The 114,747-nt window shown below is 47.0% G+C and carries 117 protein-coding genes, 3 tRNA genes and 2 CRISPR repeat arrays (1 of these 122 only partly in view); of the genes, 79 read left to right on the top strand and 41 right to left on the bottom strand.

What is annotated here, in order from left to right; genetic code table 11:
- From HPS53_RS09850 to HPS53_RS09655, 40 genes are all read left to right on the top strand, one after another.
- Positions 1–448: the 3' portion of a hypothetical protein gene (locus tag HPS53_RS09850; RefSeq protein WP_216651917.1), read on the top strand. 74 nt of this gene lie to the left of the window's left edge; the window shows 448 of its 522 coding nt (coding positions 75–522); its start codon lies off the left edge, out of view; the stop codon is at positions 446–448.
- A gap of 200 nt (positions 449–648) precedes the next feature.
- Entirely contained in the window at positions 649–942 is a 294-nt protein-coding gene (locus tag HPS53_RS09845) for a hypothetical protein (RefSeq protein WP_172205941.1), read from the top strand.
- Complete coding sequence (locus HPS53_RS09840; protein WP_172205939.1) at positions 942–1,874, top strand: hypothetical protein; 933 nt, start codon at positions 942–944, stop codon at positions 1,872–1,874. The genes HPS53_RS09845 and HPS53_RS09840 overlap by 1 nt, the downstream gene beginning before the upstream one ends.
- A gap of 106 nt (positions 1,875–1,980) precedes the next feature.
- On the top strand, positions 1,981–3,531 hold the full coding sequence (locus HPS53_RS09835) for a leucine-rich repeat domain-containing protein (protein WP_104368371.1): 1,551 nt from the start codon (positions 1,981–1,983) through the stop codon (positions 3,529–3,531).
- Positions 3,532–3,931: 400 nt separating this feature from the next.
- Complete coding sequence (rpsL, locus tag HPS53_RS09830) at positions 3,932–4,312, top strand: 30S ribosomal protein S12 (RefSeq protein WP_104368372.1); 381 nt, start codon at positions 3,932–3,934, stop codon at positions 4,310–4,312.
- Positions 4,313–4,469: 157 nt separating this feature from the next.
- Positions 4,470–4,946, top strand: a complete 477-nt coding sequence (gene rpsG, locus HPS53_RS09825) for a 30S ribosomal protein S7 (RefSeq protein ID WP_172205937.1) — start codon at positions 4,470–4,472, stop codon at positions 4,944–4,946.
- Between the two features lie 21 nt (positions 4,947–4,967).
- On the top strand, positions 4,968–7,085 hold the full coding sequence (fusA, locus tag HPS53_RS09820; protein ID WP_172205935.1) for an elongation factor G: 2,118 nt from the start codon (positions 4,968–4,970) through the stop codon (positions 7,083–7,085).
- Between the two features lie 100 nt (positions 7,086–7,185).
- Entirely contained in the window at positions 7,186–7,491 is a 306-nt protein-coding gene (gene rpsJ / locus HPS53_RS09815; protein WP_104368375.1) for a 30S ribosomal protein S10, read from the top strand.
- 59 nt (positions 7,492–7,550) lie between these two features.
- A complete protein-coding gene (rplC, locus tag HPS53_RS09810; RefSeq protein ID WP_104368376.1) occupies positions 7,551–8,165 on the top strand; it encodes a 50S ribosomal protein L3 in 615 nt (204 codons plus the stop codon).
- The gene (gene rplD / locus HPS53_RS09805) at positions 8,165–8,794 is read left to right on the top strand and encodes a 50S ribosomal protein L4 (protein WP_104368377.1); all 630 of its coding nucleotides are present in this window, start codon (positions 8,165–8,167) and stop codon (positions 8,792–8,794) included. Before rplC ends, rplD begins: the two co-directional genes overlap by 1 nt.
- Before the next feature lie 14 nt (positions 8,795–8,808).
- Positions 8,809–9,165: a 50S ribosomal protein L23 gene (gene rplW, locus HPS53_RS09800; RefSeq protein WP_104368378.1), complete on the top strand. Its 357-nt coding sequence runs from the start codon at positions 8,809–8,811 to the stop codon at positions 9,163–9,165.
- Between the two features lie 6 nt (positions 9,166–9,171).
- The gene (gene rplB / locus HPS53_RS09795; RefSeq protein WP_104368379.1) at positions 9,172–9,996 is read left to right on the top strand and encodes a 50S ribosomal protein L2; all 825 of its coding nucleotides are present in this window, start codon (positions 9,172–9,174) and stop codon (positions 9,994–9,996) included.
- A 22-nt stretch (positions 9,997–10,018) separates the two neighbouring features.
- Entirely contained in the window at positions 10,019–10,285 is a 267-nt protein-coding gene (gene rpsS, locus HPS53_RS09790; RefSeq protein ID WP_172205932.1) for a 30S ribosomal protein S19, read from the top strand.
- Positions 10,286–10,323: 38 nt separating this feature from the next.
- Positions 10,324–10,725, top strand: coding sequence for a 50S ribosomal protein L22 (rplV, locus tag HPS53_RS09785; RefSeq protein WP_104368380.1), 402 nt, complete (start codon positions 10,324–10,326; stop codon positions 10,723–10,725).
- Between the two features lie 10 nt (positions 10,726–10,735).
- Entirely contained in the window at positions 10,736–11,455 is a 720-nt protein-coding gene (gene rpsC / locus HPS53_RS09780; RefSeq protein ID WP_104368381.1) for a 30S ribosomal protein S3, read from the top strand.
- 27 nt (positions 11,456–11,482) lie between these two features.
- Entirely contained in the window at positions 11,483–11,911 is a 429-nt protein-coding gene (rplP, locus tag HPS53_RS09775) for a 50S ribosomal protein L16 (protein WP_104368382.1), read from the top strand.
- A gap of 3 nt (positions 11,912–11,914) precedes the next feature.
- Positions 11,915–12,109, top strand: coding sequence for a 50S ribosomal protein L29 (gene rpmC / locus HPS53_RS09770; RefSeq protein ID WP_104368383.1), 195 nt, complete (start codon positions 11,915–11,917; stop codon positions 12,107–12,109).
- Between the two features lie 2 nt (positions 12,110–12,111).
- Positions 12,112–12,378: a 30S ribosomal protein S17 gene (rpsQ, locus tag HPS53_RS09765; protein WP_104368384.1), complete on the top strand. Its 267-nt coding sequence runs from the start codon at positions 12,112–12,114 to the stop codon at positions 12,376–12,378.
- A gap of 2 nt (positions 12,379–12,380) precedes the next feature.
- Positions 12,381–12,746 (top strand): 50S ribosomal protein L14, encoded by a 366-nt coding sequence (gene rplN / locus HPS53_RS09760; RefSeq protein ID WP_021963765.1) that lies wholly within the window; start codon positions 12,381–12,383, stop codon positions 12,744–12,746.
- Between the two features lie 19 nt (positions 12,747–12,765).
- A complete protein-coding gene (gene rplX / locus HPS53_RS09755; protein WP_104368385.1) occupies positions 12,766–13,113 on the top strand; it encodes a 50S ribosomal protein L24 in 348 nt (115 codons plus the stop codon).
- Positions 13,113–13,667: a 50S ribosomal protein L5 gene (rplE, locus tag HPS53_RS09750; RefSeq protein WP_104368386.1), complete on the top strand. Its 555-nt coding sequence runs from the start codon at positions 13,113–13,115 to the stop codon at positions 13,665–13,667. The genes rplX and rplE overlap by 1 nt, the downstream gene beginning before the upstream one ends.
- Positions 13,668–13,672: 5 nt before the next feature.
- On the top strand, positions 13,673–13,975 hold the full coding sequence (rpsN, locus tag HPS53_RS09745) for a 30S ribosomal protein S14 (RefSeq protein ID WP_104368387.1): 303 nt from the start codon (positions 13,673–13,675) through the stop codon (positions 13,973–13,975).
- Between the two features lie 65 nt (positions 13,976–14,040).
- Positions 14,041–14,436 (top strand): 30S ribosomal protein S8, encoded by a 396-nt coding sequence (gene rpsH, locus HPS53_RS09740; RefSeq protein WP_104368388.1) that lies wholly within the window; start codon positions 14,041–14,043, stop codon positions 14,434–14,436.
- 15 nt (positions 14,437–14,451) lie between these two features.
- The gene (gene rplF / locus HPS53_RS09735; protein ID WP_104368389.1) at positions 14,452–15,018 is read left to right on the top strand and encodes a 50S ribosomal protein L6; all 567 of its coding nucleotides are present in this window, start codon (positions 14,452–14,454) and stop codon (positions 15,016–15,018) included.
- Between the two features lie 18 nt (positions 15,019–15,036).
- Positions 15,037–15,381 carry a 50S ribosomal protein L18 gene (gene rplR / locus HPS53_RS09730; RefSeq protein ID WP_104368390.1) on the top strand — a complete coding sequence of 115 codons (345 nt, stop codon included), beginning with the start codon at positions 15,037–15,039 and terminating at the stop codon, positions 15,379–15,381.
- A gap of 6 nt (positions 15,382–15,387) precedes the next feature.
- The gene (gene rpsE / locus HPS53_RS09725) at positions 15,388–15,900 is read left to right on the top strand and encodes a 30S ribosomal protein S5 (protein ID WP_104368391.1); all 513 of its coding nucleotides are present in this window, start codon (positions 15,388–15,390) and stop codon (positions 15,898–15,900) included.
- An 11-nt stretch (positions 15,901–15,911) separates the two neighbouring features.
- Positions 15,912–16,088, top strand: coding sequence for a 50S ribosomal protein L30 (rpmD, locus tag HPS53_RS09720; RefSeq protein ID WP_104368392.1), 177 nt, complete (start codon positions 15,912–15,914; stop codon positions 16,086–16,088).
- Between the two features lie 27 nt (positions 16,089–16,115).
- A complete protein-coding gene (gene rplO / locus HPS53_RS09715) occupies positions 16,116–16,562 on the top strand; it encodes a 50S ribosomal protein L15 (RefSeq protein WP_104368393.1) in 447 nt (148 codons plus the stop codon).
- 4 nt (positions 16,563–16,566) lie between these two features.
- Entirely contained in the window at positions 16,567–17,910 is a 1,344-nt protein-coding gene (gene secY / locus HPS53_RS09710) for a preprotein translocase subunit SecY (protein WP_104368394.1), read from the top strand.
- 14 nt (positions 17,911–17,924) lie between these two features.
- Positions 17,925–18,719: a type I methionyl aminopeptidase gene (map, locus tag HPS53_RS09705; protein ID WP_172205928.1), complete on the top strand. Its 795-nt coding sequence runs from the start codon at positions 17,925–17,927 to the stop codon at positions 18,717–18,719.
- Positions 18,720–18,725: 6 nt separating this feature from the next.
- Complete coding sequence (gene infA, locus HPS53_RS09700; protein WP_004341775.1) at positions 18,726–18,944, top strand: translation initiation factor IF-1; 219 nt, start codon at positions 18,726–18,728, stop codon at positions 18,942–18,944.
- 15 nt (positions 18,945–18,959) lie between these two features.
- Entirely contained in the window at positions 18,960–19,076 is a 117-nt protein-coding gene (gene rpmJ, locus HPS53_RS09695) for a 50S ribosomal protein L36 (protein WP_104368396.1), read from the top strand.
- Between the two features lie 31 nt (positions 19,077–19,107).
- Positions 19,108–19,488 carry a 30S ribosomal protein S13 gene (gene rpsM, locus HPS53_RS09690; RefSeq protein ID WP_104368397.1) on the top strand — a complete coding sequence of 127 codons (381 nt, stop codon included), beginning with the start codon at positions 19,108–19,110 and terminating at the stop codon, positions 19,486–19,488.
- 24 nt (positions 19,489–19,512) lie between these two features.
- A complete protein-coding gene (gene rpsK, locus HPS53_RS09685) occupies positions 19,513–19,902 on the top strand; it encodes a 30S ribosomal protein S11 (RefSeq protein WP_104368398.1) in 390 nt (129 codons plus the stop codon).
- A 49-nt stretch (positions 19,903–19,951) separates the two neighbouring features.
- On the top strand, positions 19,952–20,557 hold the full coding sequence (gene rpsD / locus HPS53_RS09680) for a 30S ribosomal protein S4 (protein WP_104368399.1): 606 nt from the start codon (positions 19,952–19,954) through the stop codon (positions 20,555–20,557).
- Positions 20,558–20,569: 12 nt separating this feature from the next.
- Positions 20,570–21,562 carry a DNA-directed RNA polymerase subunit alpha gene (locus HPS53_RS09675; RefSeq protein WP_172205926.1) on the top strand — a complete coding sequence of 331 codons (993 nt, stop codon included), beginning with the start codon at positions 20,570–20,572 and terminating at the stop codon, positions 21,560–21,562.
- 7 nt (positions 21,563–21,569) lie between these two features.
- Positions 21,570–22,067, top strand: a complete 498-nt coding sequence (gene rplQ / locus HPS53_RS09670) for a 50S ribosomal protein L17 (RefSeq protein ID WP_104368401.1) — start codon at positions 21,570–21,572, stop codon at positions 22,065–22,067.
- 299 nt (positions 22,068–22,366) lie between these two features.
- Positions 22,367–22,846 (top strand): hypothetical protein, encoded by a 480-nt coding sequence (locus HPS53_RS09665; RefSeq protein ID WP_172205924.1) that lies wholly within the window; start codon positions 22,367–22,369, stop codon positions 22,844–22,846.
- Positions 22,843–23,145, top strand: coding sequence for a hypothetical protein (locus HPS53_RS09660; RefSeq protein ID WP_172205922.1), 303 nt, complete (start codon positions 22,843–22,845; stop codon positions 23,143–23,145). Before HPS53_RS09665 ends, HPS53_RS09660 begins: the two co-directional genes overlap by 4 nt.
- A gap of 183 nt (positions 23,146–23,328) precedes the next feature.
- Positions 23,329–23,604, top strand: a complete 276-nt coding sequence (locus HPS53_RS09655; protein WP_172205920.1) for a hypothetical protein — start codon at positions 23,329–23,331, stop codon at positions 23,602–23,604.
- Positions 23,605–23,642: 38 nt separating this feature from the next.
- Positions 23,643–24,303: a CRISPR direct-repeat array (repeat unit 47 nt; unit sequence GTTGTGATTTGCTTTAAAATTCGTATCTTTGCAAGATAACAAACACC).
- Positions 24,304–24,333: 30 nt separating this feature from the next.
- A CRISPR array of direct repeats spans positions 24,334–25,993; the repeat unit is 47 nt; unit sequence GTTGTGATTTGCTTTAAAATTCGTATCTTTGCAAGATAACAAACACC.
- A 148-nt stretch (positions 25,994–26,141) separates the two neighbouring features.
- Here HPS53_RS09655 and cas2 read toward each other — a convergent pair.
- The 3 genes from cas2 to cas9 are packed head-to-tail and all read right to left on the bottom strand — an operon-like array spanning position 26,142 to position 31,617.
- Entirely contained in the window at positions 26,142–26,474 is a 333-nt protein-coding gene (gene cas2, locus HPS53_RS09650; RefSeq protein ID WP_104370286.1) for a CRISPR-associated endonuclease Cas2, read from the bottom strand.
- Positions 26,475–26,486: 12 nt separating this feature from the next.
- Positions 26,487–27,431, bottom strand: a complete 945-nt coding sequence (gene cas1 / locus HPS53_RS09645; protein WP_172205918.1) for a type II CRISPR-associated endonuclease Cas1 — start codon at positions 27,429–27,431, stop codon at positions 26,487–26,489.
- A gap of 13 nt (positions 27,432–27,444) precedes the next feature.
- Positions 27,445–31,617 carry a type II CRISPR RNA-guided endonuclease Cas9 gene (gene cas9, locus HPS53_RS09640; protein WP_172205916.1) on the bottom strand — a complete coding sequence of 1,391 codons (4,173 nt, stop codon included), beginning with the start codon at positions 31,615–31,617 and terminating at the stop codon, positions 27,445–27,447.
- Positions 31,618–32,751: 1,134 nt separating this feature from the next.
- On the opposite strand from cas9, the gene HPS53_RS09635 reads away from it, so the two are divergent.
- From HPS53_RS09635 to HPS53_RS09625, 3 genes are all read left to right on the top strand, one after another.
- On the top strand, positions 32,752–33,678 hold the full coding sequence (locus tag HPS53_RS09635; protein WP_172205914.1) for a hypothetical protein: 927 nt from the start codon (positions 32,752–32,754) through the stop codon (positions 33,676–33,678).
- A complete protein-coding gene (locus HPS53_RS09630; RefSeq protein ID WP_253942871.1) occupies positions 33,675–35,519 on the top strand; it encodes a DNA mismatch repair protein MutS in 1,845 nt (614 codons plus the stop codon). The genes HPS53_RS09635 and HPS53_RS09630 overlap by 4 nt, the downstream gene beginning before the upstream one ends.
- Before the next feature lie 247 nt (positions 35,520–35,766).
- Complete coding sequence (locus HPS53_RS09625; protein WP_104370280.1) at positions 35,767–36,777, top strand: class II fructose-bisphosphate aldolase; 1,011 nt, start codon at positions 35,767–35,769, stop codon at positions 36,775–36,777.
- A gap of 319 nt (positions 36,778–37,096) precedes the next feature.
- Here the strand turns inward: HPS53_RS09625 and HPS53_RS09620 are convergent, their stop codons facing one another.
- The 5 genes from HPS53_RS09620 to HPS53_RS09600 all read right to left on the bottom strand — a co-directional run bounded on the left by HPS53_RS09620 (position 37,097) and on the right by HPS53_RS09600 (position 42,883).
- On the bottom strand, positions 37,097–39,022 hold the full coding sequence (locus HPS53_RS09620; protein ID WP_172205912.1) for an Omp28-related outer membrane protein: 1,926 nt from the start codon (positions 39,020–39,022) through the stop codon (positions 37,097–37,099).
- A 120-nt stretch (positions 39,023–39,142) separates the two neighbouring features.
- Positions 39,143–39,823, bottom strand: coding sequence for a T9SS type A sorting domain-containing protein (locus HPS53_RS09615; RefSeq protein WP_172205910.1), 681 nt, complete (start codon positions 39,821–39,823; stop codon positions 39,143–39,145).
- A gap of 41 nt (positions 39,824–39,864) precedes the next feature.
- Entirely contained in the window at positions 39,865–40,686 is an 822-nt protein-coding gene (locus HPS53_RS09610) for an Omp28 family outer membrane lipoprotein (RefSeq protein WP_172205908.1), read from the bottom strand.
- An 18-nt stretch (positions 40,687–40,704) separates the two neighbouring features.
- On the bottom strand, positions 40,705–42,330 hold the full coding sequence (locus tag HPS53_RS09605; RefSeq protein WP_104370291.1) for a DUF6029 family protein: 1,626 nt from the start codon (positions 42,328–42,330) through the stop codon (positions 40,705–40,707).
- Between the two features lie 64 nt (positions 42,331–42,394).
- Positions 42,395–42,883 carry a TlpA disulfide reductase family protein gene (locus tag HPS53_RS09600; RefSeq protein WP_104370276.1) on the bottom strand — a complete coding sequence of 163 codons (489 nt, stop codon included), beginning with the start codon at positions 42,881–42,883 and terminating at the stop codon, positions 42,395–42,397.
- A 334-nt stretch (positions 42,884–43,217) separates the two neighbouring features.
- On the opposite strand from HPS53_RS09600, the gene HPS53_RS09595 reads away from it, so the two are divergent.
- The 3 genes from HPS53_RS09595 to HPS53_RS09585 all read left to right on the top strand — a co-directional run bounded on the left by HPS53_RS09595 (position 43,218) and on the right by HPS53_RS09585 (position 46,892).
- Positions 43,218–43,291 (top strand) — tRNA-Asp (locus HPS53_RS09595).
- Positions 43,292–43,700: 409 nt separating this feature from the next.
- On the top strand, positions 43,701–45,806 hold the full coding sequence (locus HPS53_RS09590; RefSeq protein ID WP_253942870.1) for a hypothetical protein: 2,106 nt from the start codon (positions 43,701–43,703) through the stop codon (positions 45,804–45,806).
- Between the two features lie 33 nt (positions 45,807–45,839).
- Entirely contained in the window at positions 45,840–46,892 is a 1,053-nt protein-coding gene (locus tag HPS53_RS09585) for a quinoprotein amine dehydrogenase (protein ID WP_172205906.1), read from the top strand.
- 322 nt (positions 46,893–47,214) lie between these two features.
- Here the strand turns inward: HPS53_RS09585 and HPS53_RS09580 are convergent, their stop codons facing one another.
- Together HPS53_RS09580 and HPS53_RS09575 are read right to left on the bottom strand one after the other, a co-directional pair.
- The gene (locus HPS53_RS09580; protein ID WP_172205904.1) at positions 47,215–48,285 is read right to left on the bottom strand and encodes a DUF4831 family protein; all 1,071 of its coding nucleotides are present in this window, start codon (positions 48,283–48,285) and stop codon (positions 47,215–47,217) included.
- A 30-nt stretch (positions 48,286–48,315) separates the two neighbouring features.
- Entirely contained in the window at positions 48,316–49,833 is a 1,518-nt protein-coding gene (locus HPS53_RS09575) for an NAD(P)H-hydrate dehydratase (RefSeq protein WP_172205902.1), read from the bottom strand.
- Between the two features lie 89 nt (positions 49,834–49,922).
- Between HPS53_RS09575 and hpt the strand changes: the two genes are divergently transcribed.
- From hpt to HPS53_RS09550, 5 genes are all read left to right on the top strand, one after another.
- The gene (gene hpt, locus HPS53_RS09570; protein ID WP_172205900.1) at positions 49,923–50,462 is read left to right on the top strand and encodes a hypoxanthine phosphoribosyltransferase; all 540 of its coding nucleotides are present in this window, start codon (positions 49,923–49,925) and stop codon (positions 50,460–50,462) included.
- A 50-nt stretch (positions 50,463–50,512) separates the two neighbouring features.
- The gene (locus HPS53_RS09565; RefSeq protein ID WP_104368628.1) at positions 50,513–51,091 is read left to right on the top strand and encodes an adenylate kinase; all 579 of its coding nucleotides are present in this window, start codon (positions 50,513–50,515) and stop codon (positions 51,089–51,091) included.
- A gap of 1,167 nt (positions 51,092–52,258) precedes the next feature.
- Positions 52,259–53,434, top strand: coding sequence for a GTPase ObgE (gene obgE, locus HPS53_RS09560; RefSeq protein WP_172205899.1), 1,176 nt, complete (start codon positions 52,259–52,261; stop codon positions 53,432–53,434).
- Positions 53,427–54,206 (top strand): peptidoglycan editing factor PgeF, encoded by a 780-nt coding sequence (gene pgeF, locus HPS53_RS09555; RefSeq protein ID WP_172205897.1) that lies wholly within the window; start codon positions 53,427–53,429, stop codon positions 54,204–54,206. The genes obgE and pgeF overlap by 8 nt, the downstream gene beginning before the upstream one ends.
- Positions 54,207–54,234: 28 nt before the next feature.
- On the top strand, positions 54,235–55,401 hold the full coding sequence (locus tag HPS53_RS09550; RefSeq protein ID WP_305848829.1) for a M23 family metallopeptidase: 1,167 nt from the start codon (positions 54,235–54,237) through the stop codon (positions 55,399–55,401).
- 300 nt (positions 55,402–55,701) lie between these two features.
- On the opposite strand, the gene HPS53_RS09545 is transcribed toward HPS53_RS09550, so the two are convergent.
- The 5 genes from HPS53_RS09545 to HPS53_RS09525 form a co-directional block, all read right to left on the bottom strand.
- The gene (locus HPS53_RS09545) at positions 55,702–56,649 is read right to left on the bottom strand and encodes a M23 family metallopeptidase (RefSeq protein WP_172205895.1); all 948 of its coding nucleotides are present in this window, start codon (positions 56,647–56,649) and stop codon (positions 55,702–55,704) included.
- 265 nt (positions 56,650–56,914) lie between these two features.
- Entirely contained in the window at positions 56,915–59,014 is a 2,100-nt protein-coding gene (gene recG / locus HPS53_RS09540) for an ATP-dependent DNA helicase RecG (protein WP_172205893.1), read from the bottom strand.
- Between the two features lie 9 nt (positions 59,015–59,023).
- Entirely contained in the window at positions 59,024–59,683 is a 660-nt protein-coding gene (locus tag HPS53_RS09535) for a 2-C-methyl-D-erythritol 4-phosphate cytidylyltransferase (protein WP_172205869.1), read from the bottom strand.
- An 86-nt stretch (positions 59,684–59,769) separates the two neighbouring features.
- Positions 59,770–60,339: a DJ-1 family glyoxalase III gene (locus HPS53_RS09530; RefSeq protein WP_172205867.1), complete on the bottom strand. Its 570-nt coding sequence runs from the start codon at positions 60,337–60,339 to the stop codon at positions 59,770–59,772.
- Between the two features lie 19 nt (positions 60,340–60,358).
- Positions 60,359–61,072, bottom strand: a complete 714-nt coding sequence (locus tag HPS53_RS09525; protein ID WP_104368619.1) for a pyridoxine 5'-phosphate synthase — start codon at positions 61,070–61,072, stop codon at positions 60,359–60,361.
- 141 nt (positions 61,073–61,213) lie between these two features.
- Between HPS53_RS09525 and HPS53_RS09520 the strand changes: the two genes are divergently transcribed.
- The gene (locus HPS53_RS09520) at positions 61,214–62,101 is read left to right on the top strand and encodes an NAD kinase (RefSeq protein ID WP_104368618.1); all 888 of its coding nucleotides are present in this window, start codon (positions 61,214–61,216) and stop codon (positions 62,099–62,101) included.
- Positions 62,102–62,125: 24 nt separating this feature from the next.
- Positions 62,126–63,796 carry an ABC transporter ATP-binding protein gene (locus HPS53_RS09515; protein ID WP_172205865.1) on the top strand — a complete coding sequence of 557 codons (1,671 nt, stop codon included), beginning with the start codon at positions 62,126–62,128 and terminating at the stop codon, positions 63,794–63,796.
- 103 nt (positions 63,797–63,899) lie between these two features.
- On the opposite strand, the gene HPS53_RS09510 is transcribed toward HPS53_RS09515, so the two are convergent.
- The 4 genes from HPS53_RS09510 to rplS form a co-directional block, all read right to left on the bottom strand.
- Positions 63,900–65,705 (bottom strand): HAMP domain-containing sensor histidine kinase, encoded by a 1,806-nt coding sequence (locus tag HPS53_RS09510; protein WP_172205863.1) that lies wholly within the window; start codon positions 65,703–65,705, stop codon positions 63,900–63,902.
- Between the two features lie 167 nt (positions 65,706–65,872).
- Complete coding sequence (locus tag HPS53_RS09505) at positions 65,873–66,073, bottom strand: hypothetical protein (protein WP_104368615.1); 201 nt, start codon at positions 66,071–66,073, stop codon at positions 65,873–65,875.
- Positions 66,074–66,208: 135 nt separating this feature from the next.
- The gene (locus HPS53_RS09500) at positions 66,209–67,387 is read right to left on the bottom strand and encodes a phosphoribosylaminoimidazolecarboxamide formyltransferase (RefSeq protein ID WP_172205861.1); all 1,179 of its coding nucleotides are present in this window, start codon (positions 67,385–67,387) and stop codon (positions 66,209–66,211) included.
- 244 nt (positions 67,388–67,631) lie between these two features.
- Positions 67,632–67,991 carry a 50S ribosomal protein L19 gene (rplS, locus tag HPS53_RS09495; protein ID WP_104368634.1) on the bottom strand — a complete coding sequence of 120 codons (360 nt, stop codon included), beginning with the start codon at positions 67,989–67,991 and terminating at the stop codon, positions 67,632–67,634.
- A 191-nt stretch (positions 67,992–68,182) separates the two neighbouring features.
- Here rplS and HPS53_RS09490 point away from each other — a divergent pair, with 191 nt between their 5' ends.
- Positions 68,183–68,953 (top strand): 5'-nucleotidase C-terminal domain-containing protein, encoded by a 771-nt coding sequence (locus HPS53_RS09490; RefSeq protein WP_104368633.1) that lies wholly within the window; start codon positions 68,183–68,185, stop codon positions 68,951–68,953.
- Positions 68,954–69,134: 181 nt separating this feature from the next.
- Positions 69,135–69,977: a bifunctional UDP-sugar hydrolase/5'-nucleotidase gene (locus HPS53_RS09485; protein WP_172205859.1), complete on the top strand. Its 843-nt coding sequence runs from the start codon at positions 69,135–69,137 to the stop codon at positions 69,975–69,977.
- Positions 69,978–70,045: 68 nt separating this feature from the next.
- Here HPS53_RS09485 and HPS53_RS09480 read toward each other — a convergent pair whose 3' ends face one another.
- The gene (locus HPS53_RS09480) at positions 70,046–70,789 is read right to left on the bottom strand and encodes a porin family protein (protein ID WP_172205857.1); all 744 of its coding nucleotides are present in this window, start codon (positions 70,787–70,789) and stop codon (positions 70,046–70,048) included.
- Positions 70,790–70,951: 162 nt separating this feature from the next.
- Between HPS53_RS09480 and HPS53_RS09475 the strand changes: the two genes are divergently transcribed.
- Positions 70,952–71,122, top strand: coding sequence for a DUF362 domain-containing protein (locus tag HPS53_RS09475; RefSeq protein WP_104368611.1), 171 nt, complete (start codon positions 70,952–70,954; stop codon positions 71,120–71,122).
- 257 nt (positions 71,123–71,379) lie between these two features.
- Here the strand turns inward: HPS53_RS09475 and HPS53_RS09470 are convergent, their stop codons facing one another.
- Together HPS53_RS09470 and xylE are read right to left on the bottom strand one after the other, a co-directional pair.
- On the bottom strand, positions 71,380–71,730 hold the full coding sequence (locus HPS53_RS09470) for a response regulator (RefSeq protein ID WP_104368610.1): 351 nt from the start codon (positions 71,728–71,730) through the stop codon (positions 71,380–71,382).
- Positions 71,731–71,834: 104 nt separating this feature from the next.
- Entirely contained in the window at positions 71,835–73,304 is a 1,470-nt protein-coding gene (gene xylE / locus HPS53_RS09465) for a D-xylose transporter XylE (RefSeq protein ID WP_172205855.1), read from the bottom strand.
- Positions 73,305–73,542: 238 nt separating this feature from the next.
- Here xylE and HPS53_RS09460 point away from each other — a divergent pair, with 238 nt between their 5' ends.
- The 5 genes from HPS53_RS09460 (at position 73,543) to HPS53_RS09440 (ending at position 80,115) form a co-directional block, all read left to right on the top strand.
- Complete coding sequence (locus HPS53_RS09460) at positions 73,543–75,519, top strand: alpha-L-arabinofuranosidase C-terminal domain-containing protein (RefSeq protein WP_172205853.1); 1,977 nt, start codon at positions 73,543–73,545, stop codon at positions 75,517–75,519.
- Between the two features lie 601 nt (positions 75,520–76,120).
- Positions 76,121–77,083, top strand: a complete 963-nt coding sequence (locus tag HPS53_RS09455; protein ID WP_104368607.1) for a methylenetetrahydrofolate reductase — start codon at positions 76,121–76,123, stop codon at positions 77,081–77,083.
- A gap of 78 nt (positions 77,084–77,161) precedes the next feature.
- Entirely contained in the window at positions 77,162–78,307 is a 1,146-nt protein-coding gene (locus HPS53_RS09450) for an AAA family ATPase (RefSeq protein WP_172205951.1), read from the top strand.
- Positions 78,308–78,362: 55 nt separating this feature from the next.
- Positions 78,363–79,664 (top strand): regulatory iron-sulfur-containing complex subunit RicT, encoded by a 1,302-nt coding sequence (locus tag HPS53_RS09445; RefSeq protein WP_104369302.1) that lies wholly within the window; start codon positions 78,363–78,365, stop codon positions 79,662–79,664.
- Positions 79,627–80,115, top strand: coding sequence for a gliding motility lipoprotein GldH (locus HPS53_RS09440; RefSeq protein WP_104369301.1), 489 nt, complete (start codon positions 79,627–79,629; stop codon positions 80,113–80,115). The genes HPS53_RS09445 and HPS53_RS09440 overlap by 38 nt, the downstream gene beginning before the upstream one ends.
- Positions 80,116–80,129: 14 nt before the next feature.
- Here the strand turns inward: HPS53_RS09440 and rodA are convergent, their stop codons facing one another.
- The 7 genes from rodA to HPS53_RS09405 form a co-directional block, all read right to left on the bottom strand.
- A complete protein-coding gene (rodA, locus tag HPS53_RS09435; RefSeq protein ID WP_104369300.1) occupies positions 80,130–81,599 on the bottom strand; it encodes a rod shape-determining protein RodA in 1,470 nt (489 codons plus the stop codon).
- A gap of 54 nt (positions 81,600–81,653) precedes the next feature.
- The gene (mrdA, locus tag HPS53_RS09430) at positions 81,654–83,495 is read right to left on the bottom strand and encodes a penicillin-binding protein 2 (protein ID WP_172205851.1); all 1,842 of its coding nucleotides are present in this window, start codon (positions 83,493–83,495) and stop codon (positions 81,654–81,656) included.
- Positions 83,492–83,992 (bottom strand): rod shape-determining protein MreD, encoded by a 501-nt coding sequence (mreD, locus tag HPS53_RS09425; RefSeq protein ID WP_104369298.1) that lies wholly within the window; start codon positions 83,990–83,992, stop codon positions 83,492–83,494. The genes mrdA and mreD overlap by 4 nt, the downstream gene beginning before the upstream one ends.
- Positions 83,993–84,004: 12 nt before the next feature.
- On the bottom strand, positions 84,005–84,871 hold the full coding sequence (gene mreC, locus HPS53_RS09420; protein ID WP_104369297.1) for a rod shape-determining protein MreC: 867 nt from the start codon (positions 84,869–84,871) through the stop codon (positions 84,005–84,007).
- Positions 84,872–85,155: 284 nt separating this feature from the next.
- Positions 85,156–86,178, bottom strand: a complete 1,023-nt coding sequence (locus HPS53_RS09415) for a rod shape-determining protein (protein WP_104369296.1) — start codon at positions 86,176–86,178, stop codon at positions 85,156–85,158.
- A 100-nt stretch (positions 86,179–86,278) separates the two neighbouring features.
- Positions 86,279–86,872 carry an IMP cyclohydrolase gene (locus HPS53_RS09410; RefSeq protein WP_104369295.1) on the bottom strand — a complete coding sequence of 198 codons (594 nt, stop codon included), beginning with the start codon at positions 86,870–86,872 and terminating at the stop codon, positions 86,279–86,281.
- A 694-nt stretch (positions 86,873–87,566) separates the two neighbouring features.
- Positions 87,567–87,640 (bottom strand) — tRNA-Met (locus HPS53_RS09405).
- 36 nt (positions 87,641–87,676) lie between these two features.
- Here HPS53_RS09405 and HPS53_RS09400 point away from each other — a divergent pair.
- The 10 genes from HPS53_RS09400 to HPS53_RS09355 all read left to right on the top strand — a co-directional run bounded on the left by HPS53_RS09400 (position 87,677) and on the right by HPS53_RS09355 (position 98,355).
- Positions 87,677–87,883, top strand: coding sequence for a hypothetical protein (locus HPS53_RS09400; RefSeq protein ID WP_172205849.1), 207 nt, complete (start codon positions 87,677–87,679; stop codon positions 87,881–87,883).
- 5 nt (positions 87,884–87,888) lie between these two features.
- Positions 87,889–89,805 (top strand): LptF/LptG family permease, encoded by a 1,917-nt coding sequence (locus HPS53_RS09395; protein WP_104368670.1) that lies wholly within the window; start codon positions 87,889–87,891, stop codon positions 89,803–89,805.
- Between the two features lie 156 nt (positions 89,806–89,961).
- Complete coding sequence (locus HPS53_RS09390) at positions 89,962–91,173, top strand: bifunctional 3,4-dihydroxy-2-butanone-4-phosphate synthase/GTP cyclohydrolase II (protein ID WP_104368671.1); 1,212 nt, start codon at positions 89,962–89,964, stop codon at positions 91,171–91,173.
- Positions 91,174–91,292: 119 nt separating this feature from the next.
- On the top strand, positions 91,293–92,486 hold the full coding sequence (locus HPS53_RS09385) for a pyridoxal phosphate-dependent aminotransferase (RefSeq protein ID WP_104368657.1): 1,194 nt from the start codon (positions 91,293–91,295) through the stop codon (positions 92,484–92,486).
- Positions 92,487–92,701: 215 nt separating this feature from the next.
- On the top strand, positions 92,702–93,532 hold the full coding sequence (locus HPS53_RS09380) for a MotA/TolQ/ExbB proton channel family protein (RefSeq protein WP_104368658.1): 831 nt from the start codon (positions 92,702–92,704) through the stop codon (positions 93,530–93,532).
- A gap of 28 nt (positions 93,533–93,560) precedes the next feature.
- Positions 93,561–94,175: a biopolymer transporter ExbD gene (locus HPS53_RS09375; RefSeq protein ID WP_104368659.1), complete on the top strand. Its 615-nt coding sequence runs from the start codon at positions 93,561–93,563 to the stop codon at positions 94,173–94,175.
- 3 nt (positions 94,176–94,178) lie between these two features.
- Positions 94,179–94,826: a biopolymer transporter ExbD gene (locus tag HPS53_RS09370; RefSeq protein ID WP_104368660.1), complete on the top strand. Its 648-nt coding sequence runs from the start codon at positions 94,179–94,181 to the stop codon at positions 94,824–94,826.
- Positions 94,827–94,858: 32 nt separating this feature from the next.
- Positions 94,859–95,689, top strand: a complete 831-nt coding sequence (locus HPS53_RS09365; RefSeq protein WP_172205848.1) for an energy transducer TonB — start codon at positions 94,859–94,861, stop codon at positions 95,687–95,689.
- A gap of 4 nt (positions 95,690–95,693) precedes the next feature.
- On the top strand, positions 95,694–96,656 hold the full coding sequence (locus HPS53_RS09360; RefSeq protein WP_172205846.1) for a PstS family phosphate ABC transporter substrate-binding protein: 963 nt from the start codon (positions 95,694–95,696) through the stop codon (positions 96,654–96,656).
- 277 nt (positions 96,657–96,933) lie between these two features.
- Positions 96,934–98,355: a lipopolysaccharide assembly protein LapB gene (locus tag HPS53_RS09355; RefSeq protein ID WP_104368663.1), complete on the top strand. Its 1,422-nt coding sequence runs from the start codon at positions 96,934–96,936 to the stop codon at positions 98,353–98,355.
- A gap of 789 nt (positions 98,356–99,144) precedes the next feature.
- On the opposite strand, the gene HPS53_RS09350 is transcribed toward HPS53_RS09355, so the two are convergent.
- From HPS53_RS09350 to HPS53_RS09310, 9 genes are all read right to left on the bottom strand, one after another.
- Positions 99,145–100,356 carry an MFS transporter gene (locus HPS53_RS09350; protein ID WP_104368664.1) on the bottom strand — a complete coding sequence of 404 codons (1,212 nt, stop codon included), beginning with the start codon at positions 100,354–100,356 and terminating at the stop codon, positions 99,145–99,147.
- An 83-nt stretch (positions 100,357–100,439) separates the two neighbouring features.
- On the bottom strand, positions 100,440–100,979 hold the full coding sequence (locus HPS53_RS09345; RefSeq protein WP_172205844.1) for a prolyl-tRNA synthetase associated domain-containing protein: 540 nt from the start codon (positions 100,977–100,979) through the stop codon (positions 100,440–100,442).
- A 1,208-nt stretch (positions 100,980–102,187) separates the two neighbouring features.
- Positions 102,188–103,156 (bottom strand): permease, encoded by a 969-nt coding sequence (locus HPS53_RS09340; RefSeq protein ID WP_172205842.1) that lies wholly within the window; start codon positions 103,154–103,156, stop codon positions 102,188–102,190.
- Positions 103,157–103,201: 45 nt separating this feature from the next.
- Complete coding sequence (locus HPS53_RS09335; protein WP_172205840.1) at positions 103,202–103,651, bottom strand: arsenate reductase ArsC; 450 nt, start codon at positions 103,649–103,651, stop codon at positions 103,202–103,204.
- Positions 103,648–104,361 carry an aromatic aminobenezylarsenical efflux permease ArsG family transporter gene (locus HPS53_RS09330; RefSeq protein WP_172205838.1) on the bottom strand — a complete coding sequence of 238 codons (714 nt, stop codon included), beginning with the start codon at positions 104,359–104,361 and terminating at the stop codon, positions 103,648–103,650. The genes HPS53_RS09335 and HPS53_RS09330 overlap by 4 nt, the downstream gene beginning before the upstream one ends.
- 9 nt (positions 104,362–104,370) lie before the next feature.
- Positions 104,371–104,775, bottom strand: coding sequence for a nitrophenyl compound nitroreductase subunit ArsF family protein (locus tag HPS53_RS09325; protein WP_172205950.1), 405 nt, complete (start codon positions 104,773–104,775; stop codon positions 104,371–104,373).
- 11 nt (positions 104,776–104,786) lie between these two features.
- Complete coding sequence (locus HPS53_RS09320) at positions 104,787–105,017, bottom strand: thioredoxin family protein (protein ID WP_172205836.1); 231 nt, start codon at positions 105,015–105,017, stop codon at positions 104,787–104,789.
- A 70-nt stretch (positions 105,018–105,087) separates the two neighbouring features.
- Entirely contained in the window at positions 105,088–105,414 is a 327-nt protein-coding gene (locus HPS53_RS09315) for a helix-turn-helix transcriptional regulator (RefSeq protein WP_025066930.1), read from the bottom strand.
- A 215-nt stretch (positions 105,415–105,629) separates the two neighbouring features.
- Positions 105,630–105,711 (bottom strand) — tRNA-Leu (locus HPS53_RS09310).
- A 365-nt stretch (positions 105,712–106,076) separates the two neighbouring features.
- Here HPS53_RS09310 and HPS53_RS09305 point away from each other — a divergent pair.
- Together HPS53_RS09305 and HPS53_RS09300 are read left to right on the top strand one after the other, a co-directional pair.
- Entirely contained in the window at positions 106,077–107,024 is a 948-nt protein-coding gene (locus tag HPS53_RS09305; protein ID WP_172205834.1) for a DUF362 domain-containing protein, read from the top strand.
- A 239-nt stretch (positions 107,025–107,263) separates the two neighbouring features.
- Entirely contained in the window at positions 107,264–108,355 is a 1,092-nt protein-coding gene (locus HPS53_RS09300; RefSeq protein WP_172205832.1) for a mannose-1-phosphate guanylyltransferase, read from the top strand.
- A 215-nt stretch (positions 108,356–108,570) separates the two neighbouring features.
- Here the strand turns inward: HPS53_RS09300 and HPS53_RS09295 are convergent, their stop codons facing one another.
- Both HPS53_RS09295 and greA read right to left on the bottom strand, forming a co-directional pair.
- Positions 108,571–108,972: an HIT family protein gene (locus HPS53_RS09295; RefSeq protein WP_172205830.1), complete on the bottom strand. Its 402-nt coding sequence runs from the start codon at positions 108,970–108,972 to the stop codon at positions 108,571–108,573.
- 83 nt (positions 108,973–109,055) lie between these two features.
- The gene (gene greA, locus HPS53_RS09290) at positions 109,056–109,520 is read right to left on the bottom strand and encodes a transcription elongation factor GreA (RefSeq protein WP_104368283.1); all 465 of its coding nucleotides are present in this window, start codon (positions 109,518–109,520) and stop codon (positions 109,056–109,058) included.
- Positions 109,521–110,193: 673 nt separating this feature from the next.
- Between greA and HPS53_RS09285 the strand changes: the two genes are divergently transcribed.
- The 6 genes from HPS53_RS09285 to HPS53_RS09260 all read left to right on the top strand — a co-directional run bounded on the left by HPS53_RS09285 (position 110,194) and on the right by HPS53_RS09260 (position 113,847).
- Positions 110,194–110,880 carry a hypothetical protein gene (locus tag HPS53_RS09285; protein WP_172205828.1) on the top strand — a complete coding sequence of 229 codons (687 nt, stop codon included), beginning with the start codon at positions 110,194–110,196 and terminating at the stop codon, positions 110,878–110,880.
- Positions 110,837–111,133 carry a hypothetical protein gene (locus HPS53_RS09280; protein ID WP_172205826.1) on the top strand — a complete coding sequence of 99 codons (297 nt, stop codon included), beginning with the start codon at positions 110,837–110,839 and terminating at the stop codon, positions 111,131–111,133. Before HPS53_RS09285 ends, HPS53_RS09280 begins: the two co-directional genes overlap by 44 nt.
- 185 nt (positions 111,134–111,318) lie before the next feature.
- The gene (locus tag HPS53_RS09275) at positions 111,319–111,990 is read left to right on the top strand and encodes a hypothetical protein (protein ID WP_172205824.1); all 672 of its coding nucleotides are present in this window, start codon (positions 111,319–111,321) and stop codon (positions 111,988–111,990) included.
- Between the two features lie 46 nt (positions 111,991–112,036).
- A complete protein-coding gene (locus HPS53_RS09270; protein ID WP_104368278.1) occupies positions 112,037–112,348 on the top strand; it encodes a hypothetical protein in 312 nt (103 codons plus the stop codon).
- A gap of 300 nt (positions 112,349–112,648) precedes the next feature.
- Positions 112,649–113,137, top strand: coding sequence for a C13 family peptidase (locus tag HPS53_RS09265; protein ID WP_172205823.1), 489 nt, complete (start codon positions 112,649–112,651; stop codon positions 113,135–113,137).
- Positions 113,138–113,346: 209 nt separating this feature from the next.
- Positions 113,347–113,847, top strand: a complete 501-nt coding sequence (locus HPS53_RS09260) for a C13 family peptidase (protein ID WP_104368276.1) — start codon at positions 113,347–113,349, stop codon at positions 113,845–113,847.
- A gap of 492 nt (positions 113,848–114,339) precedes the next feature.
- Here HPS53_RS09260 and HPS53_RS09255 read toward each other — a convergent pair whose 3' ends face one another.
- The gene (locus HPS53_RS09255) at positions 114,340–114,516 is read right to left on the bottom strand and encodes a hypothetical protein (RefSeq protein WP_216651914.1); all 177 of its coding nucleotides are present in this window, start codon (positions 114,514–114,516) and stop codon (positions 114,340–114,342) included.
- Positions 114,517–114,747: the final 231 nt, after the last annotated feature.

The raw sequence follows: 114,747 nt of genomic DNA, 5'->3' as shown, positions 1-114,747 counted from the left end.
TGTGCCTGCCGATGACGAGACAAGAGGAACATCGGGACTGACGTTAACCACAAGAGACAAGATAAAGATTGCCATTGCCGATGTGAAAGGCGGACTGAGGGGTGCCGCTGTGGGCGGTGTCGCTGGCGCTGTGGTGGGTGCGGCGGTGCAGTCGCTAATCAAGGCCTCGAAGCTGTATATGATGAAATGGCTTACGGCCACTCTGAAAAACAACTATTGCAGCGGTCTCGTATTTGGAAATGGTGTTATGTCTTTTACCGACAGCATAGGTTACTATCACAATATGTTGGAGGCCGGGATGTATATACAGGACAGTTTGTCGCATCAAAAGGGCACTGGCACGTTGGTGCGTAAGGCGAATAGCATGATGAGGAGCACTTCTCGTGGGTATACCCTTTCCGGTGTATTGACGGCAGACAGGCTTGAGAGTATGTTCCCAATAGATTGAGTACAGACCTATTAGAAGATATGACTTTTATTGAAAGAACTCGGTTTTGGGCGTGTCCGAATATTTGGATAAGAAATCAAGAAGATGGTCTGTCAAATAGAACTTAACAGACTCCGCATGTTAAAAACAGAAGAGCTGATATTTATATCTATGCCAAAATTAGGAATAAAGGAGTTAAGCAATATGTGTATTTAAGGGGCATGAGTGAGCAAAAGGTAACAGGTTTTTGGAATAAATCTTCTTTGCTGATAACAAAAGATATGTGGCTTGATTTGCAACCGGGAAGTGAGATATTTGGTGGACCGATAGAGACGTGTGATATTTTGCCTACAATAGCTCCCGGACAGTCAGAAATTATCGAAATAGAAAAGAGGGTGAGCAATATATATGAAAAAGATGAAGGCGATCCTTATCCGATGTGTGTGTTGCTGCATATAAGTGAAAAAACGCAGATTATAATTTACGAGAAGATTCAGCCGGATTTGTTGCGGTAATGAATACGCCAAAGATAGCTCAAAATAACTCGATATGGGAGTATACAACGATTTCAGAGAAGTGCGATGTCCTTTTGTTTAATCCTAATTTAAATGAAAAGAAATACAGTATAAGGATAAATGCCAAAGATAAGACAAACAAACCGTTTAAAGAGGCCAATGTGTCTGTTGACGTGAAATCATCTCTTATGGAGGCATGGAAAAAAGGCGGAAGCCTTGGCGATAATATCGAAATAGATAAAAATGTGGCAAATAGGGTTTGTCTTAAAGACAGCGGTTCCATTATGAAAAACATTGTATTGGGGCCGCGGCAAAAAGGAAATATCGCATTGAATTGTAATTTCTATGCCAAAGAAGCGATAGTGAATGATAAGAGGGTTGATATTGATGTTACTGTTATTGACGATGCGACAGGCCGTGTGCTCGGCGGAGAAACATTCGTGATAATGCAAGATGCACGTCCGTCTATTAATCCGAATGTAAAAACAAATAGTAATATATTGGAAGTGGCGAATGTGTATGAGGATGTGTTGTACGAATGGTATGACAAGAACGGTAAACTTGTTGGTACAGGACAAACATTTAAAATTCCGGCGGGTGCATCTACGTCAGACTACACTGTAAAGGTGCAAGCAAAGAGTGATGGGGCGATAAGCTACTCAACGGCACAGGCCCCGATGCTGTCTTCTATAAAGAATGTGGACGCTAAGAGCCGTAAAGATGCAATTGTGGTTACGTTTGAAAATCCTACAGTCAATCAATCCACATTGCGTGTGGCATTGTCGGCGGGTAATAGTCCGGTTGCCGACTACACTGTGGATGGTGGGGCTGAAACCTATGATATACCCGCATCGAACATGGTGTCCGGTGTTTACCAAGTGACACTGATAGAGAATGGTAAGGTTACGGGAACGAAGAAATTTGTGAAATAATTCGATAAAAGTTTTGCAGGTCTGTGCTTTTTGCTTACATTTGTGGCGTAAAGAAAATATACAGACCTAAAATCATTAACTATATAATAAATAGGAGAACCAAATCATGAAAAAGTTTTTATTAATAGTGTTGTCGCTTGTTGCGGCGTTAAGTGTTACTGCTAAAAATATAAAGCATATAAAGATACTGCCGTTATTCTCTCTTGAACGTTATGTGGGAGATGATATTTATGATGTCGATTCTTTGATATTGGAAGGACGGCTGTATGAAAGAGACTTCGGGCTTTTGCGAAACTATATCGAGAAAGGCAGGCTGACCGGGCTTGACATCTCACGTTGCAATGTTACTGACAATAAAATTCCTAGCTATGCTTTTTATCCTTCTATTATAAACGGGGCGAAGGGCACAAGGGCTGAAAGTAACGATGTGGACAAGTATTATACGAATTTACAGTATGTGAAATTGCCGTATAATTTAAAGCGGATAGGCGAAAAGGCTTTTGCCCGTACAAACCTGCGCATGGTGGAATTGCCAAGAGCATTGGAGGAAATCGGTGACGGCGCTTTTGACGAATGTCAATATTTGGAAAGTATCTCGGTACGGGGATTCAAGTCTCCGAATGTCAATGTTTCAGTGGGCAAGTTGTCTGATGACATCACTCTGCGTGTTCCGGTAGGTTGCCGCGATAGATTTATGAATACGGGGCAGTGGAATGGCTTTAATATAGAGGAAAGTGCCAACTGTTTTATAACTGCTACCATACACATGGACGGAAGCAAGACTGTTACAGAACTTTTAGGTGACAAGGTTAACAAGTTGGACTCGGTGGTTATTACCGGACAAATGAAGGAAGGTGATGTGTTGGAACTGCGAAAGGTACTCACAAGCAGTGGACTTACGGGTGTGAACATGGGAAATTGTAAATTGGAAATGAATGAACTTGTTTCCGAGGCATTTTATAGCGGTTCTATTTACAATGAGGATGTCCCTGCTTATGACTATCAGTTGCATTATATTACTCTACCGGAGGGTATTGAGAAAATCGGAGCCTATGCTTTTCAAGGTTCGCTTTTACGTTCGATAAATTTACCGTCTACTGTAAAGGAAATAGAATTCAGGGCTTTTGCTATGTGTCGCGAATTGCGTGGTATGGTAGAACTGCCCGAAGGTATGACTTCGGTTGAGTCTTATGCTTTTGCGGACAGTCCTCTTCTATCTGTATATATACCGTCTACATTGGCGAGGCTGGCCGAGTGTTGCTTTTGGTTTGGTAATGGCAAGGAAGCTGTTCCCGGTGTTGTTTATTGTAATCGTTTGAATCCTCCGGTGAACAATAGTGTAGATGTTCTTAATTTCGATTCGAATGAAGGTTTGGGTACTTGGACTCTGTATGTCCCTATGGGAGCGAAAGAGAACTATCTGACATCGGAGAACGGTCAATGGAAGTATTTCGGCCGGATAATCGAGACTCCCGAGCTGACAGGTATAACCGATGGCATAGGAAATGCAGTGGCCGACGTTGCGACCGAGGGTGTCGAGGTGTACACGGCCGATGGCCGCATGGTGTCCAAGGGCAAGACAATGCCTTCGCTCGGTAAAGGCCTTTATATAGTGAAAAAAGGCGGAGAGGCGAAGAAAGTGTTTATAGGCAGGTAGGACAGTTATTGCTATATCAAAGTTGGCAAGAAGAAGCGGCAGGATAAAGCTGCCACATAATAATAACATATAATCATGTTATAGTAAAACAGTGGATCCCTGTGTCGGAGTTTTTAACTTTCGGCACAGGGAACTGAATTATACGTAAGGCGTGTGGGTGATATAAAAAGGGGCGCTAATGCCGGATGAACATTAAAAAAGTGGCAAGTTAGCTACCGGTTGTTAGTTAAAAAATATTATATCGTGTTAAAAGTAAAGCCATAAAAGTATTATATTATATAATGTGTTATGCCATTTGAAATAAAGTTTGTACCTTTGCACGCCAAATATGGGTATTTTGTACCCGTATTATTGATACGATAATATACAATAAATAATATAAATTTAAAAAATTACAACAATGCCTACAATTCAACAATTGGTAAGAAAAGGTAGAAAGGAACTTGTGGACAAGAGCAAGTCACCCGCATTGGATTCATGTCCTCAGCGTCGTGGCGTGTGTGTTCGTGTATACACCACAACCCCGAAGAAACCTAACTCGGCAATGCGTAAGGTTGCCCGTGTGCGTCTGACAAACCAGAAGGAAGTGAACTCTTACATTCCCGGAGAAGGACACAACTTGCAGGAGCACTCTATCGTGCTTGTTCGCGGTGGCCGTGTGAAAGACCTTCCCGGTGTTCGTTATCACATCGTTCGCGGAACCCTTGATACAGCCGGTGTGGCAAACCGTACACAGCGTCGCTCGAAGTATGGTGCCAAGCGTCCTAAGGCTAAGAAATAATAACCGGAGAAGGTTATAGGGCCTGAGGGTAAAACTTAAACAGAAGATAATCGTTTTGCTGGAGAAGTGTTACAAAGGTTGAGTAAATGTCCGGGTGCGGACGTTGAAGGACAAAAAAGGAAACAGCCCCATGCAGAATTAATTCATTAAAAACAAAATGAGAAAAGCAAAACCAAAGAAGCGCGTGATCCTGCCGGATCCCGTTTACAACGACAAGAAGGTTTCTAAATTTGTGAACCACTTGATGTATGACGGAAAGAAGACCAAGTCATACGAGATTTTCTACAACGCTCTTGAAGTAGTGAAGGGCAAGATGAGTAATGAAGAGAAGACAGCTCTCGAAGTGTGGAAGACTGCTCTCGACAATATTACTCCCCAGGTGGAGGTGAAGAGCCGCCGTATCGGTGGCGCGACATTTCAGGTTCCTACCGAAATCCGTCCCGACCGTAAGGAGAGCGTCTCAATGAAGAACATGATTGCTTTTGCCCGCAAGCGCAGCGGTAAGTCTATGGCAGACAAGTTGGCGGCTGAGATTATGGACGCTTTCAATAACCAGGGTGGCGCGTACAAGCGTAAGGAAGATATGCACCGTATGGCTGAGGCTAACCGCGCATTCGCTCATTTCAGATTCTAATATTAATAAGGTAAGAAAAAAATGGCTAACCGCGATTTACATTTGACCCGCAATATCGGTATCATGGCTCACATCGATGCCGGAAAGACAACGACTTCCGAGCGTATCCTTTTCTACACTGGTAAAACCCACAAGATAGGTGAGGTGCATGACGGAGCCGCTACCATGGACTGGATGGCTCAGGAGCAGGAGCGTGGTATTACTATCACGTCAGCTGCGACTACATGTAACTGGACATGGAACAATAAGAACTTCAAAATCAACCTGATCGACACTCCGGGACACGTAGACTTCACTGCCGAGGTGGAGCGCTCGCTCCGCGTACTCGACGGAGCTGTCGCAACTTATTCTGCCGCTGACGGTGTACAGCCTCAGTCTGAGACAGTTTGGCGTCAGGCAGATAAGTATAATGTGCCGCGTATCGGTTATGTTAACAAGATGGACCGCTCGGGAGCGGATTTCTTCGAGACAGTCCAGCAGATGAAGGATATTCTCGGCGCTAACCCTGTTGTGCTTCAGGTGCCTATCGGCGCAGAGGAAAACTTCAGGGGTGTTGTCGACCTTATCAAGATGAAAGCCATTCTGTGGCACGACGAGACCATGGGTGCGGAATATTCCGTTGAGGAGATTCCCGCAGACATGAAAGACGAGTGCGATGAGTGGAGAGGAAAACTTCTTGAGGCCGCTGCCGAATATGAGGAAGCGTTGATGGAGAAGTATTTCGATGATCCTGAGTCAATCACGGAAGAGGAGGTCATGGCTGCAATCCGTAAGGGTACTGTGTCTATGGCATGTACTCCGATGATTTGCGGCTCTTCATACAAGAACAAAGGTGTGCAGCCGTTGCTTGACTATGTATGCGCTTTCCTGCCTTCGCCTCTTGATATAGACAGTATCGTAGGTACAAACCCTGATACGGAAGAGGAAGAAACACGCAAGCCGAGTGATGATGATCCTACATCGGCTCTCGCGTTCAAGATTGCCACTGACCCATACATGGGACGTCTGGTATTCTTCCGTGTCTACTCTGGTAAGGTCACTGCCGGCTCTTACGTGTTCAATGCACGTTCCGGAAAGAAAGAGCGCATCAGCCGTCTGTTCCAGATGAACTCGAATAAGGAAATTCCGATGGAGTCTATCGATGCCGGTGATATCGGTGCAGGTGTAGGTTTCAAGGATATCCGTACCGGTGACACTCTTTGCGATGAGGCACATCCGATCGTGCTGGAGTCTATGACATTCCCCGATACTGTGATTTCAATTGCTGTAGAGCCGAAGAGCCAGGCCGACATCGCTAAGTTGGATAACGGCCTTGCTAAATTGGCTGAGGAGGATCCTACGTTCACGGTACGTACGGACGAACAGAGCGGTCAGACAATTATATCCGGTATGGGTGAGCTTCATCTTGATATTATCATCGACCGTCTGAAGCGTGAATTCAAGGTTGAGTGTAACCAAGGTAAGCCGCAGGTTAACTATAAGGAAGCTATCACCAAGACAGTCAACCTGCGTGAGGTTTACAAGAAGCAGAGTGGAGGTCGCGGTAAGTTCGCTGACATCATCGTTGATCTCGGTCCGGTGGATGAGGACTTCAAGGAAGGCGGTCTGCAATTCGTTAATGAGGTTAAGGGCGGTAACATTCCGAAAGAGTTCATCCCCTCTGTTCAGAAAGGATTTGAGAACGCTATGAAGACCGGTATCCTTGGCGGTTATCCGGTAGACAGCTTGAAAGTGGTGCTTATAGACGGTTCTTTCCACCCGGTAGACTCTGACCAGTTGTCATTCGAGCTTGCGGCCCTGAATGCATACAAGAACGGATGTGTGAAAGCAGGTCCCGTTTTGATGGAGCCTATAATGAAGCTCGAGGTTATCACACCGGAAGAGAATATGGGTGATGTGATCGGTGACTTGAACAAGCGTCGCGGACAGGTTGAAGGAATGGACGAGGCCCGCAGCGGTGCACGTGTCGTTAAGGCGAAGGTGCCACTGTCAGAGATGTTCGGTTATGTGACCGCTCTGCGTACCATTACTTCCGGACGTGCCACAAGCTCAATGGAGTACGACCACCACGCTCCTCTGTCAAGTTCTATTGCAAAGACTGTCCTTGAGGAGGTTAAGGGCCGTGCGGATTTGGTCTAACCGTTGATAAGCGATAATAATAATAAAAGTGGAGAGATACTGCTTAGCGAATGACTCTTAAGCAGTGTCTCTCTAACTCGGAATAATAAAATAAAATACAATGAGTCAGAAAATCAGAATTAAGCTGAAGTCTTACGACCATCAATTGGTTGACAAGTCAGCAGAGAAAATCGTGAAGGCTGTCAAAGCCACAGGTGCAATCATTAGTGGTCCTATTCCATTGCCTACCCACAAGCGTATCTATACTGTTAACCGCAGTACATTCGTTAACAAGAAGGCCCGTGAGCAGTTCCAGTTGTCGGATTACAAGCGTCTTATAGACATTTACAGCTCGACCGCGAAGACTGTGGACGCTTTGATGAAACTCGAACTCCCGAGTGGTGTTGAGGTTGAAATCAAGGTGTAGGGCAGTGGTTTTGAGACAAATAATGATTATCACAACAGAATTTTTAAATATTAATTGAAATGCCAGGATTAATTGGAAGAAAAATCGGAATGACATCCGTTTTCAGTGCCGACGGTAAGAATGTACCGTGCACTGTTATCGAAGCTGGTCCTTGTGTTGTAACACAGGTAAAGACCGTTGAGAAAGACGGTTATAAGGCTGTTCAGTTGGGTTTCGGTGAGGCAAAAGAGAAGAATACCTCCAAGCCGATGATGGGAACCTTTAAGAAGGCCGGTACAACACCAAAGAGCCACTTGGCCGAGTTCAAGTTTGATGAGGAGTATAACCTCGGTGACACAATTACAGTAGAACTCTTCAACGACGCGGAGTATGTGGACGTTGTAGGAACATCAAAAGGTAAAGGATTCCAGGGTGTAATGAAGCGTCATGGTTTCGGCGGTGTGGGTCAGAGCACTCACGGTCAGGACGACCGCGCGCGCAAGCCGGGTTCAATCGGTGCCTGTTCTTATCCCGCAAAGGTGTTCAAGGGTATGCGTATGGGTGGCCACATGGGTAATGAGAGAGTTACGACCCAGAACCTGAGAGTATTGAAAGTAATACCGGAGCATAATCTCATCCTTGTGAAAGGTAGTGTTGCCGGTTGCAATGGTTCAACCGTATTAATCAAGAAATAATGGAAATTAACGTATTAAATATCAATGGTCAGGAGACCGGACGCAAGGTTACGTTAAACGAGTCTGTCTTCGGAATTGAACCTAATGACCACGTTCTTTATTTGGACGTAAAGCAGTATCTCGCAAATCAGCGTCAGGGTACACATAAGTCAAAGGAAAGAAGCGAAGTATCCGGTTCTACTCGCAAACTCGGTCGCCAGAAAGGCGGCGGCGGCGCTCGTCGTGGTGATATCAATTCACCCGTGCTTGTAGGTGGTGGACGTGTTTTCGGACCTAAACCGCGTGATTATCGCTTCAAGTTGAACAAGAAAGTGAAGGTTCTCGCACGCAAGAGCGCATTGTCTTACAAGGCTCAAGAAAATGCAATAATGGTCGTTGAAGATTTCAATATGGAAGCTCCAAAGACTAAAGATTTTGTAAATATTGCTAAAAATCTTAAAGTTGAAGGCAAGAAAGCGCTTTTTGTTTTGTCAGAATTAAATAAAAACGTATATTTGTCAGCTCGAAATTTACAACGTACCGGTGTCATGGTCGCATCGCAGCTCAATGCGTACAGTGTGTTGAATGCTGATGTGCTCGTGGTTACCGAAAATTCGTTGAAAACAATTGACGGTATCTTAACAAAATAAAGGAGACATAAGAAATGGCATTTATAATAAAACCCTTGGTTACTGAGAAGATGACCAAGATTACAGATAAGTCTTCTGTCGACAGAACCTACAAGGTTAAGGCGAAGAAAGGTGAGGAGCGTACGAAAGTCGCTACTCCCAAATATGGTTTCATCGTTAAGCCCGAGGCTAATAAGATAGAGATAAAAAAGGAAATAGAAAGTCTCTACAATGTTAAGGTTATAGATGTGAACACCATTCGTTATGCCGGTAAACGTTCTACACGTTATACAAAGGCTGGTCTCATTAAGGGACAGAAGAATGCATTCAAGAAAGCTATTGTCACTTTGAAAGAGGGCGATACGATTGATTTTTATAGCAATATACAATAATATAAAATGGCAGTACGTAAATTTAAGCCGGTAACACCCGGCCAAAGACACAAGATTATTGGCACGTTCGAGGAAATTACTGCATCCGTGCCAGAGAAGTCTCTCGTTTACGGTAAACGTTCTACCGGTGGTCGAAACAACACCGGTAAAATGACTGTACGCTATATGGGCGGCGGTCATAAGAGGAAGTATCGTCTCATCGACTTCAAGCGAGAGAAAGATGGTGTCCCAGCGATAGTTAAGACAATAGAATACGATCCGAACCGTTCGGCTCGTATTGCTTTGTTGTTCTACGCTGATGGTGAAAAACGTTATATAATTGCTCCTAATGGATTGCAGGTAGGCGCAACTTTGGTTTCAGGAGCGGAGGCAGTGCCAGAGATTGGTAATGCCCTCCCCTTGGCAAACATCCCTGTGGGTACGGTAATTCACAATATAGAATTACGTCCGGGACAAGGTGCGTTGCTCGTTCGTTCGGCCGGCAATTTCGCTCAGTTAACTTCTCGTGAGGGTAGCTATTGTGTGATCAAGCTTCCCTCGGGTGAAACTCGTAAAATTCTTAGCGCTTGTAAAGCGACTATCGGTAGTGTGGGTAATTCGGATCACGCCTTGGAGCAGTCTGGTAAGGCCGGACGCTCTCGCTGGTTGGGTCGCCGTCCTCACAACCGTGGTGTTGTCATGAACCCTGTTGATCACCCGATGGGTGGTGGTGAGGGTCGCCAGTCTGGAGGCCATCCCCGTTCACGTAAGGGATTGTACGCAAAGGGTCTCAAGACACGTGCACCTAAGAAGCTTTCTAATAAGTATATTATCGAAAGAGCAAGTAAGTAATCAAGTTAACTAAGTGTAAATTATGAGTCGTTCATTAAAAAAAGGTCCGTATATAAACGTATCACTCGAGAAAAAAATTCTCGCCATGAATGAGAGCGGAAAGAAGAGTGTCGTTAAGACTTGGGCCAGAGCTTCAATGATTTCCCCTGATTTTGTGGGACATACAGTTGCAGTTCATAACGGAAATAAATTTATTCCTGTTTACATTACCGAGAACATGGTCGGACACAAGCTTGGTGAGTTCTCGCCAACCCGTCGTTTTGGTGGCCATGCAGGTAATAAAAGGTAAATCAGGTAAAATCCACCAGAAATAAAAAGAAATAAATAATGGGAGCAAGAAAACATATTAAGGCTGAAGAAAGAAAGGCAGCCCTTAAAACACAGTATTTTGCTAAGCTGAAAGGCGTTCCTTCTTCTCCACGTAAAATGCGTTATGTCGTAGATATGGTTCGTGGAATGGAAGTGAATCGCGCTCTCGGTGTATTGAGATTCTCCAAGAAAGCCGCTGCTGCTGACGTAGAGAAACTTCTCCGTTCGGCCATTGCAAACTGGGAAGCTAAAAATGACCGCAAGGCAGAAGCAGGTGAACTTTATATTACGAAAATATTCGTTGATGAAGGTGTTACTTTAAAGCGTATGAGACCTGCACCTCAGGGCCGCGGATATAGAATCCGTAAACGTTCTAATCACGTTACTCTGTTTGTGGACGCTATAACTAATGATAAATAATTAAAGTAGAATGGGACAAAAAGTTAATCCAATAAGCAACCGTCTTGGAATTGTTAGAGGTTGGGATTCAAATTGGTTTGGAGGCAAGGACTTCGGAGACAACTTGGTTGAAGACATGAAGATTCGCAAGTATCTTAATGAGCGTTTGGCTAAGGCAAGTGTTTCCAAAATTGTCATCGAGCGTACATTGAAGCTTGTTACCATTACTATTTGTACGGCTCGTCCGGGTATTGTCATTGGTAAAGGTGGTCAAGATGTAGACAAATTGAAAGAGGAATTGAAGAAGCTCTACGACAAAGAGATTCAAATCAATATCTTTGAGGTGAAGAAACCCGAACTGGACGCAACCATCGTGGGTAACAACATTGCTCGTCAGGTGGAAGGAAAAATAGCTTATCGCCGTGCAATCAAAATGGCTATAGCAAACACAATGCGTGCCGGTGCCGAGGGTATTAAGATTCAAATTACAGGACGTCTGAACGGTGCTGAAATGGCACGTAAGGAAATGTATAAGGAGGGACGTACTCCTTTGCATACTTTCCGCGCAGACATCGATTTCTGCCAAGCCGAGGCTTTGACGAAAGTAGGTTTGTTGGGTATTAAAGTGTGGATTTGCCGTGGTGAAGTTTACGGCAAGCGCGATCTTTCGCCTAACTTTACCCAGGATAAGGGCAACGGCCGTTCTAATGGTGGCAATGGTGGCAGAAAATTCCGTAATAAGAAGAAATAAGTAATTGTTTTAAAGTAAGAAGCTATCATGTTACAACCTAAGAGAGTAAAATATAGAAGACCTCAAGATGGCCGTGGAAACAAAGGTAACGCCCACAGAGGTACACAGCTGGCTTTTGGCTCATTCGGAATCAAGACTCTTGAAGCCAAATGGCTGGACAGCCGTCAGATTGAAGCCGCTCGTGTGGCTGTAAACCGTTATATGCAGCGTGAGGGTCAGGTTTGGATTCGCATATTCCCGGATAAACCTATAACACGTAAGCCTGCTGACGTTCGTATGGGTAAGGGAAAGGGAGATCCCGCCGGATGGGTAGCACCCGTGACCCCGGGACGTATTCTCTTTGAAGTGGAAGGCGTTTCTTTTGATATCGCTAAGGAGGCTCTTCGCCTTGCAGCACAGAAATTGCCGGTAAAGACGAAGTTTGTTGTTAGACGTGATTACGATAAAAACGCTTAATTTATGAAGATGACAGAAGTAAAAGAACTTGAAACCAAAGAATTGGCAGAGAGAATAGAGGCTGAAGTTGGTAAGTACAACCAAATGAAATTGAATCATTCAATCACTCCTTTGGAAAACCCATCAGAGATTAAGGCTTTGCGTCGTAATATCGCACGTATGAAAACAGAACTCCGTCAAAGAGAACTTAATAAATAATAATGGGCCAGATGGAAACAAGAAATTTAAGAAAGACAAGACAGGGTGTTGTTGTCAGCAACAAAATGGATAAAACCATTGTTATTGCCTCTAAGTTCAAGGAGATGCACCCAATATATGGTAAATTTGTGCAGAAGACAAAAAAATACCATGCTCATGATGAGAAGAATGAGGCTAACGTAGGAGATACTGTCCTCATTATGGAAACCCGTCCTTTGAGCAAGACAAAGAGATGGAGATTAGTTCAAATTGTTGAAAAAGCTAAGTAATTATGATACAAGCAGAATCAAGACTTACAGTATGTGATAACAGCGGTGCGCGCGAGGCCCTTTGCATTCGTGTATTGGGTGGAACGCGTCGTCGTTATGCAAGTGTTGGAGACGTGATTGTTGTTGCGGTAAAAAACGTTATCCCGTCAAGTGATTTGAAGAAAGGTGCAGTATCTAAGGCTTTGGTTGTTCGCACAAAGAAAGAGATACGTCGTGCAGACGGTTCTTACATTCGCTTTGATGATAACGCATGCGTGTTGCTGAACAATGCTGGTGAACTTCGTGGAAGCCGTATCTTCGGTCCGGTAGCACGTGAGTTGCGTGCCGTTAATATGAAGGTCGTTTCTTTGGCACCGGAAGTTCTTTAATATTAAAATGTGACAAGAAATGAGTAAGTTGAAAATAAAGAAAAATGATATGGTACTTGTCATTGCTGGTAACAGCAAAGACAGGAAAGGCCAAAATGGCAAGTATCCCGCACCCCATAAGGTGCTTAAGGTGCTTGTTGAAGAGCAGCGTGCTATTGTGGAGGGTGTAAATATGGTCTCTAAAAGCACAAAGCCTTCTGCTCAGAATCCGCAGGGTGGCATCGTAAAGAAAGAGGCTCCGATACATATCTCTAATCTGAGTTTGGTAGATCCTACAAGCGGTGAACCTACACGTGTTGCAATCAAGAAGACCGAAGACGGAAAGAAAATTCGTGTCGCTAAAAAATCAGGAGAGGAGATTAAGTAATGAATACAGCACAATTAAAGAAAACTTATTTGGAGCAAATAGCTCCTGCATTGGAGAAGCAGTTTAACTATGGCTCTAAGATGCAGACCCCGGTTTTGAAAAAAATTGTAGTTAATCAAGGATTGGGAGATGCAACTCAAGATAAGAAGCTGATAGATGTAGCCATCAATGAAATAACGGCTATTACAGGCCAGAAAGCTGTTGCTACTTATTCAAAGAAGGATATTGCTAATTTCAAGCTTCGTAAGAAAATGCCTATCGGTGTTATGGTTACATTGCGTCGTGAGCGTATGTACGAATTTCTTGAGAAGCTTGTTCGTATAGCTCTGCCTCGTATTCGTGACTTTAAGGGTATTGAGAGTAAATTTGACGGACGTGGAAACTATACTCTTGGAATTCAGGAGCAGATTATTTTCCCTGAAATCAATATTGATACAATAGACCGTATCCAAGGTATGAATATAACCTTTGTTACATCCGCTAAGACGGATGAGGAGGGATATGCTTTGCTTAAAGCTTTCGGTCTGCCTTTTAAGAATGCTAAAAACGATTAAGACATATGGCAAAAGAATCAATGAAAGCCCGTGAGGTGAAGCGTGCTAAATTAGTGGCCCGTTATGCTGAGAAGCGTGCGGCACTTAAGAAGATCATAGCAACTGCAGAAGATCCTTCTGATGCTTATGAAGCAGCTCGTAAATTGCAGAGTATACCTAAAAATGCCAACCCAATACGTTTGCATAACCGTTGCAAGATCACGGGTCGTCCGAAAGGATATATGCGCCAGTTTGGATTGTCTCGTATTCAATTCCGTGAGATGGCATCAAACGGTTTGATTCCGGGAGTGAAGAAGGCAAGTTGGTAATCCAAGAGAAGATTTTTATTTTTTAATATTGTCGGGGTAGTCCCGATTAATTAAACTTTTATTTTATGACAGATCCAATAGCAGATTATCTGACGAGGTTGAGGAATGCAATCATGGCTCATCACCGTGTTGTAGAGGTTCCAGCCTCAAACTTGAAGAAGGAGATCACAAAAATCCTCTTTGAGAAAGGATACATCCTGAACTACAAATTTGTAGAGGATGGTCCGCAAGGAACAATTAAAGTTGCATTGAAGTACAATCCTGCGACAAAGGAGAATGCAATCAAGTGCCTGAAAAGAGTGTCAACACCCGGTCTACGTAAGTATACAGGTTATAAGGACATGCCGAGAGTTATTAATGGATTAGGTATAGCTATTTTATCTACATCCAAAGGTGTAATGACAGACAAAGAAGCTGCCACACTTAAAATTGGTGGTGAAGTTCTTTGCTATGTATATTAATTGGAGGATTTGTATATGTCAAGAATAGGAAAATTACCAATTAGTATTCCTGCGGGAGTTACAGTTACTCAGAATGCTGGTGTTGTGACAGTAAAAGGTCCTAAGGGTGAACTTTCTCAAAAAGTAGATTCTTCTATAATCGTTAACATTGCGGATGGTAATATCGTCTTTGAGATAGATGAGAACAATCCTGTTAATTACAAGCAGAAGCAGGCTTTCCATGGTCTTTATCGTGCTCTTGTAAATAATATGGTTGTAGGCGTAAGCGAGGGTTATAAGAAAGTACTTGAACTTGTCGGTGTAGGTTATCGTGTATCTAACCAAGGTAACCTCATTGAGTTCTCGCTTGGTTATACTCACCCCATTTTCATCCAACTCCCCTCTGAGGTGAAAGTTGAGACAAAATCTGAGAGAAACCAGAATCCAATTATCATTCTTGAGTCTTGCGATAAAGCATTGCTGGGTCTTATTTGTGCAAAAATTCGTTCTTTCCGTATGCCGGAGCCTTATAAGGGTAAGGGTATATTATTCCAAGGCGAGGTTATTCGCAGAAAGTCTGGTAAATCAGCTTCAGCTAAGTAACTTTAATAAATTACGATTATGACAACAAAGAAAGTAGAAAGACGAATAAAGATTAAATACAGAATTCGTAAGAGTATATTCGGAACCGCAGAACGTCCACGTATGAGTGTTTTCCGCAGCAATAAGCAGATATATGTTCAAGTTATAAATGATCAAAACGGAACAACTCTTGCTTCTGCTTCTTCATTAGGCATGGAGACTATGCCGAAGATACAGCAGGCAGAAAAAGTAGGTGAGCTTGTAGCTAAGAAGGCAATTGAAGTTGGTGTTTCTTCTGTGGTATTTGATCGTAATGGTTACCTCTATCATGGACGTGTTAAACAGCTTGCTGAGGGTGCACGTAAGGGAGGACTCAAATTTTAAACGATTATGGCAATGAATAAAGTTAGAATAAATAGTGACGTTGAGTTAAAAGACAGATTAGTTGCTATAAACCGTGTTACAAAGGTAACAAAGGGAGGACGTACTTTTACATTTGCAGCAATTGTCGTTGTCGGTGACGGTAACGGTGTTATAGGCTGGGGACTTGGCAAGGCCGGTGAAGTTACGGCTGCCATTGCTAAGGGTGTAGAGGCAGCAAAGAAGAATCTCGTGAAAGTTCCTGTACTGAAAGGTACAATACCTCATGAGATGGAGGCTCATTTCGGTGGCGCACAGGTATTTTTGAAGCCGGCAGCTGCCGGTACCGGTCTCGTGGCCGGTGGTGCTATGCGTGCCGTACTTGATAGTGTAGGTGTGAAGGATGTATTGGCAAAGTCCAAGGGCTCTTCAAATCCTCATAATCTTGTAAAAGCCACAATCCTTGCATTGACACAGATGAGGGATGCATATACTATTGCTGGTACTCGTGGAATAAGTATGGAGAAAGTATTTAGAGGATAAGGAGAATAAATATGGCAACAATTAAAATAAAGCAGGTAAAGAGTAAGATTGGTGCTCCTGCAGATCAGAAGCGTACATTAGAGGCGTTAGGTTTGCGTAAAATTGCCCAGGTTGTAGAAAAAGAAGATACTCCTTCTCTTCGCGGAATGATACGCAAGGTACACCACTTGGTTACTGTGATAGACTAATTATTCAAATAAAAAACAGATTTAATTATGAAACTACATAATTTAAAGCCAGCAGAAGGCTCTACACATTCACGTCGTAGGATTGGTCGTGGACCGGGTTCCGGTTTGGGTGGTACTTCTACTCGTGGACATAAGGGTGCCAAAGCAAGATCTGGTTATAAGAGAAAGATTGGTTTCGAAGGTGGTCAGATGCCTCTGCAACGTCGTATTCCGAAAGCTGGATTTAAGAATATCAATCATAAGGAGTATTTCGCAGTTAATTTGTCTACTCTTCAGAAACTTGCAGAAGAGAAGAATTTGTCGAAGATTGGTGTAGCGGATTTCGTGGCTGCAGGTCTTACAAATGGTAAAGAGCTGGTAAAGATCCTTGGCAATGGAGAACTGAAGGCAAAGGTTGATGTTGAAGCAAACGCTTTCTCTAAAACTGCAGAGGAGGCGATTAAAGCAGTAGGTGGTAACGCAACAATAATCTAAGAAAATGAAGAAGTTAATTGAGACACTAAAGAACATTTGGAAAGTAGAGGATTTGCGTCAGCGCATTCTTATCGCTCTGCTCTTTACGGCTATTTATCGTTTTGGCTCGTTTGTTGTCCTTCCAGGTATAAATCCCGGAATGTTGGATAAATTGCAATCGCAGACTCAGGGTGGTTTGATGTCTCTTCTGGATATGTTCTCTGGTGGAGCATTTTCCAATGCGTCTATTTTCGCTTTGGGAATAATGCCTTACATCTCAGCTTCTATCGTTATGCAAATTCTCGCCATGACTGTACCTTATTTCCAGAAGATGCAGCGTGAAGGAGAAAGTGGACGTAAAAAGATTAGCATGTATACTCGTTGGCTTACAGTGGCAATTTTGCTATTCCAAGCCCCGAGTTACTTGTTTAATCTTAAGATGCAGGCCGGAGCGGCTTTAGCTACCGGTGTGTCTTGGACTATGTTTATCATTTCGTCTACAATTATTCTTGCGGCGGGAAGTATGTTCGTCCTTTGGTTAGGTGAACGCATTACAGATAAAGGAATAGGTAATGGTATCTCAATAATAATTATGGTTGGAATTATAGCTCGTCTTCCCCAGGCTTTTATACAGGAGTTGGCTTCTCGCTTTACTTCTGCGACAGGTGGCGGACTTGTTATGTTCATAGCAGAGATAATCATCCTTTTCTGTGTTGTTTGTGCGGCTATTGTCTTAGTACAGGGAACTCGTAAAATCCCTGTACAATATGCAAAGCGTCTTGTTGGCAATAAGCAATATGGCGGTGCACGCCAGTACATACCTTTGAAGTTGTTCGCTGCCAATGTAATGCCGATAATCTTTGCACAGGCATTGATGTTTATACCATTGGCTATTGTGCAGTATTCATCTCAAGAGAATGCAAATTGGGTCGTACGCTCAATGTTGGATCATCATAGTTGGCTGTATAATGTGATATTTGCTTTGTTGATAATCGCATTTACATATTTCTATACTGCAATAACTTTGAATCCGACACAGATGGCAGAAGATATGAAGCGTAATAATGGCTTTATTCCCGGTATAAAGCCGGGTAAGGACACAGCGGATTATATTGATACGGTAATGTCTCGTATAACTTTCCCTGGTTCGTTGTTTATCGCTTTTATCGCAATAATGCCGGCTCTTGCGGGATTGCTTCAAGTGCAGGATGCTTTCTCACAGTTCTTTGGTGGAACTTCATTGTTGATTCTCATAGGAGTTGTACTTGATACTCTCCAACAGATAGAGAGTCATTTGCTCATGCGTCATTATGACGGGTTGCTTAACTCTGGCCGTATTCATGGCCGTGGTGGAGTGTCCGCATATTGATTTTTGCTTCAGGGATGAGTGTATTTCTGAAGACAGAGGATGAAATTGAGTTGATGCGCCAAGCAAGCCGACTTGTGAGCAAGACGCTTGGAGAATTGGCAAAACATATAAAACCTGGAGTGACGACTCTCCAATTGGATAGGATAGCAGAAGAGTTTATAAAAGACAACCATGCTGTTCCTGTATTTAAAGGATTTCCTAATCCGTTTGGAGAGTCGTTTCCTGCCAGTATCTGTACTTCTGTAAATGATATAGTGGTTCATGGAATTCCAGATGGGAAAACAATTCTAAGAGACGGTGATATCATTTCTATCGATTGTGGAGTATTTCTTAATGGTTTCAATGGAGATTCGTGTTATACGTTTAGTGTAGGTGAAGTTTCGGAGGATATAAGGAATTTGCTCGTCGTGACAAAGAAGTCTCTTTATTTAGGTATAGAGAAAGCAGTGGCAGGAAACAATCTTGGTGATATAGGAAATGCTGTTCAGAATTATTGTGAAAGACATGGCTATGGGGTTGTTCGTGAGTTGACAGGCCATGGGATCGGACGAAAGATGCATGAAGACCCGCAAGTTTTTAATTACGGTAAGTCGGGTAGTGGTATGCTGCTGAAGTCCGGTATGTGTCTTGCAATAGAGCCGATGATAACAATGGGATTGCGTAATATATGGCTGATGCCGGATAGATGGACAATACGTACACTTGACGGTAGGCCTGCGGCTCATTTTGAGCATACGGTATCAGTGCGTAAAGGAAAGGCAGAAATTTTATCTTCGTTTGAAGGATTGGAACGTTTAGAAGTAAATTAATAAAGTATGGCAAAACAGTCTGCGATAGAACAGGATGGAACAATAGTGGAATCTCTCTCAAATGCGATGTTCCGAGTAGAACTTGAAAACGGTGTACAAATCATTGCTCATATATCAGGTAAGATGAGAATGCACTATATCAAGATTCTTCCAGGAGACAAGGTAAAGGTAGAGATGAGTCCTTATGATCTGACAAAGGGTAGAATTGTATTTAGATACAAATAAACAATAGAGAAATATATGAAGACAAGAGCATCATTGAAAAGACGTAATGCCGACTGCAAGATTGTACGTCGTAAAGGACGTCTGTTCGTTATCAACAAGAAGAACCCTAAGTACAAGATGCGTCAGGGTTAATTATTAATCATTTTTTTATTTAATCATTACAATGGCAATAAGAATTGTTGGAGTAGATTTGCCCCAAGAGAAGCGTGGCGAAATCGCATTGACTTATATCTATGGTATAGGTCGAAGTAGTTCAGCAAAGATATTGGATAAGGCCGGCGTGAGCCGCGACCTGAAGGTCAGTGAATGGACTGACGATCAGGCAGCTAAAATCCGTGAAATTATCGGCGCTGAATTCAAGGTTGAAGGAGATCTCCGTTCTGAGATCCAGTTGAATATCAAGCGACTGATGGATATTGGTTGCTATCGTGGAGTTCGTCATCGTAACGGTCTTCCCGTTCGCGGTCAGAGCACAAAGAACAATGCTCGTACACGTAAGGGTAAGAAGAAGACTGTTGCTAACAAGAAGAAAGCCACTAAATAATTAACTCATTAAGAATTTAGAATTATGGCAAAGAAAACAGTCACTTCAAAGAAAAGAAATGTAAAGGTTGACGCTATGGGACAGTTGCATGTTCATAGCTCATTCAATAACATTATAGTATCTTTGGCCAATGGAGAGGGCCAGGTTATTTCTTGGTCTTCAGCCGGTAAGATGGGATTCCGTGGTTCAAAGAAGAATACTCCTTATGCAGCTCAGATGGCAGCGGAAGATTGCGCCAAGGTTGCTTTTGACCTCGGTTTACGTAAGGTAAAGGCTTATGTTAAGGGTCCGGGTAACGGTCGTGAGTCAGCTATCCGTGCCGTTCATGGTGCAGGTATTGAGGTAACAGAGATTATAGACGTTACTCCGCTGCCGCACAACGGTTGCCGTCCTCCGAAGAGAAGAAGAGTATAATCAGGTACTTAGTTGTTGATATAACAAGTTTTAAAAGCATAAAAGAATTATGGCAAGATATATTGGACCGAAATCAAAAATCGCGCGTCGTTTTGGTGAGCCCATTTTCGGCGCAGACAAAGTTTTGTCCCGGAGAAACTTCCCTCCCGGACAGCATGGCAACAACCGTCGCAGAAAGACATCTGAGTACGGTGTCATGTTGGCAGAGAAGCAGAAAGCCAAGTATACATACGGAGTACTTGAGCGTCAGTTCCGTAACATGTTTGAGAAAGCTGCAAAGGCAGACGGTATAACCGGTGAGGTTCTTCTTCAGAATCTCGAGTGCCGTCTTGACAATGTGGTATTCCGTCTTGGAATCGCTCCTACTCGTGCGGCTGCTCGTCAGCTTGTAGGACACAAGCACATTACGGTTGACGGTAATGTAGTGAATATACCTTCATATTCGGTTAAGCCCGGTCAGGTGATAGCTGTTCGTGAGAAGTCAAAGTCTCTTGAAGTTATTGAGGCTGCATTGGCTGGTTTTAACCATAGCAAATATCCTTGGATAGAGTGGGATGATACCACCAAGAGCGGTAAGCTTCTTCACAAGCCGGAGCGTGCCGATATCCCGGAGAATATAAAGGAACAGTTAATCGTTGAGTTGTACTCTAAATAAATCATTAAATTAATGGCGATATTAGCATTTCAAAAACCTGATAAAGTCGTAATGTTAGAGGCTAGTGACAAATTCGGCAAGTTCGAGTTTCGTCCGTTAGAGCCTGGCTTCGGTGTTACAATCGGTAATTCCCTGCGCCGCATTCTTCTTTCATCACTCGAGGGTTATGCTATCAATACCATTCGCATTGCGGGGGTAGAGCATGAGTTCTCGTCAGTATCCGGTGTAAAAGAAGACGTGACTAACATTATCTTGAATCTCAAACAAGTGAGATTCAAGCAAGTAGTAGAAGAATTCGAGAATGAAAAAGTAAGTATCACAGTCGAAAATTCTACAGAGTTTAAGGCTGGTGATATAGGCAAGTATCTGACTGGATTTGAAGTGTTAAACCCTGATTTGGTGATTTGTCATTTAGACTCAAAAGCTTCAATGCAGATTGATCTTACCATTAATAAAGGTCGCGGATATGTCCCCGCTGATGAGAATCGCGAGTTCTGTACCGATGTTAATGTAATTCCAATCGATTCTATTTATACTCCGATCCGTAACGTAAAATATGCTGTTGAGCCATATCGTGTTGAGCAGAAGACCGACTATGACAAGCTCATATTGGAAGTTACCACGGATGGTTCCATTCACCCGAAAGACGCACTTAAAGAGGCTGCGAAAATTCTCATCTACCACTTCATGCTGTTCTCTGACGAGAAGATAACTCTCGAAAATGCAGATGTAGACGGCAACCAAGAGTTTGATGAGGAAGTATTGCACATGCGCCAGTTGCTCAAAACACGTCTTGTAGACATGAACCTCAGTGTTCGTGCCCTCAATTGCCTTAAGGCTGCTGATGTGGATACTCTTGGGGATCTGGTTCAGTACAACAAGACAGACCTCCTTAAGTTCCGTAACTTCGGTAAGAAATCGCTCACCGAGCTTGATGATTTGCTCGAGAGTCTGAATCTGTCGTTTGGAACCGACATTTCTAAATACAAATTAGATAAAGAATAACAAAAAAATGAGACACAATAAGAAATTCAACCATTTAGGTCGTACTGCATCTCATCGTGAGGCGATGCTCGCAAACATGGCCATCTCGCTGATAATGCACAAAAGAATCACTACGACCGTAGCCAAGGCAAAGGCCTTGAAGAAGTTCGTTGAGCCGCTGATAACACGCTCAAAGGACGACTCTACAAACTCACGCCGTGTGGTATTCCGTTATCTTCAGAACAAGTTCGCTCTAAAAGAACTCTTTGGAGAGGTTGCCGCAAAGGTTGGTGACCGTCCCGGTGGATACACACGTATCATCAAGCTCGGAACACGTCAGGGTGACGCAGCACAGATTTGCTTCATAGAGCTTGTAGACTTCGACGAGAATATGGCTAAGACCACAACAAAGAAGAAGGCAACACGCCGTTCTCGCAAGGCAACAAAGGCAGAGGCTGAAACTCCCGTTGCAGAGGAGACAGTAACAGAGGCTCCTGCAGCGGAAGAAGCTCCCAAGGCTGAATAAGCTGTGTGAATAAACAGACTTTATATTTAAGGGCAGATGAATTTAATTCGTCTGCCCTTTTGTTTTACACTTGTTCATCATTAAGTTTATATTTGCATTATATAGGTTGTGATTTGCTTTAAAATTCGTATCTTTGCAAGATAACAAACACCAAAAGTACTCTCTGCCATCAATATGAAAGCGTTGTGATTTGCTTTAAAATTCGTATCTTTGCAAGATAACAAACACCTCACAACCAAAGAGGAACTTTTAGAGAAGTTCAAAGGACAGAGTAATAACAACAATTAAAACATACGATTATGGGAATTTTTATAAGTAAAACGATGAGGGTTTTAGGCTATATAGCCTTTTGTATTGGACTTATTGCATTATTTGCAGGTTTTGGAAATCATGAACCGGGAGCAATAGTGGGAGGCATATCTTCTATGTTAAGCTCGGTGCTTATTATTGGGCTATCCTATATCTTTGAAGCTGCTGCATTATACATTTACAAGAACAAGGATATAAAAACTGAAATAAAAAATAGTAGAAAGGAAAATATGCAAGAAGAAGAGAATATAATTGATAATAGTGGCTTTGAGGGAGAATACGCCCGACAATTTGATGATGGCGAAATTGTTATTTATACTCCCGAAAATATTAAGGTAAAAATCGAAAGTTATGACGGTTATAACGTCTATAAATGTTCTTCAATAGATAATCCACAAAGAGTTCAAACATGGCATTTTAAGGCTTATGTACTTAAACGTGTTAGTGAAATTAATAAAAATAAATCATGATTTATGGTATTAGTATTAATCGTGGTTGGCATCCTAAATATAATCTCTTGTTCTTCAAGATTTGGGGCATGACAAACAACGTAAGGGAAATGCGTGATTACTTCCTGCGTGAAGAGGATGCGAAGAGTAACGCAGAAAAGGACAATTATTTTTTCAACATTGGCGAGAAAGTTGTTTATAATGGTAGAATATATGAAGTGGTAGAAACTCTCTCACAAGGGATGTGCAAATGTAAGGATATAAAAACGGGACGCTTGTACTCTTTACAAGGTGGTGATTTTAAACCAATAAATGAATAATAAATTATGCGGAGATTTGCCACTAATATAGGTGAAAAATGCTATTTTTGCAACAAGAAAAAGCGAAACGAGCTCTGTGAAAATGTAAATAGAAACGGTTATAAAAGCCTATAAACGTACTATCTCAAAGAGCAGATACATATTAGAAACGTAGCGCAAGGAAACAACAATAATTATAAATATATGTGTAGAATAAAAAACGAAACATGTAAATATGATTTCCTTACAGAAAATCAAGCTAAGATAAGCGAAAGAGGTTCTGTATCCCTTATCGCACAAGATCAGATAAAAGAAAACATTACGGTTGTCATATCAATTAAAAAAGAAGATGGCAAAGAAGGTGTGACTCGTATCGAGCGCATAGATGATAGAAAGGTAAAAGTCATAATTGCGAATCCAAACCCATTAACAATAGTTGCCCCTAATGAGCCTATGGAGATAGGGAATTATACAAGATAACAAACACCATGACAACTTGTTTTCACATCGATGGCAGAGTTGTGATTTGCTTTAAAATTCGTATCTTTGCAAGATAACAAACACCATGACAACTTGTTTTCACATCGATGGCAGAGTTGTGATTTGCTTTAAAATTCGTATCTTTGCAAGATAACAAACACCAAGGTCGGTGAAATTCTTCCAGTTATGTGTGTTGTGATTTGCTTTAAAATTCGTATCTTTGCAAGATAACAAACACCATATTATCGTCATTGCTGTGTGAGAAAAGCGTTGTGATTTGCTTTAAAATTCGTATCTTTGCAAGATAACAAACACCACTGATGATGATACTACCGTTACGGTGTCGGTTGTGATTTGCTTTAAAATTCGTATCTTTGCAAGATAACAAACACCCGTTTCTGTCGAAAGGAACGGGAGGTGGTAGTTGTGATTTGCTTTAAAATTCGTATCTTTGCAAGATAACAAACACCTTCTCATCGTAATTAACATACCATGTGAAGTTGTGATTTGCTTTAAAATTCGTATCTTTGCAAGATAACAAACACCATGTCTTCCTTCGGCATGTACGGGAAGCGGTTGTGATTTGCTTTAAAATTCGTATCTTTGCAAGATAACAAACACCAATCCTGTTCGTTAAATACAGGAAGAGTACGTTGTGATTTGCTTTAAAATTCGTATCTTTGCAAGATAACAAACACCTGAAACTAACGCCGCTAATAAGTCTATAGCGTTGTGATTTGCTTTAAAATTCGTATCTTTGCAAGATAACAAACACCGGTGAAGATGAATTACCTGCGTTACCCGCAGTTGTGATTTGCTTTAAAATTCGTATCTTTGCAAGATAACAAACACCCAGAGGGGGTTATATTAGCTTTAGAGATGTCGTTGTGATTTGCTTTAAAATTCGTATCTTTGCAAGATAACAAACACCTCAAATTCAGCTAGCTTACGGGCTACTCGCGTTGTGATTTGCTTTAAAATTCGTATCTTTGCAAGATAACAAACACCCCGCGGAATATATTGTTGTCGTAAAAATTGGTTGTGATTTGCTTTAAAATTCGTATCTTTGCAAGATAACAAACACCTTGACACGTCAACGTTCAAAGTGGGGTCAGTTGTGATTTGCTTTAAAATTCGTATCTTTGCAAGATAACAAACACCTTGAACATGGATGGCTTATTGGTCTAATGTGTTGTGATTTGCTTTAAAATTCGTATCTTTGCAAGATAACAAACACCAACAGAACGCACGCGGCCTTTGCCAAGAAAGTTGTGATTTGCTTTAAAATTCGTATCTTTGCAAGATAACAAACACCGTAGGCTCTCCACTAGGAGTATCTGTCTGCGTTGTGATTTGCTTTAAAATTCGTATCTTTGCAAGATAACAAACACCCTTTCCTTAACGGGATAGAAGCTGAAGTTAGTTGTGATTTGCTTTAAAATTCGTATCTTTGCAAGATAACAAACACCAAGTCCAAAAGTACGAGCATTAGAGGACTGTTGTGATTTGCTTTAAAATTCGTATCTTTGCAAGATAACAAACACCGACGACCACGGCCTCTAAACCTGCGTCTCCGTTGTGATTTGCTTTAAAATTCGTATCTTTGCAAGATAACAAACACCCCGCGGAATATATTATTATCGTAAAAGTTAGTTGTGATTTGCTTTAAAATTCGTATCTTTGCAAGATAACAAACACCTAGCTTTTATTGTACTCGTATTTGCAAGGAGTTGTGATTTGCTTTAAAATTCGTATCTTTGCAAGATAACAAACACCTTGGATACATCGCCTGTGCGACGGCCGCTAAGTTGTGATTTGCTTTAAAATTCGTATCTTTGCAAGATAACAAACACCAAGAGGGGGTTAGATTAGCTTTCGAAATATGTTGTGATTTGCTTTAAAATTCGTATCTTTGCAAGATAACAAACACCAAAATGTTGATACCGTACAAGTGAAACAAGTTGTGATTTGCTTTAAAATTCGTATCTTTGCAAGATAACAAACACCCTCCAATTACACGAGTCCCGCCGGTTTGTGTTGTGATTTGCTTTAAAATTCGTATCTTTGCAAGATAACAAACACCATTGCCCGACATAGCCTCAAAATTCCCTCGTTGTGATTTGCTTTAAAATTCGTATCTTTGCAAGATAACAAACACCCACCAATGAACTCTGAACGCTGCAGGCGAGTTGTGATTTGCTTTAAAATTCGTATCTTTGCAAGATAACAAACACCTCGCCAAGATGTGCAAACTCAGGGAAGTAAGTTGTGATTTGCTTTAAAATTCGTATCTTTGCAAGATAACAAACACCTAATCCCATAAACGCGACTTAACACTTTGAGTTGTGATTTGCTTTAAAATTCGTATCTTTGCAAGATAACAAACACCACAATATGTATAATTATCTGTAACACAGTAATATATGGAGTTTGTTAGGATTGAGAAAAAGGGTGTGATTACATAAACGGGATTTCACTTAATAGTGAAATCCCGTTTATATATCAATAATATGGGGATATAAGCCGTAATTATATCCTTAAAAAAGCTCTAGTTGTTGTCCCGGTGCTGATGTCGTGATGGGCTTGTGTCCGTAAAAAACTTTAATATTGCCAAATTGTTTGTCTGTGATACACATAATCGCGACCTGGCCATATTGGGGAAGAAATGCTTTGACACGTTTTATATGTACTTCTGCATTTTCCATGCTTGCGCAGTGGCGTACATATATTGACATTTGAAACATTGTAAAGCCATCACGTTGCAGATTCTTGCGAAAAAGCGCATATTCTTTTTTGTCTTTCTTTGTCTCGGTAGGCAAATCAAAAAATACGAGTACCCACATAATGCGATATTCACTGAATCGGTTCATAATCAGTTTCTATTATCTCTCGGGATATGATATACGGCGTATCTCTCCGCAGAAACATTTATAGAGCGATGCCGTGGTTTGGCTGACTGCCACCATCAGAGGACTGCGCTTGTTGCCAATGATAACTTCCGTTGTGGGTATAGATAGTAATCTGGCTTTGGTCTCTCTTGTCAGTTCAGGTATATGACCGTCTGCTTCTGCAATCAACGTGAATACAAGCTCGTCTATATACGGCCTGTATGGTTCCATGATGTCGTCTGCCAGACAATAGGCATTATATCTGTTATGGTGGTGGATGCCGAAGGTTGGTAGCATACCGCTCGATACCAGTGCACGGGCCACTACGGCACGCAAAATGGCGTAGCCGTAGTTCAGCAGGTTGTTTGGTGGCAAGCCGTCACGGCTGCGTGTAAAATCGCCGGTTACCGGGAACTCGGCGAATATTGTCTTCCAATAATACGCTGCCGCCCGTCCTTCGAGATTATCCGTATCTCCGCTTTTCACGTCTTCTTCCCACCGTCGCATGTTCTTTACTTCTTTTCCCGTACATGCAGCAAGTACGGTCGCCTGATTTCTTATTTTGGCTTTTATCGTCTGCTGCCACAATTGCTTTTTCAATGGTAGTGATGCGTCAGTCTGGTACTGAAACCGCTCACTCTGCACAGTGTTTCCACAGAGTGGTAACATCAAGCCGACCGGCATGCTGCGGTTGTCGCAGGTGATTACGGCACAGTTGTTTTCCAATAACGCTTCAAGCAACCCTTGGGTGATTGTAATCTGGCGGTTGTCAAGTACCATTACTCCTATATCTTCTATCGGCTTTGTCACTTCGTTTTGCCTTTTCATTCGTTCCGGTATGGTATCGTTGCGTTCTATTTCCGGTATCTTGATAACCATTTGTCCTTGTCGGAGAGACAGATAAGCCGGATTACCGAAATACAGTGTTTTCTTTATCATGGCATACTGTTTTTTAGTATTCTCCCACCGATACGATTTGTCCGATATGATTAATGCGGACTTTGACAATATTCTTTAATTTATCAAGAGAGCTTATTCGCTTCCAAGTTATTTCTTGAAGTTCTTTTTTATCGTCAACCGTTGTTTCCAGATGATGTCTGAAAAAATAATCTCTGCTTGTGCCCTTAGATAATTTCTGCACCCTAAACAGGTTTTTGCTAATCTCATTATAATTCTTAGGATCCAGCAAATCAATTTCTTTTGGATTAAATCCTGTCTTCTCATTAGGGAATACAAAATATTCATTTTGTTTCATCGTAAATAAGAGTTGCCGGCCGTCGTTTTTATTCTTGTCGATTATCGGTAACCCTTGATTTGCAAGTATGGTTGCCTTGTAAAAAGAAACAATTTCATCCTGCAAGTTCCCGTCTGCATCCCGATAAATTGCCACATGATGATTATTGCCTGTACAGACAAAGTCTGCAGGCTGTTTATTGCCGTTCTTATCCAATATAGGCATGCCGTTATGGTCATGTTTGTCGTGTAGTGCCACGACGTTGCTTACACCGGTTATTGTCACACGTTTTATGGAAATTCCTTTTTCTTCATTGAGCCAGATTGGATTTTCTTCAAGATTGGTAAATGCTTTTTTGGGGTCATTGCCGTATTGTTTCAGACGTGTTTCCAATATCTTGCGTATATGGGCATCTACCACTTTATCGATTTTCAAGTCTGGCGACACTTCTTTTCGTATGGTATATACATTTTCGAATTTCACTGTCTTGACCTTTTCTGGCACGGTTAATGTGTGCGTCTCGTCTATGAACAATGGATGCTTTTGCAGACTGTTGCTTCCTGTGAAAGCTTTTTTGGCGTTGCTCCCATATTGTTTCAACCTTTCGCTTAGTGCCATACGGTATCGCTTGTCGGCCACTGTGGAGATTTTCTGTTCGTCAAACGCCCCGTTTACTTTCTCCTCTTTTACTGTGTATTGCTTGATACAGCCATATATGGTCTCGTTATGCAGCTGTCCGCGTGGAGTAAGTTGTATTCTACTCTTTTTCCCGCCTTTGACTTTATAGGTATTTACATTTCTTGTCACCACTTTATTCTTTGTCTTTATCGACACAAGTATTTCACTGAGATGACGCATGGCTTCGGTCCTGAAAACATCAAGAGGCATTGGCGGTAAGAATTTTAGTTTGCCATTGTCACGGTAAAGTTCTTTCTTTTCTATTGCATAGATGCTGCCGGCCTTGTCACTTCTGGCATTCATGTTGTTTAAGAACTGGATATGGCTGTACTTGGTGAAGGCAATGGTAAGAGCGTCCATTGCGTGGTGACGGTGGTCGTTGCGTTTCGTCCAGTCTTTGATGTGGCGTATCCTGCGTCCGTCTTTGTTGTAAATAGTTTCAGTCAGACCGAGGCTGTCGTACTTGTCCCAGTTAAGTTCCTTCATCACATCCACAAGTTGCCAGTCTTCGCGTAACCGTGATGTAATACTGCCTGTTGTCGGGACAACTACTTTTACCATGTTCTCCAATATCTCGCGTGCCTTTCGGGCTATGTATTGCGAGTCGCGTAAATCGCGGTCAACGAATCCTGACGGTATGTCGGCCTCACGCATCATGAGTTTGTCTCGCTTGGTCTTGCTGATTATTTTTTTGTTGAACAAATCTTCCACTCTCGCTTCGTAGTCTTTGACTTGCTTGGCATCGTATTTGTTGCATACGAAGTCGTAGGCCGTAGCGTTACTTTTCTCTATATTTATGCTGCGCACCTCGATTGTTTTGTTTGAGAAAGAGTCGTCAAAAAGTCTCGCTTGCGGAATGATATGCTCTATGTCAAACTCCTTGCTGAAAAGTTTTTCCTGGGGAATATACGTGTTTGAGTATAAAGTTTTGAACCCATTGTCTTTCAGTTCTATATACAACTTATATCTGATAATGTCATTCCGGCTGACGTTTGCTATTCCAAATTCCTTTTGCAGTGTCTCACGGTAACGCGCGTGTTCGGCTGTGACATTACTGATGGCTTTGGTGGTCTCCTCGCGTTCCTTGGCACTGGATTTCAGCTCGCGTGCCATTTCTATGTGTATTTCGTCCGGTTTACCGTATTTATCTGCCACAGAGTTTACGACATTAATCATTTGGTTTAGGATTTTCTCTACCACCGGATTGCGCAAACTGTTACGTGGAAGAAGCGTCAGCTTGTCGCAAAGCACTTTGTTGTCAATCTCTTCTTTGGTCAGTGAGTTTTTTGAATGGCGGTAACCTGCATATTTGCAAGCATCGCTGTATTTTAGTCCGTCACGCATGTGCGGCAAAATCTTGCGTATTGCCTTGGCGCTAAGGCTCCCATAGTCAGGCATGAAGCTGATTCCTGCGATTATTGCGGCATATTCACGGTCGAATCCGTATGACCCGGAGATTTTGTCGACGAGCCTGTCAGTTCCCGATTTGGAGTCGTCGCCGGTGAAAGAATAGAGGATATGCCACAGTCTGTATGATGGCTGGCGTTCCAATTCCTTCCCGTTTAGTGAGGAGTCAAAGTGTAGGATGTCCGTATTGAAGCCCAGTCCGTTGAAAACCGATTCTACAATGCCATATACCTCATCGGCTTTCATTTTGGAAAAGTCATGGCTTCCGTGTCCGCTCATGTCAATGATGGTCTGATAGGCGTTGAACAGTGCGGCCTGCGTGCGGTTACCTTCCACTTCACTATAGTTAAGGTCCAGCTCCTTATGGTTTTTGAATAATAGTTTCAAGACTTCCGCTTTCGACATTTTCTCCTTGATGCTCAGTTCATGAAAGAGCCTTTCCTTTTCTTCCTGTTCAAGGAATCGCCGGCCCTTCTCGGTATGTATGGAATAACCGGACAGGTCTGTTGCCGATTTTGTCATAACCTTTCCTGATACTTGCAGATTGTTTAGTATCTGCCATATCTTGAACTCCTGAAACAGCGGCGATGACTTTGGGCATACATGCAGGCCTATTGTCATTGATTTCTTCTTTCCGTCGGATTCTGTTTCGACCTGTTTGTTCTCAAACTCACAGAAACTGACTTTATCCTTTTGCGACTTTAACGGACGTTGGTAGAAGATAATCACATCGCGTATCTCATTCTTCAAGTCTGTCGTCAGTTCACTGTGGCTTTGTGCCTGTATCTCCCATAATGTTTCAAACTCATCCAGATAGTCTTGCCGGTAGAAGACCTTGTTTTTAAGGCTGTAATTCGGATTTTTATCGAGTCTCTCCATCAAGTACTGGCCCACGGTCTGCTTTTTGAAGTACAGTTCTTTGCTCCTGTCACTTATCTCACCGAGATAACCGCTTGAACCGCTTATCTGCCCGTTTATTTTTTGCAGGACCACAGCCAGTGTTTCAAGATCGACCTGTTCGTTGAGGCTTTTACTTCTCCATTCATAGTTCTCGCGTTTCTGGGCATCTCCTTTTGTAGTGCGTTTCTGTCCTACTATGCCAAACGGTTTGGAGCATATAGCCCATGTCTGCTTTTCGTTTTTGTTTTTCAGTTCCTGCCGCAATGGGTCGGTGAGGATTTCCGGGTAGAAAACCTTTTGACGTTCCCATATTCGGTTGAACTCATCAATCAGATCTGAACGGTAGAAGTCCGGAGTATAGCGTTTGCCGCTATCTATGTGTCTTAGCATGAATTGTCCGGGAGTGAGGCCCTCTTCATAGAGAAGCTTTGCCATATCCATGCTGTCTATTATCTTTCCGTTTTCATCGGCGCTTATCTTTCTACTGCTTTTATATCCGCGTTTCTTGTTTATCATTAGCAGTACCCTGGCAAACTGTTCCAGTGATATCGGTTCTGTGGCGGCACTGGCTCTCAGCCTGTAAGTCTCAAAGGTGGATCTGTTGCCTTGTTCGGCCAGTATGGTGTTTTCTGTGATGAGTCCATTCTCTTTCAATATCGTTATCAGGTGCTCGCGGCGTTGTTTGTATCGTTGCAGGTTGCGTCGCATACAGCGTTTCAGTGTCCTGTCGGCGTTTGTGGTGATAGGTTTGCCCTTTTCAAAATTGTTTTGTTCGTCGACAGTCAGCGGATTTACCCTTACTCCGAGTTTGATAATGGAAGACTGTTCACCATCATGCTCTTTTTCGTTCACCAGTGCCCATCCTATGCTGTTTGTTCCCAGGTCGAGTCCTAAAATCTTTTTCATAATCGGTAGTTTATTATTATAAGGTAATTATGTTCTTAATTATGTTGTTTTCGCAAATATACGGTAAAATAATAAGAAAATATTATGTGTGTCGTATTTTTTTTGTATATTTGCAATGAATTTTAAGCAAATCACAATAAGGATTATTCCGTTGTGAAAACATTAGGTTCGCCCATCGACCTTGACGGTGGGCTTTTTGTTTTTCTAATGCCGGCTTGTATGTATTCGGCTTAACGGAATACATATTGTGACATGTTATCAAAAAAACGGTGACCGTGCTATGATTGTTCCGTAGGTGCTAAGCAGTGCTAAGGCGTGAAATATTATGACAAAACGCCTCTTATATTTCGATTATTTTAAAATTAAGATCTTGTGGCCGCAAATACGCGGGTTATGGGCGTTTTCGCTAACTTGTTGACAGACAGTATAATATACGGATTTGTGAAAAGTCGGGATTTTTTTTGTCTGCAACGGGCGGCTTATTGGGCTGCGTTTAGCGTCCCGTTGCATTGCGACGGGTATTCCGTTGGAAGGTGATATGCGGCCAAACGGCTTCCAACGAGTGCCTTATTGCGGAGTGAAATGTCAAAAATGATTTACAGACAGGTGCGCGACGTTATATTAAGGCTATTTAAATGGTTTTTTCCGAGCTGGTTCGCTAAAAAACACAAGCGTTTTTTCGTGACATTATTATTACATAAGTCTGTTTTTTTATTGTGCTTTCGCATATAGTTTTCCGTCGCGGAGTGGTGTCTGTTTCTGTCAGTGTGTATGTAGTGATTGCCGCTCGTTCTTTTGGTGTTGTCATTTTAGGCAGGTTGGACATTTTATCCTGTTTCTTTTTTTTGTGGCGGGTATTATATATTATTGATATCCCTATCAACAATTATGGATATTCATATTGTTATATTCCATATAAATCCGTATCTTTGCAGAAACGAGGCACTTATATGTCGAAAATCTGTTCCGGGTGGTGTGGTGGAATACTGATATTACAGTTCGTGGCAAGAATGTTCCGGCATGGGGGATGAGTGTCGTCATGTTCAGATCCTGACGTGTCTCATGGCGGTTATTTGAGCGTTGAAGTATACGCTCGGGATATATTCAGTCGTAAACGCAAAACCAATTATAATCATGAAAAAAGGTTTGATATACTTATTGTGCGGCGCATTGCTCGCCGGTGGTTGCAAGACCACGGGCGACGGTGCATACGTGGGCGCCCAGTTCGGCGCCATTCTCGGTTCGGCCATCGGCGGAATCGGAGGTGGCTGGCGGGGCAGTGATATCGGGACGGTTGTGGGCATGGCCGGCGGTGCGGTGGCCGGAGCGGCCATAGGCTCTGCCAATGAGAAGGCCGGCCGTGCGAAATATGAGGCGCACCGCAGGGGGCGTGCCGAGCGCACACGGCATACCGGCGGTAATGAGACCGGCGGCTGTGAAGATGACACACGGCGGTATGACACACAGCGGGAGCGGTATGATGGCGGGGCACAAGAAACTGTTGGGCGGGACGAGAGCGGGTTTGACCCGACAAACAGCGGCGATGACCGTATAGTGTTCGAGCCTGATGGAGGAATACAGGGCGGCTATTCGGCCGATGAAGCGTCCGCGACGGGTGCCAATGCCGGCGGCGAGGTGTCGCTCAGGCAACTGGAGCGTATGGCAAGTGGTGCGGGACGTAATGCCGCGCATGGCAGTATGGGGTTCCGTCCGGCCATAGAGGTGCGCAAGGTGGAATTTGCTGATGCCGACGGCGACGGGGTGTTGCGTGCCGGAGAGAGAGGTAAGGTGGTTTTTGAGATAATGAACAACTCGCCCGAGACAATAACGAACATACGGCCGGTAGTGACGGACACTACCGCAAACAAACACATATCCATATCACCGGGCATACTTGTGGAAAGCATTGCCCCGGGAATGGGGGTGCGATATACGGCTACGGTGCTCGGAGGGCGCAAACTGAAAGACGGAGACATCGTGATAATGGCAGGTGTGGAGCATGAAGGCCGCATGTTGACGGCGGAGAGCGAGACGCTTAGGATTGCCACGCAGCGCAAATGATATTGGGAGAACCGGGAATGAAAGACGTTAAAGAATTGAGAGAGTACTATTCCGGCCGGGTGAAGGAGTTGTCGGGCGGCATATCCGGATTAAAGCGTGCCGGGCGCATCCTGGTGGCTTCCGAGTTGGTTGCCTTTGCCGCAGCCATAGGTTTTGTGGCGGCATATACGGTTCATGGCTCGTATTTTTGGCTTGTCGGAACGGCAGCCATGCTGATTGGCTATGTGGCATTCCGGCGTGTCGACGTGAGCAATGCCGAAAGGGTGGAGAGGCTCACGGCCCTGCGGAGCGTATATGAAGGCGAGCTTGACTATCTCGACGGTCGTTTCGACCGTTTCGACGCAGGCGAAAGGTATGTTGATCCTTGCCATGAGTTTACTTTCGATATGGATATTTTCGGCCGCTCGTCGCTCTATCAGCGGATAAACCGCACCGTGACACAGGGTGGGGCGGATATTCTTGCCCGCTGTCTCGAAATGAAAGCGTTCGGTCCGGAAAGCGGCAAGGCGCTTATCGACCGCCGTGCCGATGCGGTGGAGCGTCTGGCGGAGATGGAGGGTTTGCGTGCCGGGTTCATGGCTATGCGCCGATATGGCCCGATAGATACTCGGGCAGTAAAAACCGCGCTCGGCACTGCCGGCAGTCTGCCCTTGCCGTCGTTTGCCTCTTCGACTGTTGCCCGTGCGGTAGCGGTAGCGCTTATCGTAGTGTTCGCGTTGCTGATAGCGCTTGCCGTGTTTACGGACATGCCTTCGGGAGTGCCGGTGATGTGGGGCACGCTCATGTTTTTCGGTGTGCTGATGCTGTGCTCGGGCCCTTTGCGGCAGATGAGCAAGGCAGTGAACAGTCTGTGCAGACAGATGAAGGCATACACGGAGCTGGTGAGGCTGGCTGCCACGACGGAGCTGTGTACAGTCGACGATCCGTGTCTCGGAATGTCATCCGGGGGTGAGGCAGCAGCCTATGCCCTGACATCTTTCGATGAACTGAGGCGTATTCTCGACGGGCTCGACCGCCGTGGAAACGTGCTCGGCCTGATCGTTTTCGACACCTTCTTGCTTAGCGACTTTTTCCTCGTGCGCCGCTTCTGCCGATGGCAGGGGATGCATGCCGCTGACATGGAGCGGTGGATAGACAGTGTGAGCGTGCTCGACGCCCTTGTGTCTATGGCTACGTTCAGATATAATGAGCCGTCGGCCGGCCGTGCGGAAATTGCGGATACCGACGGTGTTGTCTATGACGCACGTGGAATTTATCATCCGTTTCTCGGCGCTTCGGCCGTGCCGAACGATTTACGCATAGAGGACAATCATTATTATATAGTCACGGGAGCCAACATGGCGGGCAAGAGCACGTTCCTGCGGTCGCTCGGGGTCAATTATCTGTTGGCGGTAAACGGCATGCCTGTGTTTGCGGCCGGCCTTAGGGTATCGCTTTTCTCGCTTTTTTCGAGTATGCGCACGAGTGATAACCTGTCGCGGGGAATAAGCTATTTCAATGCCGAGCTGTTGAGGCTCGGGCAGCTCATGGAGGCATGCCGCCGCTCCCCGCGCACGCTGATAATACTCGACGAGATACTGAAAGGTACAAACTCGCTCGATAAGTTGAACGGCTCGCGGATGTTTCTTGATGCCATATCCGAACTGCCCGTCACGGGAATAATTGCCACGCACGATCTCGAACTGTCGAAAATGGCCGGCAGTCTGTCCGGACGTTTTCACAACCTGTGCTTTGAGATAGAACTGTCCGACAACGTGACCTATACGTATAAGATAACGCCCGGCGTGGCCCGTAATCAGAATGCCACGTGGCTGTTGCGGAATATGATACGTAACAGTTGACCGGAGAGGGTGTATGACCGGGTGGGGACGGCCGTTTAGTTCACGGCACCCCTCTCTTCAATGCTCGGAAATTGCAATGCCTGTTTCGCAAAACGTATCTTTATGCCGGTGCCATGGGCCGATATGGCTATAAAATGGGCTTTAAAGGGTTTTAAAATAGACTTCAATACTTTGTGTTGCCGATTTAAAATGCTAACTTTGTGAGCGTTTAGATGTAAATTCTTACTTAATAAAAACATACAGAATTATGGCAAGTTACAAATCACTTGGTCTCGTGAACACCAAAGAAATGTTCAAAAGAGCCATCGACGGCGGTTATGCCGTTCCTGCGTTCAACTTCAACAACATGGAGCAGTTGCAGGCAATAATAAAGGCTTCATCAGAGTTGAAGTCTCCGGTTATACTTCAAGTGTCAAAAGGCGCGCGCAACTACGCCAACCAGACACTCTTGCAGTACATGGCACAGGGTGCTGTAGAGTATGCCAAGGAACTGGGCTGCAAGGCTCCAGAGGTTGTGCTTCATCTTGATCACGGCGACAGTTTCGAACTGTGCAAGAACTGTGTTGACATGGGCTTCTCTTCCGTGATGATTGATGGCTCGGCACTTTCTTACGATGATAACGTCGCTTTGACGAAGAAGGTTGTGGAGTATGCTCATGCACACGATGTGACGGTAGAAGGTGAGCTTGGCGTTTTGGCCGGTGTTGAGGACGAGGTGGTTGCCGCTGAGTCTCATTATACAAAGCCCGAGGAGGTTATCGACTTTGTCACAAAGACTGGAGTAGACTCTCTGGCCATCTCAATCGGTACTTCCCACGGTGCTTACAAGTTCACTCCCGAGCAGTGCACACGCGACCCGAAGACCGGTAAGCTCGTGCCGCCGCCACTCGCTTTCGATATTCTCGATGAGATAATGAAGAAGCTCCCCGGATTCCCAATCGTGCTCCACGGTTCTTCGTCAGTGCCTCAGGAGTATGTTGATATGATAAATCAGTATGGCGGCAAGTTGCCCGATGCGGTTGGTATACCGGAGGAGCAGTTGCGCAAGGCATCGGCAAGTGCGGTATGCAAGATTAATATCGACTCTGATTCACGTCTCGCTTTCACGGCTGCCGTTCGCAAGACTCTGGCAGAGAAACCGGGTGAGTTCGACCCCCGCAAGTATTGCGGTCCGGCACGCGACCTTATGGAGGAGATGTACAAGCACAAGATTACAGATGTGCTCGGCTCGGACAACAAGTTGGCTGTGCTCGACTAATCTTATAGATAAGATAAAACACTGCGGGATGCGGTTCATATTGAACGGTGTCCCGCATTTTTTTGTGCGTTTGTGCAGTATTGTATTTGGTGTTTTGGGAGGCTTGCGGTGCGTAATGTGAGTAAATGGAACTCTGTACATATATTACCGGCCGCTTGTCATGAAGATATGTCTGAACACATCGGGAATGAAAAGCATTCTTTCGTGGGCGGTGTGGGCATATCATGTATTCTGTGGTGCCGGAGGATGGTAAATAAAAAAGTTCCGCTATCATCGGATAGCGGAACTTTTGGTGTTATTCTGCCTTACGGCTGTCTTGTCACTTTATCATTACCTTGCGTACCTCACCGTTGCTCAGTTTGACGATGTTAAGGCCTTTGGCGGGAGTCTCGATGCGTATTCCGTCAAGAGTGTAATACTCTACAGGGCGGTTCTCGGCCGAAGCGGTCGGAGTGGATATTCCTGTGGTGGAGTAGTCTGCTTTCACACAGTTGGCATTTGTCACCCAGATGTTTCCGTTTGCAAGGTTCTCATCCGTTATGGCGTTGCCGATGAATGCCACTGCGTTGAGGTTTTTCTTGTTCCAACCGTCAGGTAATGTTACGTTATAGTTGTTCTCGTATTTGTTCCCCTCTACATTCAGCTTGGTGCCGTAAGCGTCTGTCACGACTTTGCGGAGCACGCTGTTGTGTGTATACTTGCTTTTCCAGATACCGTTGTTGAGCTGGCGTGCCACTATGCTGTCTTCCGTGACATATACCGTGATGGCAGCCTCGTTGCCCATCAGTGCGGCAAACTCTTTTGTCGTCTCTCCCGATACTTTGATGTCGAGGTTGCCTGTCGTCTCGTTGACCTTTGCCGTGATGTCTACGGTGGCGAATACCGGATATTGCTGGCCGATTTGGTCGAGTGTTCTGCTTATTTCATTTGCGTAAGTAGGTATGTATGCGTCTTGAACGCCTATTCCTATGGCTATGTCTCCGTCTCCCAACGGGAATCTGTCGAATGCCGCTGAGGGGAAACCACCGGTCATAAGGCCCATTATATCCGTACCTTCGGGTATCGTGAACATGTCGACACCGCCGTTCATGTTGCCGTGAAGCGATACCCATGCGAGGTCGTCACGTTGTTTGTTGAGATACTCCAACAGATTGATTCCGGCCGGGCAGTATGCGCAATACTGTGACGTGAAGTGTTCGAGCAGATGCTTCTGGCGTTGCAGGCTCTCTGTGTACACGCCGAGTTTGGTATCGCTGTTGCTGGCGTCAGCGGGAGTCTCGTTATTCATCTGTTTCACATATACCGATAGTGTGTGGTAGCCTACGGGCAGGTTCTGGGCTTCAAGCATACCGCTATAATTCTTTGCGGTAGTGGTGAGGTCTTTTGTCGGCGCTTCTATGACGGCAACTTCATTTCCGTCGATTGCGATACCGAACGAGTAAACCGATATGGGAGCTGTTCCGTCATTGTAATAAGAGAAACCGTATTGTATCTTGTCGCCGGGTTTAACGAATTCCATGGAGTATACATCGTTTACCACTATGTCGGCGGCGGGATATTCTTTTTCGACTATTGCCTGTACAGAGAGGCTGCCTCCCGCACCGCCGATGGTATACCAGTCTAAACCTTCGCCAAAATCCGTGTATGCCGCTGTAGCTGTCTCCTTACCTGCGAAAGATAATGGATAGATATTGCCTTGTCTTGCCTGCACATACTCAAAGCCAAGCAGCAGGGCATCTACTCCGTTGAGGTCGAGAGTGTATGGATTCTCGATAGTCACCGTGTTCCAGCCAACGACAGTGTTGCCTGTGAATTCCTGCTCAAAAAGGTCTTCGAAATTTCCGTTTTTAACAGCTTTAATGAAAACCTTGTTTACTTTGGCGGTCTGGCAGAGTCCGAAGCGTATGGCGGTAACTTTGCCACCATTGAATTTTTTGATGTTGCTGGCATCTAAAATTGCGGCTATCGGAAGATTGCCGGGTTTGTTCGTCAGTCCCATGCCATATTGTCCCAACTCGTCGGTGGTGTATGGACCCATTATTTTCTGGTTTTCCGCCAGTTGGATTTTTGCCGGAGCCGTGGCTGCTTTCTGTTTGTTCATGCCAGGAACGGCAGGCATGGCGTTGCCGTTTTTCTGCAATGTGCCTATTGGGGCTTTCTTAGTGTTGAGCTTGACACCGCTTTGGGCGTTTGTGATGCTTACGGACAGCATCAAGGCTATCAACGGAAGTAAAAATCTTTTCATGCGCTTGATTTTATTATTATGAATACTATAGTTTCCTTTGTCAGACTTTCTGGGGCTTTCCCGGTTGGTTTTAATACAGCCGTTCGCTATTATCGGTTATTGGTGATGATGCTGCCATTGTTATTTGACAATCTTTCTGACAGCTACCCGTTTGCCGTCTTTCATGGTCTCACAGATGTACAGACCTTTGCCCAGTGACATCAAAGCGCTTGCAGGGCGATTCGTCATCACCGTCTTTCCCGATGCGTCATACACGTTGATGGTGGTGTCGCCGTTGTCGGTAAGTACTTCGTCGATGCCTGTCGGGTCGGCATATACGCAGTTGACGGTAATCTTCGGGCCGTAAGCCTTCACGGTATTGGTGTTTCCTGCCATGGTGCGTAGCTGTATGGTGAATGTCGCCGTGCCGTATTTGCCTTCGTCGGGCTTCCATTCGGATAGCAGGTTTTTAACTTCTCCGGCTACCATCGAACCTGTATCCGTTATGTAATTTGCCGGAACATTGGGAGGGCATGTATTCGGAAAGCAGAATTGAAATGTGCCGTTCGGAAGTTTTTCTGTCACAACCTGAGCCGAGACGAATGCTTCCTCGGATGTCGTGTTCTTGGCTGACAGGTCTATGTGGGCCATTACCATTCCCCAGTCTTCATCGTAGTAGGCATTAAAGGTGCATGTACTTCCGTCGGCAACGGTGTTGCCATCTTTGTCTATAAACTGAAATGTGCCGTCTGCTTGTGCGGATACGTTTGCCGATACCATGGCCAGCAGGGCGGAAACCAATAGGCTTTTGATTCTTTCCATATACTCTTCTTTATTCTGATTGTTCGTTGTCTGTGTCTCTTTCAATGACTGTTTTCGGCATTTGATATCAATGCCGCTTTGGTGACACCCTGTACTCCGTTGTCGTTATATACGAATGCCACTACATGCATGTTTGCGACATTCCATGTCTGTCTCGTGTTCGGCATGTATGTCTTGGGATTCAGGTCGGCCGTGTATGTGACAGTCTTTTCCGAACCTTTCGCAATCGAGATGTCTTCTCCCCACGTACCGTTTACCGCCGCACGGAGCACATGATTGTGAATGTACTCTCTGTTGGAGCTTCCGTCGGGCATGGCCTGTATCGCTTTTATGCTGTCTTCCACGAGCCATACCTGCAATTTGCCGCTTGCCGCGTTCATGCCGTAAGCCTTTATCTTGATTGCGGCCTTGTTGCCGTCTGCGTCGTAATCGTTCTCTATGCTTAGTGCCACGGCCGCTTTCCGCTGTATGGCCGTGTGCACGTTACCCATCCACTGCTCGGGTACGCTCGTTCCGCCGAGCCTGTCGATTTGTCCGGCCGGCAGGTTGGGCTGTCCGGCCGCACTGTAATACAGGTCTCCGACGTGCGATTTAAGACTGACGGGAGTGTTTGGAGACAGCGGTCCGCCATGTATCGCCACGGCAATGACGCTGTTCGGATAGCTCTCTTGCAGTTTGTTGGTTTCCACTGCCGCATTCGGACAGTTTGGACATTGCTGTCCCGTGAAGTCTTCAAGCAGTACGCAGCGTTGCACTTCGGCCTCTTCCACGTATATATAGCGGTCGTTCTCGCTAACCGTGTCGCATGAGGCGAGTGTCAGCAATCCTGCCGCGGTTGTATATAATAATGTCTTTATTTTCATGAATGCCTGTTGTTATTATCAGAAGTTATAGTTGTATGAAAGCGTGACACCCTTGCTTGCGGGAATCCAGCGGCACACTCCGCCCGAGCAGTTGAATCCGGAGCGGTTTCTTACGTAGCCGAGTTGCAGGCGATGGGCGCCCCGGGTCCATGTGACGTATGCGTTGTAATAGTGCAGGTCGGTCTTGCCAACATTATATTCGTCTGACACAGTGAACATCCAGTGCGGCAGGACTGACAGCTCGAGGAGTCCGAAAGCCCAGTCGCCCTCGTCTTCTCCCGTGGTGAGATATTGTGCCTCGCCTCTGAGCGTGAGCTTGTTGTTAATCCTGTATTTGCCTTCCGCCACGAAGATATTGCTGTGAATCATGTCTCCGTGACCTTCTATCGCTGCCTGATTATAGTACTGGTTCATGTACATGAGGTTCAGTTTGAAATCTCTGCTCACCTTTTTCTCAATCTGCACGTTGATGTCCTGATAGTATTTGCTGTCTCCCCATTTCCAGAATCTCGACGCATAGCCGTCGCTTCCCTCTACCATGCCGTTGAGCGTGCGTGGCGACTGCTCGATAGAGTGTACGTGCGAGAAGTTCAGTTTCACTTTCGTGCCATACTTTCCGCCCAGTGCCGTGTTTTTTTTGAATGTATAGCCTAATTCAGCCTGATATGCCCATTCTCCGTCAGGATTGGTTGCATACGGGTAGTGCGCGGCCAATGCGTATGTGTGTTCCATGGTGAATGCCGGAAGGTGGTTCAGGAACGATGAGTTCTCCGCCGCCGAAGGCAGCGTGCGCCTGCTGCGGAATGACATGTTGTCGCTGCGCTTGGCCTGCACCAACAGGCTCATACCACGTTTGGAGTAGCTTGCCGACAGCATCGCGACATAGCCTTTTCTATATATGTAATCGTTGTCGATAGACGGGTCTTGGGTCTTCTGCGCATACTCGGCCAGCACGTTCCATCCGCCTTTTTGCAGGCGCAGGCGCAGGTCGTAGGCGTTCACGTTGGTCGGGAAGTTGAGTTTGTGCGTCGGGTCGACCATCAGTTCTTCCTGTTTCTCGTGCTTGTTCACGAACGACGCGCCGAATGTCAGGTAAGTGCCGTTGCGCTGCATCGTCTCAGACCATTGGTCGATGTTAAGTTCCACGTCGCCTCCGGTGATCCATGAATCGTTCAAGTCCCAGTATCTGCGCTGCTTACCTGTGAGCGCTTTCACCGTCACGCCCTTGAAAGGCTTGTATGTTATGCGTCCGCCGAGCAGCGAGTTGTCTATTCCGAGGCTGCGTTCCTCGTATGTGCGGAGAATAAATCCCGAGCCGAACTGCTCGTAATAGTTTCCGAGTGTCAGCTCCACGTTCTTGTAGTGTCCTTTTACGTAGATGTATGGCACGCCCCAACCTTTGTAGTCCGGTTCGAAACCCGGCAGCGGGTGCTCCAGATATTCGAGTCGTGCGCCGGCATCCACATATTTGCTCGTCAGGTTAAGTTCCGCAAATGTGTTTGTCAGTCCCCATTCGCTGTAATCCTCCGTTCCTATCTTGCTGTCGCTCTGCGGTATCAGCACGTCGCTCTGTATGCTTCCGTTCAGTCGCACGGCAGGTTCTTTCTCGTCCTCGGTCTGGGCTGTCGCTGTGCCTGCCGCCATTAAGGCGAGCAGTGCAGGCAGTATGTTTGTTTTATGGTTGAACACGAAAATGTACTTTAAATGTTTATTTTATCAGTCCGCGTACTTTCTCTATCAGTTCCGCCTCGGCTCCTTCGGTATATCCGTTGTGCTTGTATACGATATTCCCCTTGCCGTCCACTATGAGCACGTAGGGAATCATCTGTATGCCGAGGGCGCGCTTGAAGTCGCTGTTAGGGTCGAGCAGCACCTCGTATTCCCATCCGTTGCTGTCAACAAGTGGTTTTACTTTGTTGATATTCTGTGCCTGGTCTATGCTCACTGCGATTACTTTCACTCCTGTCTCTTCCTGCCATTCGTCATAAACCTCGCTGATAGCTGTAAGCTCACGGTTGCAAGGCTTGCACCAAGTGGCGAAAAACGAGATGATAAACGGCTTGCCGCCATTAGACAGCGTGTCTGTATTGACGGTCTTTCCGGTAATGTCTTTCAGCGTCACTGCCGGCAGTTGGGCTTTGATTTCCGCTGCAAGGCATGCGAGAACCAACAGGAATATGATTTTTATTTTTGTCATGATGATGATATAATAATGTATTAATACTTCTCATGTGTGAGTTTGCTATACTCGTGTCGTATGCTATCCGATGACTGCAACCATGCAAAATTAATCATTTTTTTCAATTGGCACAAATGAAATATAAAAATATGTATGTTTTAAATTGTAATTTGATGCAAAACAATCTATATTCGGTTGATTTTGGTTTTAAAATGTATTTAAATGCAAATGTTTGTTGACGATTTGCACCTCGGTTTTGTATTTGTTTGAAAATATTCTTCAATTTATTGCCAAAAAGTTTGGTGGAATGAAAAAAAAGATATACCTTTGCACCCGCAAACAAAGAAAGACTGGTGCGTTAGTTCAGTTGGTTAGAATACATGCCTGTCACGCATGGGGTCACGGGTTCGAGTCCCGTACGCACCGCTCAGAAATACAACTGATACAAACATGACGAAAGTTATATCCTCAGAGCGAATGCTTTGAGGATATTCTTTTATTGTCTGTTACGGAATTTTCGGCTCAGCGGATTTTCTGGGCTGGCATCTTTCGGCTCAACGGAAATTATTTGTCAATTAACATAACATGCCCACAGGTTTTTTAGGACTGGCCCATTATTTGTCGGGATTTATGTGAGATGGGGACTGCTGTCCCTTGGTTTCTGGCATGTCTGCATCGCGGAGTTTGCCGACTGTTGATATTATGGCAACTTGCGACGATTTTATCCTGCTTTTTGTATATTAGGGCTGATATTATAAAAAGAAAATCCTTTGTTTGGTCACCTCGAAGAAAGTGACTAATTTTGCGGGTGATATTGCGTTTAAACAACACTATTATGATATACAGACAGACGATGAAAAGGAATTTCTACACCGGCCTGTTGGCTTTGTTTTGCGTGTTTCTGACGGTCGGTTGCCAGGATGACGAGACTATCTGTTACGTGAACGGGGATTTCTTCAACCAAGAACTTCCACTCGTGATTACCGAGGCAGATTACAATACGGACAATACATATTACATGCTGAACGACGACGAATCGCCGGATGTATACTTTGATTCCGGACAGCGGAGTTTCAATGTCAGCGAGCCGTTGCAGATAGAGATGGGCGACGACCATGACTTGAGGCTTCGTTTTTACAGTCCCAGGGCACTCCGTAACGTGACGGTATGGGCAAAGATAGACGGGTATGATGAGGAGTTCAGGATGATGGATATCAGTAAGGTGATGCCTTTCCAGCAGCTTACGGTCCGTATACCCTTTGCCGTGAAGAACCTCACTGCGTATACCCGCTCGGGAAAGAAAATACGCATCATGGCAAACCCGTATCTGACAAGAGAGAACATATCTTTTTCGATAGAGAGTGACGACCCCTACTGGAAGCGTCTGCAATCAATACGCTGCAAGTGGCGCATCGCCTTCGGCAGATACAGTGACACTCAGCCGTCATGGCGATACAAGATGAAAGCGTCGCATACTCGTGAGGCGGTGGCTATAGCGTTGAATATGAGCTATATGTTCTCATCTGATAAGTTTGAGAAAGCTCTGCGCGAGTTCGGGCCGCTGCACAGTAACGGTGACAGGAAAGAGATAGACAAGGACGCTCTGCTGAGGAATGTGCTCAATCACCGCGGACTCGTGTTCGGATACACTACCGGAGTGATGGGGCTTGGCGGCGGGACGACTTTCGGTATGCATGAAGTGTGCTATCTCGAACACTATGCCGACGACAAGAGTATCACCGAGACTATATTCCACGAGTTCGCGCATTGCCTGGGATATGGACACGACGGTAACATGACATACGAGCAGACGGGTCCCGGATGGATAACGTTGTGCCACAATATGTATGTGGATCTGTCGTTGAGCAAGGAGCTTCCGGTATACTCGCGGCGTTTCATGCACACCAGGAAGAGCCGTAACAGATATTTCGATGACATCTATGTGCCTTCCCAGTATGTTATCGAAGACCCTGAGCTTGATGCTCTCGACGGCGGACTGTCTCCGTTTCATGACGATATGTCAGACCGTGGAGGGGATGACGGCAAGCCCGTGGCGTTCAGGTTGGACTATGATGATGTGCCTCTTGCCACGCCCGCCACTTTCCGTCCGAAAGACGTGTATGTATATGGAGACACTGTATATGTGGTGAATGACGCGGACAATAATTACAGTGTTGAGATATTCAGTATCGCTTCGGGTCGCAAAAAGCATATCGGCAGTATCAGGCAATGGGCGAGAGATGAGGCCGGCACGGAGATAACAGAGACATTCACAGGCCGGCCGAACGGCGTGACACGTGCCAACGGCAAGATATATGTGACCCATGAGGGTAGTAGGACCGAGATTTTCAATGCCTCGGATCATAAGTTTTTCACACATGTAGGTAACGGCAAATGGGGTACGGGAGCTTATCAGACGGTTCATGCTTTCGATGTGATTGCAGACAAAGGACTTGTCTTCATACGTGACAAGAGGTCTCTTGTGGGTGTGGAAGAGCGGATTCTGGAGGCAGGAAAAGCCCCGGTGATATATACACGCTCACCGAACATGGGTGAGGCGGGAGGCACTTACGGTCTTGCTGTAGATCGGCACACGGGTTTGATATACTCCACTCATCCGTCAAGGCGGATAGACATATTCATACCGGCTGACTTGCGTGAAGGTATCTCTTTTAAGCATGCCAACCAGCTGGCATATAAGAACAGGCCGTATGCGCTTGATTTCCATGAAGGCAGGATGTTCGTAAGTTCAGACGGAGAAGAGAAGTTCTGCGAGGCGGACCCTGAGACTGGCGACATAATCAGGGACTACACCATCATCGGTGATATAACCTTGCGGTCGCCCGAGAAGTTTTGCATACGCCGCAACACCCTGTTTATGGTAGACAGGACGAGCGACGGGCCGTGCGTGTATGCCATTCCGATGGGTGAATTGAAATGAAAATATGTAATGTGAAGATATGTTTTGTTGAAAATGAAAATACATTCGTATATATTGTTGTTGGCGCTTGGTGTGCTGGCGGCGCGATGCGGTGATGATGAGACCGTGGAGTTCGGCGGCCGGTTGCCCGGTTCGGAAGACGGAGGGTATGAGAGCCACTGGTATTACTCTTACGAGGCGGCACGGCTGATAGATGCCGAAAGCCTCGGAATGAGCGCTTCCGAGAACTTTGTCCCCTATACGGTGGCTCATTCGGGCGACACGGTTTTCATAGCCAACACGGGAAGTGATGGCAATAGTCTGCTGCTGTTTGATGACAATAAAGGCAAGTTGTTGCGCACGGTGAAGTCATGGACGATTGGCAATAAGACCGAAGCGTTCGGCAGTCAGATAGAGGCCATCATACCGTCCGGTGACCGTTTGTATGTCGCGGAGCGTCAGTCGCTCATTCATGTCTTTCATCTTCCCGACATGGCTTATGTCACTTGTATAGGCAACGGCACATGGAGCGGCCCGGTGTTTCAGGCCCAGGCGCTTGCCGTGAAGGACAGCCTGATATTTGCCCGAGACAAAAACGGGATGATAAGTATCTACAGGGAATCTGACGTGACGAAGGAAAACTATCGGAATGTAAATCGTTATCGCCGTGCAGGCAACAACGGGAGTCCGGGGAATAACGGTTTTGCGGCACATTGCATGTTGCCGGATACAGCCGGGCATATTCTGCTCACTGACTATGAGGGCAGGAAAATACGTGTGCTTGATCCGTCGTTGGTGAGTGGTGATATGGCCGACGGAGCGTCGATAGACGTGGACAGTCTGTCGATGTCGCTTGATTTTAAGCCAAAGACATTGGCGTTCGGTGATGGCCGGATGTATGTCACCGGAGACAATGACGTTGTCAACATATACGACGGTAGGCGGAAAGAACGGGTGAAAAAGCTTAAGACCGTCAAAGGGTACGAATTTTTACAGCCCGCGCGTATTTATTCGCAGAACGACACGGTATTCTGGGTGTCTGATATGCATGGCGGCAGTCGTACGCTTGTGAAAATGATTGTGCATAAGGGGGAGATAAGAGAATAGCCGGCAGTGTTGGTGCGGACGGCTGTAAGTACTTCAAACGGGATTTTGCAAACTATCGCAAAATCCCGTTTGAAGTACTTTTTTTAGCCTTGATGCCGTCTTGGCATAGGTCTTGTTTCTTTGGGGTGTGTTTTATTTGCGGTGTGGTTTATATTTTGTCTGCGTTTGTTCGCCTTGTTTTCATTGTTTGTTATTTGCGTAGTCCGCTTTACTTGCTCATGGGTCACGCCCCTTTTGTGATATATGTTACAGATTGTGTGGTATTGAGGTCATCTCCGGTGTCCGATATACCGATACCTTTTTGTGATGTATCACAATCCTTTTACTTTGGTTGTTCGGCATCGAGCCTGGCCACCGAGCCTGTGGTGGGGTTGAGGATCAGTCTTGTGGAGAATCTTTTGTTGAACAGTTCGCTGCTCAGTAGTTCCGTGTGTCCGAACTGTCCGGCATACAGTTCGAAACTTCCCATCATGTGGTTTCCTTTCGAAATCGTCGCCTTTATCTTTCCGGGAACGTTCACGAATATGCCGTTGTCCTGCTGTTTTCTTTTTCCGGCAGGTTCCACAGGGTCTGCCGCCGGTATGCTGTGCAGGTCTGTCACGCTGATATAATAGGGTGTTCCAGACAGATCATCCTTGTCGACGATACCGAGTCTGCGTGAAAGGCGGAACAAAACCTCTTTGCTTATCTCCTTGTCAGGACATACGATGAAGACGTGCTCGGTGGTGTCTTTCTCTGTCGTTCCGGCAAATAGGCTTGTCAGAGCCTTGTCTTGTGTGTCAAGTTGCTCGAGCATCAGTTTCATCTGTGCTCCGTCTTTCGGCATGAAATCGGCTTGTCCGCGTGTCAGCAGGCTTTTGCTCTCGCGTATGTCGTATATTTCCTGTGCGGTTAGCTGTGCCATCTTGGCCGTGCTTCCGGCAGCGAGAATGTCCTCGTTCATGAACTGTCTCGGGTTTACGGGAGCCTTTTTAGGAGCCGGAACGAATGCCGCCGGCGCCTCTGGTGCCGTTGGCTCGGCGTTGATGGCTGTCAGGGTGCCGTCGTCGGCCAGTCTTATGTTTGTCGCCGAACTTTTCGGGTTCAGTTTGATGGAATAGCATTTAGATGTGTCGGCCACCCCTACAGATGTCATGTTTATCGTTGTCACCTTATAGTCGACCGTCTTTTCTGTCTCAACGTCTTTCAATCTGAGAAACCTGTCGGCGTATATGCAGAAGTCGCCGGGAGTATAAGTTGTCTTTTCCACCTGCACGACGATGCGCAGGGCCGTCTTTGGCAGGTAGTATACAGCCCCTTCGGGAGTCACTCCCGGTTTGTATTTGCTTATCGGTGTCTGGGCCATTGCTCCGCAACAGATGGCGAGCAATGCGGCCGTCAATATCTTTCTCATGTCCTTATGGGTGGTATGTCGTTTGCTTTATCAGTCGTTCAATCTCTTGAAAGCCTTCGGCAGACACTCTATTATGTCGCCGGCCACGAGGCTTTCCATTCCTTTCTTTTCGGCTGCGATGTCTCCCGCAAGTCCGTGAAGGTACATGCCCACGATACAGGCATCGGCCTGTTTGTATCCTCTTGCGAGCAGTGCGGTGATTATTCCTGTGAGCACGTCGCCGCTGCCGGCTGTTGCCATGCCTGCGTTGCCCGTAGGGTTGAACATCACGTGGCCGTCAGGCATGCACAGTGCGGAGTATCGTCCCTTTATGATTATGAAAGCGCTTAGTCTCTCCGCCAGCGAGCATGCTTTCGACAGGCGCTCATAGCTGTCCGACGAATGGCTCTCCAGTCTGTCGAACTCCTTGGGGTGCGGTGTCATTATTATGCCTTTTGGCAGTTGTTGAAGCCAGGCCCTGCGGTTGGATAGGATGTTTATCGCGTCGGCATCCGCCACTATCGGGCATTGTGTGCGCCTCAGTTGGGCTATCAGTGCTATGGCCGTGGTCTCGCTTGTGCCCAGTCCCGGGCCGATGCCGAGTGCGTTATAGTCTTCCGTGTCTACCGGCTCTGTAAATACAGTGCTGTCGGAGTCAAGTTGCACCACAGCCTCAGGCACGGCTATTTGCAGTATGTCGTTGTTGTGTTTCGGCGAATGCACCGTCACCTTTCCCGCTCCCGCTCTCAGGCATGCCCTGGCTCCGAGCACTGCCGCTCCCGCCATTCCGTAGCTTCCCGCCACGAGCAGTGCGTTGCCCATGTTGCCTTTGTGGGCGAATTCGTTTCTCGTGAGCATGCGTTTGCGCACGTCGCTCTCTTCCGTCACCGTGTACATAGCCTCCATGTTCTTCATACCCTCGCTGCTGATGCGTATGTCAAGCACTTTGAGGCGACCGATAAACTGCTGGTTCTCGGCGAAGAAGAAAGACAGTTTGGGCTGTTGCAGTGTCAGTGTGATGTCTGCCCTGATGATATTTGCCCGCACGTTGTATGTGTTGTCCTCGGCCATCAGTCCCGAGGGCACGTCTATGCTCGCCACCGCGCACGGCGACGCGTTGATGTATTTCACTAACGACGCGAAGCCGCCGGCCAGCGGTTTGTTGAGTCCGGAGCCGAAAAGGCCGTCGATAACAAGCGTATCCGATTTGAGTTGCGGAGGGTCGAATTCCTGTGTTACCTCCGTGAAGTTTTTTATCCGTTTGCTGTCTGCTGTGAGCCTCTCTTTGTTTTCGAGACATTCGGCGGTCAGTCTGCCGGAGATGTTAAACAGATAGACCGACACCTCATAGCCTTTCTCGGCGAGCAGGCGGGCCGTGGCGAGGGCATCGCCGCCGTTGTTTCCCGGGCCTGCGAACACCACCACCGGAGTGGTATTGTCACGGTAGTCGGCAATGGCGCGGGTAAGTGCCTGCGCCGCCCGCTCCATGAGGTCGAGGGGTTTTATAGGTTCGTGCTCTATCGTATACTTGTCAAGCTCGCTAATCTGAGCGCTTGTAAAAATCTTCATACGTGCAAAAATACAAAATTAATGGTAATAGTTACAATTCTTTGACGGATTTTTAGTAATTTTGTCGCAAAATTAAAGAAAACGTACCTATGAGTATTGTCAGAATAAAGGATAAACAGTTTGAGACTTCCATTCCGGAGGCCGAGATAAAACAGCGTGTCAAGGCCGTGGCGGAGCGCATAAACCGCGACATGGCAGGCAAGAACCCACTGTTGCTCGCCGTTCTCAACGGCTCGTTCGTGTTTGCTGCCGACCTCATGCGCGAGATAACCATTCCATGTGAGATCTCTTTCGTCAAACTGGCGTCGTACCAGGGAACCACATCTACCGGTACCATCAAGGAAGTGATCGGTATCAATGAAGACCTTACAGGTCGCACGGTGATAATCGTAGAGGACATAGTGGAGAGCGGACTGACCATCAAGCGGATGATAGAGAGCCTCGGCACGCGCAATCCGGAATCGGTGCATATCTGCACGTTGCTGCTCAAACCCGAGCGGCTTAAAACCCCGCTCGATATCGAGTACGTGGCTTTCGAGATACCGAACGACTTTATTCTCGGCTACGGGCTCGACTACGATCAGCAGGGGCGCCAGTTGCGCGACATCTACACACTGAAGTCCGAATGACGAAGACGGCTTGGCCGCAAGGTAAGAGAAGTATTAATTTTTAGGATAAAATGAAGAATATAGTGATATTCGGTGCTCCCGGTTCAGGCAAGGGAACACAGAGTGACTTGATGATCGGGAAGTATGGCTTCGGCCATATCTCTACCGGCGACGTGCTGCGTGCCGAGATCAAGGGCGAGACGGAGCTGGGAAAGGTGGCAAAGTCGTTTATAGACAAAGGTCAGCTCATTCCCGATGAGTTGATGATAGACATTCTCGCCAAAGTTTACGACAGCTACGGCAAAGACCATAAGGGAATAATCTTCGATGGTTTTCCCCGTACCATTCCGCAGGCCGAGGCACTGAAAAAGATGCTCGATGAGCGCGGGCACGGCATAGCGGCCATGATAGAGCTTGATGTTCCGGAAGACGAACTGATGGCCCGACTGATAAAGCGCGGCATGGAGAGCGGCCGTTCCGATGATAACGCCGAGACGATAAAGAAGCGTCTTGATGTGTATCACAACCAGACGGCACCGCTGATAGACTGGTATAAGGGCGAGAACCTCCACAATCACATAGACGGTCTTGGTGCCCTCGACCGTATCTTCGCCGACATCAGCAAGGTGATAGATGGTGTTGGGGCGTGAACACCTGATGGTTTTAATGGCAGATATTATTATATTGAAGAGTCGCGGTAGATGATTTCCGCGACTCTTTTTTTTGATGTATAGCGAAGTGTATCGTAATGATGCTTGCTTTCCGATGATTTTTGTTGTAAATTTGTTGTCGGCCGAATTTGGCTTAAACACGAAGAGTATGATAAATAATTACAAAATGATTGGAAGTGATAAAGTTGGTATATGTTCGAAACGCATATTTATGCAATCTTTCTATACCGTGAAATTTGATAAATTTGAAATCGCAGGCTGTCTTCCGTAGGAGAACGGCCGTTTTCGCACATACCGATGTGCCCGTCATTGCCGGTGTCTTACCGCGTTGACGGGCACTATATGTATGGTGATGTCCGTCATAGAGGCTCCCGATGCTCTGCATCGGGAGCCTCGTTGCGTTATAACGGGTATCTTATTGCATTGCATTTAGACGCTAAACGGAATGCAACCAGTATCTAAACGCAATGCAATAAGATACCCGTTGCAATAATACGGTGTTCCGGATGTTGAGAATCGGGTGCCGGCCGGTCGGGAACAGGGATATATCAAAAAATCAAGGCGGTTTTGGCTGTTTTACAATTTCTTTTTGTATAAATATACAGTTGGTGAAGATTGCGGTATGTTTGATTTTTATTTACAATATATAAAATCGGCACCCCGACTTTTTATGCCATGAAAAGTCGGGGAGCCGATTTTGTGAAGCAACAGTGCGTTTGCCAGTCATGTTTTTCTGCCTGTCTTTGTACTGTGCGCTATGCACGGGATTGCCGTATGGATAAGTATCCATATGATAATTATTTCAGGAAGTATATCTTTTGTTTTTTTGGTTTTCATGACTTATCCGGGTTTTGTTTTTGCTGTTATTTTAAGGATGTTAAGAATCATGTGATATGCCACAGAGCCGGTAATCACGATGTGTAGGAGTATTATTATGATACCTCTTCTCGGCATGCTTACCGATGGCAAAGTCAGTGAAATGTTTTATTTATAGGATGTTTTCGGCACTGTTATTTTTATAAACGAAAAATAATACTGTTGCTCGTAGGTGTAATAGGCGTCCCGTAGCTTAATTGCCTTGTTTTGGCCGTATTCTCGTTTTAAATTCGTATCTTTGCACATTATTTACACATTATTATAATAAAAATGGCAGAATCCAATTTCGTAGATTACGTTAAGATATATTGCCGCTCAGGCAAGGGCGGCCGTGGCTCCATGCACCTGCGTCATGTTAAATACCAGCCGAATGGCGGGCCGGACGGCGGCGACGGCGGTAACGGCGGCAGTGTGTATCTGCGCGGTAACCATAATTACTGGACATTGCTCCATCTGAAATACGAACGGCACGTGCGTGCGGAACATGGCGGCAACGGCGGGCGCGACAAGTGTCATGGCACAAATGGAAAAGACGTGTATATCGATGTCCCTTGCGGCACGGTGGTGTATAATGCCGAGACAGGAAAATATATCTGCGACGTGGCCTACGACGGACAGGAGGTGCTGCTGCTCAAGGGCGGCCGCGGCGGGCTTGGTAATTTCCAGTTTCGTTCGGCCACCAATCAGGCGCCGCGTTATGCCCAGCCGGGCGAGCCGATGCAGGAGCTTACGATAGTGCTCGAGTTGAAACTTCTTGCCGATGTCGGTCTGGTGGGATTCCCGAATGCCGGCAAGTCAACGTTGCTCTCATCGCTGTCGAGTGCGCGTCCGAAGATAGCCAACTATCCGTTCACCACGCTCGAGCCGTCGCTCGGGATAGTGGAATATCGTGACCGTCAGTCGTTTGTGATGGCAGACATCCCCGGAATCATAGAGGGGGCGAGCGAGGGCAGGGGACTCGGATTGCGGTTCCTGAGACATATAGAGCGCAACTCGTTGCTGCTCTTCATGGTGCCCGGCGATACGGACGATATAAAGAAGGAATATGAGATACTGCTCAACGAACTGAGAAATTTCAATCCCGAGATGCTTGACAAGCACAGGGTGCTGGCAGTGACAAAGAGCGATCTGCTCGACGACGAGCTGATAGAAATGCTCCGCGAGACACTGCCCGATGATGTGCCCGTGGTTTTCATTTCGTCTGTGGCCGGAATAGGGCTCAACGAATTGAAAGATACACTGTGGCGTGAGCTTAACAGCGAGAGCAACAAGTTGCAAGGTATCATCACAAGCGATAATATAGTGCATCGTGACAAGGACATGACCCGCTTCTCGGCGGAGCTGTCGGCAGAGGGCGAGGATGATGATATCGAATATATAGACGACGTGGAAGACTGTATAGAAGACCTCGACGACTTCGAGTACGAGGAGGAAGAGGATGAGTAGTCCTGTGCTCAGGTACTATGAGATGGGGCATGGCGTGACAGCTTTCAGCAGTACGCGGCATGGTGGATGCGGCAAAGGCACTTACGGCTCTTTCAACGTGAACAAATATTGCGGTGACGAGCCTGCGGCCGTGGCCGAAAACCGGCGGATGCTGTGCGCGGAGCTTGGCATCGGCACCGACAATCTCGTTGTTCCGCATCAGACACACGGCACCGCTGTGCGCCGGATTGCAGCCGGGTTCGTATCGTTGTCTGCCGATATGAGGGACATGTTGCTTGAAGGCGTCGATGCGGTGATGACCGATGTGAAAGGTATGTGTGTGGGAGTGTCTACGGCCGACTGCATACCGATACTGCTTTATGATGCCCGTCATGGAGCCTGTTGTGCCGTTCATGCCGGTTGGCGTGGTACGGTGGCACGTATTGTGGAACGGGCTGTTGACGAAATGGCGGCTCACTACGGTACGCAAGCCGAAATGTTGACAGTCGTCATAGGCCCGGGCATATCGCAGGAGGCTTTCGAGGTGGGTGATGAGGTATATGAAGCGTTCGACCGTGAGGGTTTCACGATGGGGCGCATTGCCCGCAGATACGACAAGTGGCATATCGATTTGTGGGAGTGCAACCGTATTCAACTGATTTCAAAAGGTGTCAATCCCGATAAGATATTCATCGACGGTACGTGCACTTACAAGAACTGCGGCGAGTTTTTCTCGGCTCGCCGTCTCGGAACTGGATCGGGGCGCATATTCACGGGGATAATGATGAAATGACTACTGACGAAACAATAAATATAAACCGATGGTTGGACTTAGAAAGATATTACTGTCAACAGTGCTTGTCGCAGCCATGACAGCGGCGGCGAAAGATGAGTTTACAATGCTCGAGCAGCAGCAGATAAGCATAGAGACACCCGGATTGTTTGCTGGTTCGGCCGCTTTCTCGGTGGATTTCGCCGGTCTGCGCCCTGCGGAATACTGTTTTCCGCTGCCTGTGGGCAAGGCAAAGGCGGTGAAAGACAATTGGCTTGAGATAACCACGGCTCACGGAGACGCGGTCAAGGCGATGTTCTCCGGAACGGTGCGAATGTCCAAAAAGCATCAGACACTTGGCAATGTTATCGTCATCAGGCACGAAAACGGACTGGAGACGGTATACGGATACAATGCGCAGAACCTTGTGAAGGTTGGCGATGGAGTGAAAGCCGGACAGACGGTGGCCATTGTCGGAGGCGATAAGGGACGTGTGTTTTGCATGTTCTCTGTGATGGTCAATGGCGGAAGGATAAATCCGGCCACGCTCATCGGTATTAATTCGCATCGCCTGCTGCGGCAGACGGTGATGTTCAAGAAGACCGCTTTCAATGTGGATCTCAGTGTGGTGACACCCGATAAACTGGGAGATAAAGCACTATCGGCTGCCGGTAAGGCAGGCGATATGGGCACCAATCCGTTTGCGGGCGGCAATAAGTTCTCGCTGAATTTGGCAAATCTTGATGCCGGAGAGTGGTGCTATCCGTTGGCTGGGGCAAAGGTGATAAGTGCGTTTGGTCGTCGTGGAGGCCGCCGGCATACCGGTGTTGATATCAAGACCCGGCCTAACGATAATATCCTGGCTGCTTTTGACGGTGTTGTGACTATGTCACAGACGTATAGCGGATACGGAAAGTGTATAAAAATACGCCATAGAAGTGGTATCGAGACACTGTACAGTCATAATTCCAAGAACCTTGTGAAAGTGGGTGATATAGTGAAAGCCGGTCAGGTGATAGCCCTTGTGGGACGTACCGGCCGCGCCACGACGGAGCATCTGCATTTCGAATGTCGTATAAACGGCCAGCCGTTTGACCCCGGAAAGATTTTCAATCATGCCACACATTCGTTGAAAATGGATGTGCTTACGTTCACGAAAAAGGGAAGTAGCGTGTCTATAACATCCGGAAAAAATTATATCGCAAAAGGGAAGTGATGCTGTTTTCTCATCGGTTGCCGGCGGTGGAAGTGTGATGGCTTTGTGTTTCCGGCTTTTTTTGCTATGTATCGTGGTGCGTTCAATGTTAATTAGCTGTATAATGAAAAACCAGGCTCGTCAATCATTGGCGAGCCTGGTTTTATTATGATTACCTGTTTGTTTTCCTTAATATCGTCTGTCTGTTGTCTTTTAAATACAGGGTTATTGTCTTTTTGTTATTGACATATTGTTATTTATAACCACGCTTGTTGGTTTTCTTGCTTCAGCTTTGTTTCTATCGGATAGCGTATTATACCGTCAGTTGTATTTCAATATCTGTCCGGGCATGAGGCGTATTCTCTTGCCTATCCTGTTCAGTTTGCACAGCGCATCGACCGTGGTGCCGCGTTTACGGGCAATTGAAGATAGAGTCTCGCCGGAGCGGACTTTGTGGAAGCGCACGTCTGTAGCGTAAGAGGCAGCTGGTGCCGCTGTTGCCAACTCAATGTCTTCGTTGTCTTTATCGCTGTTGCCTGTTGATTTTCCACCCACTCCGCGCAGACGGTTGGCTATAGCCGACTCACCCTCGTATGTGTCGCGACGGAACATATAGTTGTCGTTCACAACGTCTTGGTTTCTGAAATCGAACATTATTGCCGGATTGAGAGCCACTCCGCAGAGGCGTGTCTCGAAATGCAGGTGCGAACCAGTGCTTCGTCCGGTGTTTCCACCGAGGCCTATCGGGTCGCCTGCTTTGACCTCATCGTTCTCTGTCACGAGATGTTTGGACATGTGTCCGTATATTGTCTCAAGGCCGTTGTAGTGGCGGATTACCACATATTTGCCATATCCGCGTGCCTCGTATCTTACAATTCTTACTTTTCCGCTGAATGCCGCACGTATAGTGTCGCCGATATATACTTTCACGTCGATGCCTTTGTGTTGACGGCCCCAACGGTGTCCGAAGTTGGAAGTGACGACTCTGCTGGTTGTCGGCATGCAGAATCCGCGGAGATTGATATTGAATGAGTCGGGCAGTGCGGTAGCTTTATGTGCGTAGCGGTTGTCCCATTCGTTGTAAAGATCGGCCGACGGAGATTCCAATTGCTCGTTCTGTATGAGTCTGCTCAATGCGACAGAGTCTACGGCTTTCATCTTTTTGTCTATCGGTGCCTGCTTTGCAAGCAAATCCTGAGCCACCGACGGTATGGCGCTTAATGATAAGCACGCGGCAATGGCAACAGTTCTAATCTTATTCAGTATCATAAATTGTTTCAGTCAAAAAAATAAAAAATGCGTTTTGGTTAAGTAGCATGGCACAGAATAATTCATAATCCAATTACAATATGCCAATGACTGTTCGTAATATGAACGTTGCAAAGATAGCAAATATTTTATAATTATGTGCCATATTAACACAAATTGTGTGTTAATTAACACTTAAATCTTAATAAAAGGGCTTGATTTATAATTAATTGACTGATAGCGGTATGTGGTTGTTGGATGATCGGAAGCCTTTTTCACTGTATTGTCATGATATCGCGGCCCAGTTTATTTCTGTCTTGCGCAGTTCTTTCAACCTGTTCCACAGCGTTGCGTATTTCGGTTGTATGCATTCAGGGTCATTTTCAATTATGTCTTGTGCCTCGTCTCTTGCCATCTGCACAATCTGTCCGTCCCGTGCTATGTCCGCAATTTTCAGGTCGAAGGCCATTCCGCTCTGTTGTGTGCCTTCAAGGTCGCCCGGGCCGCGTAGTTTCAAGTCGGCCTCGGCTATGCGGAATCCGTCGCATGTGTCGCACATAATATCAATGCGCTTACGAGTATCATCGCTCATTTTGATGGATGTCACGAGGATGCAGAACGACTGTTCGGCTCCGCGGCCCACTCTGCCGCGCAACTGGTGCAACTGGGACAGGCCGAAACGCTGTGCGTCGAAGATTACCATTACTGATGCGTTGGGCACGTTTACGCCTACTTCTATCACTGTGGTGGCTACCAGTATCTGTGTCTCGCCGCTTACAAACTTGCGCATTTCCTCTTCTTTCTCTTTCGGTTTCATGCGCCCGTGAACTTTGCTTAACCGGTATTCGGGAAACACCTGGCAAAGCGTATCATATCCTGTCTCAAGGTTTTTGAGGTCGCTCTTCTCGCTTTCTTCTATCAGCGGGAATACGATATACACCTGTCGGCCAGCGTTTATCTGTCTGCGTATGCCGTTGTAGAGGCTTGCCATTCTTGTGTCTGGAATATTGGTTGTCACCACCGGTTTTCTGCCGGGCGGCAATTCGTCTATCACGCTCACGTCCAGGTCGCCATAGAGGGTCATCGCCAGTGTTCGGGGAATGGGGGTGGCGGTCATCACGAGAACGTGCGGCGGTCTCTCGCTCTTGCCCCACAGCCTTGCTCGCTGTGCCACGCCGAAGCGGTGTTGCTCGTCCACCACAACGATGCCGAGGCGCGAGAACCTCACGGTGTCTTCTATCACGGCGTGTGTTCCCACGAGAATTTTTATCTCTCCCGACAGCAATCCTTCAAGTACCCCTTGCCGGCGTTTGCCTTTCACTATCCCGGTGAGCAGTTCCACGCGTATATCCATGTCGCCTATAAACTCGCCGATGGTGGCGAGATGCTGTTCGGCGAGTATCTCGGTAGGGGCCATTATGCATGCTTGGAAGCCGTTGTCGAGCGCTATCAGCATGGCCATCAGCGCCACGAGTGTTTTCCCCGAGCCTACATCGCCTTGCAGAAGGCGGTTCATCTGCCGTCCCGAGTTCATGTCGCTCCTTATCTCACGCACTACTCTTTTCTGCGCTTCGGTGAGCGGGAAGGGCAGGTTGTTGCGGTAAAAGCCGTTGAACAGTTCACCCACGCGGGCGAAATTGTATCCACGATACTTGCGCCTGTGGTCGCTGGCATACCTTACGATATTCAATTGCACATAGAAAAGCTCCTCGAATTTGAGTCTCAGTCGGGCACGTTCGAGTTCCTGTGCGTTTTTGGGATAGTGTACGGCGCGCAGCGCTTCGTCTCTCGACATCAGGTGATGTTTGGCCGTGATGAAGTCGGGCAGAGTCTCTTTTATCGGTGTGCTGATGCGTTCGAGCATGCTTTTGGTGAGCCGTTCGAGCGTGCGCGACGTTATTCCGCTCTTCTTCATCTTCTCCGTCGTGGAGTAATAGGGCTGCAATCCCATGCCTTGCAGCTCCATGCCGTCGGCCGGATCGATTTCCGGGTGAACCACGTTGACACGTCCGTTGAATACTGTCGGTTTTCCGAAGACAATATACTCGGTACCTATCTTATATGTCTTCTTTGCGTATTTTCCTCCGTTAAACCACGTCAGGTCCATTATTCCGGTGCCATCGCTGAAGTGGGCCACCACCCGTTCTTTACGGGGTCCCATCTCGAATGTCTCGAAACTCAGTATGCGTCCACGTATCTGGACGAACGGCATGTCGCCTGTCAGTTCCTTGACCGTATACAGCCGGCTGCGGTCGACATACTTATAAGGAAAGTACATCAGCATGTCGCCGAACGAGGCGATGCCCAGTTCGGTGCCCAGTATTTTCTTCCTGCTCGGTCCCACGCCGGGCAGGAACTGTATGTCTTGGCTCAATATGTCGGTCATGGTGTCGTTTCAGCGGGCGAGCGCCTCGGCCACTTTCAGGTCGAAAGGCGTCGTTATCTTTATGTTTTCCCTGTTTCCGTCAACGAGTGTTATGGCGTGTCCCATGCTTTCCGCCACCGAGGCGTCGTCTGTGAAAGCCCCGGTGTATTCCTGCCGGTATGCGTTTTTCAGCAGGCCGATGTCGAATGCCTGCGGTGTCTGCACCAGTTTGTAGGCGTCTCTCGGCACCGTGCCTTCACTTACGTGGCGCAAGGTCTCCACCACAGGTATAACCGGCACCGCCGTCCCCGTGTTCCTTGCCGTGTCGTAGCAGCGGCGTATGACCTCGATAGAGGGAAAGGGGCGTACTCCGTCGTGCACACCAACCACTCCGTTCGCATTGTCGGGAATGGCCGACAGACCGTTTTTCACTGAGTGAAACCGTGTCGCCCCGCCCTTTACTATGATATGCGGTATGTCAAACGAATGTTTTTCGCACAGTCCGTGCCAGTAGTCCTGCTGATCCTCGGGCAGCACGAGTATTACGCCCATGTCGCCGTCGTAGTCGTGAAAACGCCTTATGGTGCGCATTAGCACGGGTATCCCGCCGACAGGCAGAAACTGTTTGGGCATGTCGCTTCCCATGCGCAGTCCCTTACCACCGGCCACTATTATGACGTAATCTCCCATTTTGTCTGCCTTTTGTTCGTGATATATGCTTTATGTATGTCTTGCCTGCTGTTCTGTGAAGCTGTAGGGCTGATAACGTTATGTTGTCATTTGCCTGCGGCAATGAGATGCAGATACATCATGCCCTTTGCCACTTCGTGTGCCGTGGCTTCGTCTGTGAGCGTGGCGAGCAGTTCGTAGGCAAACGGGAAAGTGGCGGCAGGGCCTTCGCCTGTCGTTATGTTGCCGTCTGTGGTGAACAGGTCGGCTGTGTATTGAGCGCCTTCGAGATACTTCTCGAATCCCGGGTAGCATGTGGCACGGCGTCCTTTGAGCAGTCCCAGATTGCCGAGCACCATCGGAGCGGCGCATATAGCGGCTATTTTTCCGCCTTTCCTGTCCTGTTCCAGCAGTGCGTCGCGCACTCCCTTGTGGTCGTTGAGGTTGGTCGCTCCGGGCATTCCGCCGGGCAATACCAGCATGTCGGCATCGGCGAAGTCGGCCTGTCCGAAGGGCATGTCGGCCATTACGGTCACCCCGTGCGCCGTGTTTACGGCCGTGCCGTTTTTTATACTCACTGTTTTCACGTCCACGCCCCCGCGCCGCAGTATGTCTACGGTAGCCAGTGCTTCGACATCTTCAAATCCGTCTGCGAGGAATACATATACTTTTGCCATGATGATATTGTTTTGTTGATTATTCTATACATGCGAGATAAAGCCCGATCGTGTCTTTGAGGCCCATGTACAGGGCATCGCAGATAAGCGCATGGCCTATGCTCACCTCGTCTACCCACGGTATTCGGGCGTGGAAGTAACTTAGGTTTACCAGACTGAGGTCGTGTCCTGCGTTGAGACCGAGACCGGACTTGCGTGCCTCTACCGCCGCTTCGACGAACGGAGCGATGGCCGCTTCCCTGTCGGCGGCATATCCGGCGGCATAAGGCTCGGTGTAGAGTTCCACACGGTCGGTGCCGCATTCCATGGCGTGTGCCACCATCTCTGCGTTCGGATCTACGAATATCGATGTCCGTATGCCCGCTTCCTTAAATCTGCCGATGACGTCGGTGAGAAACGTTTTGTGAGTTTTTGTGTCCCATCCGTGATTTGACGTGAGCTGATCTGCCGCGTCGGGCACGAGCGTGACCTGTGTGGGGCGTGTTTCGAGAACAAGGTTTATATAGCTTTCGGTCGGGTTCCCCTCGATGTTAAGTTCCGTTTTTATCAGCGGGCGTATGTCTCTCACGTCTTGGTAGCGTATGTGTCTCTCGTCCGGTCTCGGGTGCACGGTGATACCCTGCGCTCCGAAAAGCTCACAGTCGAGCGCCACTTTCAGTACATCGGGATTGTTCGCTCCCCGTGCGTTTCGTATTGTGGCAACTTTGTTGATGTTTACGCTTAATTTCGTCATTTATGCAATTAATTTAATTTGTTTTCTTCCGTTTTCGTCAAAATTAAGTAAATTTGCGGAAATATTCATCCGCAAATTTACGAAATGTTTGTCAAATAAAGGCATTGCATTTGGATAAAAGAGATATAAACAAGGATTTTTATGACATCACGAAAACTCAAGTTCGCGATATTCGGCAATACCTACCAGACATGTAAGTCCGCTGCCATACACCATGTGTTGGCCTGTCTGCGCGACGGCGGAGCGGAAGTGCATATAGACAGGGAGTATTATGATTTTCTCTTGGCTTCAGGCATGATTGTTCCTGATGAGGCGGAAGTGTTTGAAGGTGATGACTTCGATGCCTCTTTCGTTATTTCGATGGGGGGCGACGGCACGTTTCTTAAAGCCGCCGGCCGTGTCGGTGACAAGGAAATACCCATTCTCGGTGTCAACATCGGGCGGCTCGGATTTCTTGCCGGTGTCAACCCCGATGAGTTTGCCGTGTGTTTCCGCTCGCTTTTATCCGGCGATTACGATACCGAATGTCGTGAGGTCATAATGGTCGATACCGATGGAGAGCCGTTTCCCGGATGTTGCCGTGCGCTGAACGACGTGGCGATATTGAAGCGCGACAATGCCTCGATGATTTCTGTCCGCACGATGATAGACGGCGAATACCTTACGACCTTCCGTGCCGACGGCCTTATTGTCAGCACCCCCACCGGCTCCACGGCCTATTCGTTGTCTAACGGCGGTCCGATAATAGTGCCCGGCACGCACGTCTTCTCACTCACGGCGGTGGCACCCCACAGCCTCAATATCCGTCCTATAGTAATACCCGACACATCTACGGTGACACTGACGGTGGAGAGCCGGAGCCACAATTTTCTCGTGGCGGTGGACGGGCGGTCGGAGAAATGCAGCGATGTGACGAGTCTCACCATTCGCAAGGCACCTTATCAGGTGCGGATAGTGAAGCGTGCGGGTTATCGTTATTTCGATACTCTGCGCGAGAAGATGATGTGGGGGATGGACAAAAGGGCATGAATGGACTGCCGGCCGTGATTAGCAATGAAAGATACGCATACGAACAACGATTATAAATGGTTTGAAATAGTATCCTGGCTTTGGCGCGTGTCGCGCGGAAACAGGTTGCAGGCCGTGCTCAATGCCGTGCTCGGACTGCTTGGCGTGGCCGTGAGTCTCGGTTCTGTGTGGGCCGTGCAGCGGGCCATCGACATAGCGGCGGGTTCGCGTTCCGGTGATTTATATATGGCGGTGTCTGTGATGGCCGGTCTCATATTGTGTGATTTTGCTGTCAATATCGGTAGGGTATGGATTAAAAATATACTTGGGGTAAGAGCGCAGAACCGCATGCAGCGTAAGATGCTCGACGGATTGATACGTGCCGAGTGGAGCGGCAGGGAGCGTTTCCACAGCGGTGACGTGATAAACCGTCTTGAACAGGATGTCGGTGCCGTGGTGGTTTTTGTCACCGAGACCATACCCAATGCCATTTCCGTATTGGCGATGTTTGCCGGTGCTTTTGTGTATCTCATGCGTATGGATGCCGTGCTGGCTTTCATCACGGTTGGCATTCTTCCTGTTTTCATTCTTGCCAGCCGTGTATATATGAGTCGCATGAGGCGGTATACCCGAAGTGTGAGAGCGTGTGACAGCCGTGTGCAGAGTATATTGCAGGAGTCGGTGCAGCACAGGATGCTCGTCAAGACGCTCGAATGTGGCGGGGAGATGCTCGGACGCCTCGACGATGGGCATGCCGAATTGCGCTCGCATGTTCGTAAACGTACTGTGTTTTCCGTATATTCCAATTTCGTTCTCAACGCGGGATTTTCGCTTGGATATATCATAGCCTTCCTTTGGAGCGCTGTAAGGCTCTATCACCACACGTTGACTTTCGGCGCCATGACCGCCTTTCTGCAACTTGTGTACCGCATACAGGGGCCGGCGAGGGATATGACCAAGCTCGCTCCGGCTTTTGTGTCGGTGTTCACGGCTGCCGAGCGACTGATGGAACTTGAAGACATACCGCACGAGGTGCAAGGCAGCGGTGTCATGCTCGGCGGGGCGTGCGGTGTCCGGCTTATCGGTGTGAGCTATATTTACGGCGGCAGCGCACGCAGGGTGATAGACAATTTCTCTTTCGACTTCAAGCCCGGCAGTTGTACGGCGATACTCGGCGAGACCGGAGCCGGCAAGACAACACTCATAAGGATGATGCTTGCGCTGATAAGTCCGGGGGAAGGGCTGGCACAGATTTACGACACGGCGGGAAACGTTCATGAGCTGTCGCCACTCACACGGTGCAATTTTGTATACGTGCCGCAAGGGAACACGCTCCTTAGCGGAACCATACGTGACAATCTGCTGCTCGGACGCCCGACGGCTACGGACGACGAGATGAATGCCGTATTGCGGCAGGCTTGTGCCGATTTTGTGTTCGACCTGCCCGACGGTCTTGACACCGTGGCGGCTGAGGCGGGCGGTGGCCTGAGCGAGGGGCAGGCCCAGCGGATAGCGATTGCCAGGGCATTACTGCGTGACCGGTCGGTGTTGCTGTTTGACGAGGCTACGAGTGCGCTCGATCCGGAGACCGAACGTAGGCTGCTGACCAACATATTGAGTGGAAGCGACAAGACTGTGATATTCATCACTCACCGTCAGGCGGTGGTGGACTATTGCGACAGTGTTCTGACGGTTGAGGAGAACAGGTGCGATTGACAGCTGTTCACTATTCGGAAATAATATTATGAAATGTCTTTCACGACCTGTTTGATTTTGTAAAAACCGAGGTCGTAAACGGTCTTTGTCAGTGTGAATATGGTCAGTTGTCTGTCAGCGGTAAAGTGATGATAATACGTGTACCGTCCTTATAGTTCTTGTCTATCGACAGACTGCCGTCGAGTTGTTCGGCTATCTGCCGTGACAATGGGAGGCCGATGCCCAGTCCGCTTTTGAATTCGTCCATTTTGTAGAATAGGTCGAAGACCTTGTTTATTTGATCTTCGGGGATGTACTCACCATGGTTGGCGATGCTTATCACCACGTTTTCCCGTTTATCGTCAAGGCTGCATTCTATTACGACCGCTTCTCCGTTACCGAACTTACAGGCATTGTCAATCATGTTGTCGAGTATGTTTGATATGCCGGCTGCGTTGGTTTTGATTTTCAGATTGTCTTTTACTGATGTATTGAATATAATCTCTGGAGCGTCGGGCTGTTTCTCTCTAAGTCTTGCCACGGCTTTTCGGCAGATATCGTTGCATGGCACAATGTCGTTTTTGCTCATATAGCTTGTGCTCGCTTCCGATGAGATATAAAGAAGATTGTTTATTATTTTGACTATCTGATTCGAGCTGTCGGATATTCTTTTCGCTATGTCGCTCCTTTCTTCATGTGATAACTGGAAGTCGGGCACACTCATGATTTGGGCGAAGCCCGATATGATGTTCAGTGGGGTGCGTATCTCGTGGCTCATGTTGTTTCTTATAGTGTCTTTCATCCGTTCGGCTTCCTGTGCCTTGTCTCTCATCACTTCGAGGTTGCGGTTCTTGCGTGCTATTTTTTTCAGGTATCTGTTCCTGTTTTTTACCACCAGTCCCAGACATACGATTATTACAAATGCCATGGCGGTGATGAGCGTGAGCACCATGTTTGTCATCTTGTCTTTCTCCGCCTTGCTTCTGATTTTGGTTATCTCGATATCGTTTTCAACCTCGTAAAGGTCGTCTATCATCACTTCGTTGCTGACAGAATCCTTGAACTGCATGTATTCTTTAAGCGCGTCGTATGCCGCGGCCAGGTTGCCAGACATCTCGTATATCTTGTTTTTCATCTTGTAGCGGTCTATGTTTGTCATCATATCGGCCTGCTCCAATGCTTTGTCGTACTCGCCGCATGCGGCGTGGTATGCCATCCGTACGTATGTGATGTAAGTCTCGCTGAATTCCGGACCGTACTCTTTTTTCAGGCGCATGTAGTTGTTGTATTCCTTTTTCACCGCCACCTGGTCTTTGTTGAAAAACTCGGCTATGACCTTGAAGCCCACTATGTCGCTGTATTCGTATTTCATCCTTTCCGGATTTATCAGTGAGAGGGCCTTGTTCAGATCTTTGAGTGCCTGCTTGGGATGGTCTTCCATTCTCACGTTGGCCAACTCCTTGTATATCTGTACTTTGAAAAGCGTATCTTTGTCATCGGCCTCTTCAAGTGCCTTTTTCAGATATTTCTCTCCCATCATGATGTTGCCTTGCAGTGAGTATATTATGCCCATCATGTATGTCGCGTTGTGGAGTTCGTCGGAACATTTGCGCCATTTCATGTCTTTCGACATCTCGACGGTTTTTCTCATGGCCTTGAAGAAGTGGTTGAAGTTTATGTCGTATATGATTTCGCTTTGCCATGCGTTGTAGAAGTTGTGCATGTTTCCGCCCGCGAGGCAGTATGCCTTGTATTTGGTTGTGGCATCATAGAAAGCTTCTTTGTCGGTGGTGTTGAAGTATTTGCGCATGTCATCCATCAACTTTTTAGACACAGAGTCGATCTGTTGGTCGCCTGCCGCGGAAGCATGGCCTGCCTTAAATACGCATAAAGGCAATATGACGATTATAAAAAGCCGTCTTAATATCATTGATTTAATATTTCACAAATTGTACATAAGTTCCGCAAAGGTAGCCATTAAATGTCAAAAAACTTTGCGGGGGGGTAAAAATAGCGAAATAAATGTGAAATATTGCAAACAAAAACACGGTGTAATGACTTTAATTTCCGCCATCACCCGTATGCCGGTTTTTGCGTTCAGTGCTTGCGTCTGTTGGCCCGTTGCTCACGGTATTTGGCTTTTTGCCGTGCCGATCCGCTTCCGTGTGCGCCGGTTATATATTTCTTTTTCTTGGCCTTGGTTTTCACTTTGCCGTTGTCTTCGTCTTTTCTGGGGCTGTTTCTGAATACTACGCCGCCACCCGCTATGATCTCGTCTATGTTGTCTCCTATGCTCATTTCTTTTCGGTTTATTCTCTTTTATAATGTACGGGATGTGTCTTACAGTGGTATTGTGAAAATAAAAGATAAGGAGTCGCGGGATTTTCAGCGTACTAACGAATCCTTTATCTCCTTATCTTTTGTAGTTGTTTATCAGTGATGGAAGAGGCGCACGCCCGTGAACGCCATGGCGATGTCGTATTTGTCGCAAGTCTCTATCACGTTGTCGTCACGCACCGAGCCGCCGGCCTGGGCAATGTATTGCACTCCGCTCTTGTGGGCTCGCTCTATGTTGTCTCCGAATGGGAAGAAAGCGTCGCTTCCGAGTGCCACGCCGGTGTTGCGGGCAATCCACTCTTTTTTCTCTTCCATGGTGAGAACCTCGGGCTTCTCCTTGAAGAACATCTGCCATGTGCCCTCGCGCAGCACGTCGTCGTGGTCTTCGCTGATATATACGTCGATAGTATTGTCACGGTCGGCACGGCGTATTTTGTCTGCAAATGGCAGGTTCATTACCTTGGGGTGCTGTCTGAGCCACCATATATCAGCCTTGTTTCCTGCGAGACGCGTGCAGTGTATGCGGCTCTGCTGGCCGGCACCGATGCCTATTGCCTGTCCGTCTTTGACGTAGCACACGGAGTTGCTCTGCGTGTATTTAAGGGTGATGAGGGCAATGATGAGGTCCCGGCGTGCTTCGTCGGTGAATGTTTTGTTTTTTGTGGGGATGTTCTCGAAGAGAGACGGGTCGTTGAGGTCTATCTCGTTGCGTCCCTGTTCGAATGTCACTCCGAACACTTGCTTGCGCTCTATCTGCTCGGGTATGTAGTTGGGGTCGATTTTTATCACGTTATACGTGCCTTTGCGCTTGTCTTTGAGTATCTCGATTGCCTCGGGTGTGTAGTCGGGCGCTATCACTCCGTCGCTCACCTCGCGCTTTATCAGTGTGGCCGTGGCGGCGTCGCAGGTATTGCTCAGGGCCACGAAGTCACCGTAAGAGCTCATGCGGTCCGCTCCTCTGGCACGTGCGTATGCGCATGCTATTGGTGAAAGCTCTTTCACGTCGTCCACGAAATAAATCTTTTTCAGTGTGTCGTCGAGTGGCAGTCCTACGGCTGCTCCGGCGGGAGACACGTGCTTGAACGAGGCTGCGGCGGGCAGTCCGGTTGCGGCTTTCAACTCTTTGACAAGCTGCCAGCTGTTCAATGCGTCGAGAAAGTTGATGTATCCCGGGCGGCCGTTAATCACTTCGAGCGGCAGTTCGCCCTCGGTCATGAATATGCGTGAGGGCTTTTGATTCGGATTACATCCGTACTTCAATTCCAATTCTTTCATAATCAATTATTATTTAGCTGCCGCAAAGTTACTTATTTTATGTGAGATATGCAAAAAGGCTTTCCCGCTTTTCTCTTTATTGTTGTCGTGTTTATTTGCAATGCCTCTCCTTATAAACCCGTGTACTCGCGGCAATGGTGTCTTGTATGCCGTATGCGTAAGTGGCGGCTGCATAAGACAAGGCGTGGCAACCCGTCTTCGGATTGCCACGCCTGATAAATCTTTCCTTGGATAGCGCGCGATATTATTTCGCGATGGCTCTTCTTCTCTCCTTGATGCGTGCTTTCTTACCTGTGAGATTACGCAGGTAGTACAACTTGGCGCGACGAACCTTACCATACTTGTTCACCTCGATGTTGTCGATATTGGGTGACTCGATGGGGAAGATACGCTCCACACCTACCGTTCCCGACATCTTGCGGACGGTGAAACGCTTCTTGTTGCCGTGGCCGGAAATCTTGATTACTACACCGCGGTAGAGCTGTATACGCTCTTTTGAGCCCTCGACGATTTTGTAAGCGACAGTGATTGTGTCACCGGATCTGAATTCCGGGAACTGTTTGCCGGTTGCAAATGCTTCTTCAGCAACTTTAATTAAATCCATTTTCTTCTGATAATTAAATTTGTTCTTGTCGTTCTGGCGCAACATAGCGGGCAACACGTAACTTCCCGTCAGCGATTACGCCGAAAAGCGGGTGCAAAGTTAGTATATTTTATTGGAACGGGCAATTTTGGCGGCTCTTTTTTTGCGTGTTATCCCATTTTTATTAATTTTGCGTCAAAATATTATTGATGATGAACAAGTTTATAATCAAATTGTCGTTGTCCTTTTTTGTCATCACGGCCATGGCGGCGTGTGCGGCAAGTCACTATCATGTGGTGTCGGCGGAACGTACCGTAATACTTATAGACAGTACCTTCGACGCCGCTCCCGATGAAGTTGCCGCCGCTTTTATAGAGCCTTACAGTCAGGTGGTTGACAGCGTGATGCGGCCGGTGGTGGGACACTCGGCACGGTATATGGCTGCCCGGCGTCCGGAAAGCGCATTGTCCAATCTGCTTGCCGACATACTCGTTTGGGCGGCTTCGGGCTATGATGAGAAGCCGGTGATGGGCGTTTATAATGTGGGCGGCATACGGGCTGCTTTGCCAGAGGGGACGGTCACTTATGGAGACGTGCTCGAGATAGCGCCGTTTGAGAACAAGATATGTTTTCTCACTCTTGCCGGCAAAGATTTGTTGCTGTTGTTTGAGAACATCGCCGCGGCCGGAGGTGAGGGTGTCAGCAGTGGGGTTGAACTTGTGATAACACATGACGGACGTCTTGCCGGTGCCAGACTTCATGGCAAGGAAATAGATCCTGCGGCCGATTACCGTATAGCCACCATCGATTATCTGGCCGAGGGAAACGACAAGATGGATGCTTTCCTGGCGAAAAAGGATTTCAATTCGCCTCAGGCCGCAACCAATGATACACGGTATATTATATCCGACTATTTCCGTGCGAAGGAGAAGGAAGGGGTAGTGGTAGACGCAAAGATTGAGGGGCGTGTCACGATAAAGTGACGAAAATTTATTTTTCGGTTTGAATGGCGGCCCAAGACTGTGATGTGTGGCCTTTAATCCGGCAAGGAGCCGTCATGTGGCTGATGATTGATTGACTGCATGTTGGTGGGTGGTTGCCGGCCGATAGGACGTGTTCAGTCGCGGAGTTAATGATAATTGTTATTTATTCAAACAGAAGGCAATGAAAAGATATATATTGACAGCCGTTGTTTGCCTGCTGGCATTGTCGGCGGAAGCACAGAAAAAGCTCGTTGTTTTGCATACGAACGATACTCACAGCACGGTAATGCCGCTGAGCAGGAACCTTAACGATACGATGAAAGCCGGGCGGGGCGGTTATCTGCGGCGGATAGCTATGTTGAAAGAGGAGCGTAAGACCAATCCTGGCCTGTTGTTGTTCGACAGCGGCGATTTCTCTCAGGGCTCACCTTATTATACCATGTATGAGGGTGATGTGGAAGTGGGGCTTATGAACATTATGAAATACGATGCCGTGGCAATAGGCAACCATGAGTTTGATTTCGGGCTTGATAATATGGCACGGCTGTTTCGCAAGGCAGAGTTTCCCATTGTGTGTGCCAATTACGATTTCAGTGGCACCGCCGTGGATGGATTGGTAAAGCCTTACGTCGTGTTGAAGCGTTCGGGACTGCGTATCGGCGTGTTCGGCTTGTCGCCTAAGCTTAGCGGACTTGTGTCGGAAAAGAACTATCCCGGTGTCAGGTACATTGACCCTCGGATTGCGGTGCCACGTGTGGCGGCTATGTTGAAAGGTAAAGAGAAGTGTGATGTGGTGATATGCCTGTCGCATCTGGGTTGGGACTTGAAGCCGGATATGGACGACAGTACGATGATTGCGGCAAGCAGGGATATCGATTTGGTGCTTGGCGGGCACTCGCACAGCTATTTTACGGACTTAGAGTGGGTGCGCGATGCTGCCGGACATAATGTTCCTGTTGACCAAAACGGTAAGCACGGCATATTCATCGGCAGGATAACGATGAGTATCGAGAGTAAAAAATAATAGTGATTGTCTTTTCGCGGTCGGTTTGTACGGCCGTCTTGTGGGGGCTATACGGAATGAACTGACGGTCATTCGAAATAGAAGGTGAGCACGATCATCTTGCTGTGGCCGGCCGTTACCGAGTTCGCATAGGCTTTCATGCCGGTGTCCTGGAGTTCGTTGGCATGGTTTTTGTCGAGTGCGTTGGACAGGCTGTAACAGAATTTCAGTTCCGGTATCAGTTTGAAGAACGGCAGGTAGAAGTCGCATCCGAGTCCAATCTCCACGAAAGTATCGTACCGTTTCAGTCTGATGTAGTCCTGTGCTTTGCCTGTCAGGTTTATCGCCGGACTTATTCCCGCCATTATGTACGGCCTGTGGTTGTTAAATCGCTGTGCGCTGAACTTCAGGTCGATAGGCAACGTGATATACGTGTTCTTCATGTCCTGTGTCACTTCGGTAGGCATGCCGTTATCGTCGAGCCGTGACAGGTTCCTGAACACAAGGTGTTTTGCCCCGAAGTGCATCGTTGGTGTAAAGCGTGCCGACAGATGGTCGTTTATTCTCATCTCGGCGGTGACCCCCACGCTGAATCCCGGATTCCAGTTGTCTGCGTCGCACAGTATCGTCTGTGTTGTCTGCGCGCCGTTCTCTTCCGTTATTATCTGTGGTCCCACGTTCTGGAATTCGATGTCCTGCAAGTGCATTCCCACGAGAATACCGAAGTGAAGCGGCCGCAGGTCTATGTACGGTTTGTTCTGCGCTATGCGCTCCTGTGCCGCCGTGTTTGTACATACGGCCCATATCATGATGATGTACAGTATCCTCTTCATATCATATAAATAACGTGATTTTAATCCACTTATTATATAACGCGCTATTTCGACATTGTATAAATAGACAAAATATCTACCTGTCAGCAGGTATATGTCGAATTAAATTAGTACATTTGCATCCTAAATTATTGGTATTAATTTTATAAAACATTTGTAATTATGGCTTACGTTATTAATGATGATTGTATCGCATGCGGTACATGTATCGATGAGTGTCCCGTAGGAGCTATATCTGAGGGCGATAAGTATTCAATTAATCCCGAGACTTGCACCGAGTGCGGTACTTGCGCCGATGTTTGTCCGTCTGAGGCTATCAGCCTTCCCGCTTAATTGTTTCTTATTATAAAGGAAGTAAAAGACAACGGGACTCATCTTTTGATGGGTCCCGTTGTTCTTTTTTCTTTTATTCCTTTGCCTTTTGTCTTAATTCCGTTGCTTTTAATGCTCGTACCTTAGTCCGTTCGTATTTGGTGTCGCTGTTTTTTTATGTCGGCCATATAGCTTACCGGCTGCATCCGGCTTTTATGCCGTGATGATGTCGCCTGTGTCGCAAGTCAAGTGCCGCCGGCTTGGTATATGCTTCTTTGTCAGATATATTTGGCAATAGTATCCAGGCAGACTTTACTGTTGATAGGCTTCGACAGGAAGTCATCGCATCCGGCGTTCATCGCTGCCAGCCGGTCGTTCTCAAACGCGTTTGCCGTGAGCATGATGATCGGAAGTTCCGGGGTGGCGTCTTTTATGATTCGTGTGGCCTCGAGTCCGTCCATGACCGGCATTTTGAGATCCATCAGTATAAGGTCTATCCCGCCTTTTTCCGATATTTCCACAGCCTCTCTGCCATTGTGTGCCCTCACTATCTGATAATTGCGTTTCAGGATGTATGTCATCAGGATATAGTTGCTCTCGTTGTCTTCCGCGATTAATATCGTCTTCATTGTCTTCCGCTTTTTTTGTTAAAGGACTATTGTTTACTTGATGTTAATATGCAATCGGGCCACATGTTGGCAGACGGATGTCCCGCTATGTGGCCCGTTTGTTTTTATTCTTTTTTCCACAGTTTGCTCATGTCTTCGAGCGTTTTGCCTTTTGTCTCGGGCACAATACGCCATACGAAGAGTGCGGCAAACACACATATCACACCATAGAGTCCATAGGTGAACCAATGACCGAAATCAGGATCGCCGGCGGTCTTCATGTTAAACATGGGTACGAATGTGGAACTTACAATCCAGTTGAATATCCACTGGAAGGCAACGGCTATGGCGACCGCCGCGCCGCGTATGGTGTTCGGGAATATCTCGGCTATCAGCACCCAGCATATAGGACCCCAGCTGAACATGAACGAGGCGCTGTAAATCATGATGCTGAGCATCGTGATGATGCCGAGCGACGGGTTGCCGAAAGTCAGCGCCACGCCGAAAGCGCCTATGGCCATTCCTATCGAGCCGTAGATGAGCAGCGGCTTGCGTCCCCATTTCTCCACCGTGAGAATAGCCACGACGGTGAACAGAATATTGACTATACCCATTATTACGGTCTGCACCATTGGCTTGTCCATGCCCATGTCGGCGAATATTCGGGGAGCGTAGTACAGCACTGCGTTTATTCCCACTGCCTGCTGGAACACGCTGAGCATTATTCCCAAGAAAATCACGAGCCATCCGTATGTGAACAGTCGCTCGGTCTTCTCGCTGATCGTGTTCTTGATGTCGGCGAGTATTTTCTCTCCTGCTGCGCTTCCGTTTATCTTCTGCAATATGGCCAGCGCCTTTTTGTCTTGGTTTACCATCACCAGGTAGCGCGGTGTCTCGGGCACGAAGCAGATGAGCAGCGCGAACAGTCCGGCCGGTACGGCCTCGCTGCCGAACATATAGCGCCATCCAGTCGTTACCGTCCACAGGTCGCTGTCGGCAGCCACGGCGTTGACACCTTGTCCTATCTGCTCGATAATGGGGTTGGTGTGCTCTCCGAGAATGAGAAAATTCACGAAATAGACCACGAGCTGTCCGAATATTATGGCAAACTGGTTCCATGACACGAGCGTGCCGCGTATGTGAGACGGAGCCACCTCGGCGATATACATTGGGCAGATGGCCGAGGCCAGGCCCACGCCGATACCTCCGAGCACCCGGTATACGTTGAACATCACGAGCAGGTCGTATCTCGGCACGCCGTGCTCGAATATCAGAAATTCGGGAAACATCGAGCCGAGCGCCGATACGAAGAACATCAGTCCTGCGAGAATGAGTGCCTTCTTGCGTCCCAGGTTAGACGCCAGAAAGCCCGACATGGCACTGCCTATGATACATCCGATAAGTGCGCTGGCGCATGTGAAGCCGTGCCATCCGTCTGTGTAAGTGAAGTCTTCGGCACCGAGGAAGAATGCCTGCAATCCTTTCTCTGCCCCCGAGATTACGGCCGTGTCGTATCCGAAGAGCAATCCGCCGAGCACGGCGACCATCACGATAGAGATAAGGTAAGATTTGCTGCCTTTGAGATTTTGTTCCATTTTCTTGTTCAGGTAATATTAGTAGTTGATTTTCTTTATGTTCGTGGCTTTTGTTCTTGAAATGTTATTACGGTCGCCCCGTGGTCTTGTTTTCGCAGGTGTGTGCCGTGCGGCGCCAGACTCGCGGGGCGGTCATTAAAAGTTTTACAAAAATAATACTTTTAAATAAAAATATTCGCTTTTGTGCCAGTTTTTAACTAATTTTGTCCAGTATACTTAATCAATACCTTATAGATTAATGAATTATAGAATGCTTACAAGTGCCGTCCTGTTGACGGCAGCGTTGACTTGCAAGGCACAGTCGAACGTGATGGATGTGAATACGAAAAAGGTGGGAGCAGTGGTTCAGAACACCATGTACGGCATGTTTTTTGAAGACATCAACTATGCTGCCGACGGCGGGCTTTACGGAGAGTTGGTGAAAAACCGCTCGTTTGAGTTCCCGCAGAGTCTCATGGGGTGGCAGACTTTCGGTAACGTAGAGTTGAAAAACGACGGACCTTTCGAGCGTTGTCCGCACTACGTGACGCTGTCGGATCCGGGACACAGAGACCGCCGCACCGGACTTGTGAACGAGGGGTATTTCGGTATTGGGGTGCTCAAAGGCGAAGAATACCGCTTCACCGTATGGGCGAAAGCGCCCAAAGGCACCGGCCGCATAACAGTGCAGCTCATCGACCCCAAGACGATGGGTGAGCGTCAGGAGTTTGCCGGAGCCAAGCTCGATGTCAAGTCTGCCGAATGGGAGAAGTACGAAGTAATCATCAAGTCGCCTAAGACCCATGCCGACGCCCGGCTGCGTATATTTCTCGACGGCCGTAATGCCGTGAGCCTTGAGCATGTGAGCCTCTTTCCTGTAAACACATTCAAGAACCGTGACAACGGAATGCGGCGCGATCTCGCCCAGGCACTGGCCGACCAGCATCCCGGAGTGTTCCGTTTCCCCGGCGGATGCATAGTGGAAGGCACAGACCTCGCCACCCGCTACCAGTGGAAAAACACCATAGGGCCGGTGGAGAACCGTCCGCTCAACCAGAACAGATGGCTGCACACGTTCACACACCGCTTCTTCCCTGATTATTACCAGAGCTACGGCCTTGGGTTCTATGAGTATTTCGTGTTGTCCGAGGATATCGGCGCCGAGCCTCTGCCGGTGCTCAACGTTGGAATGGCATGCCAGTTCCAGAACCGTAACGACGAGAAGGCGCACGCCGCTATCGATGAGCTTCAGCCTTATATACAGGACTGTCTCGACCTGATAGAGTTTGCCAATGGCGACACCTCGACAACGTGGGGCCGCAAGCGTGCCGAAATGGGGCATCCGGCTCCGTTCAACATGACGATGATCGGTGTGGGCAACGAGCAGTGGGACGAGATGTATTTCAAGCGGCTCGAACCGTTTGTCAAAGCCATCAAGGCCCGTTATCCCAAGATGCGTATCGTGGGTACGAGCGGCCCTGACTCGGAGGGCAAGATGTTCGAGATTGGCTGGAAGGCCATGAAGGAAATGAAAGCAGACCTTGTTGACGAGCATTTCTATCGTCCCGAGACATGGTTCCTCAACAGCGGCCTGCGCTATGAGAATTATGACCGTAAAGGCCCGAAAGTGTTTGCCGGCGAATATGCCTGTCATGGCAAGGGAAAGAAGTGGAACCACTTCGAGACCTCTCTCTATGAAGCCGCTTTCATGACCGATCTTGAGCGCAATGCCGACGTGGTGTGGCTCACGGCATACGCCCCGCTGTTTGCCCATGTGGACGGCTGGCAGTGGCGGCCCGACCTTATATGGTTCGACAACACGCGCATGTTCAAGAGCGTGAGCTACTACGTCCAGCAGATGTATGCCATGAACAAGGGTACCAACGTGCTGCCCCTGACAATGGCCGGCAAGCCCGTGGCGGGACAGGAGGGGCAGAACGGTCTTTTCGCGAGCGCCGTGACAGACAGGAACACGCGTGAGGTGATAGTCAAGGTGATAAATACCGGCAAGACGCCACAGCCCGTAAGCATAAACCTGCTCGGCATGAAAGGCGAGCGGACGGCGGCCACTGTCACACTGACAAGCGACGACCCTGATGCGGAAAACACCCTTGACAACCCCGAGAGGATTGTTCCACAAAGCGGAACGGCACGTTGCGAGGCCGGAAAGAAGAGCACGGTTCTCACCGACAATCTGCCCGCAATGACATTCAGACTGTATAAAGTGAAGATGTGATATGTAATGATAAAGTCACGGATTTAACACTTTGTTTTTCGATGAAATAGAAAACGGAAGCGATACAAATCGCTATATGAAACACGATAGGCCGCTTTTCGCCGGATGGCGAAAAGCGGCTTTTTCCGCAACGGGACGCTCGTTGGAGTCCGTTCGGTTGCCGGTTGCGTTGCGTTTGGATACTCGTCAGATCGCGTTTAGCGTCTAAACGGAAACCAACGGGATACTAAACGGAAAAAATCTGTGAGGCAGATGAGGCGGGTATTGTTGTGGAAACAGGGTGATAGATGTATCGTGTTGGTATACAGGTTGTTGGGTTGTGTTGCTCAAAACTTCCTTATTTTCGGCCGCCGGGCTTTTATTTTGAAACGAGCGGAATGTGAAATGTGTTTTGTTAAAATAATTCCGAGTTCTCGAAATGGCTGTTTCCGGTGGCATCCGTTGACAGGCATCATTGTTTCTCCGGTAAAAACGTTTCCTTTTTGTGTTTCGGTTCGGATAAATATGTATACCTGTCCAAAAAAAATATGTCTTTCAGCCAAATTAGGCGATATACCATATTTTTTTATTAAATTTGCACCATAAAGTATATATACGTCAAATGACAGTTGCAGAATTGATAAACAGCGACAGGAGCCGCAGGCATTTTTCATTCGAGGTGCTGCCGCCGCTCAAAGGCACCGGTACCGAGAAACTGTTTGCCACGATAGAGAAGTTGAAGGCGTTCGACCCGCTGTTCATCAACATCACCACTCACCACAGTGAGTTTGTGTACAAGCAGCTCGATAACGGGCTGCTCGAGCGCAGCAGCGTGCGCCGCAGGCCGGGCACCATTGCCATAGCGGCGGCCATACAAAGCAGGTTCGGAATACCGGTGATGCCGCACGTGATATGTAGCGGGGCCACAGTGGAAGACATCGAATACGAACTGCTCGACCTGCAATTTCTCGGCATAAGCAGCCTTTTGCTCCTGCGGGGCGACAAGGCGAGGGAAGACCGCCATTTCACGCCCACTCCCGGCGGACATGCGCACACGACAGATCTGATAGGTCAGGTGAGGCGGTTCAACGACGGCTTTTTTGCCGACGGATCGCCTGTCAAATGCCCCGGACAGCCGTTCGACTTCGGTGTGGCCTGCTATCCGGAGAAGCATGAGGAGGCTCCAAATATCGAGATGGACATGCGCCGTCTGAAAGAGAAACAGGACCGGGGGGCGAGCTTCGCCGTGACGCAACTATTCTACGACAACCGTAAATACTTCGATTTTGTGGATAAGGCGCGTGCTATGGGGATAACCATACCGATTATACCCGGTATCAAGCCGTTTGCCAAGTTGAGCCAACTGAGTGTTGTGCCCAAGACTTTCCACTGCGATATACCTGACGAACTGGCCCGCCGGGCGGTGGTATGCGCTACAGACGAGGAAGCCCGGATGCTCGGAATCGACTGGGCGGAGCGCCAGTGCCGCGAGCTTTATGCACACGGGGTTAACAATATACATTTCTACACAGTGTCGGCGGTAGACTCTGTGGTTGAGGTGGCGCGTCGGCTGATGGAGCGCTGACACCCGGCCGTGCGTCAGCGCCGTATGACGCAGAATGCGGGAAATAAAGAATGTGACATATAGAAAGGGATGATGACGATGAGTTTCGATGAAGTGATAGGGCAGGGCGACACCTGCGGACGGCTGATGCGCTTATGCGCGGAGAACCGTTTGCCCCATGCCATGATGCTCTGCGGCCCTCGTGGCTGCGGAAAGATGGCCGTCGCCATCGCATTCGCCCGCCATCTGCTGTCGCTCGACCCTGTCGCTGCCGCGCATGGCGAGCAGCAACCGCCGGTCGCCGGTGCCTCGGTGTCGCTTTTCAACAATCCCGACCTGCACTTCACTTTTCCCACCATAAAGTTGCCCTCGATGGGAAGCGACCACAAGCCGGTGAGCGATGATTTCGCACGGGAATGGCGCGAGATGCTCGCCGACGGCCATTATTTCACCATGGACAGGTGGATGACGGCCATGGGAGCGGAAAACCAGCAAGCCATCATCACGGCGGGCGAGAGTGACGAGCTGACACGCAAGCTGAGTCTGAAATCAAGCCGTGGCGGTTATAAGGTGTCGATAATATGGCTTCCGGAGCGCATGAATATCGAGTGTGCCAACAAGATGCTCAAGCTCATAGAGGAACCGCCGAGTCACACTGTGTTCATCATGGTATGCGACGAGCCGGACAAACTGCTCGAGACAATACGCAGCCGCACACAGCGCATTGACATGAGGCGCATTGACGAGGCAAGCATGAGGCAGGCTCTCGCCGAACGGCGCGGACTGTCGGCCGACGATGCGGCAAGGACAGCCCGGATGGCCGACGGCGACTGGATTAAAGCGCTCGAGCTGTTGAGTGCCGACAGCGAGAGCAGGCTGTTTCTCGATATGTTCCGCACGCTGATGAGGCTGGCGTATATGCGCAACGTCAAGGAACTGAAGAAGTGGAGCGACACCATGCAGTCACTCGGCCGTGAGAAGCAGAAACGCTTTCTTGAATATTTCCTGCGGATGGCTCGTGAGAATTTCATGTATAACTTCCGCAATCCCGACCTCATATACATGACAAGGGAGGAAGAGGAGTTTGCCCGGAACTTTGCACGTTTCATCAACGAGGCAAACATATTGCCGATATGCGACCTCGTGAACAGGGCCATAAGAGATATAGGGCAGAACGCCAACGGCAAGATAGTGTTTTTCGATATGGCTTTGCAAATGATAGTATTGCTCATCCGGAAGAGCTGACGGAAGATGCCGTGGCGCGAAGAAATAATTAAAGATAAAATAATAGAAATAAGATATGGACATCAAAGAAAAGGAAAACGAGATATTCTGCGGGTGCGGACGGGGACTGTGCAAGGAAGCCGTAGGCCGGCAGGACAGGCAGCTTAACACATACGACTGGCTGGCTGACGTGCCCGGAAATACCGACGACACAGACCTTGTGGAGGTGCAGTTCAAGCATACGAGAAAGGGATATTATCACAACGTGAACCGGCTTGACCTGAAAAAAGGGGACATCGTGGCCGTTGAGGCCAATCCCGGACATGATATCGGAGTGGTGACACTCACAGGACGGCTTGTCAAGATGCAGTTGAAGAAAGCCAACTTGCGCTCGGCAGATGACATAAAGCGTATATACCGCATTGCCCGGCCGGTGGATATGGATAAATATCGTGAGGCAAAGAGCCGTGAGCACGAGACGATGATAGAGAGCCGCCAGATAGCGAAAAATCTCGGCTTGAAGATGAAAATAGGCGACGTGGAGTATCAGGGCGACTGCAACAAGGCCATATTCTATTACATAGCTGACGAGCGTGTAGACTTCCGCCAGCTAATCAAGGTGCTCGCCGAGACGTTTCATGTGAGGATCGAGATGAAGCAGATAGGCGCTCGGCAGGAGGCGGGGCGCATAGGCGGTACGGGCCCGTGCGGCCGTGAACTGTGCTGTGCCACGTGGATGAAAAACTTCGTGAGCGTGAACACAAACTCGGCGCGCTTCCAGGATATATCGCTCAACCCGCAGAAACTGGCGGGTATGTGTGCCAAGTTGAAGTGTTGCCTCAACTATGAGGTCGACAACTATGTTGAAGCGGGCCGCCGGTTGCCAAGCAAAGAAGTCGTATTGCAGACGCAGGACAGCGATTATTATCTCTTCAAGTCCGATATTCTGGCCGGGATGGTGACATACTCCACTGACAAGGGCATGGCTGCCAATCTTGAGGTGATAAGTGCGGAGCGGGCCAAGGCGGTGATAGAGATGAACCGGAGAGGCGAAAAGCCGCTGTCTCTTCAAGAGGACGGAGGAAATAAAGACAGCGGACGGCCGGTGGACCTGCTTGCCAATGAGAACATATCAAGGTTTGACAAGGCCAGGAAAAAGAAGAAATCGGGCAGGCGTCCGCCACGGCAAGACGGCCAGGAGGAGACCCGCAGGCCGCGAAAGCCGGCTGCCGGCCGGCAGAACGCGCCTGAAGCGGCGGCGGAAAACAGCCAGAGACCACAACATGGAAGAGGCGGTCGCAGACAAGGTAACCGGCCGCCGAGAAATAATCAGCATCGGGATGCGAGGGAACAGAACAATAAAGGACAGGGCAATTGAGGCTCTGATGGTACTTACGGTTGCGACGGCGCTTGTGTCTTGCAACCGTAAAACCGTTTATTACCATTATGAGCACACGCCGATAGAGGGGTGGGAGAAGAACGACACACTGACGTTCAACGTCAGTCCGATGGCTGTGGCGGGTGATTATCGTGAGCATATCGGCTTGCGGATAAACGGTTCTTACCCGTTCACAGGATTATGCCTGATAGTGGACCAGACGATACTCCCGTCGGGAGTTATGATAAGCGATACGCTGGACTGTAAGCTGATAGCGGACGACGGGGCTGTGAAAGGGCGCGGAGTGAGCTGTTATCAATATAAATACCACCTTAAAAACATAAGGCTCGACAGCGGAGATTCACTCCGTATAAATGTACGGCACAACATGATACGAGAAATCATGCCGGGTATAGCCGACATAGGAGTGCGGATAGACAGGATAAGATAGGGCGACAGGGCGGATCAGTTTCTCGCTAAATTGCGGCCGGCGTCTATCCTGAGGAATATGAACAGCAGGAAAGTGAACCCCCACAGCGATGAGCCGCCATAGCTGAAAAAGGGCAGGGGGATACCTATCACGGGAGTAAGGCCGAGCACCATGCCCACGTTTATGAACACGTGGAACAGGAATATGGAAAGTACGGAATAGCCGTATACACGGCCGAAGCGGAACGGTTGCCGCTCGGCAAGGTGGATGAGGCGGAGTATGAGGGCGAGGAACAGCAGCAATACTCCTGTGGACCCGAGGAAGCCTTCCTCCTCACCGACGGTGCAGAAGATGAAGTCCGTGTCTTGTTCGGGTACGAATTTAAGTTTTGTCTGCGTGCCTTGCAGGAAGCCTTTGCCTTCAATTCCGCCCGAACCGATGGCAATCTCGCTCTGATGCACGTTGTATCCGGCTCCGGAAAGATCTTCCTCAAGACCGAGAAGCACGTTTATTCGTACACGTTGGTGAGGCTCCATCACATTATTGAGTACGTAATCGGCCGAATAGAAGAATGCCATAGAGCCGAGGGCAAACATCATGATGAAGAAATAACTTCGTATCCGGGTTGCCAGTCCGCGCCATAACAGTATGCCGGTCATGATGGCGCTGATGGCCAGTTGCACCCATACCACGTCGAACGGTATCACGTATTTGGAGAACAGAAAACATATAAGCGTGATGCCGAGAGAGTATGCGAGCATCTGGAACATTATCTTTTTTTCCTTGCAATATACTCCGATCATCAGTGAAGTGAACACTTGTACGAGCAAGAGTACAATGAACTTGCCCATGGATGTGGGGGTGTCGAGAAGCATGGTAGACTCGAAACGAATGCCTACGACAAAGTAAATGACAGCCGCCACACCTGTGAAAAGCACGCTGCCCGGCATTCCCTCGCGGTAGAACATGAGGAAAAAAGCGAGATACACGAGTGCCGAACCGGTCTCTCGCTGCAATATGATGAAGAGCATGGGCGTGATAATGATGCCCATTGTGACGGCGAAGTCTTTCAATTTGTGTATGCTGTAGCCGTAGCCGCTCATGAACTTGGCAAGTGCCAGAGCCGTGGCGAACTTGGCAAACTCGGCCGGTTGCAGGCGTAGCGAACCGAGGACGAGCCATGATCGGGAGCCTTTTATCGAGTGGGGATTGAATATCGTGGCGAAAAGCAGCAGCAGTAATGCGGCATATATGATATATGAGAAGGTGTCGTAGAACCTGTCGTCGAGCATCAGCAGCACGAAACCCAGGCATATCGACGTGCCAATCCATACAATCTGCATGCCCGATCGGGTGTCGAGGCTGAATATGTCGGTGTCTCCGTATGTGTAGCTCGCTCCGCAGACACTTATCCATCCGAATGTGAGGAGTGCCAGATATATTCCTATCGTCCACCAGTCGAGAGAGCGGAGCACGCCTTGCGGCTTGTCGGTTCGTTGCTTCATCTTTGTCGTTTACTTGCTTTTCGGATATTGTTTTCCGGGTCTTTTTATAATCGTTTATCTGTCTCTCGTTCCGTATGCTATGCGGCGGCGCTGGAAGTCGTCAGCTTGCTTCATGGATTCTTCCGATAGCTTGCCGTTTATATACTGTTCCATCATCAGTCCGCCTATCGGCACACCGTAATCGGCTCCCCATCCGCCGTTCTCCACATACACGGCGATGGCTATTTGAGGGTTGTCCATTGGCGCAAAGCCCATGAATACGGAGTGGTCGTGACCGCGGTTCTGGGCTGTTCCGGTCTTGCCGCACGCCATGAAATCATACTTCCCGAGGGCTCTGCACGTACCGCCGAGTACGGATGAACGCATGCCCTGCACCACATAGTTGTAGGCCCGGCTTTCCGCCATTGTGTAGTGGCGGCGTGTATATGTGGTGTCGAGCGGCTCGTCCTGTACTTTTTTCACCACGTGAGGCACGTAGTAATAGCCTCTGTTGGCGATTGTGGCTCCGAGATTGGCTATTTGAAGCGGTGTCGCGGTCACCTCACCCTGTCCGATCGATATGCTTATTATGGTCAGTCCGTTCCACGATCCGCGGTAGGCTTTGTCGTAAAACTCGGCGTTCGGTATCAGGCCCCGTTTCTCTCCGGGCAGGTCTATGCCCAGTTTATATCCGAAGCCCATGCTTACCATGTAGTCGCGCCATGTGTTCATGGCTGTCTGCACATTGCCGTATTTCTTGCGGTTGCCTATCATGTGATACAGACCCCAGCAGAAATAAGCGTTGCATGAGGTGCTCAACGCGCCCACAACGGCAATCGGAGAACTGTGACCGTGGCATCCGAGATGCAGTCCCCGGTGATAGAATCCGCGGTGGCAGGGATATGCAGTGGTTGTGGAGGTTATCCCTTCGTTGAGAAATGTCAGTGCCTGTGTGGTCTTGAAAGTAGAGCCAGGAGGGTAAAGTCCCATTATACTTCGGTTGAGCAACGGCTTCCATGTGTCGAGAGCGAGCTGCGAGTGGTTTTTGCTCCTCAGTCTGCCTACCATCATTCTTGGGTCGAATGTGGGTGAAGACACCATACAGAGCACCTCACCGGTAGACGGCTCGATAGCCACTATGCTGCCTATCTTCCCTTCGAGGAGTCTCTCTCCCAATGCTTGCAGCTTCAAGTCGATTGTCAGCGTGAGGTTCTTTCCTGCCACGGGACGCCTGTCTAACGCTCCGTTCTGATAGCTGCCTTGCAATCGTCCTCTTGCGTCGCGCAGCAAAATCTTTATTCCTTTCTCTCCGCGCAGCTGTTTCTCGTACTTCCGTTCAACGCCTAATTTCCCAATATAGTCGCCCGATATGTAGTAATCGTCTTCCTCGATGTCGGCTGGTGACACTTCCGCCACGTCGCCAAGGACGTGCGCCGCATAGGGATATTGATACTGCCGGATGCTTCGTCGCTGTATGTAGAAGCCAGGAAAGCGGTACATTTTCTCCTGGAATACGCTGAATTCCCTGTCCGAAAGCTGGTTCATGAACAGTTGCTGTGTAAACCGGGAGTATCCGGGAGTATTTTTGATGGTTTCCATCCGGCTGTCGAAGAACTCCTTGGTGATGTTCAGCGTGTTGCAGAACTCGGTCGTGTCGAGACGGTTTCTGGTCTCGTTCATCACCACCATGATGTCGTATGCCGGCTGGTTGTACACAAGCAGGTTGCCGTTGCGGTCGGTGATGACACCCCGTGACGGGTACTCGATCTTTTTGAGAAATGCGTTTGAGTCGGCGTTTTTCTTATAGTCGTCGCTCATTATCTGCAAGGTGAACAGTCTGATGATATACGTCACCACGATGACAATGGCCACCCCGGCAATGATAAACCGTCTGTTTTCGAGTCCGTAGTCTTTCACTTTTTCCTGACGCTCTCTATGGTGAGGATTAAAACAAAAGTCAATGCAGCACTGCCTCCCACGCATTCGAGCCACTGTAACCAGTTGAAGAAGTTGAAGGATTCAAGCGTGAAGAAAGCGAGGCAATACAGGATGATGAGTGTCCCGGCGTAAAAAGAATACTTCATCGTGCCAAGTTCGGATGCCGACGGCACGAGGTCTTCTGTCGCTTCGCGGGGAATGAAAAGTTCGAGGTAGTATGGTTGTATGGCACCTATGAGCGTAAGTGATGCCGATGCCACTCCGGGTGTGTTTGAGAAAGTGTCTATCGCAAGGCCAAGCAGGAAGCACCACAAGAGCACTGCCCACTTGGGATGGTTTCTCGGTATTGTGATGGCGAAATAAACGTAGAGTAGCGGTGTGGCGCAGTCGAACAGATGTATGCGATTGAGCACCAGTGCCTGCATCAGGCACAGCGCAATGAAAATGCCGGTCCGTTTTATCAGTTCGAAAGTCATGCTTTTATGGATTTATCTTCTTATTGTATTCTGCATGGAGTCTCTTGCCGCCCCTATCAGTTTAGCCTTTTCGGCTATGCTCTTGTCATTGATTACACACACGTCGCGCAGTCGTCCGAAGTCGGTGGTAAGCTGTACTTTGAGTCTGTACGACAACCCGTCGCGCGAGTTGTATACCTGCAAAATCTTTCCTACGAGCACTCCAGGCGGAAATATCGACGAGTATCCGTTTGTCTCGACCCAGTCTCCCCGTTTAAATCTGGCATGTCGGGGTATGTCTTCCACAAACGCTGTTCCTGGGTCGCCGCCCTGCCAGTGCAGGTATCCGAAATATCCGCGGCCGCGTATTGCGCAGCTTATCCGCGACTTGGTGTTAAGAACCGGAAGCACCACGGTGTAGTGGTCGGACACGAGATAAGTTACCCCCACTATGCCTGTGCCGCACGCCACGCCCATGTCCGGTTCGATGCCGTCCGCCTTCCCGCGGTTAATGGTTATGAGATTGTCTTCCTTTTCGAGCGAGTTGCTCACCACCTTTGCCGGTACCAGGGTGTATTGTCTGAGCATGCGCAGCTCACCTTTGTCGGTGGCCATGCTGTCACCGGTGGCTTCGGTATACAGTCTTGACAGTTGGTTTACCTGGCGTTCGAGATAAAAATTGCGAAGCGTCAGTTCCTCGTTGACCTGTATCAGCGAGAAAAACGACTCCACGGCAGAGTGCCATTCGTATATCTTTCCCGTGACGGCGTTGGCCGACGACACCCATACACTGCCTTGATAATTGTTGTATCCGAACAGTAGTACTGCCGATGCGACTTCGAGAACCACGAACAGCAGCCAGTGATAGTACTTGGTGAGAAACTCTAACAGATTACGCATAAAAAACTTTTAAAGGTAAAAAGGTAAAAAAGTAGAAGGTAAAAAGATATTGTACGGGAGAAATTTGCCTCATGGATGGTTTCTGTAGTCTCTACGGCTTTCATGGTTTCCGTATGTCTTTTACATACTTCCGACTTGTCTTTCTATACTTACGGTTTGACTTTTTCGTATTGCCGGTTTGCCTTTGTATAAACTTTCAGTCTGTAGCCTTCCCCTTTTCGGTCTTCCATGACCTTGTCATTACTTTTTTACCCTTTTGCCCTTTTACTTTTTTATCTTTAAAACTATCTCATCAGGAACGAGAACCGGTCTACGTTTTTAAGCGCTATGCCCGCTCCCTTGGCTACGCTGTGCAGCGGGTCTTCGGCCACGTGGAACTGTATACCCATCTTGTCGGTAAGTCGCTTGTTGAGTCCTCGAAGCAAGGCACCGCCACCACTGAGGTAAATTCCGTTTTTCACGATGTCGGCATAAAGCTCGGGCGGAGTGTTTTCAAGCGCAGAGAGTACCGCACTCTCTATCTTGGCTACTGTCTTGTCGAGGCAGTGGGCAATCTCCTGATAGCACACGGGGACTTCCATTGGCAGAGCTGTGATGCGGTTTGGGCCGTGCACCACATAGTCTTCCGGAGCTTCGTCACCGAGGTCCGTGAGTGCCGAGCCTACGTGTATCTTGATGCGCTCTGCCATGCGCTCGCTCACTTTCACGTTGTGCTGGCGGCTCATGTATTCCTGTATGTCAGCTGTGAGGTCGTCACCGGCCACTCGTATGGAGTTGTTGCTCACGATACCTCCGAGTGAGATTACCGCAATCTCGGTCGAGCCTCCACCGATGTCTACAATCATGTTTCCCTCAGGCGCTTCCACGTCGATGCCGATGCCTATAGCCGCGGCCATAGGCTCGAAAATCAGATACACATCGCGTCCGTCGGCATGCTCGGCCGAGTCGCGTACAGCACGCAGCTCCACTTCGGTAGAGCCTGAAGGCACGCCGATGACCATTCGCAACGACGGTGAAAAGAGCCTGCTTCCAGTGTGTACCATTTTGATAAGTCCGCGCATCATCTGCTCGCAGGCAGAGAAGTCGGCAATAACTCCGTCGCGCAACGGACGTATGGTGCGTATGTTCTCGTGGGTCTTCTCGTACATCAGTTTCGCTTTCTCGCCCACGGCAATCATTTTGTCCGTGCGGCGGTCGAGAGCCACCACAGACGGTTCGTCGACCACGATCTTGTCGTCACTGATGATGATGGTGTTGGCTGTGCCAAGATCCATCGCTATTCCCTGAACAAAAGAAAAAAATCCCATTGTCTTTTACGGTTTTAAATCTCAATGGTTTGCGGCCGACATGCCTTTTGTGTTGGCTTCCGCTTATGGCATCTACCGGCCGCAAACATTGAATTGTGAATTATTTTGCGAACCACTCGTGTATGGCGGTATCGTAGTGGCTGCTCACTCCGAATGCACGCTCGGCAAACATCTTGCGGTCTGCGATGTCGGTCTGTGCTCCGTTCTTGTTGATTATATCGAGCAACATGCTATATTCGGCCTTGCTCGGCACTATCACTACATCCTTGAAGTTTTTAGCTCCGGCGCGGATGAGCGATATTCCGCCTATGTCTATCTTCTCGATGATGTCGGCATCGGAAGCTCCGCTTGCCACGGTGTCTTCGAATGGGTAAAGGTCTACGATTACGAGGTCAATCTCCGGAATTTCGTATTGGGCCATCTGCTGGCGGTCGCCATCGTTGTCGCGGCGTCCGAGGATACCTCCGAATACTTTGGGATGCAGTGTCTTGACCCGGCCTCCGAGGATAGACGGATATGTTGTCACGTCTTCCACCTTGCGGCAGTTGTAGCCGAGCGATTCGATAAACTGTTGCGTACCTCCCGTAGAAAGAAACTCTACACCTTCTTCATTAAGTTTTTTCAGCAACTCGTCGAGTCCGTCTTTGTGGAAAACGGAGATGAGTGCAGTCTTGATTTTTTTTGTTTCAGCCATACCGGTTTTATATAATGCATTATTTTTTAATAGAGGTTGCAAAGTTAATAAAAAGGGTTGGTTTGACAATCTTTTTTGACAGAAAAAACATTGCGTCGCGGTTTATTTTTGATTTATATCCTTTGGTTGCCGGACGAGGCCTGAATTGCTGTGGGTATTTTGTAGATAAAACATCAGACTTTTTATGCTTGCGTGTTTGTGGAAGTTTGTTTGGCGAGCTGATGCTTTTCTAGTAAAAATCAGGCTGATTTTGCATGAAAAACACTTTGATTTTTGATAGATTTATTGTTGTTGGTCGCTACGTTTTGGTTTGTTTCACATTCGGTATGCCGTTGTGTCTCATCTCGATCTCGATCGCGTTTCGTCATGTATGTTGAACGCTTTTTGTAAATATTTATCAAGTCTTATGTTTTGGATCCTGTTTTTTCGCAAATTTGATAAAATGTGCATTTCCGTAAGCGTATTGCGATATGCGTTGACAGGACATACGGTGGTTGTCGTGGGTGGTCAGGTAAACTTTTTTCATTGTTTACGGCTGGTGTCAATCCTCTTACGATTATCGTTTTTTGTGGCTTATAAATCAGTTTTGATTTTTTTTATTGAGCAAAAATATCAGGAAATGTAAGGCGGATGCTGTTTGTATGTGGAAAACAAAAAGGCGCTTACGTAACATGTAAGCGCCTTTAAATTGGTGTAGCGGGAGGGGGTCACGATCCCTCGACCTCCGGATTATGAATCCGACGCTCTAACCAGCTGAGCTATCCCGCCGTAATCGTTTAGCGGGTGCAAAGATAGTATAAAAAAATGAAACGGCAAAATTTTAGAGGAAATTTATTTGAATATAATAAAAAAAGATTGTGTTGCCATTGTCTCGTGAAAGGTAAACAGACTCGTGGTCGTCTTAAAGAGGCATATTCACATTATTTTAATAAAAAACCGAAAAAATATATGTTCTCTGATATTTTTATGCTAATTTTGCAGGCTGATAAGTGCCAAGGCGCTGTTTTTTGATTGCAATGAAATTTCGTATTGGTAAGTTAGACATATTCATGGCCAGGCAGTTCGGACTGCTGTTTGTCGGCACGTTCTTCATCTGTCAGTTCGTGCTGATGATGCAGTTCTTGTGGAGATATGTTGATGAGTTGATAGGCAAAGGTCTGTCGGTAGATATACTTGCCCAGTTCTTTTGGTACATGGGTATTATGCTTGTGCCTCAGGCTCTCCCGCTGGCTATACTCCTGTCTTCGCTAATCACATTCGGAAACCTTGGTGAAAGTTCCGAGCTGACGGCTATCAAGGCTGCCGGAATATCGCTTTTACAGGCATCGCGCTCGCTGATTGTCATCGTGCTGGCGATCAGTTTCTGTTCTTTTTATTTCCAGAATGTCATCGGGCCTGACGCCAACAAATCATTCTCGCAGTTGCTGCTGTCTATGAAGCAGAAGAGTCCCGAGCTTGAAATACCGGAAGGCGTGTTCTATGATGGTATTCCAGGCAGCAATGTATACGTGCAGCGCAAGGATGTAGGCACGGGGATGCTCTATGGTGTGATGATATACCGGATGAACAGCGGCTATGAAGACGCGGCGATAATACTTGCCGACTCGGGCCGGTTACAGTCTACGGAAGAGAAAAAACACCTGTTGCTCACGCTGTATAGCGGCGAGTGGTTCGAGAACATGCAGTCACAGGATATGGCGGGAAGTGCCAGTGTGCCTTACCGCAGGGAAACATTCTTCACCAAACGGATGGTGCTTGACTTTGATGGCGATTTCAATATGGCTGATGTGGCGGGCATAGCTGGCGACGCGCGTTCGAAGAGTCTTGGGCGGATATATCATGACATTGATTCTATTGCCGAGTTCAATGACAGTGTGGGGCGGGCTTATTACATGGAGAACAAGCGCATGCAGGCGTATGGAATGGCGCTCGATAAGGCCGACTCGCTGCGGGCGCGCCGTGAGGCCGAGGCAGGGAAGGCTGACATTGACTCGGTGTTCGGGAAAATGACCGGCGACCAGAAGCTCGAAGTGGTCAAGAGCGCACTTTCAACAGTGCGCATGCGTGCGGCCGACATAGACATGAAGGGCGGCTACACCAACAGACTGAACAGAAACTACCGCAACCATCGCATTGAGGCGATAGGAAAGATCACGATGTCGCTCTCGTGCATCATCTTCTTTTTTATCGGTGCCCCGCTCGGCGCTATAATCCGCAAAGGAGGACTTGGTGTGCCGGTGATTATCTCGGTGCTCGTGTTCATCATATATTTCATATTCGAGAACTCGGGTATGAAGATGGCTCGAGACGAAGTGTGGACGGTATGGTTCGGAAAGTGGATTTCCACGATTGTGCTTGCTCCCCTGGCGGTGTTCTTCACATATAAGGCAAACAAAGACTCTACGGTTTTCAACATAGACATGTATATAAATTTCGTGCGCACTGCGCTCGGACTGCGCAATAAGCGCAATATATATAAGAAAGAGGTGATAATTGAAGACCCCGACTATGCGCGGGATGCCGGTAGGCTCATTCATATCAGTGACGAGATAGAGGGTTATTCGAATACGCACAACCTGCTGAAAGCGCCAAACCCGATAAGGGTGTTTTTCCGTGATGGCGATGACAGGCGCATAAGGGATATAAACGAAGAGTTGGAAGAGGTTATAGAAGACCTGTCGAATACGAGAGACAGGATAATACTAAATGAACTGAACAACTATCCGCTGATAGCCACCCACGCTCATACGCGTCCGTTCCGCCGAAAGGCTTTCAACATCATAACCGGACTTGTGCTCCCTCTGGGTGTGTTCTTCTATCTAAGGATGTGGCGCTTCCGTTTGCGTCTGCTCGGTGACCTGCGTGTGATCAGGCGCACTAACGAGGCTGTTGTGAAGAGGATAGAAGAGGCCTTCTCTGAAAAAGAGGGATAGTGGTAGTCCGGTGGGTGGTGCGGGAAGCGTCAACGGTTGATGGCAATGGAAAACGATAGGCAGATTTTTTTGGAGAGAGTCAGGGTGTGTGGCGCTGATTGCCATGAGATGTTCCGCATTGTTCCTGTCTCCGAAATTAAATATAAGCAACGAATAATGGAAATATCAAGATTGAACAGAATAGAAGACGCTTTGGCGGATTTCAAGGAAGGAAAGTTTGTCATTGTCGTAGACGACGAGGACCGTGAGAATGAGGGTGACCTGATAATTGCGGCCGAGAAAATCACGGCCGAAAAAGTTAACTTCATGCTGAAGCATGCCCGCGGAGTGCTCTGCGCGCCGGTGACGTTGTCGCGTTGTGCAGAACTCGACCTGCCGCATCAGGTGGAGGATAACACGTCAGTGCTCGGAACACCGTTCACGGTGACGATAGACAAGCTCGAAGGGTGCAGTACGGGCGTGTCCGCGCATGATAGGGCGGCTACCATAAAAGCGCTGGCTGATCCCGAATCCAAACCGACGACATTCGGACGTCCAGGTCATATAAACCCGCTTTATGCACAGGATAATGGTGTGCTGCGTCGCAGCGGGCATACCGAGGCAAGCATAGACCTGTGCCGGTTGGCCGGTCTCTATCCGGCGGCGGCGTTGATGGAGATAATGAACGATGACGGTACCATGGCACGGTTGCCGGAATTGATTGAAATGGCGAAAGAGTTTGATTTAAAACTTATATCCATAAAAGACCTGATTGAATACAGGTTGAAGACGGAGTCGCTCATCGAGGTGGGCAACAAGGTAAGCATGCCCACTGAATACGGTGACTTCAAGCTCGTGCCTTTCAGGCAGATAAGCAACGGGCTTGAACACATGGCGCTTATAAAAGGTGAGTGGGACGAGAATGAACCGATACTCGTGCGAGTTCACTCCTCGTGTGCCACTGGCGACATTCTGGGCAGTAAGCGATGTGACTGCGGCGAGCAGTTGCACAGGGCGTTGCGCATGATTGAGGCCGAAGGCAAAGGCGTGCTGATATATATGCAGCAGGAAGGCCGTGGAATAGGTCTGATGAATAAGATCGCTGCTTATAAGTTACAGGAAGAGGGATATGATACCGTGGATGCCAACGTTCATCTTGGCTTTAAGCCCGATGAGCGCGACTACGGGTGCGGCGCACAGATGTTGCGCAAACTCGGAGTGCATAAGATGCGCCTGATGACCAACAACCCTGTGAAGCGTGTAGGGCTCGAAGCATACGGACTGGAAATAGTGGAGAACGTGCCCATTGAGATTACACCGAACGAATATGACTATAAGTACTTGCAGACCAAGAAAGAGCGCATGGGGCACACACTGAACCTCAGCTGACATGCCTATGGATGTTGATTTATAGTGTAATAAGGTTAAAAAGAAAAAGAAATCTTTCAGAAGAAAGAATAAAATTATTAATTTTGCAGTTATTATAAATAAGTAATATATACTAAATTATGGCACAATTATCTGATCGCTTGCAAAGACTTGCCCCCTCGGCAACACTGGCTATGTCGCAAAAAAGCTCTGAAATGAAAGCAGCCGGCATAGATGTTATTAACATGAGTGTCGGTGAGCCTGACTTTAATACGCCCGAACACATAAAAGAGGCGGCGAAAAAGGCCATTGACGATAATTATTCAAGATATTCGCCCGTGCCTGGATACGCCGACTTGCGTGAGGCCGTGGCAGCCAAACTGAAAAACGAGAACGGGCTCGACTACTCGGCATGCGAGATACTTGTATCTAACGGAGCGAAGCAAAGCGTCTGCAACGCTCTTATGGCACTCGTCAATGACGGAGACGAGGTTATAATACCGGCGCCTTACTGGGTCTCGTATCCGCAGATGGCGAAGCTCGCCGGCGGTGAACCGGTAATCATTGAGGCCGGTTTCGAGCAAGATTTTAAAATCACTCCCGAACAGCTCGAAGCCGCTATTACCCCCAAGACAAAGATGCTCATACTGTGCTCGCCGAGCAACCCGACCGGAAGCGTATACTCGAAAGAAGAGTTGGGCAGACTGGCTGAAGTGATTTTGAAGCATGATGACGTGTTTGTGATTGCCGATGAGATATATGAGCACATCAATTATGTGGGCAAGCATGAGAGCATAGCGCAGTTTGACGGCATGAAGGAGCGTACAATAATAGTGAACGGCGTGTCTAAAGCGTATGCTATGACAGGCTGGCGTATAGGTTATATAGCCGCTCCGGAGTGGATTGTGAAAGGTTGTAACAAGTTGCAAGGACAGTATACGAGCGGTCCGTGCTCTGTCAGCCAGAAAGCGGCTCAGTATGCTTACGAGGCAGAGCAGGCGTGTGTGGAAGACATGCGGAAGGCGTTCGAGCGTCGTAGGGATCTTATCGTGTCACTTGCCAAAGACATTCCGGGACTTGAAGTGAACGTGCCGCAGGGAGCATTCTACCTATTCCCGAAGTGCAGCAGTTTTTACGGAAAGAAAGCCGGTGGGAAGATTGTTGAAAACTCTTCCGATTTGGCTCTCTACCTGCTTGAAGAAGGTCATGTGGCTACGGTGGGCGGTGATGCGTTCGGTGATCCGGACTGCTTCCGTATGAGCTATGCCACAAGCGATGACAATATCAGGGAAGCTATGTCACGTATAAAAAATGCGCTGGCAAAACTGTGTTAGTGAAAAAGCAAAAAGAATATTTCGGTCTCTGTTTTTTTACAAATGATAGGTTAAAAGATATTAATCAACCTTGTGGTAAGCATTATTTTGCTATCTTTGCGGGTAGATTAAGACGGAAAACATGAGTTTGCCGATGATTTCGGTGCTTTAAAAACTAATCGTGAATATAACAAACTTAAATTTATAAATAACTAAAAAATTAAAATTATTAAATTATGGCAACAACAAAAAAAGCTGCAGCCCCGGCTAAGAAAGCGGGCTTCGGAGGTATTAAGAACGCATTTTGGATTCTTGTAATATGCTGTATAGCTGCATATTCTTTCTATTTCCTCGTTCTCGGTAATCCGGACAACTTCGTTGGAGGTGACACTGCCGGACATCCAGCAAACCTTATGGGTACCGTATATAAGGGAGGTATCGTTGTGGGTATCATCCTTACATTGCTTCTTTCTGTTATCTGTCTCGGTGTGGAGCGTTTCTTCGCCTTGAAGTCCGCATTCGGCACAATGAGCCTGCCTAAGTTCACGGCACAGGTTAAGGTTTTGATAAAGGAAGGTAAGTTTGATGAGGCTAAGGCTCTTTGCGACAAGATGAAGGGTTCGGTGGCTAACGTTGTGTCTGCTTCTATTGCTGCTTACAAGGACGTTGAGAACAACAACACAATGAAGAAAGCGCAGAAGATCGCCAAGATACAGCAGGCTCACGAAGAGGCTACACAGCTTGAAATGCCTACACTGCAGATGAACTTGCCTATCGTAGCTACAATCGTTACTCTGGGTACTCTTACCGCTCTGTTCGGTACTGTGTTGGGTATGATCAACTCGTTCCAGGCTCTGTCAAGCGGTGGTGGCGCTGACTCTATGGCTCTTTCTGCCGGTATTTCCGAGGCTCTTGTGAACACTGCTTCTGGTATTTTGACATCTTGGTTCGCCGTTGTTATCTATAACTTCTTCACAAACAAGATTGACAAACTTACTTACGCTCTCGACGAGGTTGGTTACACTATCGCTACAACTTACGACGTTAACCACACAGACGAGGCTTAATTGTTTTACCTTTTAATTAATTTATATAATGGGTAAAATAAAAATACAGAAAAAGGACATCTGGATAGACATGACCCCGATGTCTGACGTGATGACACTGCTTCTGTGCTTCTTTATGTTGACATCAACATTCTTGCAGCCGGAACCTGTGCAGGTCAACACGCCAAGCTCGGTGTCAGAGGTCAAAGTGCCGGAAAACAATGTCTTGAATATTCTTGTAAGTCCGAAAGGACAGATATTCATAGGCACTGATAATAAGAACGACATGAACGCGATGCTCCAGACTGTTACCGATAAATTCGGCGTGACGCTGAACGGAACGCAGTTGAAGCACTTCAAGGAGGAATCCATGGTGGGAGCGCCGATGAATGTCCTGGCAGAGTACCTCAGTCTTGATCCGGAGAAAATGACTGAAGAAATTCAGAAACTCGGTATCCCCACCGACAGCATTAACGGCGGTTATAGTGAGTTTCAAGAGTGGGTTAAGGCCGCTCGTGATGCAAATCCCGACATTAAGATCGCAATCAAGTGCGATGCGAAGACACCTTATAAGGTCGTAAAGAAGATGATGTCGGAACTTCAGGATATGGACGAGAACCGTTATCAACTTATCACAAATCTTAAAACGTCAGCGGAGGATTAATGTATGGCTAAAAAGAAAGCAAGCAAGCAGAAAAAGATGAACACCAGGGTCGACTTTACCCCTATGGTGGACATGATGATGCTTCTTATCACGTTCTTTATGCTTTGTACCACTCTTAGCAAGCCGCAGGCTATGCAGCTGACCATGCCGAGTAGTGACAAGAACATAGAGAAAGAGGATAAGTCGGTGACAAAGGCTTCTCATACAATTACTGTTTATCTTGGTGCAAACGACAAGATTTATTATATAGCGGGACTGCCGCAGTATGACAATCCCGATTGCATCAAGGAGACAAGTTGGGGAAAAGACGGTATCCGCAAGGTGCTGATCCAGCATACAACTGAGGAGGGTATCAATCCTGTTGCCCGTATCATGCAGGCAAAGCAGAAATTGGATGAGAGAAAGCTCGCATATAATTCGAAAATGACTGATGCCGAATACCAGAAAGAACTTGAGGAGTTGAAGAAGGGTAATATTGCCGGTGAGAAGATACCTACTCTGACCATCATTATCAAACCTTTGGATACTGCTAACTATAATAATATGGTTGAGGCTCTTGACGAGATGCAGATTTGCAGTATTGGTAAGTATGTCATCGACAAGATTAATCCTGACGATCAGAAACTTCTTGATACAAAGGGTATAAAGTAATCGGTGACTAACAATTAAAAAACAGAAGAACTATGTCGAAAATAGATCTAATAGACAATAGCTGGGTCGACCTCGTCTTTGAAGGCAAGAATAAGAAATATGGAGCTTATCAGTTACGTAAGGACACGGGTAAGCGAAATGTTAAAGCGATGATTCTTGTTTTTGCGACAATCATAACAATTATGGTTGCTCTGTGGGCGAAGGTTGCCATTGAGAATGCTTTACCGAAGAAGGTTGCCATTGAGACTGATGTTGAGTTGTCTCAGTTGGCAAAGAAGAAAGAAGCTAAGGTTGAGCGTAAGGAACCGGTTAAGGTAGAGATGGAACAGAAAGTCGTAGAGAAGGTGAAGAGTTCTGTGAAGTTCACCGCTCCTGAAATCAAGAAGGACGATGAGGTTAAGCCGGAAGACGAGCTTAAATCACAGGATGAACTCGCCAAAACCACAACTGCTATCGGTTCTTTCGATGTTAAAGGTAATGATGAGTCGGAAGGTGAAGTGTTGAAAGCCAAGGAGGTTATCGCACAGGAACTTCCGAAAGAAGAAGAGAAAGTGTTCGATGTCGTTGAGCAGATGCCTTCATTCCCCGGAGGTCCTCAGGCACTGTTCGAATATCTTTCAAAGAACATCAAATATCCTGCTGTCGCAGAAGAGAATGGAGTGCAAGGCCGTGTAATCGTGACGTTCGTTGTTGAGCGCGACGGTTCGATCACAGACGTGAAGGTTATCAAGTCGGTTGACCCGTCACTTGATAAAGAAGCGTCACGCGTGGTTAAAGGTATGCCACATTGGATTCCCGGTAAGCAGAACGGTTCTGCGGTACGTGTGAAATACACGGTACCTGTTACTTTCACATTGCAATAAAAGCATGAGAAACGGAATATTCAATTTTATAATTGGATTAACTTTAATTTTAGGCTTGGCTTTGTCATGCAAAGACAAGCCTAAAAACGGTAGAACGGATACTTATTCATCAGGGACGATTAAATTCGTCTCTGATGAAAGTTTCTGTCCTATTATAGAGGAGGAGATAGAGGTATTTCAAAGCATATATCCCGATGCAAAGGTTATACCTCAATATACAAATGAGCTTGATGCCGTTAACATGTTGATGAGAGGAAAGACATGCTTGGCAATCACGACACGAAAATTTACCGAGCGGGAATTTAAAAACCTGAAAGACAGGAAGTTTTTGCCGGTAGCCATCCCCTTGGCATACGACGGGTTGGCGTTGATAGTAAATAATACCAACCCCGACACTATAATATCCATAAAGGATTTGAGGCTTATATTGAGCGGAAAGGTATCAAAATGGGAAAAGTTATATCCCGGTTCGAAGTTGGGGGATATTGAGGTCGCTTTCGATAATAAGCAGTCGAGTACGGTGCATTTCTGTGTAGACTCTTTGCTTGGGGGGCGCCCGATAAACAGTCCCAATATATATGCGGTAAATAAGTCCGCAGAGGTTATAGACTTTGTCGAAAAACATCCTAATTCCATTGGAATAATAGGATCCAATTGGCTTAATGACAAGCGTGATATGACAAATGTCACATTTAAGAGGAATATAAGAGTAATGGCGGTAAGCAAGATACATCCGGCTACTGTTGAAAGCAGTTGGAAACCTTACCAGTTCTATCTATATAACGGCAATTATCCATTGGTACGCACTATTTATGCCCTTCTGAACGATCCGTATCATGGGTTACCGTGGGGATTTACAAATTTCATCGCGGCCGATCATCGCGGCCAGCTTATTATTCATAAAGCGGGTCTGTTGCCTTATAGGGCAAATATGGCGGTGCGTGAGGTGTTTGTAAACAATGAATAGAGGATTGTTGTAAATTTAAGCGGGTGCGGAAAGGCTTTTATCAAAACATATCTTGGTTCAGACATGATTAATGATGTTTATAAAGCCAAGGTGATTTAATTTAAAGTTCTGAAGGCATTATTATAGTAACAAAGTGGTAATGATTATTGAAATGGCCGGAACAGTTTATTGATTTGTTGTAAGGTTGCTGGTGCAGAATTGATGATAGGATAATACTTTGTCATGTTATGAAGAGCTTGATGAGATGAAAATAAAGTAAAAATAAAAACAATTTGATATGAAAACATTTAAGTATCTATTAGTTGGAGCCATGTTGATGGGATTAGGTATGCCCGCTATGGCTCAGGATGCGAAGGCACAGGTTGATGAAATCACGAAAGTAATAAAGAGCAATCCGGCTGATTTGGCCGATCAGGTAAAAGCCGTGTATAAGAAAAACAAGAAGAACGCTCCTGTCCTTCTCGGTATCGGTCGTGCTTACTATGAGGTTAAAGACACTGTGAATGCACGTCTGTATGCGGAATATGCCCGTAAGGCAGATTCTAAATACAGTCCTGTGTATATTCTTCTCGGTGACTTGGAGGCTCTCAACAGCGATGGCGGCAATGCTGCCGTACAGTATCAGCAGGCAATATATTTCGATCCGAAAAATCCGGAGGCTTATTATAAGTATGCGAGTGTATACCGCAAGGTGAGCCCCGCCGAGGCTGTTGCCAAGTTGGAGGAGTTGCGTACACATCGTCCTGATATTGCCGTTGACGCCCTGGCAGGCCGTATATATTATTCTTCCAATAAGTTTGATGATGCCATCCGTTGCTATTCAAAGGTTGACATGAACAACATGGAAGAAGTTGACCTTACCGATTACGCCATGTCTCTTTGGTTCACGCAGAAATACGACAAGAGCCTGGAGGTCGCTAAGTTCGCTCTGACAAAGCAGCCTCGTGATGCCGGCTTTAACCGTTTGGCATTCTTCAACAGCACCGACCTCAAAGACTATGACAATGCGTTGATGTATGCTGATGCTTTGTTCAATAAGTCAGATAGTGCAAAGTTCTCATATTTTGACTACACATACTACGGAAATGCTTTAAGTGGAGCCAAGAAGTATGTGGAGGCCATCGAGATGTACAAGAAAGCTCTTGGACAAGAGATTACCGATAAGTCAAAGCGTGCCGGTGTCATCAAGCAATTGGCTGACGGTTATAAGCAGAATGACGATTATGCCAATGCGATTAAGACATACGAGGAGTTCCTGAAATTCGTGGATGCGCCTTCCGCTACCGATATTGCCGGTCTTGCTCAGCTTTATACACAGTATGCGAACACTTTGCAGGATGAAGCAAAGATGGAAACTTTCAAGAAAGCCGAGGGCGTATATGACGATATGGAGCAGAAGTTCCCGGCTGCCGTTGAGTATACAACGTTCATGAAGGCGCGTGTAAACTCTTACATGGATCCGGAGACAAAAGACGGTAAGGCAAAGCCGTATTATGAGAAATTGGCAGGCATGATTGAGCCGAAAGCAGAGAAAGACGCTGCTGACAAAGCCCGTCTCGTTGAGTGTTACAGGTATCTGGGCTACTATACATTGCTGCAAGACGACAAGGAAGGAGCTGATGTATATTGGAAAAAGATACTCGAACTTGATCCGGACAATACCATTGCAAAGCAGGCTTTGGGCATCGCTGACAAATAATTATACCCTTATAATCAATTGAGAGGAGATCCGACTGGGTCTCCTCTTTTTATATTTTAGAGTATTGATTATATTTGCTTGCAGCAAACATTTTCATTTTTATTGGTGTCCGGTAAAACGCGCCTTACTTTTGCAACATCCACCAACATATAAGCGCATGAACTTCGTCAGAATGGCTATATAAAGGTCATATATGCCATTTTCTTGTGATTTCAGTGTTCCTATACAGCGGTTACATCAGCTATCCGGCAAACAGAATGGCGGAAAATATATTGAAAAATTTTACCGGACACCAATATTTCATTTTATGGTATTGAGGGCACTGTTTTTATCGGTTTTGAGTATTGTGATGAGGTGGCGGTATCGTCTGTATGCGGTGTCATCGGTATTATTATACAGATAGGAAAAATACTTTTATTCCATCGTTTATGGTCTGTTTGTTTATGCTATTGGCCGCATCTTGCGGCTTTTAGGCATGTTTGGAATGTTCGTGAAAATTATTCATTATCCGTTTGTCCCGTTTGTTGTCTTTTCATTTCCATTAGGCAATATTCCCCATTCATGCCTGTTTACAGGCAATCAATTACAATATGTCTTTTGGTAAAAACTTCCCGTTCTTGCCGTATGTGTTTCCAGTCCGGCCTGCCGCCGGACTTGTCATGTGCTGTTGTGTGCCGATACGTTGCTTCGCAGCATGATGCCAGCCGGATAACAACAACGGTTATGATTGAAAACCGCAATCACGTGCGGTGGCAGGAAGTGGGCGTTACGTCTATGTTTAATACCTGTTTACAATTCTTTTCGTTTAGGGTCTATGTTTGGCAGAAAGCCTGTAATCGCACCTAAAAGCGGAAGCAATGTGCTGATTTGAAATATAAACCGCACGCTTGTCTTATCGGCCAGCCAACCGAAGAACGCCGACCCGAGGCCACCCAGCCCGAACATCAGGCCGAAGAACACCCCGGCGATCATTCCCACCTTGTCTGGCATCATGTCTGTGGCATATACGAGTATGGCCGAGAATGCCGATGATATGATAAGGCCGATTATGACAGAGAGCAGTATTGTCGCCGTCTGTCCGACATAGGGGAGTAACAGCGTGAACGGCGCGGCACCGAGAATAGATACCCAGATAACATATTTGCGCCCGATGCGGTCGCCCAACGGGCCGCCCAGAAATGTTCCGGCAGCCGAGGCGGCGAGAAACGCAAAGAGAGCGTACTGGGCTCCTTGCACAGTCATGGCAAACTTATCCATCAGAAAGAATGTGAAGTAGTTTGTCATCGACGCTATATAGAAATATTTTGAGAAAACCAGTATGCCGAGAATGAGGAGTGCCGTGCGTACTGTCCGTTTCGATAGACGGGGTGTCTCCTTGGTGGCGGCCGCATGGTTTCGGGATGCGAAATACAACTGCTGCCTGTACCAGTTACCGATGCGGACAAGTATGAAGATAGCCAGCAGCGCGGCCAGCGCGAACCAGCCTATCGCACCCTGCCCGAATGGTATTACTACCAGTGCGGCGAGCAACGGCCCCATGGCGCTCCCTGCGTTCCCGCCCACCTGAAAGATGGATTGGGCCAGTCCTTTGCGCCCTCCCGAGGCAATCTGTGCCACACGTGATGATTCGGGATGGAATACCGATGAGCCGCAGCCGATCAGTCCCACTGCCGTCAGAATCCACCCTAATGACGAGGCGGCCGCAATAGTCAAAAGACCGGCGAGCGTGAAACACATTCCGATGGCAAGCGAGTAAGGTCGCGGCCGTTTGTCGGCAAGGCGGCCGGCGACGGGTTGCAACAGTGATGACGCAAGCTGGAAAACCAAGGTTATCACTCCAATCTGGGCGAACGTGAAGCCGAATTTCTCTTTCAGTAAGGGATATACAGCCGGAATCACCGACTGCATCATGTCGTTTAGCAGATGGGCGAAGCCTATGGCCAGCAAAACCGAGTAGGCAGTATGATGTTTCGTTGCCCTATGGAATTCATTATTTTTCATTTCCGTTGTCCGGTATAATTAAACTCATTTTTATCTTATTATCATTCAATCTGGATTATATATTCAATATAATGATACGTTTTTCATGTTCTTAAATCAGCCGCAGGCTCGTCTTGATTATCTCCTCGAGTGTCTTTTATTTCCGTTGTCCTTACCTCGTTTCCATGTTCTTTTATTATGCGTATCAGGTCTTCCGTCCGAAGCGTGATTGTGGCCGTATTGTCGTTCGGGTGAACGCCGATTAGAGCAGGAGCGTCCGTGAAATCATTGTCAATGAGCAGGCACACTCTGCGTTCACGGTCGTTTAGAAGTCCGAGGGGTGACACAGAACCGGCAACGAGGTCCAACAGTCTTCTTATCTCGTATTTGTCGGCCAATGCCAGGCGGCGTGTTCCGTTGCTGCGCCTGATTTCTTTCAGGTTTATCCGTTTTTTTCCTTTAACGGTTATGAGGTAATATCGCTCCTTCTTGTCGTCGCGTACAAATATATTTTTGGCGATGATATCGGCTTGCTGTAATCCCGTATCGGCAAGTTCATCCATGTTGTACACCGGTTTATGCTCTGTTGCCTCATAGCTTATGTTCCGCGTTTTCAGATAGTCGTATATAGCCTGTTTGTCCATAAAAATCTTTCAATGACATTTTCCGGTCGGCAAAGATAATAAAAGTTTCAGTCAGTGTAAATGTCGAGCCGCCTTTTTTAGTCGTTTTACCCTGTAATCATACACAATCATACCTGCTTACATCATGATTTGTAAATTTTAGATCATAAAAAAACGACTTTGTTTTTTCTCATTCTACGTTGACGGATACGATATGGATTGCGATACATTGGCTGACGGAATATGCGTCGGCAACAATATTTTATTGTTTTTTCCGCAACGGGATACTCGTTGGAGTGTGATTGGTTGGTAGTTGCATTGCGTTTAGCGTCCCGTTGGAAGACAACGGGACGCTAAACGCAATGCAATTGGATACTTATTGTGGAAGACTGTGCAGGTTGATGTTCCCGGATTGGCAGGAAAAATGTTTATAGTCAAGGTATTTACCTGAAATACAGATGGTTATGTAAAAGAGCTTAAGACTCGCGTATTTTCGCCCACCGCATTTTAATTTTGAAACAAGCAAAATATGAACGGCTTTTTGTAATATTAATTCTGAGTGCGTACCGTGTGGCCGTAGATGGTTTCCAAATCCTGTAAGCAATTATTTGTTATTTGGGGGATTATTTATGAACATTCCGACACCCCACAAGTAATTTACTCCTACAGCATCACAGCTGTCACGTGGTATTGCAATCGCCGCATGGCTTCATCCCAACGTTTGCCGGTGTTATTGAAAGCGGAAACATTCCTCAAAGCGATGGACGGGAAAATCAAGAACATTCGCGTCGAATACAGGGACAACAAATTATGGAGTGCCCCCTCCCGGCCGGTTTCGGTAACGAATAGTAATCAAGGTATTGCCAAACAGAAATCACAATTGCGGAAATACATTGAGCCAAGGAAGAGGATTATCCCCGTCTCGTTGAAAACACCATAAAGATTGAAGCCCTGAAAATCGCCGGCATGGAAAATATGCCCATTACAAGGCGATGGAACATATCCTCGAGTACGAACACATCGACCTGCTCGTCAAACCCGCTTCAAGGAGATACTCCTGATTAGTCAAGTGGGCAATACTATAATCTGACCGCTATTGATAGCAATCGGAAGTAGATAATATGAACTAATGTAAATTAAAATTTAGTCATCAAATTGGGTGGCGAAATATATGTATACTAAGAAGAGTTTGTACATAAGGAAGTCATACTTCCACTTTGCCTTTTATCTCACAATACCGCGTTATACAAATATCCCAAAACGATAATAAACAAAGTTATCAGTCCAAAGAAGACACCAATCAAACGCCATGTCATTACTTTCTTTAACAACGTGGCTTCGGGAAGTGAAAGCCCGACTACAGCCATCATAAAAGCGATAGCCGTTCCCATAGGGATGCCTTTAGCTACAAAAACTTCAATCACAGGCACTATTCCTGCTGCATTGGCATACATCGGAACTGCCAGGATTACCGAAAGAGGAACCGCAAACAAGTTTTCCTTGGACATATACTGCTCAAAAAATCCTTCAGGCACATAACCGTGCATAAAAGCACCGATACCAATGCCAAGAATAATATACAAAAGTACTCCTTTGACAATCCCACATGCTTCTTGTATGATAACTGGTAGTCGTCTAAAAAACGGAGTGCGCTCTTTTTCCCATATTCCTGAGCCGGAAGTTGGATTTTGCTGAATTTGTTTTACCCAATCACTCAAATAAGGTTCTAATTTCATCTTGCCCAGGATAAATCCGCCTGCCATACCTAACAGAATACCGCTAATTACATAGATAGAGGTAATGCGTAACCCGAAAGTGCCGATAAACATGGCAACAGCAACCTCGTTTACCAAAGGCGAGGTTATCAGATAGGCGAATGTCACTCCCAACGGAATGCCCCCTTTCACAAATCCGATAAACAGCGGTATGGAAGAACAGGAACAGAACGGGGTAATAGCACCAAATAAGGCTGCAAAGAAATATTGCAATCCATATAGTTTACGAGAGGTCAAATAATTGCGCAGACGTTCTATCGGGAAATAGGCATTTATAATGCCCATTATCACGCTGATGAAAAATAATAATATCAAGATCTTTATCGTATCGTAAAAGAAGAAGTTTATAGCTTCTCCTAAAGCTGTTGAAGCATCCAAACCGAAGATGTCATACACCAGCCAATCTGCAAATCTTTGTATCATAATCTTATTATTGTTTTGAATAACACGAACATATAACCTAAAAAATCATCGGTTACAAGCACATTTGGGCAGCTCTTGTTTTTTTATCTCCGTAATGTAGAATTTTGTAAATTCATTCTTGATTTCATTACGCACTCTTTCAAATTCACTTTTAATAAAGTCTGTTGTTCCTATTGCTTCCGAGGGGTCATCAAAACCGATATGCAACCGTTTCCCTACACTGCCCGCAAAAGCCGGACACGTTTCGTTGGCACTACCGCATACTGTTATCACATAATCCCATGTTTCACTTAAATAAGTGGTTACATGGGCAGGAATATGCTTGCTTATGTCGATGCCAACTTCTGCCATTGTCTCAACAGCCAAAGTATTAACTTTCTTTGCCGGATGCGTACCGGCGGAATACACTTGTATATTCTTGTCAAACGATTGCAGGAAACCATGCGCCATTTGGCTGCGACAGCTATTTCCTGTGCATAAAATCAAAATTTTCATATTATACCCCAATTTATCAATCCATAATAAATGCCAACCAAGACAAACAGTATGGCTACCATACGATTAAACCACTTCTGGACAGTCTGTACACGGTTATAAAACTTTCCTATACCTGCCACGCTGTATGCCAAAATCCAAGCGACAAGCATAACAGGAAGCCCTGTTGCCAATGCAAAAATGACAGGTAGCAAATATCCATTACTTTCCATAGCCGACATGGGAATAAGCATGCCAAAATAAAATAGACCACTGGTCGGACAAAACGCCATGGCAAACAATATCCCCAGCAACAAACTACCCCATGAGCCTTTTAGTTTTTCTGTCTTTTCAGTAGTGGAAAATCCGACCTTGGGTAACTGCAATTTATCACCGAACAGCATAAACAGACCTGTCAAAATCAAAGCCGGAGCAAGCAGCTGTTCTCCCCATTCGCTGATACCTTTTTGTATGGCAAACATATCAGCGCCCTTTCGGAGTATTGCGACAAGTATTGCGCCTGATGCAGAATAAGCCAATACACGTCCTAAAGTGTATAGAATGCCATTTGTAAATATCCGGTTACGGTTATTTATATCTTTACTGATAAATCCTATGGCGGTAATGTTGGTAGCCAATGGGCAAGGACTTACAGCAGTCAACAGACCGAGCAGAAAAGCGGTAATAATAGGTATCTCGCTATTATCCAGCCATGTTTGTAGGTATTCCATAAAACTGTATTATTTTAGCAACTGGTTGATTTTTTGTTTTAATCCTTTCTTGAAAGCCGATGTGTTGTTTCGGGCATTCTGAAAACCAAAGCGTGTCATGTCGTTACGTTCTTCTTTACCGTTCTTCCATTTATTAACATAAAGAGATGACCAACTTACACGATATTTCTCCGCCAGCTTTTCGCCTTCGGGAGTTGAAGTGTCTGTTTCTTTGAAACGTAGTTTACCATTTTTGACCAATTCTGCCAAATCTGCATTGACCACTTCTTTCGTGTATTTCTCAATGGCTTTGCAAGTTACACAACGTTGTTTCCCATGAAAATAAAGAACTTCCACATAGGTGTCTGCGGTAATCTGAGCCATTCCCAAAATAGAAAACAAACAAGCAATGGTAAGGAATAAAAAGCGTTTCATCATAATCTGATTTACTTGGTTAATACATCTTTTATTTCTTTGGCAGAAAGTTTGCCCTTTGCCACAACCTTACCGTCAACAACGAGAGCAGGAAGCGTCATTACATTGTATTCCATGATCTTCATCAAATCTTCTTCTTTGGTCACTACCGCATCCAATGTTAATTCTTTTACTACTTGTTCAACTGTCGCATACAGAGCCTTACAGCCAGCACAACCTGTTCCTAATACTTTAATTTCCATAATTTATAAATTTATTATATTAAACGTAATTCGTAAAACAACGAACATTAATGTTAAAAAAAGGGGATTATCAGCAACACTCCCCCGATTTGCATATACATTGCCCGAAAAACTCCTTAAAGAGTTCACGAGCCAATTGCCAATTCTCTCGGTTGATACAGTATTTCACTTTAGGAGTTTCAACCTCTCCCTGTATAAGCCCCGCATCTTTCAACTCTTTCAGGTGCTGTGACACGGTAGCTTTGGCAATGGGAAGTTCTTCGTGAATATCCCCAAAATAACACGTTTTCTGCTTTGCCAAAAAGTGCATAATGGCGATTCGGGCAGGATGTCCCAATGCTTTGGCGAATCTTGCCAACTGTTCCTGCGTAACTGTATAATCTTTCTTTTCTTCCATATCGTGAATATTGTTCGCAAATATACGAACAATATCCCAACAAACAACAAGATTTCCATTTTTTAACAAACTACAATATATGATTTTATATTCTCGCTAAAGGAACAGAACATTTTTTAGTCAACAAAGTTCCATCCATTAGGATGATTGGGAACATCTCTGAAAAAATGAAAAAGCTAAGTGATTGATTTCTCAATACTTAGCTTTTATCTTCGTACCCAGACCCGGGGTCGAACCGGGACGGATTGCTCCACTGGTGTTTGAGACCAGCGCGTCTACCGATTCCGCCATCTGGGCTTTGTTTGCGGGTGCAAAGATACATATAAAATCCGAAACGGCAAATTTTTTGTGAGGAAAACTTGGCCGGTAATGTAAAAATGGTTGTTTAATCTGTTATCGGTTTATTTGCCAATTGCCCGTTTTTCTTTATCTTTGCAAAAAATAGATGCATCCCGGTAATATGAGACAAGTTTCATTATGCTCTATGTGCGCTGTCTTTTCGGCGGGTGTGTCGTGCGTGTGTAGATGTGCCGGTGGTGGTGATTGTGTCGTGCGGCGCTTATCGCGTTCCTCGTTCGATATAATCGGTTTTAAACCGAAGTCTATGTGTCTGAATGTGTTTGTATAATGATTTGAAAACGATATTACAATTATTTATGATTATGAAGAGAATACTGTTGTCATTGGCAATGATATTGCCGGCGTTGGCGTCTTTCGCTCAGTCAAAGGTGTATTTCACGAGTGATATAAGTCCGGAGGCTCTCGTGCGGATATATGAGGCCGTGGGACGGAAAGCCGAGGGGCGTGTGGCCGTGAAGATAAGTACGGGAGAGGCGGGAAATCCCAATTATCTCAAGCCCACGTTGATAAGAAATCTTGTCGACAGGGTCCATGGCACTATTGTGGAGTGCAACACCGCTTATGGCGGGAAGCGGAATACTAACGCCGCCCATTGGGAGACGATAAAGGCACATGGTTTCGATTCGTTGTTTGCCGTCGATCTTCTGGACGAGGACGGTGAGATGAAGATACCTGTGAGGGACCGAAAGCATTTGAAGTACGACATAGTGGGCAGTCATCTCACACGTTATGACTTCATGATAAACCTCGCCCATTTCAAAGGTCATCCCATGGGAGGACTCGGCGGGGCCCTTAAGAATGCGAGTATAGGCGTTGCCTCGGCCAATGGAAAGGCTTATATCCACACTGCCGGATATCAGGAGAAGGTGGAAGGACTGTGGGACCATGTCAGCGACCATGATGGATTTCTTGAATCAATGGCCGCCGCCGCTCAGGCTGTGGATGATTATTTCGGTGGAAATACGCTGTATATAAACGTGATGAACAACATGACTGTCGATTGCGACTGTGTGGCGAGGCCCGAACCGGTGAGACTTAAAGACGTGGGAATACTGGCGTCGACAGATCCTGTGGCGCTCGACCAGGCTTGTGTCGACATTATTTTCAATATAAAGCCGTCGGCCGGCAACGACAACAAGCCGCTGACAGAGAGAATAAAGAGCCGTCATGGTACGCATACGATAGACCATGCGGAGAAAATCGGACTCGGAAGCAAGCAGTATACGATTATTGATATAGACAAGAAATGATGTACGTAAAGAAAGACTAAGCAGCCGTTTGCTGGTTTGTGATATCCTTGAATAGATACGGATTTTTCATACTCGGCCTGATGCCTGTATGGTTTATCCGGCGGCTTGGCGTTTTTATGCTCTCCTTATGAAAAAAGTCTTTCAACGCGGCCTTCGGTCAATTATTATAAATCCTTAAAATCTTTGTCCGTGTCGGTTATAATGATTAACTTCGTACCAAATTTAGAACTAATACAGACATGGAATTTAACAAGGATAATTATTGCGTGATACTGGCCGGAGGCAAGGGACGCAGGTTGTGGCCTTGCAGCCGCGACAAGTATCCCAAGCAGTTCATGGACTTTTTCGGTTTCGGTCGTACGCAATTGCAGGCTACTTATGATCGTTTTGCCGGCATACTGCCTGTAGAGAATATTATTGTCTGCACGAATATCGAGTATGCCGATATTCTGAGAGAGCAGTTACCGCAGGTACCCGAGGCCAATATCGTGGTTGAGCCGGTGGCCCGCAATACGGCACCGAGCGTGGCCGCGGCCGCCATGAGGATATATGGGAGAAACAGTGAGGCCCGGGTGATAATAACACCGTCAGACCAGTTTGTGCAAAACGAGAAGGCTTTTGCCGACAATGTGTGTCGGGGACTTGACATAGTAGGTGGAAATGATATTATGCTCTCCATGGGCGTGAAGCCTACGCGTCCCGAGCCGGGATACGGCTACATACAGCTCGGTGAGCGGCTTGACGGCAGTGAGGTTTACAGGGTGAAGTCTTTCACCGAAAAACCGGAACGCGATTTCGCCCGTATGTTCGTCGAGAGTGGGGAGTTTTATTGGAATACGGGAATGTTTGTTGCCAATGTAAGGTACTTCGGTCATACTCTCAGCACGATGTTCCCCGATATTCTCAGTGTGTGGGAGTCGGGAATGAGCGGAAAGTCGCTTGGCGACGCGATGCCTTTCATCACTGAGAACTACTCTTCTTTCCCCAATCTGTCCATAGATTACGGCATATTTGAGCGTGTGGACAACGTGTGTGTGATGACGTGCGACTTCGGATGGGCCGATCTCGGCACGTGGCATTCTGTATACGAACTGATGCACAAGGGTGATGGAGACAACGTGCTGATAAATACCGATGCTGTTTTGGAGGATTGCAGTGATAATGTGATAAAGCTCCAGGAGGGCAAGCTCGCCGTGATAAACGGACTCAACGGTTATATTGTGGCGGAGAAAGACAACGTGTTGTTTATCTGTAAGAAGGGAGATTCGTCTTCGTTGGTGCGTAAATACGTGAATGAGGTACAGATGAAATACGGTGATGATTTTATATAGAATGTGTGAACGGCTTGATGCCGTTCATATGTGTTAAGAACATAAAGGCACGGATTTTTATCTGTCAAAAAGATAAAAATCCGTGCCTTTATGTTTCTGCCAAGTCATTTCGGATTGCTGCCGTTTTTTGCCCTGCCGTATTGACAGGCATGACCTGAGGTCGCTTTCCTGCGGCTTCGCCATATATCGGTAATGACAGGCGCTGATGTATCATATCATAGTTTCTCAAACTCTTCTCTAATGCTTTTCGCGATACTCTCGAACTCATCCTTATCGAGTTTGAGCTTGGGATTAGAGAAAACCATGTCTTTTTCCGACCTCATCGGCACAAGGTGAATGTGTGCGTGTGGCACTTCAAGGCCGAGCACGGCCATACCCACTTTTCTGCATGGAAAAACTGTCTTTATGGCGCGAGCCACCTTTTTTGCGAACACGGTCATTTCCGCCAGTTCGTTGTCATCCAAATCGAAGATGTAATCTTCTTCTCTTCGCGGTATCACGAGAGTATGTCCTTTCACGAGCGGATTGATGTCGAGAAAAGCGTAGAATTTTTCATTCTCTGCACATTTGTAGCTCGGAATTTCTCCGGCTGCAATCTTTGCGAATATTCCTGCCATGCGTCTGTTACTGTTATATGGTGAGAGATGTCTGTCTTTTTGTTTTTCGGCAATCCTGTCTTGGAGTATAATTGCCGGACTCTTTAAATGGAGATATTGTCTATTCTCAGTTTGATCGTGCCTCTGGGTATGGTTATCTCTACCTCGTCTCCCACCTTCTTGCCCAGCAGTCCCTGTGCTATCGGTGTCTTTATGGATATTTTTCCTGCGCGCAGATCGGCCTCGTTTTCACTCACGATGGTGTATGCCATTTTAGACTTGGTGGTCAGGTTTGTCATTTCCACCTTGCAAAGTATCTGCACCGCGTCTGTGCTCAGTCTCGAAGTATCGATGATTTTCGCTTCCTGGATGGCCAGTTTCATCTGGTTTATTTTATCTTCGAGATGAGCCTGAGCCTCTTTGGCGGCGTCATATTCGGAATTTTCACTTAGGTCGCCCTTGTCGCGGGCCTCAGCAATGGCGGCCGATGCCTTCGGACGCTCCACGCTTTCCAAGCGCTTTAACTCGGCTATCATCTTGTCGTAGCCTTCTTGTGACATGTAAGCCATAATTTTTTCTTTTTATTGTTGTTAATGAATACTTTTAAGGATGTATCAAAAAAATAAAGAATTCCAACACGCTTGATGCCGGAATCCTCATCTCCAATTATCTTTTCGTATATCCTTCGTTGCAAAGATAGTCATTATTTTTGAATGTGCCAAATCGGCGGATGTTAAAATTTGCTTTTCCCATGAAAAGCAGTTACCCTCTGTTCTAATGAAATGGCGTGGGGGATGCCTTATATTTTATTAAGTGTGTTTTTCCTATCGGTATTGACGTTATTTTTGGGGGTGTAATTCTTTTCAGATGAAGATAATTTTAACTATAGAATTGATTTAAGTCAAGAAAGTGTATGTTTAACACCTTAATGTCTGTGTATCTGTGTTCTTTTTTTGGAAAATAGTCGTATATTTGCAACGTGTTTTTCATAGTATTAGATTTAAGGTTAACAAAGGTTGGGTCTCAGCGGAGACCCTTTTTTATTTTTATCCGATAGTCTTTTCGTTGGCCATGACTGTGGTTGCGCTGGCTCCGTCTTGCAGCAGCGATGATGGGTTGGCGGGCAGTATCGAATTTATTGATTGCGGTTCTGATGCCGCAATCAGGTTTTTTTTATCCCGTCAGGTTGTTCCGCACGGCTGATTATAAATATACGGATAAATGATTAAGAACAAGAGACAAATGAAAAGGAAATATCGGTTATTTATTTTAATGTTGTTTGCTGCTGTGTTTGCCATTACTGCTTGCGGAGACAACAACGATGGCGATTATGACGGTTTGGGAGAGGAACTTACCGGGGCTAATCACTGGGGATTGAGTGATGCGGAGTGGGCAGAATGGCTGAAACAGGAGGCGCTTCAAGCCGATTCGATGAATATCGCTTACATATTGCGTCAATTGTGTGATATAGAAGAGGATGCGCTGGGCAACAAGAAGTACACTCCTAAATACGGTGAGATACTGGATTTGGTGCGTCTAGGGGTGTATACGTTGGCCGATAGTACGGCAGAAGAAGCCGAGAAACGATTTTGGTGGTTGTTGCCCGGTACGCTTTCCGATAGCCTTCAAGCCAATTTTCCCGGCAGGTTGGAGTATGTCACAGCGAATGGCTCAGTCAGATACGAGCCCGGTGACTGTGTCGACGCGTTGGGAACGATATATATAGATATTCCGGAGATACCCGAGGTAGAGAAGATAATGATAATTCCTTTCAATTATTGGCCTGATAACGATAGTTCTTCGCCATTCACGATAGGTTTGGTATGGCAGGAAAAAAAGCACTGGATACAAGTATGTTTGCGTGAGAGAACGCAATGGAGGGCAGATGGGAATAATGGTGACTTACGATGGCGGATGGAGCGGTCTTGATTATTGGAAAGGCAGGGATGGTGCCCTTAGAGATACTTATAGTAGCTGGATATACGACAATCTGTCGAGCGAAGCGGCGGCAAAGGCGCTTGACGCGTTGGTTGGATATAAGACAGATCAGGCTCGCGCGGCTTTCGCCGCGATGGGACAAAGCGGTTATTTCAGGCCTGGATCAGGCGATGCGCGCTATTATGCCACATCGAGAAGCGGGAAAAATTCCATTGGGGACCGTTGGATTATCATTATACATTAAAAATTTATAGTGCGTCAATCGGAGCGGACAAATTTATAACCATAGAATGGAAGACATGTGATGGTACCACTTACGATTTGCGTAATAGGCAAAATTATCTTATGTACTCTAAGGAGTTCGACTATATGGATTCTGGTAAGAGGGATACGGATTGGAACCGTATAGCAAAATAACCTTGTTCGTATATGCGTATATATTATTGGGGTATTGCCTTCGGTTTATGCCTGTTGACGGCCTGTGATGATGTTGATGCCATTTTCATACCTGAGGAGCGGGCTGAAGCCGAGGTCACGGTGGTCTGTTCGATAAACGGGCCGGGCGACAATGGATATAATGATGCCGCCCTCCGTGGAGTGATCGGGTTCGGGCAGCGCACCGGTACACAGCTGTCGATAATCCATCCTGCCGATACGGATGAGGCCGTAAGGGTAACGGAAGAGTGGAAGAGGAGCACTGCGGGCAAGCGTCCCCGTTTGCTAATCTTGGCCGGGAGCGACTATGAAACTGTCGCACGTGAACGATGCGGCGGGCTGGCGGATAATCAGAGAGCGCTATTCTTTGAGGGTGGCTGGGGCTTGCTAGATCGTGTAAGTACGTTCAGTATATGTCGTAACGGTACCGCTTATCTGGTGGGATGCATGGCGCAAGGATGCCCCGAGGCCCATATCGTGAAAGCGTGTCTCGGCGACATGGTGGTTGAAGAAGCCGCGTCGGCGTTTGCTTCCGGATATATGAAGTATAGTGCAGGCGGTTCGCTTGAAGTACACACGCTGGTTTCAGACTACACAGGCTATGCAATGCCCGACAGCACCTATAGAATGATGGCGAGGGTAGATGCCGACAATCCCGGCGGATGATTTTACTTTCCGTTTTGGCCACTGAACTCGGTCTTGCGATGGAAATGTGACATACGTGGATGAAGATGGTCTGCGTCAGGCTGTCGCTATGCAGGTGAATGACCGTCGTCTGTGGAACAAGGCGCTGATATTCGTGCCTGGAAGCGAAGAGTTCTCTGTTGTTTTCGATGATGAGTTGGGCAGGCTCAAAGCGGCAGGAGGGCCGGCTTTCACTTTTCCGTCTCTGCTTTGTGCGGACATGATGTATTCAAATACGCTCGAAGGCAGATTGAAGGCTATGGAATACGAAGGAGTGTTGCCCACGGCCGGATCCTGTTTCAGGATTTATCAGCGCTTTCAAGGCGCGATTCGACATTGATCCGGCTGGCGGTGATGCGCACTTCTACGACGCTTTGTTGCTGACGGCTTATTCTATCGCCACGATGCAAGCATCAGGAAAGACTCTCGATGGAGGTGGAGTTTTAAATGCCGCTATATTGCAGACTGTGGACGGGCGTGATGCTTGGAATGGCAGTTGGATGCCGTCAGACATGCACACGGCATTCGCCATGATTGCCAATGGCCGGCATCCAGACCTGCGCGGAGTGACGGGGGACTGGACATTTGACATTAAATCACATGCCAGTGTGCTCAACACCACATATAGCCATTGGATTAGGTGGACGGGAAATATCACACATTGGAGTATCTTTCGCCCGATGGTGGCGGCAGAACGACAAGCACTTTGCAGGCCTGGGACTGGCAGATACGACATATGCAGACATTCGATGAGAATCAGCCGGATATCGTTTACGGGCCGCAAGAGGAAAACAGGGCGGTGATCGTATCTACAAGCGACACATGGAGCAACTACCGCCATCAGGCCGATGCGCTGGCTATGTATCAGTTGCTGCGCCGTCACGGTTATGATGGCAGGCATATAGTGTTCATTTCCGAGGATAATTTCGCCTTTCACCCTAATAATCTGTACAGGGGAGAGATACGGGTGCGGCCGGACGGTGAAAATTTATACCATGATGTTGTCGTAGACTATCGTCTGAGTGATATAACCATTGCAGACCTCAAAGAGATAATGCTCGGTAATAAGGTATATCCCGAGGTGCTGGATGCCGATGAACGGGATAATGTTATTATTGGTGTCCGGTAAAACTTTTCAATGTATTTTTCGCCATTCTGTTTGCCGGATAGCTGATGTAACCGCTGTACAGGAGTACTGAAATCACAAGAAAATGGCATATATGACCTTTATATAGCCATTCTAACGAAGTTCATGCGCTTATATGTTGGTGGATGTTTCAAAAGTAAGGCGCGTTTTACCGGATAGCCAACTTGGCTTGCCCCAAAGAGGGCTTGTCCATGAACAAAACCAGAAGGAATAAGTGCTATGACATGTTTACCGGACACCAATATAATGTTATAGTGTTTTGGTGCGGTCATGGTGGTTGGAACCGTTTGGCATGGGGTGATAATACCATAAAGGGCAAAGATGTGCGCGGCATATTGGCCGCCATGCACAATGTCGGACGGTATCGGCGTATGTTATTCGTAATTGATGCATGTTACAGCGGGAGTATCGGTGAGGCTTGCTTGGGTCTACCGGGAGTATTGTTTGTAACGGCAGCAAATGCAGACGAGCCGTCTAAGGCAGATAAGAAAGGCATTGACATGGGAGTATGGCTTTCAAACGGTTTCGCACGTGCCTTTCATGAAACAGTGGACGAAAGGCCGGATATAACACTGCGGGACTTGTACTACATACTTGCCCGTAATACCGTGGGCAGTCATGCCACTATATACAATGCGGAATGTTACGGCAATCTTTTCCACTTAACGATGGGTGAGTATCTTAACAGATGATGGCGGATATAACGACCAATTAATATTTGTTGTTATGTTGGCGGGATAAAAATACGGCACTATAAAATATTTACAAGATACTGTTTACGATTTTGTGTGGCACGGTCTAAAAATTTTGTGTAAATGAAAAATGTTTTATAGTGCCGCCTTTTTTCGCATAAAATTCAAGGCCGTGCACACAGAATTTTGGATAGTGTCATCAGGACAGGGCATGTTTTATAGTTCAATACACGGATTTTCTTTTTTGCGTAGACATGATAAAAAACGAAGTTTTGTATCAAACTATTGCGGTGCATCTCAAAAGTTAGTCACTAAACTTTTTTGCTTGCTTTTTACAGTATGCCCCTCTTTTTTTATATTGTCCGTTTACAAGAAATTGTATATCGTATGGTTTATGGCAGTCCTATTTTTCATTTATAAAGAAGATTTTTGCCATTGTCTCTTTATATATTATATATGTGTAATTAGTATTTGGACTTGCTTTGTCCTTCTCTATTCCTGTGTATCCGACTTCTGTTCCTTCTCTTGTTTTTCTCTTTCCTTCTCTTTCTCCTTCCTTGTTTTTTTTGCTGTTTTTTTTCTTTGGCCTGTCTTTCCTCTTTTGACCTTGTCCTTCTTTTCTCTCCTTCCTTCTTTCTTTTTTTTGTCGTATTTCATTTTCCTTTTCATTTGTTTGTTTTTTTGTGTTTTTGTCTTGTTTTTGTGCTGTTTTCCTTGACCTGCGTCAATTTAGTATAAAATTACCGTTGTTTTTCGAATTTTTTCTTAAAATTATTTGGTTTGTGTCCTTAAAGTCCTTACCTTTGCATCCGCTTTCAGGGTTGAAGCCCTGGTAAGCGTTAAGAGAGAGTTCTTTGACAGACTGAATAACAGAGAAAGTAGTAGTACAAGAAGCGTGCG

The sequence above is a fragment of the Prevotella sp. PTAC genome (assembly GCF_013166535.1).
Classification (GTDB): domain Bacteria; phylum Bacteroidota; class Bacteroidia; order Bacteroidales; family Bacteroidaceae; genus Prevotella.
This window is presented reverse-complemented; position numbering and strand designations above follow the sequence as displayed.

Excerpts from the sequence above, each read along its gene's own strand:
- HPS53_RS09845 (WP_172205941.1), top strand. The coding sequence starts at position 649 with ATGAGTGAGCAAAAGGTAACAGGTTTTTGGAATAAATCTTCTTTGCTG.
- HPS53_RS09840 (WP_172205939.1), top strand. The coding sequence starts at position 942 with ATGAATACGCCAAAGATAGCTCAAAATAACTCGATATGGGAGTATACA.
- HPS53_RS09835 (WP_104368371.1), top strand. The coding sequence starts at position 1,981 with ATGAAAAAGTTTTTATTAATAGTGTTGTCGCTTGTTGCGGCGTTAAGT.
- rpsL (WP_104368372.1), top strand. The coding sequence starts at position 3,932 with ATGCCTACAATTCAACAATTGGTAAGAAAAGGTAGAAAGGAACTTGTG.
- rpsG (WP_172205937.1), top strand. The coding sequence starts at position 4,470 with ATGAGAAAAGCAAAACCAAAGAAGCGCGTGATCCTGCCGGATCCCGTT.
- fusA (WP_172205935.1), top strand. The coding sequence starts at position 4,968 with ATGGCTAACCGCGATTTACATTTGACCCGCAATATCGGTATCATGGCT.
- rpsJ (WP_104368375.1), top strand. The coding sequence starts at position 7,186 with ATGAGTCAGAAAATCAGAATTAAGCTGAAGTCTTACGACCATCAATTG.
- rplC (WP_104368376.1), top strand. The coding sequence starts at position 7,551 with ATGCCAGGATTAATTGGAAGAAAAATCGGAATGACATCCGTTTTCAGT.
- rplD (WP_104368377.1), top strand. The coding sequence starts at position 8,165 with ATGGAAATTAACGTATTAAATATCAATGGTCAGGAGACCGGACGCAAG.
- rplW (WP_104368378.1), top strand. The coding sequence starts at position 8,809 with ATGGCATTTATAATAAAACCCTTGGTTACTGAGAAGATGACCAAGATT.
- rplB (WP_104368379.1), top strand. The coding sequence starts at position 9,172 with ATGGCAGTACGTAAATTTAAGCCGGTAACACCCGGCCAAAGACACAAG.
- rpsS (WP_172205932.1), top strand. The coding sequence starts at position 10,019 with ATGAGTCGTTCATTAAAAAAAGGTCCGTATATAAACGTATCACTCGAG.
- rplV (WP_104368380.1), top strand. The coding sequence starts at position 10,324 with ATGGGAGCAAGAAAACATATTAAGGCTGAAGAAAGAAAGGCAGCCCTT.
- rpsC (WP_104368381.1), top strand. The coding sequence starts at position 10,736 with ATGGGACAAAAAGTTAATCCAATAAGCAACCGTCTTGGAATTGTTAGA.
- rplP (WP_104368382.1), top strand. The coding sequence starts at position 11,483 with ATGTTACAACCTAAGAGAGTAAAATATAGAAGACCTCAAGATGGCCGT.
- rpmC (WP_104368383.1), top strand. The coding sequence starts at position 11,915 with ATGAAGATGACAGAAGTAAAAGAACTTGAAACCAAAGAATTGGCAGAG.
- rpsQ (WP_104368384.1), top strand. The coding sequence starts at position 12,112 with ATGGGCCAGATGGAAACAAGAAATTTAAGAAAGACAAGACAGGGTGTT.
- rplN (WP_021963765.1), top strand. The coding sequence starts at position 12,381 with ATGATACAAGCAGAATCAAGACTTACAGTATGTGATAACAGCGGTGCG.
- rplX (WP_104368385.1), top strand. The coding sequence starts at position 12,766 with ATGAGTAAGTTGAAAATAAAGAAAAATGATATGGTACTTGTCATTGCT.
- rplE (WP_104368386.1), top strand. The coding sequence starts at position 13,113 with ATGAATACAGCACAATTAAAGAAAACTTATTTGGAGCAAATAGCTCCT.
- rpsN (WP_104368387.1), top strand. The coding sequence starts at position 13,673 with ATGGCAAAAGAATCAATGAAAGCCCGTGAGGTGAAGCGTGCTAAATTA.
- rpsH (WP_104368388.1), top strand. The coding sequence starts at position 14,041 with ATGACAGATCCAATAGCAGATTATCTGACGAGGTTGAGGAATGCAATC.
- rplF (WP_104368389.1), top strand. The coding sequence starts at position 14,452 with ATGTCAAGAATAGGAAAATTACCAATTAGTATTCCTGCGGGAGTTACA.
- rplR (WP_104368390.1), top strand. The coding sequence starts at position 15,037 with ATGACAACAAAGAAAGTAGAAAGACGAATAAAGATTAAATACAGAATT.
- rpsE (WP_104368391.1), top strand. The coding sequence starts at position 15,388 with ATGGCAATGAATAAAGTTAGAATAAATAGTGACGTTGAGTTAAAAGAC.
- rpmD (WP_104368392.1), top strand. The coding sequence starts at position 15,912 with ATGGCAACAATTAAAATAAAGCAGGTAAAGAGTAAGATTGGTGCTCCT.
- rplO (WP_104368393.1), top strand. The coding sequence starts at position 16,116 with ATGAAACTACATAATTTAAAGCCAGCAGAAGGCTCTACACATTCACGT.
- secY (WP_104368394.1), top strand. The coding sequence starts at position 16,567 with ATGAAGAAGTTAATTGAGACACTAAAGAACATTTGGAAAGTAGAGGAT.
- map (WP_172205928.1), top strand. The coding sequence starts at position 17,925 with ATGAGTGTATTTCTGAAGACAGAGGATGAAATTGAGTTGATGCGCCAA.
- infA (WP_004341775.1), top strand. The coding sequence starts at position 18,726 with ATGGCAAAACAGTCTGCGATAGAACAGGATGGAACAATAGTGGAATCT.
- rpmJ (WP_104368396.1), top strand. The coding sequence starts at position 18,960 with ATGAAGACAAGAGCATCATTGAAAAGACGTAATGCCGACTGCAAGATT.
- rpsM (WP_104368397.1), top strand. The coding sequence starts at position 19,108 with ATGGCAATAAGAATTGTTGGAGTAGATTTGCCCCAAGAGAAGCGTGGC.
- rpsK (WP_104368398.1), top strand. The coding sequence starts at position 19,513 with ATGGCAAAGAAAACAGTCACTTCAAAGAAAAGAAATGTAAAGGTTGAC.
- rpsD (WP_104368399.1), top strand. The coding sequence starts at position 19,952 with ATGGCAAGATATATTGGACCGAAATCAAAAATCGCGCGTCGTTTTGGT.
- HPS53_RS09675 (WP_172205926.1), top strand. The coding sequence starts at position 20,570 with ATGGCGATATTAGCATTTCAAAAACCTGATAAAGTCGTAATGTTAGAG.
- rplQ (WP_104368401.1), top strand. The coding sequence starts at position 21,570 with ATGAGACACAATAAGAAATTCAACCATTTAGGTCGTACTGCATCTCAT.
- HPS53_RS09665 (WP_172205924.1), top strand. The coding sequence starts at position 22,367 with ATGGGAATTTTTATAAGTAAAACGATGAGGGTTTTAGGCTATATAGCC.
- HPS53_RS09660 (WP_172205922.1), top strand. The coding sequence starts at position 22,843 with ATGATTTATGGTATTAGTATTAATCGTGGTTGGCATCCTAAATATAAT.
- HPS53_RS09655 (WP_172205920.1), top strand. The coding sequence starts at position 23,329 with ATGTGTAGAATAAAAAACGAAACATGTAAATATGATTTCCTTACAGAA.
- cas2 (WP_104370286.1), bottom strand. The coding sequence starts at position 26,474 with ATGAACCGATTCAGTGAATATCGCATTATGTGGGTACTCGTATTTTTT.
- cas1 (WP_172205918.1), bottom strand. The coding sequence starts at position 27,431 with ATGATAAAGAAAACACTGTATTTCGGTAATCCGGCTTATCTGTCTCTC.
- cas9 (WP_172205916.1), bottom strand. The coding sequence starts at position 31,617 with ATGAAAAAGATTTTAGGACTCGACCTGGGAACAAACAGCATAGGATGG.
- HPS53_RS09635 (WP_172205914.1), top strand. The coding sequence starts at position 32,752 with ATGAAAAAAGGTTTGATATACTTATTGTGCGGCGCATTGCTCGCCGGT.
- HPS53_RS09630 (WP_253942871.1), top strand. The coding sequence starts at position 33,675 with ATGATATTGGGAGAACCGGGAATGAAAGACGTTAAAGAATTGAGAGAG.
- HPS53_RS09625 (WP_104370280.1), top strand. The coding sequence starts at position 35,767 with ATGGCAAGTTACAAATCACTTGGTCTCGTGAACACCAAAGAAATGTTC.
- HPS53_RS09620 (WP_172205912.1), bottom strand. The coding sequence starts at position 39,022 with ATGAAAAGATTTTTACTTCCGTTGATAGCCTTGATGCTGTCCGTAAGC.
- HPS53_RS09615 (WP_172205910.1), bottom strand. The coding sequence starts at position 39,823 with ATGGAAAGAATCAAAAGCCTATTGGTTTCCGCCCTGCTGGCCATGGTA.
- HPS53_RS09610 (WP_172205908.1), bottom strand. The coding sequence starts at position 40,686 with ATGAAAATAAAGACATTATTATATACAACCGCGGCAGGATTGCTGACA.
- HPS53_RS09605 (WP_104370291.1), bottom strand. The coding sequence starts at position 42,330 with ATGGCGGCAGGCACAGCGACAGCCCAGACCGAGGACGAGAAAGAACCT.
- HPS53_RS09600 (WP_104370276.1), bottom strand. The coding sequence starts at position 42,883 with ATGACAAAAATAAAAATCATATTCCTGTTGGTTCTCGCATGCCTTGCA.
- HPS53_RS09590 (WP_253942870.1), top strand. The coding sequence starts at position 43,701 with ATGATATACAGACAGACGATGAAAAGGAATTTCTACACCGGCCTGTTG.
- HPS53_RS09585 (WP_172205906.1), top strand. The coding sequence starts at position 45,840 with ATGAAAATACATTCGTATATATTGTTGTTGGCGCTTGGTGTGCTGGCG.
- HPS53_RS09580 (WP_172205904.1), bottom strand. The coding sequence starts at position 48,285 with ATGAGAAAGATATTGACGGCCGCATTGCTCGCCATCTGTTGCGGAGCA.
- HPS53_RS09575 (WP_172205902.1), bottom strand. The coding sequence starts at position 49,833 with ATGAAGATTTTTACAAGCGCTCAGATTAGCGAGCTTGACAAGTATACG.
- hpt (WP_172205900.1), top strand. The coding sequence starts at position 49,923 with ATGAGTATTGTCAGAATAAAGGATAAACAGTTTGAGACTTCCATTCCG.
- HPS53_RS09565 (WP_104368628.1), top strand. The coding sequence starts at position 50,513 with ATGAAGAATATAGTGATATTCGGTGCTCCCGGTTCAGGCAAGGGAACA.
- obgE (WP_172205899.1), top strand. The coding sequence starts at position 52,259 with ATGGCAGAATCCAATTTCGTAGATTACGTTAAGATATATTGCCGCTCA.
- pgeF (WP_172205897.1), top strand. The coding sequence starts at position 53,427 with ATGAGTAGTCCTGTGCTCAGGTACTATGAGATGGGGCATGGCGTGACA.
- HPS53_RS09550 (WP_305848829.1), top strand. The coding sequence starts at position 54,235 with ATGGTTGGACTTAGAAAGATATTACTGTCAACAGTGCTTGTCGCAGCC.
- HPS53_RS09545 (WP_172205895.1), bottom strand. The coding sequence starts at position 56,649 with ATGATACTGAATAAGATTAGAACTGTTGCCATTGCCGCGTGCTTATCA.
- recG (WP_172205893.1), bottom strand. The coding sequence starts at position 59,014 with ATGACCGACATATTGAGCCAAGACATACAGTTCCTGCCCGGCGTGGGA.
- HPS53_RS09535 (WP_172205869.1), bottom strand. The coding sequence starts at position 59,683 with ATGGGAGATTACGTCATAATAGTGGCCGGTGGTAAGGGACTGCGCATG.
- HPS53_RS09530 (WP_172205867.1), bottom strand. The coding sequence starts at position 60,339 with ATGGCAAAAGTATATGTATTCCTCGCAGACGGATTTGAAGATGTCGAA.
- HPS53_RS09525 (WP_104368619.1), bottom strand. The coding sequence starts at position 61,072 with ATGACGAAATTAAGCGTAAACATCAACAAAGTTGCCACAATACGAAAC.
- HPS53_RS09520 (WP_104368618.1), top strand. The coding sequence starts at position 61,214 with ATGACATCACGAAAACTCAAGTTCGCGATATTCGGCAATACCTACCAG.
- HPS53_RS09515 (WP_172205865.1), top strand. The coding sequence starts at position 62,126 with ATGAAAGATACGCATACGAACAACGATTATAAATGGTTTGAAATAGTA.
- HPS53_RS09510 (WP_172205863.1), bottom strand. The coding sequence starts at position 65,705 with ATGATATTAAGACGGCTTTTTATAATCGTCATATTGCCTTTATGCGTA.
- HPS53_RS09505 (WP_104368615.1), bottom strand. The coding sequence starts at position 66,073 with ATGAGCATAGGAGACAACATAGACGAGATCATAGCGGGTGGCGGCGTA.
- HPS53_RS09500 (WP_172205861.1), bottom strand. The coding sequence starts at position 67,387 with ATGAAAGAATTGGAATTGAAGTACGGATGTAATCCGAATCAAAAGCCC.
- rplS (WP_104368634.1), bottom strand. The coding sequence starts at position 67,991 with ATGGATTTAATTAAAGTTGCTGAAGAAGCATTTGCAACCGGCAAACAG.
- HPS53_RS09490 (WP_104368633.1), top strand. The coding sequence starts at position 68,183 with ATGAACAAGTTTATAATCAAATTGTCGTTGTCCTTTTTTGTCATCACG.
- HPS53_RS09485 (WP_172205859.1), top strand. The coding sequence starts at position 69,135 with ATGAAAAGATATATATTGACAGCCGTTGTTTGCCTGCTGGCATTGTCG.
- HPS53_RS09480 (WP_172205857.1), bottom strand. The coding sequence starts at position 70,789 with ATGAAGAGGATACTGTACATCATCATGATATGGGCCGTATGTACAAAC.
- HPS53_RS09475 (WP_104368611.1), top strand. The coding sequence starts at position 70,952 with ATGGCTTACGTTATTAATGATGATTGTATCGCATGCGGTACATGTATC.
- HPS53_RS09470 (WP_104368610.1), bottom strand. The coding sequence starts at position 71,730 with ATGAAGACGATATTAATCGCGGAAGACAACGAGAGCAACTATATCCTG.
- xylE (WP_172205855.1), bottom strand. The coding sequence starts at position 73,304 with ATGGAACAAAATCTCAAAGGCAGCAAATCTTACCTTATCTCTATCGTG.
- HPS53_RS09460 (WP_172205853.1), top strand. The coding sequence starts at position 73,543 with ATGAATTATAGAATGCTTACAAGTGCCGTCCTGTTGACGGCAGCGTTG.
- HPS53_RS09455 (WP_104368607.1), top strand. The coding sequence starts at position 76,121 with ATGACAGTTGCAGAATTGATAAACAGCGACAGGAGCCGCAGGCATTTT.
- HPS53_RS09450 (WP_172205951.1), top strand. The coding sequence starts at position 77,162 with ATGAGTTTCGATGAAGTGATAGGGCAGGGCGACACCTGCGGACGGCTG.
- HPS53_RS09445 (WP_104369302.1), top strand. The coding sequence starts at position 78,363 with ATGGACATCAAAGAAAAGGAAAACGAGATATTCTGCGGGTGCGGACGG.
- HPS53_RS09440 (WP_104369301.1), top strand. The coding sequence starts at position 79,627 with ATGCGAGGGAACAGAACAATAAAGGACAGGGCAATTGAGGCTCTGATG.
- rodA (WP_104369300.1), bottom strand. The coding sequence starts at position 81,599 with ATGAAGCAACGAACCGACAAGCCGCAAGGCGTGCTCCGCTCTCTCGAC.
- mreD (WP_104369298.1), bottom strand. The coding sequence starts at position 83,992 with ATGACTTTCGAACTGATAAAACGGACCGGCATTTTCATTGCGCTGTGC.
- mreC (WP_104369297.1), bottom strand. The coding sequence starts at position 84,871 with ATGCGTAATCTGTTAGAGTTTCTCACCAAGTACTATCACTGGCTGCTG.
- HPS53_RS09415 (WP_104369296.1), bottom strand. The coding sequence starts at position 86,178 with ATGGGATTTTTTTCTTTTGTTCAGGGAATAGCGATGGATCTTGGCACA.
- HPS53_RS09410 (WP_104369295.1), bottom strand. The coding sequence starts at position 86,872 with ATGGCTGAAACAAAAAAAATCAAGACTGCACTCATCTCCGTTTTCCAC.
- HPS53_RS09400 (WP_172205849.1), top strand. The coding sequence starts at position 87,677 with ATGAAACGGCAAAATTTTAGAGGAAATTTATTTGAATATAATAAAAAA.
- HPS53_RS09395 (WP_104368670.1), top strand. The coding sequence starts at position 87,889 with ATGAAATTTCGTATTGGTAAGTTAGACATATTCATGGCCAGGCAGTTC.
- HPS53_RS09390 (WP_104368671.1), top strand. The coding sequence starts at position 89,962 with ATGGAAATATCAAGATTGAACAGAATAGAAGACGCTTTGGCGGATTTC.
- HPS53_RS09385 (WP_104368657.1), top strand. The coding sequence starts at position 91,293 with ATGGCACAATTATCTGATCGCTTGCAAAGACTTGCCCCCTCGGCAACA.
- HPS53_RS09380 (WP_104368658.1), top strand. The coding sequence starts at position 92,702 with ATGGCAACAACAAAAAAAGCTGCAGCCCCGGCTAAGAAAGCGGGCTTC.
- HPS53_RS09375 (WP_104368659.1), top strand. The coding sequence starts at position 93,561 with ATGGGTAAAATAAAAATACAGAAAAAGGACATCTGGATAGACATGACC.
- HPS53_RS09370 (WP_104368660.1), top strand. The coding sequence starts at position 94,179 with ATGGCTAAAAAGAAAGCAAGCAAGCAGAAAAAGATGAACACCAGGGTC.
- HPS53_RS09365 (WP_172205848.1), top strand. The coding sequence starts at position 94,859 with ATGTCGAAAATAGATCTAATAGACAATAGCTGGGTCGACCTCGTCTTT.
- HPS53_RS09360 (WP_172205846.1), top strand. The coding sequence starts at position 95,694 with ATGAGAAACGGAATATTCAATTTTATAATTGGATTAACTTTAATTTTA.
- HPS53_RS09355 (WP_104368663.1), top strand. The coding sequence starts at position 96,934 with ATGAAAACATTTAAGTATCTATTAGTTGGAGCCATGTTGATGGGATTA.
- HPS53_RS09350 (WP_104368664.1), bottom strand. The coding sequence starts at position 100,356 with ATGAAAAATAATGAATTCCATAGGGCAACGAAACATCATACTGCCTAC.
- HPS53_RS09345 (WP_172205844.1), bottom strand. The coding sequence starts at position 100,979 with ATGGACAAACAGGCTATATACGACTATCTGAAAACGCGGAACATAAGC.
- HPS53_RS09340 (WP_172205842.1), bottom strand. The coding sequence starts at position 103,156 with ATGATACAAAGATTTGCAGATTGGCTGGTGTATGACATCTTCGGTTTG.
- HPS53_RS09335 (WP_172205840.1), bottom strand. The coding sequence starts at position 103,651 with ATGAAAATTTTGATTTTATGCACAGGAAATAGCTGTCGCAGCCAAATG.
- HPS53_RS09330 (WP_172205838.1), bottom strand. The coding sequence starts at position 104,361 with ATGGAATACCTACAAACATGGCTGGATAATAGCGAGATACCTATTATT.
- HPS53_RS09325 (WP_172205950.1), bottom strand. The coding sequence starts at position 104,775 with ATGAAACGCTTTTTATTCCTTACCATTGCTTGTTTGTTTTCTATTTTG.
- HPS53_RS09320 (WP_172205836.1), bottom strand. The coding sequence starts at position 105,017 with ATGGAAATTAAAGTATTAGGAACAGGTTGTGCTGGCTGTAAGGCTCTG.
- HPS53_RS09315 (WP_025066930.1), bottom strand. The coding sequence starts at position 105,414 with ATGGAAGAAAAGAAAGATTATACAGTTACGCAGGAACAGTTGGCAAGA.
- HPS53_RS09305 (WP_172205834.1), top strand. The coding sequence starts at position 106,077 with ATGAAGAGAATACTGTTGTCATTGGCAATGATATTGCCGGCGTTGGCG.
- HPS53_RS09300 (WP_172205832.1), top strand. The coding sequence starts at position 107,264 with ATGGAATTTAACAAGGATAATTATTGCGTGATACTGGCCGGAGGCAAG.
- HPS53_RS09295 (WP_172205830.1), bottom strand. The coding sequence starts at position 108,972 with ATGGCAGGAATATTCGCAAAGATTGCAGCCGGAGAAATTCCGAGCTAC.
- greA (WP_104368283.1), bottom strand. The coding sequence starts at position 109,520 with ATGGCTTACATGTCACAAGAAGGCTACGACAAGATGATAGCCGAGTTA.
- HPS53_RS09285 (WP_172205828.1), top strand. The coding sequence starts at position 110,194 with ATGAAAAGGAAATATCGGTTATTTATTTTAATGTTGTTTGCTGCTGTG.
- HPS53_RS09280 (WP_172205826.1), top strand. The coding sequence starts at position 110,837 with ATGGGAATAATGGTGACTTACGATGGCGGATGGAGCGGTCTTGATTAT.
- HPS53_RS09275 (WP_172205824.1), top strand. The coding sequence starts at position 111,319 with ATGCGTATATATTATTGGGGTATTGCCTTCGGTTTATGCCTGTTGACG.
- HPS53_RS09260 (WP_104368276.1), top strand. The coding sequence starts at position 113,347 with ATGAACAAAACCAGAAGGAATAAGTGCTATGACATGTTTACCGGACAC.
- HPS53_RS09255 (WP_216651914.1), bottom strand. The coding sequence starts at position 114,516 with ATGAAAAGGAAAATGAAATACGACAAAAAAAAGAAAGAAGGAAGGAGA.